Here is a 113,658-nt window from a genome sequence, read left to right on the forward strand (position 1 = left end):
GAACCGGACATCTACGACTTCGCCGCGACGGTCGGTGACCTCGACGTTCGAGATGTTGTGACCGGTGCGGGGTTCCGGAAGGCTCGTCGCGCTCGACCGGTCGGTCTTGATGCGGAAGACCCGGTCCTCGATGCCACCACGGTTGGCGTAGTAGATCAGGGAGATCTCGGTCATCGGGTCGGTGGTCAGGTCACCGTCGTCGGCCCACGCCGGCATCCAGAACTCGGAGTCGGGGTGATAGCACTCGATCCACTTCTCGAAATCGCGGTCGTCGAGGTAGCGGGCCTCACGGTAGAGGAACTGCTCGATGGCGTGCTGGGTGACAGTGCTTTCGGCTACTGCGGTCATGTTCGTCGTCTCCCTCAGCGGTTGTTCGCGGCAGCGTCGGCGTCGAGCGCCTTGGTGAGCGCTTGCACCCAGTAGCCGTGCTGGATCGGGTAGAGGCCCTCGTCCTCGGTCTTCACACCACTGGAGATGGGATTGATGCCGATCTTCTTCGCACCCTCGTCGGGGCCCTGGAGTTGGTGGGTGACACCGCGGCTGAGGTCGTTGAACGGTGCGGCGCCGGCCTGGTACGTCTTCTGGCAGGAGCGGAACTCCTCGAGATCGTCCGGGGTGGCCATGCCGGTGGCGTTGAAGAAGTCCTCGTACTGGCGGATGCGGGCGGCGCGTGCCGTGCGGCTCTCACCCTTGGGGGCGATGCAGTAGATGGTGACCTCGGTCTTGTCGACGGAGATCGGACGGAAATGCCGGATCTGCGAACCGAACTGGTCCATCAGGTACACGTTCGGGTACAGGCACAGGTTGCGGGACACACCGATCATCCAGTCGGCGCGGTCCTCTCCGTACTCGGCGACGAGTTCGTCGCGACGCTCGTTGAGGGGACGGTTGGCGGGGTCCGCCCACTTGGTCCACAGCAGCAGGTGACCGTTGTCGAACGAGTAGTACCCGCCCTGCTGCTTCGACCACTTGCCGGCGTCCATCGCCTTCGTGGCGTTGGTGGACTCGCCCGACTCCCGGCGCGACGTGGTCGCGGCGTAGTTCCAGTGGGTGGCGGACACGTGGTAGCCGTCGGCGCCGTTCTCGGTCTGCAGCTTCCAGTTGCCGTCATAGGTGTAGGTGGACGCACCACGCAGGACCTCGAGGCCGTCGGGCGACTGGTCGACGATCATGTCGATGATCTTCGTGGTGTCACCGAGGTGCTCCTCGAGCGGTGGGACGTCGGCGTTGAGGCTGCCGAACAGGAAACCGCGGTAGTTCTCGAACCGCGCGACCTTGGTGAGGTCGTGGGAGCCGTCCTTGTTGAACTGCTCCGGGTAGCCGGCCTCACGCGGGTCCTTGACCTTGAGGAGCTTGCCCGAATTGTTGAACGTCCAGCCGTGGAACGGGCAGGTGAACGTGGTCCGGTTGTCCGTCTTGCGCCTGCACAGCATGGCGCCGCGGTGGCTGCACGCGTTCACCAGGGCGTTGAGTTCGCCCTCCTTGTTGCGGGAGATCACGATCGGCTGGCGGCCCATGTACGTGGTGAAGTAGTCGCCGACGTTCGGGATCTGGCTTTCGTGGGCCAGGTAGATCCAGTTGCCCTCGAAGATGTGCTTCATCTCGAGTTCGAACAGGTCCTCGTCGGTGAAAACGCTACGTCGCACCTGGTAGCGGCCGGTTTCCGCGTCCTCGATGAGCGCGTCGGCCAGCTTGGCGCGCACGTCGTCGGACGGCGCTGTGTACAGGGTTTCAGTCATGGGATCCTCCAAGATCTCCGGGGGGCTTGCGCCCTGCGAGGGCGCCCGGGTCCGGCAATGGATTCCACTCTTGCAGCCTGTGCGCTGCATCACACTAGGTATTTACCGAGTACTGACTAGGACGTGTTCGGCATGCGTACGCCGAGGCTCGGAGGGCCTCGGCGTACGCATCGGGATGCCGTAATCACGCGGCGGGCGTGAACTTCTCCCGGAAGATGCGTCGCGGAGCAATGCGCCGGCGCTTGAACGCCTTGACGCCGGCGTCGACCATCGCCGGCGGCCCGCACAGGTACCCGGAGTATCCGCGACAGGTGTCGAAGTCCTCCACGAACGCGTCCGTGACGTAACCGGACCGCCCGGACCACGACTGGTCGCTCAGACACGGCACGTACCGGAAGCCCGGGTGCGCTCGCTCCCACTCCTGGAACAGGTCGACATCGTAGAGGTCGGACTCCTCGCGCACGCCGTGATACAGGTGGATCGCGCGGTCCGGAGCGACGGTGAGTGCTTGGTGGACGATCGATTTCAGCGGGGCGAGGCCCGTTCCGCCGCCCAGCAGGATCATCGGACCCTCGTCCTCCGGATCGAGACGGAAGTCCCCGAGCGGCCCCACCATGTCGACGCGCTCGCCGACGGACAACGAGCCGAACACCCAACCGTCCGTCGCGATTCCACCCGGTTGCCTGCGGATGTGGAACTCGAGTTGTTTCGACTCGCCCGGCGTATTCGCCATCGAGTACTGGCGGCGGTGGTCGGTGCCGGGTACTCGCAGTTCGACGTACTGCCCCGCGGAGAATTCGAGCGGGCTGTCGAGCGTGACGAGAACCCGCCGCGTGTCACGGGCAACGTCCTCGATCGCGCTCACGGTGCCGACGAGGTCCCGCAGGGTGTGGACGGTGCCCGCGGGCGCCGCGTCGAGGCGTTCCACCACCGTGTCACTGCACGGGGTCGCCTGGCAGGCCAGCGCAAACCCCTGCTCGCGTTCGGCCCGGGTCAGCGTGTGTTCGGGCGACAGGCCGTGATCGACCTCCCCCGATACGACCCGCAGCTTGCACGTTCCGCACGTGCCCTGGTTGCAGGAGTTCGGCATCCACACGCTGCCCCGGAGGAAAGCGTCGAGTATCGGCTGGTCGGGGCGGCATTCCACCCTGTCGGCGGCGACGGAGACGGTGAAGGTCACGGCTACACCTCCCACGTGGCCCGGAGGGCGGTCGGGCCGCGGAAACCCCAGCCCCAGAACTCGACGTCCGCGCCGGAGTCACGTTCGAGGTTCGGGATCGCCTCGAACAACTCCTCGAGGCCGATGCGGCAGACGTGGTTCGCGAAGTAGATACCCGCGCACGCGTGGTTGCCGGAACCGAACGCCAGGTGGGGGAGCGGGGGGCGCGTCATGTCGTAGTCGGAGGGGGCGTCGTAGACAGCGGTGTCGTGGTTGGCCGAACCGTAGGACAACAGGACCACGGATCCCTCGGGAAGGAACACGTCCCCGAGCGTGACGTCCTTGGTGCTGATGCGGGCCGTGGCCGACCAGATCGGCGAGGTCCAGCGCATTCCCTCGGAAATTGCCCGCGGAATCAGCGCGGGCTCGTCGATGACGGCCTCCAGTTGCTCGGGGCGGGTGAACAGGCCCACGAGTGTCGATGCCATTCCGTGCCCGGGTTCCTGCATCGCGCCCAGCAGGTAGACGAAGAGCGTGGGGTAGATGTAGTCGCGGTCGCGGACTTGTCCTTCGGGCATGCCGTCGTGCAACCAGTGCGAGATGGCGCTGTCATCGGGGTTGACGATCCAGTTGTCGATGAGCGGATCGACGACGGCCCGGATCTCTGCCTTGGCCTCGTCGCCCTGCACGAATCCCTCCGGGTTCGTGAATTCGCCGTCCGCGTCCACTCCGGCATTGGTAAAGGAGTTCGACAGCCGGTGGAACCAGTCACGCAATGTGTCCGAGCTGACGTCGTTCAACCCCAGCAGGTCACCGAGTGCGCGCACGCTGACGGGTTCGCAGTACTGCGAGACCAGATCGGCCTTGCCGTCGTTCTCGAACTGCTCCACGTAGCGCCGCGCGATGGGGCGGACGAGTCCGTCGACCCAACGGTCCACCTCCGACGGTTGCAGTGCGGGGTCGACCATCGAGCGGAGGTCGCGGTGGATCTCGCCGTTGACGCCGATCACCGCAGGGTGACCGAACGTGCGGCCGCCGGCCTTGGTGATGATCCCCTCGAAGTCGGGGCTGTTGGCGATGGTGCGGCACAGGTCGGCGGTGGTCGCGACGAACGAGCCGAGGACCGGGACGTAGGCCAGCGGCGCCTCGGCGCGCAGCCGCTCGTAGACGGGGTACGGGTTGCGCTCGAGTTCCGTCATCGTGATCTCGTCGATCCAAGAGAGGGTGGCGGTCATCTGAATCTCCTCATTCAAAGCAACTGCTCGGAAACAACTTTCGTTGTGTGAGCGGGTGAGGAAGAAGGTAGGCCGTCGCAGGAGGGTGGTCTAGCCACCCTGCGCGGTCTCTGGACCATCTGCGCGACTACTTGTGATTGCGGTCTCAGTTATCCTCGACTGGGCGTGACGACACGGTTTCAATGAGGTCGGAACGATTCTTCAGTGAGGCAGGTGCATGACGATGGCATCGACGATCACCGAAACCCAGGACTGGGATGCGGCGTCGAGGGCGGTGGCCGGTGCGTACTTTCCCCACACGTTGACCGACTTGTCGCCGAACGGAGCGATGAAGCTGTCGATGCGGACCGTTGACCTCGGCCCCGTCACTCTCGGGAGGCTGGGCTGGGGTGCCGACGTGTCGATCGAGTGCGACTATCCGGATGCGTACGAGATCAACATTCCGCTGTCCGGTTCGCTGGAGTCCTGTTCGCAGGGCGACACGGTGCTGTCTCGGCCCGGTCAGGCCACGGTCTTCCGGGCGGACGAGCCGACCCTGATCACCCGGTGGAGCGGCGACTGCTCGGTGCTCGGCGTCAAATTCGACAGCGCCTACCTCGAGCAGGAGGCTGACCGGATCCTCGGCTCCGACCTGCGGCCCGGGCTGCACCTGCCCTCGCAGATCGATCTCACCGAGGCCCCGGGACACAGCTGGTTTCGTCTGGTGCGCTCATTGACCGCGCAACTGCGGGAGCCGGCCGACCTCCTGGCCAACCCGGTGGTCGGCCCACAGCTCGCCGGCGCGATCACCTCGGCGTTCGTCCTGGCCGTCACGCCCGACGAGGAGGTGCGCGGGGGCGCACCCCGACCGCGAATCGTCAAGCGAGTGCTCGACGGACTCAACGACGACCCAGCCCGCGCCTGGACGGCAGCCGACATGGCCGAGTTGGCGGGTACCAGCGTCCGCCGGTTGCAGGAAGGGTTTCGCGAGTACGTCGGGCGCAGTCCGTCGGAATGCCTCCTCGACATCCGCCTGAGTCGCGCCGACGCCGACCTGAGGGCACTGGAACCCGGTGTCACGGTCTCCGAGGTCGCTGCCCGGTGGGGGTTCACCCATGCGGGCCGGTTCTCCGCCGCGTACCGACGGCGGTACGGCAAATCCCCGTCAGAGCTGATTCGCTTCTGACGGGGATTGCGTGGGTGTGCGGTTACTTGTTGCCGAAGTACGAGACGTCGTCGTTGCCGATGAGGTCGGGGACCGTCCAGCCGTCGAGGTCGTATTCGGACAGGCACTGCTCGGCGAAGCCCTTCATGGAGGCGACGTCGCCACGGTTCTCGGCGGCGAACAGCAGTTCCGCCTTGACGTTTTCGTGGTTGCCGGAGTAGTTGCGCTCGTAGAGTTCGTGCCGGCCGCCGAACTCACTGCCGATCGAATCCCACAGTGCCTTCATGATCTTGACGCGTTCGACGGCGGTCATGCCGTCGGAGCCGCGGACGTACTTGTCGAGGTACGGGCGGACGTCGGGGCTCTTGAAGTCGCGGGCGCTCGAGGGCAGGTAGATCAGCCCGGACGCGACGTCCTGTTCGATGATCTCCTTGATCCGCGGGTAGCCCTGGATCATGAACATGCGGTACGTGAGGCCGTACTCGAGCTTCGGGATGACGGTGTCGCCGATCCACGGCTCGGGGTTGCGTGCCATCGATTCGGTGAGTGACCAGAACAGGTTTCGCCAGCCGATGACCTCACCGACGCGGGTCTGCACGCCACGGAAACCGCCTGCGCCGGTGGCGTCGAGTGCCTTCATCAGCATGCCGGCGATGAAGTCGAGCTTCACGGCGAGACGGGTGCAGCCCTGGAAGGTGAAGCGGGGCAGGAATCCGGATTGCGGGAAGAAGCCGTTGATCTTGTCGACGTCGCCGTACATGAAGACGTTCTCCCACGGCACGAGCACCTTGTCGAAGATGAAGATGGTGTCGTTCTCGTCCATGCGGCTCGACAGCGGGTAGTCGAACGGGGTGCCCATCACGGCCGCGTTCTGGGTGAACGAGGACCGGCAGATCAGCTTCACGCCCGGTGCGTCCATCGGGACGGTGCAGATGAGGGCGAATTCCTTCTTCTTGATCGGCAGACCGTAGTGCGCGATGAAGTTGTAGTTGGTGATGGCCGAGCCGGTGGCCACGACCTTGGCGCCACTGACGATGAGTCCGGCGTCGGTTTCCTTCTCGACCTTCATGAACACGTCACCGACCTCGTCGGGCGGGAGCTGCCGGTCGACGGGCGGGTTGATGATCGCGTGGTTCCAGTAGAGAACCTTTTCCTGCGATTCCTTGTACCAGCGCTCGGCGTTGTCCTGGAACGGCGAGTACAGCTCCTTGTTGGCATGCAGGGTGCCGAGGAACGACGCCTTGTAATCGGGGGACCGGCCCATCCAGCCGTACGTCATGCGCGCCCAGGTGGCGATGGCGTCGCGTTCCTTCAGCAGGTCGTCCGAGGAGCTGGGTGCCTTGAAGAACGGCATCGTGACGCCGCCGTTGCCGGTGTCGGTGGGGGTGGTGACCTTGTCGACGTGTTCACCGGTGTGCATCGAGTCGTAGAGGCGTGCGGTCATCCGGATGGGGTTGCGGAACGCCGGATGCGTGGTGACGTCCTCGACGCGCTCGCCGTGTAACCAGATCTCGCGGTCGTCGCGCAACGACTCGATGTACTCGTCACCGGTCATCGGGCGCGACGCGAAGTTGGCGGTGCGGTTGGCTTCGCAGTCTGCGGCCGGGTTGACCTTCGTCGGGTCGAGCGCGGTCTCGGGAGCGCTTTCGGTGGTGGTCATGGAATGTCCTTTCGGATTGAGCGGTCAGTTGACGGGCTGAAGATGGAACGGGGTGAAGGAGGTGGTGGAGTCGAACCAGCCGTTGTTCGGATCGTCCATCGATCCGTTCCACGCGGCCGACGCGGACGGTGAGCCGAGATCGTGGAAGGTGCTCCGGTAGAACAGCAGCGGGTCCTTGCCGCTGGATTCGGCCGCGACGATCTCACCGATGAAGATGATGTGATCGCCGCCGTCGTACTCGGCCCACGGCCGGCACGACAGCGTGGCGGCGGCACCGCAGATGATGGGGGCGGTCGGCCCGTCGGCCCATACGGGTTCGGGGTTCTGCGGGCGCCCGGCGAAATGCATCGCGGTGTCCACCTGGTCGGCGGCGAGAATGTTGACGGCGAACGGTGCCTTGCTCAAATAGTTGCAGGCCTTGGACTTTCGGGTCAGGGTGATCTGGCACAGTCTCGGCTCGATCGAGACGGCGGTGAAGGCGGTGACCGTCGCTCCGTGCGGCAGGCCCTCGGAGTTGGCGCACGTGATGACCGTGACTCCGCTGGCAAACTGCCCGAAAATGTTCCGGAGTTCGCGTTGCTCCATGGTCGGAGCCTCCCTTCCTGTCCGGGGCGCTGATGAGGTACCGACGAAAGTACGACCGTGGGAACGGTGCGTCGATCCGCTGAGCGCGGAGGTGATCCGGTTTGCGCGGTGACTTGGATCACGCCGGAAATTGCAATCGAAGGTGTCCGTAGTCACACTGGTGCCATGCAGCCCGCGTCCAAGCTGATTCGCCCCGAAGATTGGGACGAAGCGTCGCATGTGGTGTCGGACGTGTACTTCCCGCACCGGCTGACCCCGCTGAACAGCTCGAACGCGGGCAACACCGTCGCGGAGGCGGTCGAACTCGGGCCCGTGAAGATCACTCATATCGGCTGGGGCGCCGACGTGTCGATCCAGTCCGACCACCCCGGCGCGTATGCGATCAATGTGCCGCTGTCGGGGCATCTGGAATCGGTGACCGGCAAGAACGAGGTGTCGTCCGTGCCCGGGGCGGGAACGATCTGCCCGCCCGACACGACGACGCTCATCACCGACTGGAGCAAGGACTGCTCCATCATCGGCGTGCGCGTCGACCGCGACCACCTGCACCGCGAGATGGCGCGGATCCTGGCGCGGCCGGGACTGCGTCTGCCCCCACAACTGGACCTGACCAGTGAGAACGGTGCCAGCTGGCTGGCGCTGGTGCGGTCGCTGCTCGACCAGATGCTGCGGTCGGACGGCATCTACACGAACCCCCTCGTCGCCGAGCAACTGTCGGGGGCGGTCACCACGGCGCTGGTCCTGGCAGCGATCCCGGACGACGAGACGGCCGGTGCCGGTACCCGGCCGCGCATCGTCAAGCGTGTCATCGACGAGATCCACGCCGACCCCGCGCGGGCGTGGACTGCGGCCGAGATGGCCGGGATCGCGGGCGTCGGGATCCGTCGCCTGCAGGAGGGATTCCAGGAGTACGTCGGGGTGAGCCCCCGCGACTACCTGCTGGACGTCCGGCTCGAACGTGTCCACGACGACCTGCTGCGCGCGGACGGTTCGTCGACAGTCGCCGAGGTCGCGATGCGCTGGGGTTTCACCCACACGGGCCGGTTCGCAGCGGCGTACCGCCGGAGGTACGGCGTGGCGCCCTCGGAAGCGCTCCGGGGCTGACGGTCCGGCGTCAGCTCACATAGGAGAAGATCGTCGCCATACCGGCGGCAAGGTGATAGTCGTTGTGGCAGTGCGTGATCCATTGACCAGGGTTGGTCGTGTCGATGTCGGCGGCGACGGTCTGCCCGGGGAGCACGATCACGGTGTCCTTCCGCGGTCCCGAACCGTCCGACCGGGCGACGGCGAACGTGTGCCCGTGCAGGTGCATGGGGTGGAACATCATCGTGGGGTTCGTATAGACCAGCCGCACTCGGTGGTCCCGGTGGACGGTCAGCGGGGTGTGGTCGGGGTAGGCCTTGCCGTTCACCGTCCACACGTACTGCATCATGTGGCCGCCGAGCGACGCCTCCAGGGTGACACCCGGGTCGACGACGGGTAACCGGACGGCGTCGGTGGCCCGCAAGCCGACCACGGTGAGTGGGGGAGGGCCCACCTCGCGGGGCGCCACGGCGGGGTCGGGGGCCGCGCCGCCGCCGGTGCGCACCACCGCGAATGCCTGCGCGCCCTTCCCCTCGGCGACCGCGACCAGCGGGAACACCCCGTCCTGAAGGGTGACGACGGCGTCGTACCGCTCGCCCATGCCGATCAGCACCGAGTCGGTGTCGACCGGTTCGACGGGGAAACCGTCCGTGTCCGTGACGGTCAGCCGGTGGCCACCCAGCGCGACCCGGAACGCGGTGTCGTCGCCCGCGTTGATCAGCCGGATGCGGGCTCGCCGCCCCGGCCGTGCGGTGAAGACGGTCGGATCGCCGGGTGGTTTCCCGTTCAGCAGGTACACCGGGTACCGGACGTCGCCGGAGTCACCGCCGAGCACGCGCGACGTCATCTCGGGCATGGACCTCATGCGCCCGCCGCGGAGTTCGTCGAAGACCTGCGACGGCGTGCGGTCGGTCAACCAGTCGGAGAGCACGACGACGAACTCGGCGTCGTAGTTCGCGGGAGCCCCGGGATCGTCGATGATCAGAGCCCCGTACAGCCCTCGGCCGCGCTGGAGATCGCCGTGCGTGTGGTACCAGTACGTGCCCGGGTCGGGCGGGATGAAGTCGTAGACGAACTCTGTGTCCGCCGGTATCGGAGCCTGCGTGACATCCGGGACCCCGTCCATGTCGTTGCGGATGGCCAGCCCGTGCCAGTGCACGGTGGTGGAATCCGGCAGCTGGTTGCGAAACCGCACCTGGACCCTGTCCCCGACGTTCGCCCGCAGGATCGGGCCTGGCAGCTGCGCGTTGTACAGCCACGCGGCAGTGCGTTTGCCTGCGAGGTCGACGTCGGACTGCGTCGCGGAGAGCTCGTAGGCGACCGGCCTGCCGCCGGGAAATCGCCGGGACTCGGCCTCGGCGAACGCGCGCACCTCCGGGGAGTCGGGTCCGATCGGGGCCTCGGTGTCGTCGGTACGGGCGCAGGCCCCGGTGAGCCCGAGGAGTGCAGCTCCGGCACCCCACTGCAGCACACGCCGCCGGGACAACTGCACGTCGAGTGGACGGTTCCCAGGCACCCCCCGCTCCTTCCCGCGGGTAGACCGTTTCCCGTGACGCTACTCGGGCGGATTACGCCAGGGCGCCGATTCGAGCCCGGTCGCGGAGGGCGATGAGTTCGCGGGCGTGCGCCTCCAGCTTGCGGTCCTCGTCGGACTGCGGCACCCACTGCTGCACTGCCGTTGCGGCGCCGTCCTCGTCGACGGCGGCGACGACGGTGAGGCAGTGGGTGGTGAGGTTCATTTCCCGGGTGCGCGGGTCGCCGGATCGCACGTGCACCGAGATGTGCATGGTCTGCGCGCCGGTGTGCAGCAGGCGGGCGTCGACCTCGACGACGTGACCGATCTGGATCGGGCGGTAGAAGCGCACCCCGCCGGCGTACACGGACACGCACGGCGTGCCGTTCCACGACGTGCCGCACAGGTAGGCGGCCTCGTCGATCCAGCGCATCACGGTTCCACCGTGCGTCTTGCCGCCCCAGTTGACGTCGGTGGGCGCGGCGAGGAAGCGGGTGAGCGATTCCGGTGCGGTGCCCGCGTCGGTGTAGTTCTGCTTGCTCATCGCCTCTTCGATGTCGGCCCGCAGGCCGATGCGCATGACCGCCTCCTCGGACTCGGCGCGGTCGGTGGCGGTGACGGGCTGCCACGGCGGCACGCTCGTCGGCTTACCGGAGTCGTCGACGGCGACGAAGATGATCAGGCAGTTGCTGGCCTCGGTGAACTGTCCGGTGCGCGGGTCGGCCGACGAAACGGTGCACTGGATGTGCATGCTCGAGCGCCCGGTGTGGACGAGCCGGGCTTCGACTTCGACGAGGTGACCCGACTCGATGGACCGGGTGAACTTGATGTTTCCCACGTAGGCGGTGACGCAGTAGCTCCCGCTCCAGCCGACCGCGCAGGCGTAGGCGGCCTTGTCGATCCATTCGAGGATCCGGCCGCCCTGGACGGCTCCTCCGAGCGTCGCCACTTCGGTGGGTGCGGCCAGGAAGCGGAGGGTGATGCTGCGGGGAGGCGTGGTCATCGATGTGATCCTCGGGGATTCGACGTGGCCGGCACGAGGGCGCGAACCGGGGACGGCGAAACGTCGTTGTCCGCCGGTGGCGGGGAAATTATCCCACAGATGCACCGGACCGACCCGTCCGTGATGTGAACGGACCGGAGGTTGACGAACGCATGTGACCACGCGCACACTCGACAACGACCGCACAGCGTTCTCAACGTACGCACAGCGTACGAGAGTGATGGGATCAGGTGATGACCTCGACGTCGACGACGACCGCACCTCACGTGGACCAGGCTTGCCTCGACCACGTCGACCGCGAGTTCTACCTTCCCGCGCAGCGAGTGCTGCCGTGGAAGGCGAACCTTGCGGCACTCCCCGGCGAACCGGGGCCTCCGCTCCGCATCGCGGGGGTCGTGCGCTCACGCGACGGCGCCCCTTTGTCGGGGGCGGAACTCGAGATCTGGCACGCGGACGCCGACGGCTGCTACTCCGGGTACTCCGTCGAGATTCTGCGCAACAACCTGCGCGGCATCGTCGTCACATGCGCCGGTGGCCGCTTCGACATCTCGACCGTGCAGCCGGCGCCGTGCGAATTCTCGAGCGCCCGAGGCGAAGCCGATGTCGGGCACGTCAACGTCGTCGTGCATGCGCGTGGCTTCCGACCGCTCGAGACGCGCCTGGTGCCGACACCGGGCGCATCGCGAGAAGTGGACGCGTCCGCCGTCGAGTCGCTCGTCGGCCTGGTCGGCGGAGAGGTCTCCTGCGACTTCGTGCTCGACCCGATCTGACCGAGTGATGCCGTCAGCCGGCGAAGCCCATGTCCGTGCTCAGGGCGGCCGCGGCGGCGAGGACGCACGGAACGGCCTGTTCCCGGAACTGTGCCGGAGTATTCCGCGCGGACGACGTGGAGCAGGCGATCACGCCGACCACTGTGCCGCCGGCGTCGCGGACGGGGGCGGCCAGCGAGATCAGCCCCTTCTCCAGCTCCTCGGACGTCAGGGCGAACCCCTGCTCGCGGACCTTGGTGAGTTCCTTGTCGAGTTCGGCTGCAGTGCTGATGGTTTCGGGCCCGAGTTTCTCGAACGTGGACTCGGCGACCACCTGCTCGACCACGTCGGCGGGGGCCCAGGCCAGGAGCGCGCGACCCATGGACGTGGCGTACGCGGGGACGCGGGTGCCGACAGAGACGTTGATGCTCATGATCCGCCGGACGGGAACGCGCGCCGCGTAGACCACGTCGGCGCCGTCGAGCACGCCGAGCGACGCGGACTCCTGGGTCTTCTCGGCCACCTCCAGCAGTCGGGGCATCGCGGCCTCGATCAGTGCGTGCGACTCCGAGTAGTGCTGTCCGATGCTCAGCACGCGGGGGGTGAGCGACCATCGGCCACCCGAGCCGGCGACGTACCCCAGCTTCTGCAGGGTGAGCAGGATCCGGCGGACTGCGGGGCGCGACAGTCCCGCTTCTGTGGCGAGTTCGGCGAGCGTCGGGTTCGGACGCTGCGCGTCGAACGCGAGGAGCACTGCGAACCCGCGCTCGATGCTCTGGATGTAATCGCGATCGCTCTCGGTCATTGCGGCCTCCATCAGCGATTCGGGTGCGTATTCGGACTTGGGGTTGACATTTCAATGTGACTGCGCGCACAGTAGTGGTGTACGCACAGCGTGATGCTAGTACGCAGAGCGTACAGAAGGCAAGACCCTCGGCGCGTGAACACCCACCGCGTCGCCCAAAACTCGATATCAGCCCAATCCGCTCCCCTCCCAGCCCAAGGAGAAACAGATGACCACCACCGAGAGCCCCACCGCCGCCGGATCCGGCTCCGCCGCCACCGACAAGTTCAAGGCCGAGCGCGCCACAGCCGACACCTCGCCGGAGCGGCTCGCGGCCATCGCCAAGGACGCACTCGGCGCACTCAACGACGTGATCCTGAAGCACGGCGTCACCTACCCCGAGTACCGCGTGTTCAAGCAGTGGCTCATCGACGTGGGCGAGGGCGGCGAATGGCCGCTGTTCCTCGACGTGTTCATCGAGCACTCGGTCGAAGAAGTCCTCGCTCGCAGCCGCAAGGGCACCAAGGGCAGCATCGAGGGCCCGTACTACATCGAGAACTCGCCCGAGCTGCCGTCGAAGTGCACCCTGCCGATGCGGGAAGAGGACGAGAAGATCACCCCGCTCGTCTTCTCCGGCCAGGTCACCGATCTCGACGGCAACGGCCTCGCCGGCGCGAAGGTCGAACTGTGGCACGCCGACAACGACGGCTACTACTCGCAGTTCGCCCCGCACCTGCCCGAGTGGAACCTGCGCGGCACCATCATCGCCGACGAGGAGGGCCGCTACGAGATCACCACGATCCAGCCGGCGCCCTACCAGATCCCGACCGACGGCCCGACCGGTCAGTTCATCGAGGCGCAGAACGGTCACCCGTGGCGTCCCGCGCACCTGCACCTCATCGTGTCGGCGCCGGGCAAGGAGTCGGTGACCACGCAGCTGTACTTCAAGGGTGGCGAGTGGATCGACAGCGACGTCGCGTCGGCTACCAAGCCGGAACTCATCCTCGACCCGAAGACCGGTGACGACGGCAAGAACCACGTCACCTACAACTTCGTGCTCGACCCCGCGTGACCCGTTCCACCCGTAGAGAAAGTGATCCGATGACCGACCTGTCGATCGTTTCCGTCGAAACGACGATCCTCGATGTGCCGTTGGTGCGTCCCCACAAGTTCGCCACCACGTCGATGACGGCGCAGCCGCTGCTGCTCGTCGCCGTCACGACCGCGGGCGGCGTGACCGGTTACGGCGAGGGCGTCGTCCCCGGCGGCCCGTGGTGGGGCGGCGAATCGGTGGAGACGATGCAGGCGATCGTCGAGCGGTACATAGTCCCGGTCCTGCTGGGGCGTGGTGTCGACGAGATCACCGGCATCATGCCGGACATCGAACGAGTCGTCGCCAATGCACGTTTCGCGAAAGCCGCCGTCGACGTCGCGTTGCACGACGCCTGGGCTCGCAGCCTGGGTGTGCCCGTGCACACGCTGCTCGGCGGCGCCTTCCGAAAGAGTGTCGACGTCACGTGGGCCCTCGGCGCCGCACCCGCCGAGGAGATCATCGAGGAGGCCCTCGATCTCGTCGAGTCGAAGCGGCACTTCAGTTTCAAGTTGAAGATGGGTGCGCTCGATCCCGCCGTCGACACTGCCCGGGTGGTTCGGATCGCGCAGGCCCTGCAGGGCAAGGCCGGCGTCCGCATCGACGTCAACGCCCGCTGGGACAGGCTCACCGCGCTGAAGTACGTGCCCCGCCTCGTCGACGGCGGCGTCGAACTGATCGAGCAGCCCACACCCGGTGAGCAACTCGAGGTCCTCGCCGAGCTCAACCGACTCGTCCCCGTCCCGGTGATGGCGGACGAGAGCGTGCAGACTCCGCACGACGCCCTCGAGGTCGCACGCCGCGGCGCCGCGGACGTCATCGCCCTCAAGACCACCAAATGTGGCGGCCTGCAGAAGAGCCGCGAGGTGGTCGCAATCGCCAAGGCAGCCGGAATCGCCTGCCACGGAGCCACGTCCATCGAAGGCCCGATCGGGACGGCGGCGTCCGTCCACTTCGCGTGCGCGGAACCCGGCATCGACTTCGGTACCGAACTGTTCGGACCGCTGCTGTTCAGCGAGGAGTTGCTGCAGGAACCGATCCGCTACGCCGACGGCCAGGTGTTCCTGCCCGAGGGGCCCGGACTCGGAGTCGAGCTCAACATGGACGCAGTCAAGACCTGGACCAGGAACTAAGGAGCACACCACCCGATGGCACTCTTTCACGTCCGCATGGACGTCGCCATTCCCCGTGACCTCGACCCGAAGGTGCGGGACGAGACCATCGCCAAGGAGAAGGCGTACTCACAGGAGCTCCAACGCTCCGGCAAGTGGCCCGAGATCTGGCGCATCGTGGGGCAGTACAGCAACATCAGCATCTTCGACGTCGAGTCGGCCGACGAACTGCACGAGATCCTGTGGAACCTTCCACTGTTCCCGTACATGAACATCGAGATCATGCCGCTCACCAAGCACGGTTCCGACGTCAAATAGGCCCTCCGGGCCCGTGCGCGGTCAGCGAGTCTCTGGACTCGTCAACCGCTCACGGGCGCGGAGCGCCTGCGAGCAGCTGGTCCACCGCGCGCACGCTGAGGACGTGGTCGAGTGCCATGGTGGCGCTGCCGACGACGCCCGACAGTTCCCCGTGCGTCCAGGGGAGAATCTGAAGCTGTTGGGTGGCAACGGCGATGGCGTTGCCGTAGAGGGTTTCGCGTAGCCCCGCGACGAACGTGTCGTAGGCCTGCGCCATGTCGCCACCGACGATCACGACCTCCGGGTTGAGGAGGTTGATCGCGCCCGACAGGACCTCGCCGATCTGCCGCCCGCTCTCACGGATCATCCGCCGCGCCTCGGCGTCCCCGGCGAGGGCGAGCGTGATCACGTCGCGGATGTGGGTGACTTCGCGTCCCTGCTCCTGCAGATTGCGGACCAGCGCCCACCCGCCGGCCACGGCCTCGATACAACCCACATCACCGCAGCGGCACACCACACCTTGTGCCGCTGCGGTTTTCGTGTGCCCGATTTCGCCCGCCGCGCCGAGGGCGCCCCGCTGGAGCACGCCACCGGACACGAGTCCGGCGCCCAGTCCGGTCGACGCCTTGATGAGCAGCATGTCGGCGAAGTCGCGGCGTTCTCCGCGCCGCTCCGCCAGCACCATGACGTTGGCGTCGTTGTCGACGAAGACGGGCGCGTCGGTGACGTCGGCGAGGAACGGCTGGAGGGGGACGCCGTCCCAGCCCGACATCATGGGGGAGTTCAGGCTGCACCCGCGTTCGGTGTCGACGGTCCCGGGGAGGCTGATCCCGATCCCGACCGTCCGTCCCGCGGTCTCGCCCAGACTCTCGCGCAGCGCGATGAGGCGTTGCGCGATGACGGGCATCAGCTCGGCCGGGCTGGTGCCGATCTCCTGCTCCACGTCCTCGGCGACGATGACGTCGCCGGCGAGGTCGCAGATGGCCAGCTGGGTGCGGCTCCGGCCGATGGCCGCCGACAGCACGACACCGGCCTGAACGTGAAACGAGAGCTTCACCGGCGGCCGACCACCGGTCGAGACGCCCTCCTCGCGTTCGACGACGAGCCCCGACGCCTGCAGCGAAGACACCCGGGCCGCGACAGCGGTGCGGGAGAGGCCGGTGAGGGTGCCGATCTCGGTGCGAGTCGTTGCTTGCCCTGCGCGAATGAGGGCGAAGACGTCGCCACCCGTCGCCGGGGAGGTCGTCGAGCGAGGCGTCCGCATGCAGGCCATTCAACCAACCGGACACGCGTCTGACAACGTAAGGCAGTGATCTTTGTTCGCAAAAATACTTAAGTCTGTATTGATCGAAAGCCAAAGGTCGCCTACTGTCGTCTGTGACGGCCCACACATCCGGCTTTCAGAGGGAGATGACATGTCACCAGCGACCACCGTGGAACCGTGCGATTTCGTCGTGTTCGGCGGAACCGGCGACCTGGCGGTTCGTAAGCTGCTTCCCGCGCTCTACCTGCGCGATCGGGACGGCCAGCTGCCCGCCGAAACCCGCGTGATCGGTGCCTCGCGAGCCGGTCTCGACACCGACGGCTACCGCGACAAGGTGCGGGGAGAACTCGCGCGGTTCGTCTCCAGCGATCAGCTGGATTCGGACACCTGTGAGCGATTTCTCAATCGCCTCGAATACGTCTCCGTCGACGCCGCGGATCCGGCGAACTGGGCGGGCCTGGCGGAGTGCCTCGCGGCGCGGGAAGGGGCGATCCGGGTCTTCTACCTGGCCTGCGCTCCCGGTCTGTTCGGGCCGATCTGTGAGAACCTCGCCGTGAACGGTCTCGCCGACGCGCAGTCCCGCGTCGTGCTGGAGAAGCCGATCGGACACGACCTCGCCTCGGCCCGCGCCGTCAACGACGCGGTCGGCGCCGTGTTCGAGGAATCGCAGATCTTCCGCATCGACCACTACCTCGGCAAGGAAAGCGTCCAGAACCTTCTGGTCACGCGATTCGCCAACACGTTCCTCGAGCCGCTGTGGAACTCCTCGTCCATCGACCACGTGCAGATCAACGTCGCCGAGTCGCTCGGAGTCGGCAGTCGCGGCGGTTACTACGAGTCGGCGGGTGCCCTGCGCGACATGCTGCAGAACCACCTCCTGCAGATGCTCTGCCTCGTTGCGATGGAACCGCCCACCTACGTCGACCGCGAGACCGTGCGAGACGAGAAGCTCAAGGTCCTCCAGGCCCTCAAGCCGATGAGCCCACAGGACGTCGAACGCTGCACCGTCGCAGGCCAGTACGGCCCCGGACTGGCCGACGGGATCGCCGTCCCCGGCTACCAGGAGGACGTCGAGAACCCGGAGAGCGCCACCGAGACGTTCATCGCCGTCAAGGCCGAGATCCAGAACTGGCGTTGGGCCGGCGTGCCGTTCTACCTGCGCACCGGCAAGCGCATGGACCGACGCTGCTCGGAGATCGTGGTGCAGTTCAAGCCCGTCCCGCACCCCATGTTCCCCGGCAGCGAGGGCCACAGCGAACCCAACCGCCTAGTCATCCAGTTGCAGCCCCACGAAGGCATGCGGCTGCACATGACGGCGAAGGAACCCGGACCCGGCGGTATCCGGCTCAAGCCGGTGTCGTTGGACCTCAACTACATCGAAACGTTCAAGCGCCCGTCGCCCGACGCCTACGAGCGGCTGCTGATGGACGTGGTCCGGGGCAACCCGACCCTGTTCATGCGCCGCGACGAGGTCGAGGCCGCCTGGGAGTGGGTCGAGCAGATCCTCGTCGGCTGGAAGAAGTCCGACCGCGCCCCGCGCCGCTACCCGGCCGGCACCAACGGGCCCACCGACGCGACCACCCTGATCGAGCGCGACGGCCGCGCCTGGCACGAAGGAGTCACCGCATGACCGACGCACCCACACCGACGGCCGACGTGCACCCCGTCCTCGCGGCCGTCACCGAACGCATCATCGAGCGCAGCAAACCCGAGCGGACGATCTACCTCGACCGCATCCGGGCGGCGGGGGACCGCGGCCCGGCGCGCGGCAAGCTGGCCTGCGCGAACCTCGCGCACGGCTTCGCCGCGTCCGGCCCGGCCGACAAGAAGGCGCTGCGCAGCTTCGTCAAGCCCAACATCGCGATCGTCTCGTCGTACAACGACATGCTGTCGGCGCACCAGCCGTTCGAGCACTTCCCGCGGCAGCTGAAGGCCGCGGTCATGGAGGCCGGTGGCATCGCCCAGTTCGCCGGTGGTGTCCCCGCGATGTGCGACGGCATCACCCAGGGCCGCGACGGCATGCAGCTGTCGCTGTTCAGCCGCGACGTCATCGCGATGGCGACGGCGATCGGACTGTCCCACGACATGTTCGACGGCGCCCTCATGCTCGGTGTGTGCGACAAGATCGTGCCGGGGATGCTCATCGGCGCCCTGGGGTTCGGTCACCTGCCGACGATCTTCGTCCCGGCCGGGCCGATGACGTCCGGTCTGCCCAACAACGAGAAGTCGCGCGTGCGGCAGTTGTACGCGGAGGGCAAGGCCGAACGCGAGGAACTGCTCGACGCGGAGGCGGCGAGCTACCACGGCGCGGGCACGTGCACGTTCTTCGGCACTGCCAACTCCAACCAGCTCCTCATGGAGGTCATGGGCCTGCACCTGCCCGGATCGAGCTTCGTGAACCCCGGCACCCCGCTGCGTGAGGCCCTCACGTCGGAGGCGGGTAGGCGCGTCACCGGTCTCACCGCACTCGGCGACGACTACACGCCGGTCGGTGAGGTCGTGGACGAGAAGGCCGTGGTCAACGGTTGCGTGGCGTTGCTCGCCACCGGCGGTTCGACCAACCACACGATGCACCTCGTGGCGATCGCCCGCGCCGCCGGAATCATCCTCACGTGGGACGACCTGTCGGAACTGTCCGCGGTGGTGCCGCTGCTCGCCCGGATCTACCCCAACGGCTCGGCCGACGTGAACCACTTCCACGCGGCCGGCGGACTCGGCTACGTCGTGTCGTCGATGCTGGACGCGGGACTGCTGCACGAGGACGTGAAGACCGTCGTCGGCCCCGGGCTGCGCCGGTACACCGAGGAACCGAAGCTGTCGGGTGAGGGCGTCGAATGGCAGCCGGGCACGCGAATCAGCCTCGACACCAGCGTGTTGCGCGGACCGGAAGATCCGTTCGACGTCAACGGCGGGCTCAAGATGCTCACCGGAAACCTGGGTTCGTGCGTGATGAAGACGTCGGCCGTCCACCCGGACCACCGCGTGGTGACCGCTCCGGCCAGGGTCTTCGACGATCAGCTCGACTTCCTCGCCGCGTTCGAGGCGGGCACGCTGACCGGCGATTTCGTGGCCGTACTCCGGTACCAGGGCCCGCGCGCCAACGGGATGCCCGAATTGCACAAGCTCACACCGGTACTCGGCGTTCTGCAGGACCAGGGCCGGAAGGTCGCGCTGGTCACCGACGGCCGGATGTCCGGCGCCTCCGGGAAGGTTCCCGCGGCCATCCACCTCACCCCCGAGGCGGCCGCGGACGGACCGCTCGCGCGTGTGCGTGACGGCGACGTCCTGACCGTCGACGCCGTGACCGGCTCCGTGAACGTGCACCTCGACGACGAGGAACTGGCCGCCCGCCCGGCGACCGGTCGTGCGCTCGGTGCCGACGAATGGGTCGGCACGGGGCGCGAACTCTTCGCCGGCCTGCGTGCCGCTGTCGGACCGGCCACCCAGGGCGCCAGCGTTTTCCACCCCCAACCCGTCTAAGGAGTATCTCAGTGACGAACAGCCCCTCCCTCCTCGACCGCGTCCCGGTCATCCCCGTCGTCGTCGTGGACGACCTCGGCGACGCAGTGCCGGTGGCCCGCGCCCTGGTGGCCGGCGGCATCCCGATGATCGAACTGACCCTGCGCACGCCGTGTGCTCTCGACGCCATCAAGGCGATCGCGAACGAGGTGCCGGAGATCCGCGTCGGCGCGGGCACGATCGTGGAACCGGTGCAGGCCGCGCAGGCGGCCGAAGCGGGAGCACAGTTCCTGGTCTCGCCGGGTAGCACCGAAACTCTGCTGAAGGCGATGACGGACACCGGACTGCCACACCTCCCGGGCGCGGCGACGGTCTCCGAGGTGCTCTTCCTGCTCGAGCGCGGCTATCGCGAACTCAAGTTCTTCCCCGCCGAGGCGTCGGGTGGCGCGAAGTTCCTCGGCTCGATCCACTCACCCGTTCCGGCGGCACGGTTCTGCCCCACCGGCGGTATCTCGACGTCGAACGTCGGGGACTACCTGTCGCTGCCCAACGTCGGCTGCGTCGGTGGATCCTGGCTCACACCCGCCGACGCCGTGAAGCAGAAGGACTGGGACCGGATCAGCGGCCTCGCGCGTGAGGCGGCGGCACTCGCCCGGTAGCGCGAGAAGCGGCGCGGTACGGTGATGTCGTGCGCGACAGTGACAACGGTGACTCCCCGAGGCCGGGTTCTCAGTCCTCGCTGAAGTCCGCCAACCAGCACCGTGTGGTCCGCGCGCTCCAGACGTCGGGTGAGCTCACCCAGGCGGAGATCGCGCGCCGCACCGGGCTGGCGCCCGCCACCGTGTCCAACATGGTCAAGGAATTGACCGCGGCCGGGATGGTTGCCGTGCCGGGCGGCGACCACCCGGGCCAGCGGGGCCGTGCGGTGAAGCTGACCCGCAAGATGGGGCTCGCCGTCGGGATCGACTTCGGGCATCGCCATCTCACCGTGGCCGTCGCCGACATGGCACATGAGGTGCTCGCCGAGGAGCGCGTCGAACTCGGTGCGGGGCACCGCGCCGCGGACGGCGTGGTGCAGGCGGGCGCCCTTCTCGACGCGGCGCTCGATCGCCTCGGCTGCGACCGTACGTCCGTCCTCGCGGTCGGGATGGGTCTGCCCGCTCCGCTCGAGACCGACACCGGCGAGGTCGGTGGCCCGTCGATCCTCCCGGGGTGGGTCGGTGTCGATGCGGCCGCCATCGCGTCGGAGTATCTCGGCACCGCGGTGCAGGTCGACAACGACGCGAACCTCGGCGTGCTCGCCGAGCACATGTGGGGAGCGGGCCGCGGAACCACCGATCTCGCCTACATCAAACTGTCCGACGGAGTCGGTGCCGGCCTCGTCCTCGACGGCCGGCTGTACCGCGGAAGAGGCGGCACCGCAGGCGAAATCGGCCACCTGACCCTCGACGAGTTCGGTCAGGTATGCCGCTGCGGCAACCGCGGCTGCCTCGAGACCCTCGTCGCCTCGCACGTCGTGATCGGGTTGCTCGCCCCGAGTCGCGGTCCCGATCTCACCATCGCCGACATCGTCGCGATGGCCGAGGGCGGTGACGCCGCCTGCATCCGGGTGCTCGCCGACACAGGGCGGCACGTCGGCGTCGCGGTAGCGAGCCTGTGCAACCTCGTCAATCCCGAACGACTCGTCATCGGCGGCGAACTCGCGCTGGCCGGCGAACTTCTGCTCGGGCCGATGCGCGAGGTGGTGGGCCGCTACGCGGTGCCCAGTGCGGTCCGTTCCCTGGACATCCGCGTGGCCGAACTCGGCCCGCGGGCGCAGGTGCTCGGCGCCGTCGCGCTGGGTCTGCGATCTGCGCTTCCGGCCTGACTGTTCGCCGCTGAATTCGCTCCTCTCGCGGACAAGGCTCTGCCGCCTTGAGTGTTCATCAGTGAACATAAATCGGTCATATCCGTCTATCTGTGTTCATGTCTTGACGATTCCTGTGTTCGTTGCCTACTGTGTTCCACACCACAACGAATGCGCTCTCGCGCAGGCCTCGGCTCGATCCGAGTCTTGATCACCCCCTTGCTCACGAGGAGTCCCATGACTGAAAACGTCCTGTTGCCCGGCGCGGAATCGCCCGGCGACACAGCAGAGGGCACTTCGGTTCCCGTCCGTATCGCGGTCGTCGCCGCACTCGGCGGGTTGCTGTTCGGCTACGACAGTGCGGTGATCAACGGCGCGGTGTCGGCGATCGAGGGCAAGTTCCAGGTCGATTCCGCTCTCCTCGGATTCGCGATCGCCTCGGCGCTGCTGGGGGCCGCGGCGGGAGCGATGCTGGCCGGCCGGATCGCCGACCGGTACGGACGCCTCGTCACCATGCGGGCCGCTGCCGTGATGTTCCTGCTGAGCGCCATCGGCACCGGATTCGCGGCCAACGTCGAGATGTTGGTGACGTTCCGGATCGTCGGCGGCATCGGCGTGGGTCTGGCCTCGGTCATCGCACCCGCCTACATCGCCGAGATCTCGCCCGCCCGGGTGCGGGGACGTCTCGGGTCGCTGCAGCAACTCGCGATCGTCACGGGCATCTTCGTCTCGCTCCTGGTCGACTACGCCCTCGCTGCCCTCGCCGGCGGGTCGCAGGAAGAACTCTGGTTCGGGCTCGAGGCCTGGCGCTGGATGTTCCTCGCGATGTGCGTGCCCGCACTGGCCTACGGACTGCTGTCGCTGACGATTCCCGAATCCCCCCGCTATCTGATCGCCCAGGGCCGCCTCGGCGAGGCCCGCGGCATCCTCGCGGTCCTGCTCGGCGAGAAGGGCCTGGACCTCAAGATCGAGAGCATCCGCTCGACGCTGGCCCGTGAGACGCAACCGTCGATCCGTGATCTGAAGGGCTCCGCGTTCGGCCTGATGCCGATCGTGTGGATCGGCATCGGACTCTCCGTCTTCCAGCAGTTCGTCGGTATCAACGTGATCTTCTACTACTCCAGCGTCCTGTGGCAGGCCGTCGGTTTCGACGAGGGCAGCTCGCTGCAGATCACGGTCATCACGTCGGTGGTCAACATCGCCACCACCCTCATCGCCATCGCGTACATCGACCGTGTGGGCCGGCGACCGCTGCTGATCATCGGCTCCGCCGGTATGGCCGTGACGCTCGCGACCATGGCGTTCATCTTCGGAACCGCGTCCACCACCGTCGTGGACGGCGTCACGACGCCGCACCTGACCGGACTGCAGGGCCCGATCGCCCTCGTCGCCGCCAACCTCTTCGTGGTGGCCTTCGGAATGTCCTGGGGTCCCGTGGTGTGGGTCCTGCTCGGCGAGGCGTTCCCCAACCGCATCCGCGCCGCCGCCCTCTCCCTCGCGGCGGGCGCCCAGTGGGCCGCGAACTGGCTCATCACCGTGACATTCCCGTCGATGAAGGACTTCTCGCTGGGAATCTCCTACGGCTTCTACGCCGTGTGCGCCGTGCTGTCACTCGTCTTCGTTTTGCGCTGGGTCAAGGAGACGAAGGGCGTGGAACTCGAAGCCATGCAATCGGATTCGGTCGCATAAGACTCACCGAGCTGTGAGAAAGGCACCCGCGAGTACCTCACTCGTGGGTGTCTTCTTCGTCCTTCATCTGCTCGACTGCCGTCGCGGATTCGCTCACGATCGCGCGCATGGCCGCCTCCGCCGCGTCGGCGTCGCCCATCTGAATGGACGACGCCACCACGCCGTGCAGGCGGATTGCTTCGGTCTCGGCGACGTGCGGCATCAGTGAGTGCCGGGTGCGGCCCTCGAGCACCTCCACGACGATCTGCGACATCGCGCGCAACAGGGGATTCCCCGACGCGGTCAGCAGTGTGCGGTGAAAATCGGAGTCGTGGGCCAAATAGGCGTCCGTGTCCGCGGCGCGGGACGTCGACGACATTCCGATGACGGCCGCCGTCAGCGCCCCGCACTGTTCCGGTGTCGCCCGGGTTGCCGCGAGACGCGCGGCGAGCGGTTCGATACCCGACCGCAGTTCGCTCAGGCTCGACAGCTGTTCGAACCGCTGCGGGCCGGCCAACTTCCACCGAATCACGCTCGGATCCAGTGAATTCCAGTGCTCCTCGCCCAGGACGGTGATCCCGACGCGACGTCGGACGGCCAGCAGGCCGAGCGATTCGAGAACGCGGACCACCTCGCGGACGACGGTGCGGGAGACGGAGTACTGGGTGACCACGTCGTCGGCGGAGATCCGGGTGCCGGGTGCGACGACTCCGGCCACGATGTCGCTACCGAGCCGATCGAGCACCGTTTCGTGCAATTGCCGGTACTCGCCGCCGTCTGCGTTGGTCATCCGCCGATGTTCCCACGGCTGCCCCCATTGAACACACGTTGGCGCGCGATTCAGACTCTAAGTAGTACTTAATTGGGTTCGGCCTTGAAATCATATGGTTTATGAGGCAGAGTGACCTGAGTCACGAACAAGGGTCATTCCATCACCGATCTCCCTGGAGCAACAGAATGAGTACCGCGTCACTACTCGCAGCGGCCGACAGTGCCGGCCACGACGCGCGGCTGATCACGGCCGCCGTCGTCGGCGTCGCCGTCATCATCGCGCTGATCACCTGGCTCAAACTCCATCCGTTCCTCGCGCTGTCGATCGGCGCCGTCGGCGTCGGCATCGCCGCAGGTCTGGGTGGGCAAGACTCGGTGAAGTCGTTCGTCGAGGGCTTCGGGGCCACGATGGGCAGCGTCGGAATCCTGATCGGATTCGGTGCCATGTTCGGCAAGTTGCTCGCCGATTCCGGTGGCGCCGACCGCGTCGTCGACACCCTCGTCGGACGGGCGGGCCCGCGGACGCTGCCGTGGATGATGGCGCTGGTCGGCGCCGTGATCGGCCTGCCGATGTTCTTCGAGATCGGCCTCGTGCTGTTGATGCCCGTCATCATTCTGGTCGCGCGTCGTTCGGGGTTGTCGTTGATGCGGATCGCGATTCCCACGCTGGCAGGTCTGTCGGCCATGCACGGTCTCGTTCCGCCGCACCCCGGGCCACTGGTCGCGGTGGCGGCCCTGAACGCCAACCTCGGACTCACCCTCGCGCTCGGCGTCCTCGTCGCGATTCCCACCGTCGTCATCGCCGGGCCGCTGTTCAGCAAGCTGGCGGCACGCTGGGTGGACGTCCCCGTCCCCGAGCTCTACGTGACCGTCGAGGACCGGGAAGGCGCGGAAGCCGCCGCCGAGCGTCGCCGGCCCAGCTTCGCGGCAACCCTGTCCGCGATCCTGCTGCCTGTCGTCCTGATGCTGGGCAAGGCGATCGCCGACGTCATCGCCGCCGACTCGGAGTCGCCCGCGAAGGCGCTGCTCGACTTCCTCGGAACGCCGGTGGTGGCCCTCGGTCTCGCGGTGCTCGCCGGGATGGCGCTCCTCGGCCGGGGTGGCGGCATGGACCGCAAGGCCATCGCCGGCTCGCTGGAGAGTTCACTGCCCCCGATCGCCGGAATCCTCCTCATCGTCGGCGCCGGCGGCGGATTCAAGCAGGTCCTGATCGACACCGGCATCGCCGACGTGATCGCCGACGCGATCAAGGACAGCGCCCTTCCCGTGCTGTTCCTCGCCTGGCTCGTGGCCGTGCTCATCCGCGTCGCCACCGGATCGGCCACCGTCGCGACCGTCACCGCGTCCGGAATCCTCGCACCCGTCGCCGCCGAGCTGACCTCCACGCACGTCTCGCTGATGGTGCTGGCGATCGGGTCCGGCTCGCTGTTCCTGTCGCACGTCAACGACGCGGGATTCTGGCTGGTGAAGGAATACCTCGGCGTCACGGTGGTACAGAACCTGAAGACGTGGACGGTGATGGAATGCATCATCTCCGTCACCGGTCTGGCCGGTGTCCTCGCACTGAGCGTATTCATCTAGAGGGGCTGAGAAATGTCGAGTGAGGTTGGTGAGATGCACGTGAGTACGCGCGAATCTGCAGGACGCACGCCGCAGACCGCGGATCCGGTCCTGGTGCTGATGGGGGTGTCGGGGTCCGGGAAGTCGACGGTCGCGGGGATCATCGCCGGCGCCATGGGCTGGGACCTGCAGGAGGGAGACGCCCTGCACCCACCCGCGAATGTCGCGAAGATGGCGTCGGGGCAGCCGTTGACCGACGAGGACCGCTGGCCGTGGCTCGATGTCGTCGCGGGGTGGATTCGGGAACACACCGAGAACGGTCTTCCCGGGGTCATCACCTGCTCGGCGCTGAAGCGCAGCTACCGCGATGTGTTGCGGGGCGACAACGTCGTCTTCGTGCATCTCGCCGGGTCGCGGGCGCAGATCGGGGAACGGCTGACCGCCCGGCTCGACCACTTCATGCCCCCGTCGTTGCTGGACACGCAGATCTCGACGCTCGAACCGATCGAGCCGGACGAGGACGCGATCGTGGTGGACGTGGGCGGATCGCCCACCCAGGTGGCGACCGAGATCATCGCTCGGCTGGAGGAGCGACTGGCTCGGTGAACCTCCGGCAATCGGACGAAAATCAGTCGAAGTCGCTCGGCAACGGGCGACTTCGACTTACCGTGGCGGGAGGTCTCGGGGAGCGGACGTGACAGTTTCGGGTGCGTTTCTCTCCGGATCGCCCTAGGGTGTCCACTTGGCTGGACAAGCGTCCGATACAACGGAGGGCAGTATGCGAACGCGTGAATCGATCGTGTGGCACTGGAATGTCAGTCGGCGGGCGCGCATGACGTTCTGGTTTGCCAGGGCTTTCGTCAAACCGCTGTTCACGATATGGCCGACGACGGACCGCGGCATCGAACTGCTGGCGACCCTCGACGAGCTGATCGACCGGCTTCCCAAGCCGAAGGGCCTCGACATCGAGGCGATCTCGCTCGGCGGGGTGCCGTGCGAGAAGATCACCCATCCGCGACCCACGATCACGTCGATGGACGGCGCCACCATCCTCTACTTCCACGGCGGCGGATTCGTGTTCTGCGGGCTCGCCACCCACCGGGCACTGTGCGGGCTGCTCGCCGCACGTTCGGGTGCACCCGTCGTCTCGGTCGAGTACCGGCAGCTTCCCAAGGGTGCGATCGGGGCGTCGCTGGTGGACGCCATGACCGCGTATACCGAGGTGCTGAACGTCTGCGACGACCCCAGCAGGGTGATCGTCGCGGGGGACTCGGCGGGCGGGTACCTCGCGATGAAGGTCGCGGAAGTTGCCGCGTTGCGGGGCCTCACCCGCCCGGCAGCCGTCATCGGGTACTCTCCGCTGCTCAACCTCGACCTCGAGGATCACGACCCGGATTTCATGAAACGCGACGCGTACCTGCCGATGTCGCAGGTGGCCAAGCTCAAGGATCGCTGGCTGGCCGGGCCCGATCAGATTCCGGGCGCCCAGTCTCCGGTGAACGCGGATCCGGCACTGTTCCCGCCCGTCTTCCTCACCGCCGCCGAATACGAGATCATGCGGCCCGACGTCGAGATCATCACGGACAGGTTCGATCGCGAGGGACGGCAGATCGAGACCCACATCTGGAGTGGGCAGATCCACGCGTTCCCCGTGATCGGCAAGGTGCTGCGGGAGAGTCGCATGATCATCGGACTCACCGTCGACTTCGCGTCCCGCGCGCTCACGGAGTCGAAGCGGCACTCGGCCTGAACGACCAGAACGGGTGGGCCTGTGCCCACCCGTTCCGCCGTCCGGGTCCTATGCGGGGTTGAGCACCCTGCGAAGCAGCGGTGACACCGTGATCAGCAATCCCAGCAACGCGACTCCCGTGACCAGCACGAGGCCGGAGTGGAACTGGTGGAACCCGGCGCCGCTGATACCGGTGGCCGTGTGCGAGCCGGCGGTGACGAGCGCGGTGGTGAGTGCCAGCACGAGTGCTGCACCGACCTGTGCGGATGTCTGCACGAGGCCCGACGCCAACCCCTGCTCGGAGTCGTCGACGCCCGACGTGGCCTGGGCCATGATCGACGTGAAGCCCAGCGCGAAACCGACGCCCAGCAGTAGCACGCTCGGCAGGATCGCGACCGCGTAGTGGGGCTGGTCGCTCCCCGCGAAGAGGAACCACAGGTAGCCGAGGCTCAACGAGGTCAGTGCCGCGATGATCATGCGTGCCGTGCCGAACGCGTCGATCAGACGTCCGACGAACGGCGATCCGAAGGCCACGATGATGCCGGCGGGCAGGAGGCCCAGCGCCATCTCCAGCGGCGACCATCCGAGCACCGACTGCAGGAAGATGGTCATTATGAACTGGAAGCTCAGGTAGGAGCCGAACAGCGCGACGATGCTGAGGTTCGCCCGCACGATCGAGCCGACCCGGAGGATGCTCAGACGTACCAGCGGGTGCGCCACCCGGTTCTCCACGACGAAGAACGACGCCAGCAGGGCTGCGGCCAGTGCGAACGAGCCCAGCGTGAGCGGATCGGCCCAGCCGCGGGCCGGTGCCGACACCACGGTGTAGACGGCGAGCAGCATCCCCGACACCAGCGTGGCGGCTCCCACGATGTCGTGTCCGCCGTTGTCGGCGGCGCGGTCGCGGGGGATCAGGACGGCGCCCGCGACCAGGGCGAGAACCGCGAACGGCACCGGCATCAGGAAGGTCCAGCGCCACCCGGCGCTGGTCAGTAGTCCGCCCAGGATCAGGCCGGACGAGTAGCCGCTGGCTCCGAAGACGGAGAAGATCGACAGGGCCCGGTTGCGGGCGGGCCCCTCCTTGAACGTGGTGGTGAGGATGGACATCGCGGTCGGCGCGGTGAACGCTGCGGCGAGTCCCTTCACGAAGCGGCTCGCGATGAGCAGCGTGCCGTTGTCGACGAGTCCGCCGACCAGGGACGCGATCGCGAACACGGTGAGTGCGATCAAGAAGACGCGGCGGCGTCCGAGGAGGTCGGCAGTGCGTCCGCCCAGCAGCAGCAGACCACCGAATCCGAGTACGTATCCGTTGATGATCCATTGGAGCGAGGTGGTGGACAGCCCCAACTCGGTTCCGATGGAGGGCAACGCAACACCCACCATCGAGACGTCGAGACCGTCGAGGAACATGACGAGGCACAGCACGGCCAGGACGCCCCAGAGGCGGGGCGTCCAGGCCTGGTCGGTCGACGGGGTCGTAGTGGCGCCCGACGAGGTGGCGAGGTCCGGGGTGGCGTCGCTGATAGTCACAGGAAGAATGTAAATGCACGTGCAATCAATGCGCAAGCACTAATTTCTTTTGCATTTAATTCGCTTGCACCTTTTGCGTATGCGCGCTAGGGTGCGGGGCATGAGCTCTGAAGCGGACCTGCGCGGCACGTGGCGGCTGCTCGCGAGCAGATACAACGAGATCGCCTGCGAGTTGGATCGTGAGATGCAACACGCTCACGGCCTGAGCATGAGTGATTTCGAGACGCTCGACCGACTGATGGACGCCACCTGCGAGCGACCTCGGATGCAGGACCTGGCGGCCGAGATGTACCTCAGCCCCAGCGCCCTGTCCCGGAGCGTGGCCCGGCTGGAGAAGGCGGGCCTGGTCGCGAGGTCGCTGTGCGAGGCGGACCGGCGAGGTGTGTTCGTCGACGTCACCGACGCCGGCCGCGAGGTGCACGCCGACGCCAAGAAGATTCAGGTGGGCGTGCTCACCGAAAGGCTTTCGGACGCAACCTGACCCGTCAGGTCAGTGAGGTGGGTGTCGCGTAGTCGTCGGACGGGAATTCGCCGTCGACGACGGCTGTCACCACGGTGTTCTCGAGCGTGATCGCCCCTCCGTGATTGTCCAGGAATGCCGTGTCCGCGGCGTCGCGACCCGTCGCGATCCGCAGGAGTGCCGAACGCGGAGCCAATCGGGTCGCGTCGACCACACGCCATTCGTGATCGACGAACGCCTCGACGACAGCATGGAAGTCCATCGGATCGCACCCCGGCGCGTACACGGCCACCAGCCGCGCCGGAATGGTGACGGCCCGCAGAAGCGCCACCGTGAGGTGGGCGAAGTCACGGCACACGCCCGCCCCGGACAGTATCGTGTCGACGGCGCTGTCGGTGGATCTGCTCGAACCCGCCTGGTACAGCAATCGCGACCCCACCCACGTGGTGATGTCCTGCAGTAGTTCCGGGTGCGGCTTGGACAGATTGAATTCGCCGCCGGTGAAACCGAAGAACTTGTCCGCCTCCGCATATCGGCTCGGGCGCAGATACTTCGACAGGTCGTAGTCGGTGACTGGAGGCGAATCGGCTTTACCCGCAACCGAAGCCGAGTACTCGACGTGCAGCGAGCCGGGTTCACTGTCCAGGAGGTGGACGCGAGTGCCGTGCTCCGCCACCATCTCTCGTGCCTCCACACGATGACCGTCGAGGGTGAACGTCAGCGATTCCGACAACTCCGAACCGGGGGTCCGGGCCACCGCGATCTTGAATTCGAGACTGGTGGCGTCGGTGACCTCGATGTCGAGAGTGGCGCTGACGTGACGTTTCATCAGCCCATCCTGGCATCCATCGGCCGGGGGTGCAGAACACCCCCGCCGAAGTCAGGACTGCACGCGCGGTCGCAACCACTCGACGAGGTCGTCGAGTACCTCCTCGTTCTCCGGTTCGTTGAATACCTCGTGGAACAGGTTTTCGTAGATCTCCACCGTGAGATCCTCCGAACCGACGTACTCCGCGATCAGTTCCGTGCCGTGCACACTCGCGAGTCCGTCGTCCTGGCCGTGCTGGAGCAGCAAGGGAACCGTCAACGACGGCAGACGCTCCGGCAACCGTTCGGCGGCGAGGATCATTCCGCGCGCAATCCCGGCAGGCACCTTTCCGTGGTGGACGAGAGGATCCTCCTCGTAGGCCGATACGACCGCAGGATCGCGGGAGACCAGCTTCGCGTCGAGCGACTCGACGGGCACTCCGGGGAGGAAGCGACCCACCAGCTTGCCGATCTCGACCACGATGCGCGGCGTGCCGCTCGTCACGTCGACCGCAGGCCCGGACAGCATGAGTGCCTTCAGGTCCTGCTGGTGGTCGAGTGCATAGGTCAGCGCGATGGAACCGCCCATGCTGTGCCCGAGGAGGAAGCGGTCGGTGCCGGGCCAGTCCGTCGACGCGATGCCGAACAACTGGTGCAGGTCGTCGGTGAACTCGCTCCAGTCCTTCAGGTGGACCCGTTTGCCGCCCGACCGCCCGTGCCCGCGGTGGTCGGGCGCGTAGATAGCGAGGTCGAGCTCCCCGAGTCGTTCGATCACATGGTCGTAGCGCCGGGCATGCTCCCCGAAGCCGTGGCACAGAACCAGCACGCCGCGCGGGCGCCGCTCGGGGAGCCACACGTCGTAGACGATGGGAATTCCGCCGACGCCGGCGAAGGACGATTCTCGATGCTGCATGATGCCCCTTCGTGGTCCGAATTCGACGACTCAGATCATTGCACGGTGAGGTACCCCGGCACGGGACAAATTAGGGTATCGGTCCCTTCGACAACAGGTCGATGACGGCGCGCGACGTGCGCCGCCGCAGCCACCCACGCGGTCCGTCCTCGCCGAGCGCGGCGCGGGCGGCGTTCAGGCCCGACACCCCGTGTACGCCGCCACCCGGGTGTGCGGAGGCGCTTCCCAGGTACAGGCCCTGAACCGGCGTCTCCGAACGGGACGTGCCCGGCCCCGGCCGGAAGATCAGCTGCTGATGGAGTTGCGCCGTCCCGCCGTTGACGGCGCCACCCACGAGATTCGCGTCGGCCGCTTCGAGATCCGACGGGCGCTGGACGACCCGTCCGACGACCCGCTCCGAGAAACCCGGTGCGTGCGCCTCGAGGACGTCGTCGACCCGCGCGGCCAGCAGATCGGCGGACGCGTCGTCGGTGACGTCGCGCGGTAGATGCGTGTACGCCCAGGCGCTTTCGGTACCTGCCGGTGACCTGGTGGGATCCGCGGTCGTCATCTGCCCGAACAACAGGAACGGGCTGGACGGAACGGTGCCGGTGGTCAGGTCGGCCATCCAGCGGACGAGTCCGTTGTCGTCGGCACCGAGGTGTACGGTGCCCGCTCCGCTCAGGCTGGGGGAACGCCACGGAATCTTCTGCGACAAGGCGTAATTGACCTTCAGGACGGGCGTGTCCCACTCGAAGTGCTCGAGGTCGGCCCGCACGCGGGCGGGGACGGCGTGGTCGGGAAGCAGCGACCCGTACAGTGCGGGCGCAGAGACGTCGGCGATCACCGCCCGACGTGCCGTGTAGCGGACACCCGACGCCGTCCGTACCCCCACGGCGCGACCCGACCGGACGTCGATCCCGGTCACGGCGTCGCCGTAGTGGAAGTGCGCACCCGCGTGCTCGGCCCGGCGCACCATCGCGGCCGACAATTCGCCCGCGCCGCCCACCGGAACGGGGTAACCGCCGTCCTGGGCGAGCATCGTCAGGATGTAACCCATGACGCCGCTGCCCGCTGCGTCCGGCGGGGTGTCGGCGTGCATCGCGTTACCCAGCAACAGAAGTCGACCCGCCTCGCTCCGGAACAGTTCATGGGCCATCCGCCGTGCGGGCAGGAGGAGGAATCGGGCCAGCCGCAGCGACTCGGCGGTCCCCAGCTGTCGCAGCAGTCGGCTCGGACCACGCACGGGCGGGAACGGGCTGAACAGGGTGCTCAGCAGCGGTTCCTTGATGTCGTGCCACTGCTCGACGAGCGCCGTCCACGCGACGCCGTCACCGGGTTGGCGGCGTTCGAGGTCGGCGGCCGTGTCCGCGGGGTTCGGGTGGATCACCGGCGCGTCCTCGTCGGCAGCCGAGCGGGCGTGCCCGAGCGCGCTGGGCGCGTGACTCCACCGCAGTCCGTGCGACTCGAGGTCGAGACCGCGGAGCGCCGGCGACACGGTGGACAGGGGATAGAACGCGCTGAACAGGTCCGACGTGAAGCCGGGGACGAGTTCCGCCGACCTCACCGCACCGCCGGGCGTCGGCTGCGCCTCCACGACCGCGACGTCCCAGCCCGCATCTGCCAGGGTCGCGGCCGCGACGAGTCCGTTGGGACCGGACCCGATGACCACTGCGTCGACGTTGTTCACTCGACCAGGCTGTCAGAAAAGGCGGCGCTCCGCTCAGATGGACGAGGGTGTGAACGTCACCGGCATGTGCTTGAGCCCGTTGATGAAGTTGGAGCGCAGGCGCTGTGCCGGTGCCGTCTGTTCCATGTCCGGCATGCGACGCAGAATCTCGCCCAGCATCACCTTCATCTCGGCGCGAGCGAGGTTGGCGCCGAGGCAGAAATGGTGACCGCCGCCGCCGAACGCAATGTGCTGGGAGTAGTGGCCCGTAGGGCGGTCGATGTCGAACGTGTAGGGGTCGTCGAACACCGCCTCGTCGCGGTTTCCCGACATGTGCCAGATGACCACGCGGTCGCCCTCGGAGATCTCGACATCGTGCAGCACGGTGTCCGTGGTCGCGGTCCGGCGGAACTGCATGACCGGGGTGGCCCAGCGCAACCCCTCCTCGATCAGAGCGTCCAGCTTGGACGGATCCTCGAGCACCTTCCTGCGCTCCTCGGGATGCTCCATCAGCGCCAGCTGGGTGTGTGAGATGGCGTTGCGGGTGGTCTCGTTACCCGCGACCGCAAGGAGCATGAAGAACATGTTGAAATCCAGTTCGCCCAGCTTCTCGCCGTGTACATCGGCCTGGATGAGAGCTGTTGCGATGTCGTCGCGCGGGTGCTTCTTGCGGTCCTCGAACATCTCCAGGCTGTACGCGAACATCTGGGCCGCCGCCGCCCGTTCCTGCCCTTCCTCGAGATGGAATTCCGGATCGGACGAGCCGATCATCTGATTCGTCAGATCGAAGATCAGCTTGCGATCTTCCTGGGGCACCCCGAGGAAATCGGCGATCGCCTGAAGCGGGAGTTCGGACGCGACATCGACGACGAAGTCGCACTCGCCGCGCTCGATCACCGCGTCGACGATGGTCGTGGCCCGCCTCGCGAGAATCTCGTGCAGCTGGCCGATGCGGCGGGGCGTGAAACCCTTGCTCACGATCTTCCGCAGCGCCGTGTGGTCGGGCGGGTCCATGTTCAGCATCATCAGCTGCTGGCCCGCCAGGTCGTCGGGGCTCAGGTCGTCGATGTATGTGGCGCCCCGCCACGACGAGTACGTCTCGGCGTCCCGGTTCACCGTCACGATGTCGGCATGCCGGGTGACGCACCAGAACGGGTCGCCCCGCTCGTCGAGGTGCCGGTAGACCGGTGCCTCCCGCCGCAACACGGCGAACATCTCGTGGGGCACGCCCTTCGCGAAGGTGTCCGGGTTGTAGAGATCGACGTCGGCGAGCTGCACTGTCCCTCCTGAGGCCTCACGTACGAGAATACGTTCTAGTCCTGGAGGATGTGGAACAACGAAAAACGGCCCCGGAGAATTGAATCTCCGGAGCCGTTTCCAGTGGTAGCGGGGACAGGATTTGAACCTGCGACCTCTGGGTTATGAGCCCAGCGAGCTACCGAGCTGCTCCACCCCGCGTTGCATTGACAACACTACACCCTTCCCGGAGTGCTCTTGACCAACCCCGGGGAGGGCTAGGTCACATCAGCCGGAACTGGACCATTTCGATGGCGTTCTCGATCGCCTCGGAGACCTCCCGCAAGCGTTCGTCCGCGCCCGCCGCAGCGAGGATCTGCAGGCGGTCGGCGTCCCCCATCGGAATGTAGGTCGCGATCTCGTAGAGCCGCGTGCCGAGCGACCCGCGGAAAGCGCCGATGACGGGAACGTCGGGTGGGACGTTGCCGGTCTCCGTCGCGAGACGGCGAAGGAGGCCGTACAGGAATTCGAGTCTCTCGATGAGGGACGGGAACTCGTAGTCCGCCGTCTGGGTGCCGGTGTTCTCGTCCGGCCACACATCGACCTCGGCGATCGGATACGGGTTGTCGGGCAACCACTTCGATACCTTGATCCGTTCCTCGGTGCGGCAGAACAGCTCGTACCGCCCGTCGCCGATCGACGCGTGGGATTCGATCCGCGCGATGGTGCCGACATCGTGGCGGACGTCGCCGCCGCCCACCTCGTTGCCGCGGGCAATGAGAACGACCCCGAAACGGGGACCGTCCGGTGCGTCCAGGCAGTCGCGAACCAGTTCCTGGTAGCGGGGTTCGAAGACGTGGAGGGGGAGCTGCTGACCGGGCAGCATCGTCGAGCCCAGCGGGAACATGGGGAGCAGAGTCATCAGGGGATTCTCAATCGGGGTACGGGCGTCGCCGGCAGCGGGTCGACGCGATCGATCTCGTCCGTGAGGTGTTCCGACCATGTCAGGAGGCCGGCGATGTCGAGGCCGTGCGGCGCCTCCACCTCGTAATGCCGGATCCGGTCGTGGCCTTGGCGCAGCAGTGACCGCGCGCCGGTCTTGTTGCCCCGCATCAGATGGGTGAGACCCACCGCGAGCTGGGCGAGCCCCTGCCACAGTTCCCGCTCGTCCTCGGGGGCGATCTTCCACGTACCCTCGAGGACCTCGTGGGCGTGGAACGGCATGCCGTGGTCGAGTAGCCGCTGAGCCTCGGTGATCGCCTCGTCGGGTGGTAACCGCAGGTCGTCGGGGATGCGCGGCACACCCTCGGCGTCGTGGGGCAGGGGTCGGCCGAGTTCGTCGCGGGGGCGTGCGTTGAGGGGTTTCCCCGTCCCGTCCCTGTCCCGATCGGTCATGGGACAAGGGTAACGCTCAGTCGCGGGTCGGCGAAGGGTTGGCGAGGGCCGCGGACACACGTTTCGACAGCTCGTCGCGAACCAACCGGACTGTCGCGGACCGCAGGTGAACACGGTCGTCCTGGTGATAGAGGTACCGGCCGTCCGCTTCCACGTCGATCCAGGTCAGTTCGCCCAGAACAGGCTCGTCGAGCCCGCTGCGCGTACCCCGGATGCAGATGTACCCGATTCCGGTCCGCGGCCGGCCGACGATCCCTCGCAGGAGAGTGCCGTCGGAGGCTCGGGCGCTCTGCAGGACGGACGCACCGCTGCTTCGATTCTCGAGATCGTCGGGGTGAGCGGTCAGGGACGGGGTTCGTCCGGGCGCACAGCCGGGCAGGTCTTTCAGGAGTTGGGTGGTCAGCCAGTCGACGCCCTCGGTGCCGGCGTCGATCCGGATGTCGCCGCGGCCCGGTTCTCCGCGCAGCTGTTCGGCGACGACGGCGGCCCGGCCGCGGATGCTGCCCCTCCGGCGAAGCCCGGAGTCGAGTTCGGGGGAGGGGGCGAGCACCGTGACGGACAGTTGCGGATCCCGGAGCGCCTGGATCGCGGCGACCAGTTTCGGTTCGTCGAGCGCGGTCCGCCACTGCTCCAGCTCGCGTTGCTGGACGGCGTACTGATCTTCTGTCGCGGCCGCGGACCGGTATTGCAGCGGGTACGGCATCCGGTCGAGATCGGTTGCTTCCCAAAGACACATGAATTGGGCTGATGTCAGCCGCCAGTTCATGCGCCGATCACCGGGGGTGCGACGGGGTCGAGTTTGCCGATCAGTTCGTTGCCATTGTCGACGGTGATGAGATAGCTCGGCGTCTGATGCTCCGTGTCGCCATCGCCGTTGCCGCCCGCTCGGCCGGGTGCACCCATCATCCCGGGTGCCATTCCCATTCCGGGACGACTCATGCTCGGTTTCACCGGGGTCGCCGCTGCAGCAGCGGCAGCCGCCCCTGCGCCGGCTGCGGCGCCACCGGACGGGATCGGGCCACCCGGAACCACACCGCTCGAGCTGGACTCGGAGTCGCGCTTGTCGTGTTTCCGGCGCGCGCCCGACGCCGAACCCCCGAGGCCCGAACCTCCGGCACCGGACCCCGAACCTCCGCCGATTCCGCCGCCGTAACCCGCGGCACCCGCGCCGCTGCCCGACTGCGAACCGGTACCGGCCGCATTCTGCGCATTCGCTGCGGCAGTCTGCGCGGCCGATCCGGATCCAGCCCCAGCGCCCTGGTTGGCAGCAGATTCGGCATTCGCTGCGGACGTAGCCGCGGCATCATCGCCTGCGGAATTACCGTCCGCGGAGTTCTCGCTATCCGCCGACAAATCGCCCTCGCCCGACGCGGAGGAGGTATGGCTGTCGGTTGTGCCCCACGAACCGGGACTGCCCGAGCTCGGCGCAGCGACATTCGGATCGACGGAATCGACCCTGCCGTTGGGTGAGTGTGGCGCAGGAAGGACCGGCACATTCGTGCCCACGTCCTGGTAATTCGGGACGTAGATGTTCTGCAGCTTCCGAATGGCCTCCTCCCTCGCCGCATCCCGCGCTGCTTCCTGAGCTTCGGCGGCAGTGGGTGTGAGGGGAAGAAGGCTGAGGGGTTGCTCCGACATCGGTGCTGGGATGCTGTTTTTCACATCCTGCGCAGCACTGCTGAGAATGTCGAGCTTCACGCCAATTGCTTGAACCCCCGAGGTCAATTGGTCACTCGCACCCGCAAGGGTATCCGTCGCAGCGAGCGCCGCGTCGGCGGCAGCGCCCTCCCACTTTTCGGCAATCGTGTTCTTGAGCAGGGCAAACCCGAACCCGATGGGTAGTGAGCCGACGATGGCATGGCAAGCCTGAGCGAGATCCCCGATGATGCTCGGATCCATATCCCGGGTCTTGGCATAAATCTCCGAGTGTTGCCAGCCCTCGAAACTCTCCATCGTGGTGATGTAGGGCGGGTCGATCGCATCCGATCCAAGCTGCTCCGCCGACCTCTGCAGCTTGCTGCGGTGCTGATCGCCGGCGCCATTCGGCAGCACCGCGTCGAAGAAGGGAGCGAGCGGGTCCTTCGGGGCCATCTGTCAATCCCCCTTCGGGATAAACGGCTCAATGATCCGGGCGGTGTCCTCGAGTCCTGCGCACCACTCGGATTCGGGCGCATGCTGGCCGTTTCCCTCGAATACGCTGCGTGTGAAGCCGAGGATGCCGTAAGAGGTTTCGATCGTGAGATCGCATGCGTCGGAGACGCTTGGATCGAAGATCAAGATCGCGCGACGACCGTTGATGTCGATGGGTGTGGAGTGATTCTTCTTTTTCTCTTGTTCTTCTGCGAACGTGATGTTCCCGGACAGAACATTCATGACGTAGCGGCGTTGCAGCGTGTCATACCCGCAACCGAGGAAGGTGTAAGAATCGGGCGTGAAGTCCGCGTTCGCTTCACTCTGCGGGTCGTAACCAGCTTGGATTAAGGCCGAATCAGGGATATCAAGGCATGGATCGAACGCCACTCGCGGGCGGTCCGAGTTGTCGACATGTCTCGGAACCCGGGTAGTGGGCGTGGCCACGGATTCCGGGTCCAGTTGATCGGCTTTTTGTGTGCTGCAACCGGCGAGTAGCGTCAGTGAAAGGGCAGCCAGGACCATTGCATTGCGCTTCACTGCTCGATCTCTCCTTGGATCCCGGCCAGCGCCCGCCCGATTGCACTGTCGGTCTCCGCAAACGCTTCACCTCCGGACTGAAACGTGTCCCTCATAGTTTCTATGACGAGACGAAACTGGTTGAGGCGCTCCCTGACGGATCCGGAGCCAGCGCTTCCGTTGAGCTTTTCGTCATACCGGCCCTGGAGCTCTTGCGCTGAATCGAATCCACCAAAGCCGGAGATGTATCGGAGGGTGTCAGCGTTTCTTATCGCCTGATCAATCTGCTCGATCATCGTGTTGCAGATGCCCACGCATCGTTGGATTGCGTCATCTTCCAGACGCAGTGTTTTGCTCATTCCCATCCCCCCAGTACTCGACAGGACCCCCACGGCCGCGTGCGGAGATGCTACCGCACGGGTGTGTCACTCGGTCTAGTGCGCAGCGACCCGATGTTCAGGCCGCGTGGAGGTATTCGATGAGGATGCGCTCCACCGGTGAGCTGATCTGAACCTCACGGAACGGCAACGGTTTCGGTAGTGGTGGTGCGGTTGATCGGTACCGGTGTCCGGTGGGGGTGTGGATCTCGATCTTGTGCAGTCCGCCGGGCAGCTGGTGGGGCTTGGCGTTCCACCCTGCACCTTGTTTGGCGTAGTTGCAGGCCGCGCACAGGCCGGCTCCGTTGTGTGCGGTGGTCGGGCCCTCGTATTCGCGGGGTTGGATGTGGTCGTGATGCCGGATCGGCGCATCGCACCACGGTGTCCGGCATGTTCGATCGCGGAGATCGATCATCCTCGCCAACCCGGCGGGGAAGCAGCGGGCTTGGGACTCGGTTGCGGTCAGGGCTCCCGAGTGCGGGTTTGCGTACAGGCGGCGCAGAGTCACCCGCGCCTCGTCCCCGGTTTCCGGATCGATCGCGGCCTCGACTGCCTCCTTGATCCAATGCCCCGCCAGTGCCGCGGGGACGGGCCCGTACCCCTGCATGTAGGCGGGTTCGGACCCCCGGTCGAGGAGTGCACGGTCGGAGATGACGAGGTTCACGGTGATCGGAGGTGCAGTCGCGGTGTGGGGCGCGCCGGTTACTCGGGAGACGAGGAGGTCGGCCATGATCTGCGACCGCGTGCGCTCGTCACCGGCGGCGAGGATCGAATCGGCGTCACGGGCGAGAGTCGCGTGCACCGCGACCCCCTGTGCCACCGGCAGTAAAGCGCTGACGTAAGCCATGGTGTCCGGTGCGGGACGGGAGGTGACCCGCCGATCCGATACCGCCTTGCGGGCCCGCTGCACCACGGCCTCGGCGTCGACTTCCGCAGCGGCCGCGCGAACTTTCGCGCACACCGCCTGATCGCCGAGCCCGTCCAATGTCGCCGGGTCGGCGCACAGCAGGTAATCGAGTGCGGTGCGATCTTCTCGGGTGAGGCATGCAGTTTCGCGGACGAGAATCGTTGCCCGCCACTCGCTCAGCAACCCTCGTTCGAGCAGCGCCAAGGTGCAGGGCATCTCGTGGACGAGAGCGGTCGCCATGCCGAGATGGCGGCCCCCTCGAAACGGTGAGTCCCGTCGTGCCAAGGCCACCTGGTTGGCGATGCCTCGCCCTCGCTGTGCGGCCGGCACTTCGCGGTCTGCTCGTGCGGCGCGGATGGAGGCGTCGAGGTCTGCGGTCACCCGGGCTTGCACGCCCGCGCAGGCGGCTTTCACCTCTTCGAGTGTGCGGAGTACGTCGATGCGTGTCGCATCGTCGATATCTCGGTCGAGTTTTGGTAACTCGGCCAGAAATGCGATCACCGCTGCTGCATCCACCCCGACCCCCCGGTTGCCGTCGATTCCCCCGAATCGAACGTATGTTCTAGCTTAGCCGACCCCACTGGATCCTGGCAATACCTCGCCGGCACCCACCATGCGCATGGCGAGGTCGGCGTACAGGTCCGCGACAGCCTCCGGCTCGGTGTAGGCGCCTGCCGGGAACCAGCGGCAGATGTCGACGCACAGAGACATGAGGGCGAGGGTGACGCCTTCGCCGTCGGGCACCGTGAATTCGCCGGATGCGGCCCCGGCGTCGACGACGGCACGAACGATGCGGGTGATGTCGCGGCGCAGTTTGACCACGTCGCGATAGTGCTCGGGTGTGAGGGCGTTGAGTTCGTACTGCACGACGCGAGCCTGTGCGTGGTGCGTGGCCTGCCAGCTCGCGAACGCGCCGATCATCGCCTGCAGTCTCGTCGAGGGCGCCTCGTCGGGGAGGTCTGCACTCACGACGACGTCGAGCGCCGCGGTGTGGCCTTCGTAACTGATCGCGAAGAGCAGCTCTTCCTTGGATCGGTAGTGCGGGTACATCGCGGCGGGGCTCATATCGAGGCGGGCGGCGATCTCACGGGTGGTGGTGCCCCCGTAACCGCTGGTCGCGAACGCGTCGACGGCTGCGGCTCGGATGCGGGCGGCAGCCTTGGAAGGGCTGATCACCTGGTTCGGTGATTCGCTCATGTCTTTCTCCATCCTCGGCTGCGCGGCTGTTGACAATACCGCGCCGCACCATCAGTATAAGCAAGCGCTTAGAAAATAAGCACACGCTTACAAGCGTGGACACACCACAGCTGGATTTCGAAAAAGGAGCGGTCATGCGACGCACCCTGTACGGCCCCGATCACGAGGCATTCCGCGAATCGGCCCGGGAGTTCGTGAACCGCAACCTCCTGCCGGTGGCCGACAAGCTCATCGAGCAGCGCTTCATCGACCGCGAGATCTGGCTCGAAGCCGGCCGCAACGGATTCCTCGGCCTCGAGGTCCCCGAGGCGTACGGCGGAAGCGAGGCCGGTGACTACCGGTTCAACGCGGTTCTCGCCGAGGAGCTTTCGCGGGCGAGCGCCGCCGTGTCGTCGAGCTTCGGTATTCACGCCGACGTCGTCGCGCCGTATCTCGTGCAGCTCACGACCGAGGAGCAGAAGCAGCGCTGGCTGCCCAGGTTCTGCACCGGTGAGCTGCTCACCGCGATCGGTATGACCGAGCCTTCCGGCGGTTCCGACCTCGCGTCGCTCAAGACCACCGCGGTCAAGGACGGCGACGACTGGATCATCAACGGTTCCAAGACGTTCATCACCAACGGCTACAACGCCGACCTGGTGATCGTCGCGGCGCGCACCAGCCCCGAGAAGAAGTCCAAGGGCATCACCCTGTTCGCCGTCGAGACGGGCATGGAGGGCTTCGAGCGCGGACGCAAGCTCGACAAGGTCGGCCAGCACGAGTCGGACACCGCCGAACTGTTCTTCGAGAACGTGCGTGTCCCGTCGACGAACATCATCGGTGAGATCGACCGCGGATTCATCCACATGATGGAGATGCTGCCGCAGGAGCGGGTCGGCGCCGCCGTCTCGAACATCGCGCACGCCGCGCCGATCCTCGAGGAGACGATCCAGTACGCCAAGGACCGCAAGGCATTCGGCCAGCCCATCGGCTCGCTGCAGTGGAACAAGTTCCTCCTCGCGGACCTCGTCACGCGTGTCGAGGTCACCCAGGCCTACGTCGACAACTGCGTCGCCGCACACGCCGACGGTGAGCTCACGGCAGTGGACGCCGCCAAGGCCAAGTGGTGGACTGCTCAGGTGCAGAACGAGGTCCTCGACCACTGCGTGCAGCTGCACGGTGGCTACGGATTCATGACCGAGTACCGTGCCGCCCGTGCGTGGATGGATGCCCGTGTCACCAAGATCTGGGCCGGTTCCAACGAGATCATGAAGGAACTGATCGGCCGCGACCTCGGCCTCTGAACCCGTACCCCGTAGCCCGACGACAAAGGAGTCGCTTCGTATGTCCGTTCTCGACAAGTTCAGCTTGACCGATCGGGTGGTCGTCGTGACCGGTGCGTCGTCGGGCCTCGGGGTGGCGTTCGCGCAGGCCGCGGCGGAGGCCGGCGCCGACGTGGTGCTGGCAGCACGCCGCACCGACCGTCTCGAGAAGACCGCCGAGCTGGTGCGGGCCGCGGGACGTCAGGCGCTGTGCGTTGCGACGGACATCGCCGACCCGGCTCAGGCGCAGAACATGATCGACGCGGCCATGGAGAAGTTCGGCCGCGTGGACGTGCTCGTCAACAACGCCGGCGTCGGTACGGCTGTCCCCGCGACGCGGGAGACGCCGGAGCAGTTCCGGCAGGTCGTCGACATCAACCTGAACGGTTCCTACTGGGCGGCGCAGGCGGCGGGCAAGGTCATGAAGCCGGGCAGCGCGATCGTGAACATCGCGAGCGTGCTGGGTCTCACCACCGCGGGACTTCCGCAGGCCGCGTACGCCGCGAGCAAGGCCGGGGTCATCGGTCTCACCCGCGACCTGGCGCAGCAGTGGGGTGCCCGCAAGGGCATTCGAGTGAATGCGATCGCTCCCGGGTTCTTCGAGACGGAGATGACGGATCAGTACCAGGACGGGTACCTCGAATCGATGAAATCGCGGCTGGTTCTCGGTCGCCTCGGCGATCCGGAGGAGCTGGCCGCGACCGTGGTGTGGCTCGCGTCGAACGCCGCCGCGTACGTCACCGGCCAGACGATCGCGGTGGACGGCGGCATCACCATCACCTGAGCGTCGGGTTGGGCGGGCCTGCCGTGCTGGCGTATAAGTAGGAAATGACCACGCGCACCGTCCATGAAGAGTGGGACGACCAGCCCGCCCCGTCGATGGCGGCCACCGATCTGTTGCGGGAGCCTCCGGCGACCCCGCGTGGAGCACGCACTCGCGCGGCGTTGGTGGCGGCCGCGCGGACGGTATTCGAGCGGTCCGGGTACCTCGATGCCAGGCTCACCGACATCACGAAGGAAGCCAACTGCTCGACGGGGTCGTTCTACACGTACTTCGACAACAAGGAGCAGGTGTTCGCCGCCGTGCTCGAGGTGGCGCAGGAAGACATGATGCACCCGGGTATGAAACGGGTGCAGGACACCGACGATCCGTACGCCGTCCTGGAGGCGAGTAACCGCGCCTACCTGGAGGCCTATCGGCGTAACGCCAAGCTGATGGGGCTGCTCGAACAGGTCGCGCACATCGACCCGGCGTTCGCGGACCTGCGGCGTCAGCGGGCCGACGCGTTCATCGCGCGCAACGCGCGGGGCATCGCGGAACTGCAGGCGCGGGGCATCGCCGACAAAGAACTCGACCCGATGCTGGCGTCGCGGGCGCTGTCGGGGATGGTCAGCCGGTTGGCGTACAACGTGTTCGTGGCCAGCGTGAACGGGACCGACGGCACTCCCGTCGACTTCGACGACGTCGTGTTCACCACGACGCGCATCTGGGCAAATGGACTGAGGTTCCCCGAGCGGAGCTGAGCTCTCTCCGACGGCGTCAGCGCGTGGGACACCCAGGTCGACGAAACTGAATCCGACACCGGGTTCAGGTGTTTTCTGTGGAAGACTGGGGCACGTCCGTGTCCCCTCGAGGGAGGAATCTCGTGCAGGTTACGCAGAAGGTCGCCATCGTCACCGGTGGCGGAGGTGGAATCGGCGGTGCACTCGCGGAGCGGCTCGCCGCCGAGGGCGCCCGGGTCGTCGTCACCGATCTCGATGCCGCATCGGCCCAGGCGGTGTCGGACCGGATCAACGCGACACGTCCGGGGGCCTCGATCGCCCGCGGCGCCGACGCGTCCGAGGATGCACAGATCGCGTCGGTCATCGACGCCGCGGAGGAGGCGTTCGGCCCCGTCGACCTCTACTTCGCCAATGCGGGTGTCGCGGCCGGGGAGGGCCTCGAACCCGACGATGCGGTGTGGGACCTCGCCCTCGACGTGAATGTCCGTGCGCACATCCGCGCGGCACGCCGCCTGGTCCCCGGCTGGATCGAGCGCGGCGAGGGGTACTTCGTCAGCACGGCCTCCGCCGCCGGGCTGCTCACCCAGATCGGGTCCGCCCCCTACTCGGTGACCAAACATGCCGCAGTCGGATTCGCCGAATGGCTGTCCGTCACATACGGCGACAAGGGCGTCCGCGTCAGCTGCCTGTGCCCCATGGGCGTCAACACCAAGCTGCTCACCGACGACGCCGCCCTGTCGGCCACCGCCGCACGCGCCGTCACCACCGCGGGTTCGGTGCTCGAACCATCCGAGGTGGCCGAATGCGTGCTCGCCGCAATGGAAGCCGAACAGTTCCTGATCCTTCCGCACCCCGAAGTGCTGGAGATGTACCGGCACAAGGGCGCCGACTACGACCGATGGATCCGGGGAATGCGCCGCTACCAGGCCTCGCTCCTCGCCCAGTCGTCCTGACCCGACCGCACGAGGAGTCCGCATGTCGCTGTTCGACTTATCCGATCGCGCCCGGCAATACCAGATCGATCTGCTGGAGTTCATGGATTCGCATGTGTATCCGGCGGAGGCGGTGTATGAGGAGCAGATGCGGGAGTCGGGGGATCCGCATTTCCAGCCGCCAGTGTTGGAGGAGTTGAAGGTTGAGGCGCGGCGTCGGGGGTTGTGGAATCTGTTTCATCCGCATCCGGGGACGGGTGCGGGGTTGACGAATCTCGAGTATGCGCCGTTGGCGGAGATTATGGGGCGCAGTCATATTGCGTCGGAGGCGTGTAATTGCAATGCGCCGGATACGGGCAACATGGAGGTGCTCGAGTTGTTCGGTACGGCCGAGCACAAGGAGAAGTATCTGACGCCGTTGCTGGAGGGGACGATGGCGTCGGCGTTCGCGATGACGGAGCCGGCGGTGGCGAGTTCGGATGCGACGAATGTGGAGTTGTCGATGGTCCGGGACGGTGACGAGTATGTGCTCAACGGCCGGAAGTGGTTCGCGTCGAATGCGTTGCATCGGAATTGCCGGGTGTTGATCGTGATGGGGAAGACGGATCCGTCGGCGGCGCCGCATCGGCAGCAGTCGATGATGGTGGTGCCGATCGATGCGCCGGGGGTGACGGTGATGCGGGGGTTGCCGGTGTTCGGGTATCAGGATCGTGAGGGGCATGCGGAGATCGACTTCGCGGATGTTCGGGTGCCGGCCAAGGATGTGTTGAAGGGCGAGGGGGAGGGTTTCGCGATTTCGCAGGCGCGGTTGGGTCCGGGCCGGATTCATCACTGCATGCGGGCGATCGGGATGGCGGAGCGGGCGTTGGAGTTGATGTGTCGTCGGGCGTCGTCGCGGGTGACGTTCGGGAAGCCGGTCAGTGAGAATGCGAATATTCAGGATTGGATTGCGGAGGCGCGGATCGAGATCGAGATGATCCGGTTGTTGACGCTGAAGGCGGCGTATCTGATGGATACGGTGGGGAACAAGGAGGCGCGGACGGAGATCGCGGCGATCAAGGTGGCGGCTCCGAATATTGCGTTGAAGATTGTGGATCGGGCGATTCAGGTGCACGGTGGGGCCGGTGTCACCGACGACTTCCCCCTCGCCATGATGTACGCCCATCTGAGGACATTGCGTCTCGCGGACGGACCGGACGAGGTCCACAAGATGTCCATCGCGAGAAGAGAACTCCGCAAATACCGTACGAAGACCGAGAACAACCAGCATGGAGGAAACAAGTGAGCCAGGAACGTAGAACCGCCATCGTCACCGGATCGGCCCGGGGAATCGGCGCCGCCGTCGCGAAGCGGCTGGCCGACGACGGCTACGCGGTCGCCGTCCTCGACCTCGACGAGTCCGCGTGTGCCGGCACCGTCGACGCGATCAAGTCCGCCGGCGGCGAAGCGCTGGCCGTGGGCGCGAACGTCGCCGACGAGGCCTCGGTCGCCACGGCGGTCGAGCGAGTGGCGGCCGAACTCGGTGCTCCGACGATCCTGATCAACAACGCCGGGATCACCCGCGACAACCTGTTGTTCAAGATGACCGTCGACGACTGGGACGCGGTCATGAACGTGCACCTGCGCGGTGCGTTCCTGATGTCGCGGGCCGTGCAGAAGTACATGGTGGACGCCAAGTTCGGGCGCATCGTGAACCTGTCGAGCACCTCTGCGCTCGGTAACCGCGGGCAGGTCAACTACTCCGCCGCCAAGGCGGGCATGCAGGGCTTCACCAAGACGCTGGCATTCGAGCTCGGCAAGTTCGGTGTCACCGCGAACGCGATTGCGCCCGGCTTCATCGAGACCGAGATGACCGCCGCCACCGCCGAGCGGGTGGGTGTCGGCTTCGAGGATTTCAAGAAGGCGGCGGCGTCGCAGATCCCGGTGAACCGCGTCGGGCAGCCCGAGGACATCGCGCACACCGCGTCGTTCTTCGTCAGCGAGGGCGCCGGATTCGTCTCGGGGCAGGTCGTCTACGTCGCCGGTGGACCGAAGGACTGATCGATGAAGGCGTGGCGTGTACACGAATTGGGGCAGCCGAGGGACGTTCTGACGTTCGAGGACGTCCCCGACCTCGAACCGAAGCCCGGGGAGTTGCTGGTCAAGGTGCTCTCGGCCGCCGCCAACTTCCCGGATGTGCTGTTGTGCCGCGGCGAGTACCAGATCAAGCCGCCGCTTCCGTTCACTCCCGGTGTGGAGCTGTGCGGCGAGGTGGTGGGTCTGGGCGAGGGTGTCACCGAGTTCTCCGTCGGTGACCGGGTGATCGGCATGCCGAGTCTTCCGAACGGCGGGTTCGCCGAGCTGGCCGTCATGTCCTCGGCCACAGCGTTCCCCGCTCCGGAGGCCCTCGACGACGCCGAGGCGTCGGCACTGTCGATCGGGTACCAGACGGGATGGTTTGCGCTGCACCGCAGGACGCAGATCCAGCCCGGTGAAACCCTGCTCGTGCACGCTGCGGCAGGTGGTGTGGGCAGCGCGGCCGTGCAACTGGGTAAGGCGGCGGGTGCGAAGGTGATCGGCGTCGTCGGCGGTCCCGAGAAGGCGGCCTACACGCGGGAACTCGGTGCCGACCTCGTGATCGACCGGCACAGCGAGGACTTCGTGCAGGCCGTGAAGGACTTCACGGACGGCCGCGGTGCCGACGTCGTGTTCGATCCGGTGGGTGGCGACTCCTACACGAAGTCGACCAAGTGCATCGCGTTCGAGGGTCGCATCATCGTGATCGGGTTCGCGAGCGGCACCATCCCGTCGCCCGGGCTGAACCACGCGCTGATCAAGAACTACTCGATCATCGGGCTCCACTGGGGGTTGTACAACGCCAACAACCCCGCTGCGATCCGGGAGTGTCACGAAGAGCTGACGAGGATGGCCGCGGCCGGCGAGATCAAGCCGATGATCAGCGAGCGGCTCGGGCTCACCGACGTCGCGGACGGCATCGCACGGCTCGGCGAGGGGACGACAGTCGGACGGCTGGCTTTCCTGCCCGGACGCTAGCGGTTGCGCTTCGCGTACAGCTCCTCGAGGTTGTGCCGCAAGGTCACCTCGGTGTTCTTCACGGCCGTTTCGACGAATGGTTCGACGATGAGACCGAGGGCCTTGCCGGTGAGGCCGCCGGGGAGTTTGTACGCGAAGTCCACGCTGATCTCGGTCTTGTCCTCACCGTGAGCGGTGAACTCCCAGGTCGAGGAGTTGGCGGCGCCGTCGAGCGACGCCAGGGTGATGACCCGGTCCTGCTCCCACTCGGTGACCTCGAGCCGCGACCGCAGGGTGCTGGGGCCGATGTGGATCGCGGCGTCGAACGTCGACTCCATCCCCTGGTCGAATTCCCCGATCGGACGGAACTCCGAGACCCCGAACATCCAGTCGGGGACCGTCCGGTAATCGTCGATGTACGCGAACGCCACGTGGATGGGGACGGCTGCGATCGCGGAGTGACGGACGTGGATCATCAGGTGGTCCCTGGCTCTCTGTCGGAGAAGGCTGTCGATCTGGGCGACCTCGTTCGACTCTAGTCAACTCCCGCGACCACAGCAGGGGAGCGGCGGGTATCTGTTCTACCGTAGGACCCATGACGATAGAGGGCACCCAGCGCGGCAGTTCCTGGCGTGAGTACACCGACCAGGGCTTGTCCAAGGTTCTGGCCGCGGCGCTGGCGGCGTTCGTCGAGAAGGGGTACGACGGGGCGTCGATCCGTGAGATCGCGTCACGCGCCGGTCTGTCGGTCCCCGGTCTCTATCACCACTACCCCTCCAAGCAGGCGCTGCTGGTGGGGCTGACGAACGCGGTGATGCGCGAACTCCTCGATCGCAGCCACGCGGCGGTGGCAGAGGCGGGCCCGACACCGGGCGAGCGGTTCGACGCGGTCATCGAGTCGCTGCTGCGGTTCCACATGTACCGGCGTGAACAGGCCTTCGTCGCGTCCCGGGAGACGCGGAGCATGGAACCGGAGAGCCGGAAGGCGTACATCGCGCTGCGCGACGAGCAGCAGGAGATGCTGGACGACATCGTCCGCGAGGGGGTGGCGGCGGGGTTGTTCCGGACGCCGTTCCCGGAGGACGCGAGCCGTGCCGTCGTCACGATGTGCGTCGCGGTGTCCACCTGGTACCGGGAGGACGGGCCGCTGTCGCCCGACGAACTGGTCGAGCGGTACCTGGCGATCGCGAGGAGCACGGTCGGCGCGTCCGACTGAGTCTTGACCGGCTTTCGAAGGTGTGGAATTGTCGGTGACGACTTCGACCGAGCGAGTGATCGGTCGGTACTGGAGTCGCCGTATTGACTGGAGGTAGTTGTGGCGATCGATCTGTCCTACGCACCCGAGGTGACCGCGCTCGTCGAGAAGACCGAGGCGTTCACCCGCGAAGTCGTGCTGCCCATCGAGGACGAGCACGGCGGCGACATCACCGCGGCCGGTGGCGACACCCTGCGCGTGGAGCTGCAGAAGGCAGCCAAGGACGCCGGAGTCTTCGCCCCGCACGCACCCGTCGAGTACGGCGGACACGGCCTGAACATGACCGATCGCGCGCCCGTCTTCGAGGCCGCGGGCTATTCGCTGTTCGGCCCGACCGCCCTGAACATCGGGGCCCCCGACGAGGGCAACGTCCACATGCTCGCGCACATCGCCAGCCCGGAGCAGAAGGAGCGGTTCCTCGCCCCGCTCGCGCACGGCGACATGCGGTCGGCGTTCGCCATGACCGAGCCGTCGCCCGGAGCCGGCTCCGACCCCTCGGCACTGACCACGCGCGCCGAGAAGGTGCCGGGCGGGTGGAAGATCAACGGCCACAAGTACTTCATCACCGGAGCCGACGGCGCGGGATTCTTCATCATCTTCGCGCGCACGTCCGGCGTGCCCGGCGACCGCGGTGGTGCGACGATGTTCCTCACGCCGGCCGACGCCGAGGGGCTGAGGGTGGGTCGTCACATCGACACCCTGGACCGGGCGATGATCGGTGGGCACTGCGAGGTGTTCTTCGAGGACCTGTTCGTCGCCGACAGCGGGGTTCTCGGCGAGGTGGACCAGGGATTCGCCTACGCCCAGGTCCGGCTCGGGCCCGCCCGGATGACGCACGTCATGCGGTGGCTCGGTGCGGCGCGGCGCGGCCACGACGTCGCCGTGGCACACGTCGCGCAGCGTGAGGGTTTCGGAGGCAAGCTGGGTGATCTCGGCATGGTCCAGAAGATGATCGCGGACAACGAGATCGACATCGCCGCCACCCGCGCACTGTTGACGCGGGCGTGCTGGGAACTCGATCAGGGCGGCCACGCGAGCAACTCCACGTCCATCGCCAAGACCTACGCCTCCGAGGCCATCTTCCGCATCGTCGACCGCTCAATCCAGATGTGCGGCGGTCTCGGCGTGTCCGGTGACCTGCCCCTCGCTCGGCTGTCCCGCGAGGTGCGACCGTTCCGTGTCTACGACGGACCGTCCGAGGTGCACCGCTGGGCCATCGCCAAGCGTGTCGTCGGTGCTGCGAAGAAGGCCGCGCGGGAGGCGGGCGCATGACCGAACATCGGGGACTCGATCTCGTTGCGCTGCGGAAGTTCCTGTCCGAGTCGGACGTTCCTCTCGCCGGTGAGTTGCGGGCCGACCTGATCTCGGGCGGCAAGTCCAACCTCACGTACGCCATCTTCGACGACTCCTCGCGGTGGGTGCTGCGAAGGCCGCCCACCGCGGGGCTCACACCGTCGGCGCACGACGTGGCCCGCGAATTCCGCATCACCTCGGCGCTGCAGGGCACCGACGTCCCGGTGGCCGCCACCGTCGCATTGTGCGAGGACGACAGTGTGATGGGCGCGCAGTTCACCGTGGTGGAACACGTGACGGGCCAGGTGATCCGGACCAAGTCGGATCTCGAGGCGCTGTCCGACGACGACATCGACTCGTGCACCGACGAACTGGTCCGCGTGCTCGGCGCTTTGCACAACGTCGACTACGACGCCGTCGGCCTGGGCGAGCTCGGCCGCCCGGACGGGTACGTGGCCCGGCAGGTCACGTTGTGGGCGAGCCAGTGGGGGCGAGTGAAGACGACGGACTCCGCGGACGTCGACCGCCTGCATGCCGCGCTGGTCGAATCGATTCCGCAGCAGTCGGAATCGTCGATCGTGCACGGCGACTACCGCATCGACAACACCATCCTCGCGGCCGGCGACGTGAGCACCGTTGCGGCGGTCGTCGACTGGGAACTGTCGACCCTCGGCGACCCGCTCACCGACGTCGCCCTGATGTGCGTCTACCGGCATCCGGCTCTCGACCTGGTGCTCGGCGAACCGGCGGCCTGGACGAGCCCGCGACTGCCGTCGGCGGACGATCTCGCGCAGCGCTACACCGTGGCGTCGGGGCGCGAACTGGTCCACTGGAACTTCTACCTGGCGCTCGCGAACTTCAAACTCGCCGTGATCGCCGAGGGCATCAACCACCGCTACCGTGTCGGCGCCACCGTCGGAGAAGGTTTCGAGAAGGCAGGCGACGCGGTGCCCGAATTCGTCGCGGCCGGCCTGCGCGCCCTGAAAGGACAGACCGTATGAGTCGCACCGCACTGATCACCGGCGCCTCGCGTGGCATCGGACTCGGCATCGCCACCCGTCTCGCCGAACAGGGGTACGGGCTGACGATCACCGCCCGTGATCGTGATCGGCTCGAGTCCGTGGGCGCCGACCTGCGGACCGCGGGCGCGAAGGACGTCGTCGTGGTCGCCGGTGACCTCGCCGACGAGGAATCTGCCGGACGCGTCGTCGAGGCGCACACCGACGCCTACGGTTCGCTGAACGCGCTGGTGCTCAACGCCGGGGTGGGAACCGCGGGCCCCATCGGCGAGTTCCCCATGCGCCGATTCGACAAGAGCCTCGGAGTCAACCTGCGGGCGCCGTTCAGCCTTCTGCAGCAGTCGCTGCCGCTGCTGCGTACCGGTGCGGCGGAGAACCCGGGACGCGGGTCCAAGGTCGTGGCCCTGGCATCGATCACCGGCGTGTACGCCGAGGCAGGGCTCGCCGTCTACGGGGCGACCAAGGCCGCGCTGATCTCCCTGACGGAGACGCTGAACGTGGAGGAGTCGGGCAACGGAGTCTCCGCGACCGCGCTCGCCCCGGCGTACGTCGACACCGACATGTCCGCCTGGATCCACGACACGATCCCGCCCGAGGCGATGATCGAGGTCAACGACATCGTCGAACTCGTCGACGCCCTGCTGCGGCTGTCGTCGCGCGCGGTGGTCCCGAAGATCGTCGTCGGACGCGCCGGAACGGACGGCTACCGCGCGTAGTCGTCGTCCTCCTGGGCCTCGCCACGCTTGCGGAAGAACTTGAAACCGGGGACGCCCTGGATCGCCTGACGCACGCCCTGGACCTCCTCGAGGAGTTGGTGGATCTCCGGCGACACGGTGTCCAGGGTCGCCAGGATCGGCATCAGCCCCTCCATGCGCAGGGTCAGCTCGGGCAGGTGGTCCACCAACCCGATCGCGGCGTGAATCTCCTCCTCGGTGAGGTCGTCGACGAACCGCTGCGCCAGTGGGGCGGCCTTCGTCGCCAGCGGCTCGTACAGACCGATGAGAGTCTGCGCCGACGCGGATGTGTGCCCTGCCGTGGCGACGACGGTCGCCGCCGATTCCGCAACCGCGTTCGCCCTCGCCACGGCGATCTCGGCGCCGTCGCTGATTGCCTCGATGCGGGAAATCAGCACCTCGACCTGGTCCAGGAGGGTGCCGATCCGGCCGGGAAGGGAGACGACGAGTTCAGCGGTGTCCGCCGACCACCGGGCGATCCCGGTGACGGTACGCACCAGGTCGCGGGTGCCGAGTTGTACGAGAGCCATCGGCCCATCCTGCCTGATGCATTTCGCACCTCACGTTTCGGTCGTGGCAGACGTCTACCTTTCAGAGGCCCGTACACCTGGAAGGATTGGCACCGTGAATGCCGACCGAGCAGCACACACAGTCATCGATTCACCGATCGGCCCCCTGACGCTGGTGAGCGTCGACGGGGTGCTGAGCGGCATCTACATGGTCGAACACCGGCATCAGCCGAATCCCGCGACGTTCGGGGAGCGCGACACCGCAGGTTTCGACGAGGCCGTCACCCAGCTCACCGAATACTTCGACGGCAGGCGCACCGACTTCACCGTCCCGCTCGCCGCGCGGGGCACGCCCTTCCAGCAACGGGTGTGGGACGCCCTGCGCACCATCCCGTACGGCGAGACGTGGACGTACGGTCAGCTGGCCGACTCCCTCGGCACCCCGACTGCGGTTCGCGCGGTGGCGGCGGCGAACGGCAGGAATCCGATCAGCATCATCGTCCCGTGCCACCGTGTCATCGGGAGCAACGGCAACCTGACGGGGTATGCGGGCGGGCTCGAGCGCAAACGGTTCCTGCTCGAACGCGAAGCGGAACGGGCGGGACTCCGGCTGAGCTGATGACCCTGAAGCCGTTCGAAGACATCGTGGCCGAGCACGGGCCGACGGTCCTGCGGGTCTGTCGGGCCGTGGTCGGTCCGGTGGACGCCGAGGACGCCTGGTCGGAGACCTTCATCGCCGCGATGCGGGCGTACCCCGACCTGCGTCCCGGGAGCAACGTCGAGGCATGGCTGGTGACCATCGCGCACCGGAAAGCGCTCGACCACATTCGTGCGCGCGACCGGCGGCCCGTCCCCACCGACGAGCTTCCCGAGCAGACGACCGACCGCGGACTCCCCGGCGGTCACGACCCCGAGTTGTGGAACGCGGTCGGCGCCCTGCCGATGAAGCAACGGGCGGCGGTGGCGTATCACTACCTGGCCGGGCTGCCGTACGCCGAGATCGCGGTGATCCTGAGCAACTCCCCGGACGCGTCGCGACGGGCCGCCGCCGACGGGATTGCGGCGCTACGCAAGACCCTCTCGATCTCTGTGAGTGGAGACATCACATGAACATCCCCGACATCGTCTACGCCCTGTCCACGTCGGACTCCGCGGTCGAGCAGAATCTGCGTGAGCGGCTCGCCGCCCTCGCCGCCGAAGCAGGGCTCCTCGACGTCGCGTACCGGACCCTCGACACCCCCGTCGGTTCGCTTCTCCTCGCCGCCACCGATCGCGGGCTGGTACGGGTCGCCTTCCCCAGCCAGGATCACGACGCCGTACTGCAGACCCTCGCCGAGCAGATCAGCCCCCGGATCCTGCGCGCACCGGCCCGGCTCGACCGGGTGGCCCACGAGATCGACGAATACTTCCTCGGCGAGCGCACGAGCTTCGACGTTCCGCTGGACTTCAGGCTGTCCAAGGGATTTCGGCTCGAGGTACTTCACCATCTTCCCGAGATCGACTACGGACACACCGCCAGTTACGCCTCGGTCGCGGCGGCCGCGGGCAGCCCGAAGGCAGTGCGCGCGGTCGGAACCGCCTGCGCCCTCAACCCGCTCCCCGTCGTGATTCCCTGCCACCGGGTGGTCCGCAGCGACGGCAGCATGGGCCAGTACGCGGGTGGGCCGGAAGCCAAGTCGATTCTGCTGACATTGGAGGCAGCGGCATGACTACCTTGACGCAACGCGTGAACGACCTCGATTGGCAGGGTCTCCACGGCGAGACCGACGCCGCGGGATGCGCGCAATCCGAGCAGATCCTGACGGCCGAGGAGTGCGGGCAGATCGCGGACATGTACGAGGAGGTCGAGCGTTTCCGGTCCACCGTCGACATGGCCCGGCACCGTTTCGGCTCGGGACAGTACCGGTACTTCGACCACCCGCTACCGGAGGTCGTGGCCGAACTCCGTGCCGCCTTCTACCCGAAACTTCTTCCCGTGGCACGGGACTGGGCGACCAAGCTGAGGAAGCCCGCGCCGTGGCCGGACACCCTCGACGAATGGCTGGACATGTGCCACGACGCCGGCCAGAAACGGGCGACACCCATCCTGCTCAGCTACCGCGCGAACGACTGGAACGCTCTGCACCGCGACCTCTACGGTGACCTGGTGTTCCCGTTGCAGGTAGTGATCGGCCTCGACCGCCCGGGAGTGGACCACGAGGGCGGGGAATTCATGCTCGTCGAGCAGCGACCCCGCGCCCAGTCCCGGGGCACGGTGACGACGCTGCAGCAGGGTCATGCGCTGATCTTCACCACCAGGGACAGGCCCGTACGCTCGACCCGCGGTTGGTCGACGGGACCGGTACGACACGGTGTCAGCACCGTTCGGCGCGGCACCCGCCGGACCCTCGGCCTGGTCCTGCACGACGCCGAGTGACCGTGATGTCCGCGTTGATACCCCGGCCCCGAACTGTGGTGGCGCCCGGCGCCGTCCACGTCCCCGACTGGCTCACGCCGGAGGAGCAGCGCCACCTGGTGGCCGAATGCCGGCGCTGGGCCACCGCACCGGTCCCGATGCGGGCCGCGCAACTGCCGACGGGGCATCGCATGTCGGTGCAGACGGTGTGCCTCGGCTGGCACTGGAAGCCGTATTCCTACTCGCGCACCGCCGAGGACGCGGGCGGCGGCCGTGTCGCGCCGGTTCCCGGCTGGCTGGTCGAACTCGGCCGGCGAGCGGTGAGTGAGGCCTACGGGAAGCCCGCCGACGGGTACACACCCGATGCCGCGCTGATCAACTTCTACGACGACACCGCGAAGATGGGCATGCACCAGGACAAGGAGGAGCGGTCCGATGCGCCCGTCGTGTCGTTGAGCATCGGCGACACGTGCACGTTCCGCTTCGGCAACACTGCCACCCGCACGAAGCCGTACACCGATGTCGAGTTGCTGTCGGGCGACCTCTTCGTGTTCGGTGGCGAGTCCCGGTTCGCATATCACGGAGTGCCGAAAGTGTTTCCCGGCACGAACGATCCGGACTGCGGACTGACAACGGGCCGACTGAACATCACGCTGCGGATGACGGGACTCGAGGACGCATGAGAGTGCAGCTGCCGTACCGGGGCCCGTTCACCCATGCGCCGTTGTGGGGCGCGCTCCGCGCCCACACCGTGTCCGGGCTCGAGCGACACGACCCCGACGGAACCCACACCCGGGTGGTGAACGGTCCGCACGGGCCCGCGCTGGTGTCCGTGGTCGTACGTCCCGCCGGCGGGTACGTCGAGGCGCACCTGACACCGGCGGATCCGGGAGACGTCGAAGCGCTGACCGTCGCGGTCCGGCGCTGGCTCGACCTCGACGCGAATCCGCTGCCGATCGACGCCGCGTTGAGCCGTCACCCGCAACTGGCTCCGCTGGTGGCACTACGACCGGGTCTGCGGCGCCTGGGGAGCGTGGACGGGTTCGAAACGGCGGTTCTGACCGTTCTCGGACAACAGGTTTCGCTGGCGGCGGCCCGGACGTTCGGCAGCCGGCTCGTGTCCGCGTACGGTCGGCCCGTCCACAACGGATTCTTCGCGTTTCCCGAACCGGAGACGCTCGCGGCGCTCGCACCCGAACAGTTGCGCTCCACCCTCGGTCTCACCGGCGCCCGGGCCAGGACGGTGCTCGCGCTGGCCGAGGCCGCGTCCGACGGTCTGCGCCTCGACGCGGACACCGACCCGGCCGAGTTCCGGGCCAGTCTGCTCGCACTGCCCGGCATCGGCCCGTGGACGGCGGACTATCTGACGGTGCGGGTGCTGGCCGACCCGGACGCGTTCACACCCGACGACCTCGTCCTCAAACGTGCGCTGGAGGTCAGGACCGGCAGGCAGGCAGCGGAACTCGCCGAGTCGTGGCGACCGTGGCGGGCCTACGCGCTGTTCCACCTGTGGACCGACGAAGCGTATTAGTCCTTGGCTTTCGCCAGCGCCGACGGCCACCAGATCTTCTTGCCGATGTCGTGGGAGAGCGCCGGGACGAGGATGCTGCGCACGATGATCGTGTCGAGCAGCACACCGAACGCGACCGCGAAACCGACCTCGGCGAGAAACACCAGGGGCAGCACGCCCAGTACCGCGAACGTCGCGGCGAGTACGACACCGGCCGACGTGATGACGCCACCGGTCACTGCCAGTCCCCGCAGCACACCGGATTTGGTGCCGTGTTCCTCGGTTTCCTCGCGGACCCGGGTCATCAGGAAGATGTTGTAGTCGATGCCGAGCGCCACGAGGAACACGAACGCGAACAGCGGGAACGCCGGATCTGCGTTCGCGAAATGGAAGACGTGGGTGAAGAAGAGTCCGCACACCCCGAGGGTGGCCGCGAACGACAGGACCACGGTGGCGATGAGGATGATGGGTGTGAGCAGGGCGCGGAGCAGGAGGGCCAGCACGACGAAGATGACGACGAGAACGATCGGGATGATCAGGTTCCGGTCGTGCACCGACGCCGTCTGCACGTCGAGAGTGGTTGCCGTGCTGCCGCCGACGAGCGCATCGGCACCGGGTACGGCGTGCACCGCGTCGCGCAGTCGCTTCACCGTCTCGAGGGCTTCCGGGGAATCGTACGAGTCGGCGAGTGTCGCGTTGACGACCATGCGCCCGTCGATCGGTGCGGCCGTGAGGAAGTCGGGTGCGCACCCCTGCCCGGCTGCCGAAGCCACCGCGGCCGGGTTGGACTTGACGAGTGCGGACAGCTTCTCGACGTCGACCTGCGGGCACACCGCGCCGGGATCCGTCGACACCCCGTCCACACCGCTCACCGCCGCGATGACCGCGTCCGTCTGATCGGCATTGGTGACGATGACGGCGGGCGCGCCGGCGCCCGGATCGAATTTGGAGTCGTACAACTCCTGACCGACGACGGCGTCGGGGCGGTTGGTGAAGTTCTCCGACGACGACAGCCCGTCCGTCTTCAGACTGCCGATGCCGACCAGGAACAGCACGGCCAGCAGCACCGTCGTACCGATCCAGAGGGGACGGTCCTTGCTTCCGACCTGGGCGGCGATCCTGCCCCACAGGCCGTGCGTGGTGAGGTCGGCGGCCTCGTCCACCTTGGGTTTCCGCGGCCAGAACACCCACCGTCCCGCCGCGGACAGCGCGACGGGCAGGAACGTCATCATCACGAGGTACGTGCACGCGATGCCGATCGCGGCGACCGGCCCGAGACTCTTGTTGGAGTTCAGTTCGGAGAACGTCAGGCACAGCAGACCGAGGATGACGGTGACCGCCGACGCCGTGATGGCGGGGGCGGATTCCTTCCACGCCTTGACCATGGCGTCGAACCGGCTGGGATAGAAGTGCAGTTCTTCCCGATATCGGGAGATCAGGAGGAGCGCATAGTCGGTGCCCGCACCGATCACGAGGACGAACAGGATGCCCTGACTCTGTCCGGTGAGGGTGAGCACCTCCGCCTTGGCGAGGAAGTAGATGACCATCGACGCCAGGCCGAGCGCGAGCAGTGCCGAGAAGAGCGGGAAGAACCACAGCACGGGGGAGCGGTAAACCACCAGCAGGATCAGGACCACCACGAGCAGGGCGGCGCCCAGCAGTGCACCGTCGAGCCCGGCGAACGCGTCGATGAACGCCACCAGCAGACCACCGGGACCGGCAGGGAGCACCTCGAGCCCGGCGGCCGCGTTCTTCGCGGCGGTGAGGACGTTCTCCTCGGTGGCGGCGAGCACATCGCCGGCGACCGCCGTGCCGTCCTCCTTCGCGACGAGGGGAACGAAGATCGATGCCGTGGTGCCGTCCTGGGAGAACTGTGTCTGGGACATGCCTTCGGCGTCGACCCCGTCGACTGCCGCGATGGCGTCACGTGCCTGGGCGATGGCGGCCTTGTCCTGCTCGGTGAGCGGGGCGTCGCTGTGGAACAGCACGAAACCGGGGATCGTTTCGACGGTGAGGAACTTGGACGATTCGTTGGTGACGATCGTCGATTCGGCGGAACTCGACAGGTAGGCGGCGTTGTCGTTCTTCTGGACCTCGGTGAGCTTGCCCTGGAAGGAACCCCCGAATCCGCCCGCGAAGAACGCGATGATCGCGATGGCCACGATGGTGAACGCAGGCCAGCGGAACCTGCGCGGCGTCTCGCCGCTGGTGCTCGAGTCCGTCGAATCCAGCTTCGTCATGGGTTCTCCTTCGCCGCCCCCGCCAGCAGTGCGTCCCAGTACACCATGTCGAGCGCACCGGCGACACCGGAAATCCGCGCGCGTCAGGCCTCGTCGGAGGTTTCGGCGTAGCAGTCCCGCACCGCCACATCCATCGGGAACCGCACCCGCGTCTCGCCGAACAGCAACCGGGTGGCTACCTCGACCGCGCCCAGAATGTGCCGCGTCGCCGACTCCGGATCCCGGGTATGCACCATCACCTCGTCGTGCTGGAAGAAGACGAGTTCGCTGTCCGGGTCGTCCGCCAGCCGGCGCCGCAGATCCGCGAGCACGCACAGTGCCCACTCGGATGCCGTGGCCTGCACCACGAAGTTTCGGGTGAACCGGCCGCGGGAATGCGCGTCGCCGTGCGACCAGAAGTCGGGGGACGGCGGCGGGCACGCCCGGCCGAGCCACGAGTGCACGACCTCGCCGCGTTCACCGGCGCGGGCCGCCCTTTCCACATATTCGACGGCGACGGGAAAGCGGGTGCGCAGCAGGGTGAGCAGGGAACGGGCCTCGCCCGCGGTGGCGCCGTACAGGACACCGAGGATCGCCACCTTGGCCTTGCCTCGGTCGCCGTCGAACGTCTCCGCCGCGACCGGTGCGTACAGGTCGTCGGCGCCCGCGGCGGCAACCATGCGGGCGTCCCCCGACAAGGCGGCCAGGATGCGGGGTTCGAGTTGGCCGGCGTCGGCGATGACGAACGTGTGGCCCGGGTCGGCGAGCACGCTCGACCGCAGCGGTTTCGGAATCTGCAGTGCGCCGCCGCCGCGGCTCGCCCAGCGGCCCGACACCACGCCGCCGGGAACGTACACGGGCCGGAACCGGTCGTCGCGGACCCAACTGTCCAGCCACTGCCAGCCGTTCGTGCTGAACAACTTGGACAGATCCCGGTGGCGCAGGAGCAGCGGCACGGCAGGGTGATCGACCTCCCGCAGCAGGTGTTTGCGGGTCGACGCGAGTTCGATGCCCTCACGGCGAAACGCGTCGACGACCTCCACGTGGGACGCCGGGTTGATGCGACGGCCGAACGCCGCCCCGATCTCCACGGTCACGTCCTGGATGCGCTGCGGCAGGTCGTACCCGGCAGGCCGCGGACCGAGCGCCGCCTCGAGGAACGCGCGATGGGCAACGGTGGAGAACGGCAGTCCGTCGAAGCTCATCTCCGCGGCGGCCAGCGCTCCCGCGGACTCGGCGGCCACCAGAAGGTCGAGCCGGGCGTCGTCACCGATCGTGTTCCGCTGTTCCGCGAAGTCCGCCACCACCTGCGCCGGATCCGTGGTGGGTGCGGTCTCGAACAGGCCGGGGCGTTCGTCGACGGGTTCGTCCGGCGGTGGCGCGGGTACACCGTCGCGCATGCTGAGGATGGCGTGGGTGAGCGCGAGGTCCTGGCAGCGCCGCACCCGCACCCCGGCTCGCAGCAGTGCCGGATAGACGGCCGCGGTACTCGTCCAGACCCAGCGGGGGTGTTCGGTGGCCTCGATGTCGCGGACGGCGGCCACAGCGTCGGGGTGACGACGTGGCGACTCGATCGGAACGCCCGCGGGATCGGTGCGAACGGTCGTCGCGCCACCGTCGGCGTCGGGAACCAGGAGCACTCTCACGGGCACAGTCTGCTCTGCGTCACCGACAGTCGATAATCCGCCGCCGGGCGAGGGTAAATCCGCAGGTCGGCACTACACTGAACGCAGACGCTTCTCGCCGGAAGGAGGGGCATCCGATGACAACCATCGAAGAGTTCGAGCAGACGGTGACCGACAAGGTGATCGCCGGACTGCACGACAAATTCGCCGACTACGAGCGCCGCAGAGTCGGACTCGCCGAACTCGGCGACCCCGATCGGTTCGTCGAACGGATCCTGGCGGCGGTGCCCGCCCCGCATCCCTGGTACGAACAGTTCGGCACGGCCTGGTCGTCCGCGCCCGCGTGACTCACGCCCCGGCTGCGTCCACCGGTTCGGGTTCGGTCTGCGCCTTGTGGCGGCGATGCAAGCCCTTGCGGTCGTAGAACCGGGTGATGACGGCACCGAAGACGAGGCCGATGAGAAGGCCGGCGAGAGTCATCCACACGGCGTGGATGAGCCCTGCGTCGCCCGCTGCGCCGAAGAACATGATGGCGCGCACCCCGATGTAGATCTGGTGCATCGGTTCGAACTCGCCGAGCCAGGTGTACAGGCGCGGCGCGGCCTCGAGCGGGATCGTGCCGCCCGACGAGGGCAGCGCCAGGACGACGAAGACCAGCAGGTTGATGAGCAGGCCGAGGTTGCCGAACGCGGCCATCACGGACATCGCCGTGATCCCGACCGCGGCGATCGCGAAGGCGCCGTATTCCCACAGGGCGAGCGGATCGGTGATCGGCAGGCCGAGGGCCGAGCTGATCCACAGGTACAGACCCGACACGATCATCGCCAGCACAACCATCACCGCCCACTTGATGAGCAGGGTGTTGAAACGTGAGATCGGGACCGCCTCGTTGTGGACGTACAGCGGCCCCACCTCGGTCGGAGTGAATCCGAGCATGCCGTCGATGAGGGTGCTCGCGATGGTCGCACCGGTGAAACCGGCCAGGACGATCAGGAGCGCGTAGTAGAACGCCGCCAAGCCGAAGCCGGTGCCGTCGGGCAGCGGGTTGTGGGCCACGACCCGCACGTCGATGGGGTCGTCGAGCACGAGCCGGCTGGCCCCCGACAGTTGGAGGTCGGGGGCTGTCGCCTGGAGTTGCTGCGTCACCTGGGTGGTGAGTTGCTCGCCCATCGTCTGATTGGCCTTGTCCAACGCCATCTCCCCGATGTTCTGGACGAGGTTCGCACTGATCGTGCCCGCGCGGGGGTTCGTGTAGATCGTGATCACCGGACGTTCGACGTCTCCGGGAATCACGCCGGCCTGGGCGAGGATGAACGTGCGCTTCGTGAAGTCGCTCGGTATGACGATCGCACCGTAGATTTCCCCGTTGTCCAGTGCGGACTGGGCCTGGGCGATTCCGATCTGCCGAAGTTCGACCTTGTCCGGATCGACACCCTCGACGAGCCCGGCGGCGATCTGGTCGCCGAAATTCTGCTGCTGCGGCGGGTTGGAATTGGGCGTGGTGTCGCCCTCGTCCTGATTGACGAGCGCGATGGGGAAGTGGTTGAGGTGCTTGGGGGGATTGAGCATTCCACCCATGTACAGCGCGGCCAGCAGGGACATGACGACGGAGACGAGGAGCAGGGGAGCTATCCAGAACCGTGGTGTCCGGAGCACGCTCATCCTGTCTGCACCGCTGGTTTCGTGAGCCATGTCCCCTCGCATCCTCCCGTGTCCGCGCCGACCCTGGGATCGACCAGCCGGATCAAGAGTAGGCGGTGGGACCGCTCAGCGTGCTGCCGTCACCTCGAACCAGGCGTCGAGCGTCGGCTCACCGACGAGGTCCACGAGATCCACCTGGACGCCGTCTGCCCGCCATCGTTCGACCAGCGCCATCACGCGCACGGAATCCATTCCCTCGTCGAGGAGGTTCGCGGAATCGTCGATCTCGGCGACCGGGACGCCGAGCACGTCGGCTACGTCGGCGCGGATTCGGTCGCGGGTCGGAACTGTGCTGGGAGCGGAACTCACTGTCATCCTCCGGTGCGTCGGTCGAACCACGGCCCGTTGAGCCGATTCGACGACATGGGGTAGGTTGCTGGGTTAGTGAAGCCTAAGCATAGTTGCTCTCCGCGCGAACGGCGAAACGGAGAGCTGTTGCAACCGAATGTGAATGGATGACAATGGCTGGATTATCGCGATACGCAATCGACTTGACGCCTCTACGGACGAGTCGCGAGTTCCGATACATCTTCATTGCCCGCACGATCTCCATCTTCGGTCTGGGTCTGCTCCTGGTGGCGGTGCCGCTGCAGGTGTACGACATGACGAATTCCACACTGGCAGTGGGCGCGGCGAGCATCGTCGTGGGCTCCTCGGTGTTCATCGGCACCCTGTTCGGCGGCGTGATCGCCGACCGGTACGACCGCCGACCGGTCATCTCGCTCGCCCGTGCCGCAGCGGGTCTGGCCTTCGCGATCCTCGCGGTCAACGCGTTCCTCCCCACACCCCAGTTGTGGATCATCTACCTGTGTGGCGTGATCGAGGGCCTCGCCGGCGGCATCTCCGCGACCGCGCTGATGGCGGTGATCCCGTCGCTGCTCCCCAAGGACAAGATGGCCGCCGCCGGTGCCTTGATGACCGTGATGGCCGATCTCGGCACGGTCGCGTCACCTGCCATCGGCGGTGTGATCATCGCGGCGACATCCGTGGGCACCAACTACGTTCTGGCCGCGGTGTCCTCGGGAATCACCGCGTACTGCATCGCCAGGCTGCCGTCGCTGCCGCCGCCGGTCAAGAACACCGAGAGTCCGCTGCGGTCGATCGCCAGCGGCTTCACCTATGCCACCAAGGACTCCGTGGTCGGTGGGACGCTTCTGGTCGGCTTCTGCGCCATGATGCTGACCGGCTGGAACGTGCTGCTGCCCGCCTACGCCAGCCAGGTCCTCCACGCCGGACCGGCGGCCACCGGACTGCTCTACAGCGCCCCCGCGGTCGGCGCCCTCACCGGATCACTCACGAGTGGCTGGACGGGGACTGCGCGTCGCGGTGGCCTGATCGTGTTCCTCGCGGCCATGATCGCGTCGGCCGGGCTGATCGGCGTCGGCGCCGTCCCGATGATCGCGGTCACGTTCCTCGGGCTCGCCGCGCACGGATTCGGCCGCGTCCTCGGTGACATCCTCCGGTACGCGGTCATCCAGACCGAGACCCCCGAGGAATACCGCGGACGCGTCGCCGGTGTGTGGGGCGCCCAGATCTCCACGGGCTCGGCCGCCGGAGCGCTCGTCGCCGGCGCCGTCGGCGCCGCGGTGGGTCCGCGGGAGGCGTTCCTCCTCTACGGGGCGGGCGGCATCGTGGTGCTGGCGGTTCTCGCACTGACCTTGAAGGGGTTGCGCACCTACAGCAGTGCCGCTGCCGAGGAGGACGACCTCTCGGCAGCGGCACAGTGACGCTGTCAGGTGGAAACTAGCTGGCCTGAGCGTTGTTCGCGGCCTGCGACAGCTGCGGGAGCAGCTTGTCCAGCAGCCACGGCATGCTGAGCACGTTCGGTGAGCTCGACGCGAACACCAGCGGCGGGTCGGTCAGACCCACGTAGGCGTTGTCGCGCACGGCCTTCATCCCGGCGAACAGCGGATTCGACTGGACCTCGTTCTGCAGCTCCGGCGACAGGTACCAGGCGAGCAGCACGTCCGGGTTGTACGTCGGCAGCAATTCCAGGCTGACGGGAGCCGCGAACTTGGTCTGGTCACTGCTCTCGCGCAACTGCTGGGCGAGCGGATCGACCGTGAAACCGAGGCTGGCCAGCATCTTCAGGCGAGGATCGGTGTCGAAGTAGAAGTTGTACGACCCCGGCTCGGTGCCGCTACCGAATGCCACCGTCTTCCCGGCGAACTCGGGGTGCTGCGACTTCGCCTGCGCCAGGGTGTCCTGCGTCTGGGTCACCAGTGCCTCGGCCTGTGCCGACCGGCCGAGGGCCTTGCCGACGGTGGTGATCTGGTCTTCCCAGCTGGTGGCCCAGCGACGTTCCGGGTAGGCCACGGTGGGGGCGATGGCCGAGAGCTTGTCGTACTGTTCCTGGTTCACGCCCGAGTGCACGGCCAGGATCACGTCGGGGGCGAGTGCCGCGATCTGCTCGTACGGCATCTCCTTGCTCGACGCCGTCAGCAACGTGGGTTCCGCGTTCGGGTCGAGCTCTTCGAGTTTCGCCCGCGACCACGGCAGCAGGCCGTCGTCGGTTCCCGTGTCCGACTTCATGTTCTGCACGGCGACGGGCACGACGCCGAGCGACAGTGCCGCGTCCTCGCTGCCCCAGCCGAGCGTGACGACACGTTCCGGGGCCTCCGTGATCTCCGCGGTGCCGAGCGCCGACGGAATCGACACGGGGAAGGCCGACGCGTCGGCCTGTCCGGTGGCGGATCCCGCCGCGTCGGTCGAGTCGGTATTCGACTCGCTGCAGGCACCCGCGAACAGCGCGGTTGCCGCCATCATCACGATTCCGGCTCTACGCCAGTATCTTCCGGACGTTTTCATCGATCTCCCTGTTCTTTGTTGATGGGGTTCATGCGCGAGCGGAACGAGGCGAGGGCCTCGTTCACGACGGAGCCGACTTCGCCGATCCAACGGGGCTGAGTCATGTCCTTGTGCTCGCAGTCGAGGTCGTGGTTGACGATGCAGCCGGTCAGGTAGGGCCGCCACAAGTCGTACGTCGCCGCGGTCGCAGGATTCCTGGCCGCAGTGAAGAAGAGCATGTCGGAGTCCACGACGATCTGTGAGGGTTCGGATTCGAGGCGCACGGCGTTCGCGAAGTTGTCGATCATCGCGGCCGGTGTGTGCTCGTTGATCCCGGCCAGCGCGCTGCCCTCGCCGCGCAGGATGTCGATCACCTGCTGCCGGTCGAGTCCATCCGCGAGGAGCGGTTCCGGGTCGTAGCCGACCATGTAGAGCAGCGCGGCGAGCGCGTCCTGCTCCGTCGGCATCGAGGCCCACGCGTCCGACGGGAAGGAGTCGAGCATGACGAGCATGCCGAGTTCCTCCCCCTGGTTCTGCAGTGCACCGGCGATGGCGTGCGCGACGACGCCGCCCAGCGACCATCCGAGCAGGTGGTAGGGGCCCTTCGGCTGCACGGTCCGCATGTGCTCGATGTATTCGGCGGCCATGTCCTCGAGCGTTTCCGGCGGCCGCGTGGACGTCGACAGGTTGGACGCCTGCACGCCGTACAGCGGGTAGTCGTCGTCGATGTGCCGCAGCAGGCCCGAGTAGCCCCAGCTGATTCCGCCGGCGGGGTGGAAGCAGAACACCGGCGGCTCGGACCCCTCGGTGCGGAACGGCAGCAGGACGGCCAGCGCGTCGGCGTCGTGATCGTCGTCGAGACGGCCGGCCAGCTGGGCCACCGTCGGCGCGGCGAACAGCGAGGCCACCGTCGCGGTGACGGACAGCCGCTTCGAGATCGCGCTCATCAATCCGGCCGCCATCAGCGAGTGGCCGCCGAGGTCGAAGAAACTGTCGTCGATGCCCACCCGCTCGATACCGAGAGCCTCGGCGAACAACTGGCACAGCACCTCTTCGCGCGCCGTGCGCGGCCCGCGCTCGGACACCTGCAGTGACAGGTGCGGAACGGGAAGAGACGACTGGTCGAGCTTGCCGTTGGGGAGGGTGGGGAACTCGTCGACGGCGATGAACGCGGCCGGGATCATGTAGTCCGGCAGCCGGCTGGCGGCGCGGCGGTGCAACTGGTCGGGGTCGATCCGGCCGCCCGGCACCGACGTGGCGTACGCGACCAGCCGCTGATCGCCCGGGCGGTCCTCGCGGACCACGACGACGATGTGCTCGACGTCCGGGGCACCGGACAGCACGGCCTCGATCTCGTTGAGTTCGATGCGGAATCCGCGCACCTTGACCTGGGAATCGGCGCGACCGGCGAAATAGATCTGACCGTCCCGGCCCCACCACACCACATCCGACGTCCGGTACATGCGAGTGCCCGGCTCCGCGAACGGGTCGGCGATGAAACGTTCCGCCGTCTTGGGGCTCTGGTTGCGGTATCCCCGGGTGACGCTGTCGCCCGCGAGATACAGCTCGCCGGACACGCCCGGAGGCACCGGCCGCAGTGCGTGGTCCAGGACGTACGCGTGCTTGCCGGGATCGACGACGCCGATGGGGACCGGACCTTCGTGTCCCGGTTCGACGAGAGCCAGGGTGGCGTTGACCGTGCACTCGGTCGGTCCGTACGCGTTGAACAGCCGGCGTCCGGGTGCGTACCGCTCGATCAGCTGGGGTGTGAGCTTCTCGGCACCGAGCATCAGGTCGACGCCGTCCGGGATGGGATGCTCGGGCGGGAACGCGGCGGCGAAAGACGGTGGCACGCCGACGAAGTTCACGTCGTGTTCGTTGATGACGCGGGCGAGCGGCTCACCGGGGATGCGGTCGGCGTCCGTCGCGACCACCAGCGTTCCGCCCGAAAGCACGCCCCACATGATCTGCCAGAACGCGAGGTCGAAGCTGATGGACGAGAAGTGGAGCGCACGAGTGTTGTGGTCCATGCCGATCACGTCCGACTGCAGCGACAGCAGATCCGCGATGCCCAGGTGGGGAACGACGACGCCCTTCGGCACCCCCGTCGATCCGGACGTGTAGATGAGATACGCGGCGTCGTCGAGTTGCAGCGGCCTGCTCCGGTCGGCGTCCGTGGGGCCGGTGACCGGCTGGGCGTCGATCAGGGCCTGCAGATCCGGATCGTCCAGGTCGAGAATGGGCACGTCGGTGCCCAGCGGGGTGCGGTCGGGCACACCGACGGAGGACGTGAGGATCGCGACCGGTGCGCCGTCGGCGAGCATGTGCGCGATCCGGTCGGCCGGGTAGGTGGGGTCGACGGGAAGGTACGCGGCACCGCTCTTCAGCACGGCGAGAACGCTGACGATCAGCTCGGCGGAGCGGTCGAGTGCGAGCGCGACCACGTCACCGGGACCGGCACCACGCGAGATCAGCAGGCGGGCAATCCGGTTCGCCCGTTCGTCGAGCTGCCGGTAGGTGAGGGAGACCGCGGGCCGCACGCTCGCACCGACGGCGACGGCCTCGGCGTCGGGTGTCTGCGCCACCTGCGCGGAGAAGTACTCGTCGAACGTGCGGGCCGGGATGGAGTGCGTCGCGTGGGACCATTCGCCGAGCACCCGGGCCCGCTCCTGCGGGGTCAGGATGTCGAGCCGGGCGATCCGCTGCTCGTGGTTCGCGACGAGCCGCTCGATCACCACGGCGAGGCGGTCCGCGAAGGATTCGACGGTCGCGGCATCGAAGAGTTCGGTGGAGTACTCGAACATCACGTCGACGCCGCCACTGTCCGGGCGTTCCTGGAAGCGCAGCGCCAGATCGAACTTCGCGGTCGTCGCGTCGAGCATCCGCACCGAGGCGGTGGTCCCGGCGAATCGCTCCGCCGCACCTTCCTGCTTCCAGTGCGACAGCATCACCTGAAACAGGGGATGGCGGGCCGACGACCGTGGGGGATTGACGAGTTCGACGATCCGGTTGAACGGCACGTCGGCGTGGTCCACGGCGTCGAGGTCGACGGCCCTGACCCGGTCCAGCAGTTCGTCGAACGTCGGGTCGCCCGAGACGTCGGTCCGCAGGACCACCGTGTTGACGAAGCAGCCCACCATGGCGTCGAGGTCGGGATGACTACGACCCGCGACGGGCACGCCCAGGGCGATGTCCTCGCCGGCGCCCAGCCTTTCGAGCAGCACGGCCACGGCGGCGTGCACGATCATGAAGAAGCTCGCGCGCCGCTCGGCAGCGAGCGACTCGACGGCCGCGTGCAGCGACGGCGACAGCGTGCGGTGGACGCTCGCGCCGCGGTTGGTGGGCAGGGCGGGTCGGGGGCGGTCGGTGCGCCAGCCCAGTTCGAGTGGCAGACCGGCGAGTTGCTCACGCCAGTAGTCGAGTTGGCCGGTCAACAACAGGGTCGCGTCGTCGTCGCCGACGCCGATGCGTTCGCGCTGCCACACGGCGACGTCCGGGCACTGCAACGGCAGCGGCGTGAACTCCGGCGCCCGTCCGATGCGGCGGGCGTTGTACGCGAAGGCGAGATCGTCGAGGAGTTTCGACTGCGACCACTCGTCGCCGATGATGTGGTGCATCAACAGGACCAGTGTGTACTGCGGTTCGTACAGCACCGCGCGCAGCGGCGGCTGGTCGGTGAGCCCGAGACCCACCGTCGTCATCGCCGCGATGTGTCCCTCGATGTTGCCGACGTTGTCGACTCGTTCGAGCCGGACCTTCGCGTCTCCGGCGGGAAGGACGACCTGGTGGGGCACCGAGTCGACGAGGGGGAACACCGTCCGCAACGACTGGTGCCGGGTCACGACGTCCGCGAGCGCCGCTGACAGGGCGTCGGGTTCGAGGCCTTCCCCGAAATCGACGGCCAGCGCCAGCAGGTACGTTCCGCCGCCGGCCGCGCTGTCGAGGAACCACAGGCGTTCCTGCGCGGGCGACAACGGCACCGGCGTGCCCTCGGGGAGGCCCCGCGGGGACGGCCTGCTCGCCGACACCGGCTCGCCGGCGTCCTCCAGTTGCGCGGCCACAGCGGCCACAGTGGGATTCTCGAAGACCGTGGCAACCCGCAGTGGCACACCCAGTTCCGCGGTGATTGCGGACACGAGAGCGGCGGCGAGGAGGGAGTTCCCGCCGAGTGCGAAGAAGTCGTCGTGGACACCGACCTGCTCGGCGCCGAGCACCGAGGTGAACAGGGGGAGGATCCGGGCTTCGGTGTCGGTCCGCGGTGTGTCGCCGGCCTGTCCGAGCCAACGGGGGGCGGGCAGCGCGTCCCTGTCGACCTTGCCGTTGTGGGTCAACGGCAAGCGGTCGAGCATCACCAGTGCGGACGGCGTCATGTACCCGGGAAGGGAGCGGACCAGGTGCGCCCGCACCTGCTCCTCGACGGCGTCGTGCTCGCCGCCCGGCCGGGGAACGACGTATCCGACGATGCGCTGGTCGCCGCCGGCCTGCTCGTGCACCGTGGCCACCGCCGCCTGCACGTCGGGCACCGCGGTCATCGCGGCGCCGATCTCGCCGAGTTCGACACGATAACCGCGCAATTGGATCTGGTCGTCGATCCGGCCGTGGTAGTGGAGCGCGCCGGTCGCGTCGTACCGTGCGAGGTCGCCGGTGCGGTACATCCGCGTCCCGCCGGGCGCGAACGGGTCGGCGACGAACCGTCCCGACGTCAGGCCGGGACGCCCGAGGTAGCCCGGGGACAGTCCGGGACCGGACACGTAGATCTCGCCGGTCACGCCGGGCGGCACCGGACGCAGGCCCGGCCCGAGGACATACGTGCGGAGGTCGCCGAGCGGAACCCCGATGTCCACCACGTCGGCGGCAGTGACCTTCGTGGCGGTGACGTGCACGGTGGTCTCGGTGATTCCGTACATGTTGACCAGTTCGGTTCCCGCATCCGGACCGGTCGCGGCGAACCAGGCGCGCAGGACGGCGGGGTCGAGAGCCTCACCGCCGAACACGACGTACCGCAGTCGCAGTCGGTCGAACGAGTCCGCGCGGACGAGGGCGTCGACGAGATGCCCGAACGCGGACGGCGTCTGGTTCAGCACCGTGACACCCTCGTCGACGAGGAGCGCGGCGAGGTCGGCCGGTGACGTCAGGGTGGCCTCGTCGACTGTGACGAGGCGGCCGCCGTGCAGCAGCGCGCCCCAGATCTCCCAGACGGAGAAGTCGAACGCGTACGAGTGCAGCAGGGGCCAGCAGTCGTCCTCGGTGAACGTGAACCATTCGCGGGATACGTCGAACAGCCGCAGCACGTTACGGTGCGGAATCGGAACGCCCTTGGGGACGCCGGTGGATCCGGACGTGTAGATGATGTACGCGATGTCGTCCGCCTGCACGGCGTTCTCGAGTTCGCCGGACTCGGACTGTGCCGAGTCCTCCTCGACTCGCGGGAGGTCGCCGAGCAGGTCGGCGGATCCGATTCCCAGCGACGGCTGCGTGTCCCGCAGGATGAACCGCGCGCGTTCGGCCGGGGAGGACGGATCGATCGGCAGGTAGGTCGCGCCGCTGCGGAGAATCGCGAGGACAGCGACGATCAGATCGGTGCCGCGGGGGAGGCTGACGGCCACGACCGTGCCGCGGCCGGCGCCGGCCGACCTCAGTTGCCGGGCCAGGGCGGCGCTGCGACTCGAGAGTTCCCGGTACGACAGATCGTTCACCGCGACGCGGTCCGGGTGGGCGCGCGCCTGGGCGAGGAAGGCGGAGACGATGCTGTCCGGAAGCGCCGCTGCCGTGCCGGTGGTCCGGTCGAGGCCGGCCGCCGACCGCCACAGGTCCAGTTCGTCCGGAGCGCAGACGTCGACCACGGAGACGGGTTCAGCTGTCACGGAGATGGTTCGGAGGTAATTCGCGAATCGGTGTGCGTGATCCCGGATCTCGTCGTCCGTGTAGACCTCGGGATTTCCGGCCCATTCGAGGGTGAGCTCGTCCCCGGCACCCGAGACGGAGATCACCACGTCCTCCACCGGACCGGTGGCGAGCTGATGCACCGCCCCGAACGTGGGACCGAAAGCGATTCTGGCGGCGAACGGTTTGACGTTCACCACCGCTCCGCCGGTGGCGCGGCTCCCGGCGTCCCGGACGCGCTGGAACGGTCGGGTCTCGGACAGTGCGGCGGCCACTCTGTCGATCACGCCGGCGAACGTCGGTCGCGCGTCGAACGGAATGCGGAGCGGCACAATGTTCGTGGCCGTCACGGGCGACGCCAGCTCGATGCCCTGCCGGGCCAGAACCGGCACGCGGAGCCGGACTTCTTCCGCTCCCGTGTGGGCGCCGAGGTAGGCGGCCGCGGCCGCATAGACCGCCTCGGCCCACGTCGTCGCCTGCGCGGTGGCCGCCTCGCGCAGGGTCTTCGCCACCGCGGGCTCGATCGCGAGCGTGCAGCGATGCGGGTCGGGGACGGGCCGGCGCACGGTGTCGCTGAATCCGGCCGGACGGGAAGCGTCGTGCGGCGCGTCGATGTCGGGGGTCGCGGCATCGAATTCCCGTGCCGCCTGGACGTGCGCCCGCAACGAGGGGAACTTGGCGGGCCGGGGTTCCGTGCCCGCGAGCCGGGCCGCGTACAGCGCCGCGACGCGGCGGGTGAGCAGCGAATACCCGTAGGCATCGAGCAACGCGTGCGGGGCGCGGAGGTACCAGAGCACACCGGATTCGGTCGTGATCAGTGCCGTACGCACGAGGGGAGCGGAGTCGAAGTCGAGCGGTCGGCGCACGTCCTCGCGCATCCACTCCAGGGCTGCGGCCCGGTCGCGTTGGAGACGTTCGAGTTCGGGGGCGTGGCGACGATCGTGCACCTGGACGACGTCGGCCGAATCGGCACCGGGTTCGGCCTCGAATCGGACCGAGAGCACCTCGGCCTCCTCGATCACCGTGCGTACCGCCGCGCCGAGAGCGTCGATGTCGACGGGGGCGGCGACCTCCACGTATTCGGCCGTGGTGAACGCCGATCGGGTCGGGTCGAGATGGTGCCCGGCCCACAGCTCGCGCTGGGCGGCGGTCAAGCAGACGTCGGCCATGCCCTCCCCGGTCTGCGGGGTGGACGGCGACGAGATCGAAAGGGACATCGAACAGGCACTCCTGATGCTTTCGGCTTTCGGGCGTGGGGATTCCGGGCTTTCAGCTACTCAGCGTGTCAGGTTAGCCTAACCACATCGATTGTGGTGATCCGACTGCCGGAGTGTGGGCTTCGGGTCGACTCAGCTGACTTGTAGCGGGGAGAGCGCGGCGACCAGCGCATCCGTGGTGGTCACCGAACCGCAGCGCTTCGCCGCATAGGTGAGCGCCATGAGGTGCTCGGCACGGCTGAAATCCGCGGTCGCGTCGGAGACTAGGAACGGCTGCACGTCCGACATGAACGCCTCGGCGGCACTCAACATGCAGCCCATGTGCGTGTAGACGCCCGTGACGATCAGCTGGTCGCGGCCGTGGTGGCCGAGCAGCTGCCGGAGGTCGGTGCGCTGGAACGCCGAATACCGCCATTTGGTCACCTGGATGTCGCCCTCGCGGGGAGCGAGCGGCTCGACCACCTCGGTGTCCCGACCCGACGTCAATCCGGGGCCCCAGAAGTCGGCGAGGATGCCGCGACGCGACGGATGCTGGTCGCCCGGCTGCATCGTGTAGATCACGGGAATTCCGGCTTCCGAGCACAGTTCGCGGATCCGGACCATGTTCGCCATCGCAGTAGACATCGGCTCCGCACGCACGTCGTACGCGTCGATGAAGTAGTTCTGCATGTCGTGGACCAGCAGTGCGGAACGCCGAGGGTCGAGGCGCCAGGACACCTTCGATTCGGAGACCTCGTGGATCTCCGGGATCGTGTAGGTCGAAATGGGGGGGATGGCCATATGGTTCCTCACTGTCGGTCTTGTCGACGTCTGGGCGAATGCCGTGCGAATCTCGGTGAACGACAGCGCTCCGCTCCACCGCTCGCGCGTTCGGTTAGGCTAGCCTTTGCTACCAGGCTCTGCAATCGCTAGGTGTCTGGGTGCGCGGCGCACAGTAAGGTGACTGAGCGGTGGGGGCCGGGCACTGGCCTCCCGTGCCGAAGCCGCTGACCAGGAGAGACTGTTGACCACGCTGCTGTTACTGCTGCTGATCGTCGTCGTGATCGTGGGCATCGTGCTGATCCTGCGAAATCGGGCCGGGAAGAAGTCCACTCCTGCTGCCCGGGTCGATCCGCTCGCCGACTACCCGGAGGTCTACGACCCGTACAAGATCGGAGTCGGCGACATCATCACGTACGCCGGAATCGATCACGTCGTGCGCGGCACCATCACCCTCGACGAAGAGGGATACATCTGGCACGAACACCTCCTCGACGGGTCGACCGGTCAGCGGTGGCTGACCGTCGAGAACGACGAGGGGAACCTCGACATGACGCTGTGGATGCGCCGCGAGGGCACGGGCCTCGAACCGGGCGGTGACGTGATCCTCGACGACAGGGTGCATCGGCAGATCGAGCGCGGCACCGCGTCGTTCACCGCGGAAGGCACCACCGGAACCGCACCTCAGGGCATCGTCGACTACGCCGACTACGAGACGGCCGACAAGACCGGCCTGCTGTCCTTCGAGCGCTGGGCGCGAACGCAGTCGTGGGAGGTCTCCACGGGCCGTGCCGTCACGCGCGGTGAACTCACCGTGATCCATTCCGGTCCGCCGCAGTGACACTGCACGTCCTCGACATCGAGTCGCGCGATGTGACGGCCGAGGCGCTCGGTCTCGTCGTGAACGCCGAAACACCGCGCCCGCTGGCCGAACTCACCATCACGCACGGTGACGACCGAGTGACACTCGCGGTTCTCGGGGCGTCGCACGCGGTGACGGCGTCCGCGGCGGGCAGCCGAATCACCGAACAGGTCTCGTGCGACGCGGTCCAGGCAGGCGGCAGGCCGCTGCCCATATCCGACAGCGCGAGCGGGTACCGGTTCCACTCGACCACCGACACCGTCGACCGCACCCACCTCGAGCAGACCGCCGACTGGCTGCGGCGTCAGGCCACCGAGGTGGACGGGTGGATCTGCGGGGCGTTCCCCGGTGACCACACCGCGCTGACCGCGCTCACGGCGGCCAAAGACTCGGGCGGATGGGTCTGGCAGACCTGGCATCTGTACCCAGGAGACAAAGGCGGGGTGATCGTGAAAACTCGAAGCAGGTGGCAGCCGTGAGCCGGTTCAGTGCGCGCGTGCGGCTCGCCCCGATGCTGCTCCTGGTGTTGGCCGCGACCGCGTGCGGCGGCGGCGTCCGCGACTACATCGCCGACACCTACGCCCTGCAGAACACCGCGGACGACGCGAAGACGTACACGTCGAACGACCCCGTGGGGACGACCGTCTCGAACATCGTCGCCGAAGAGGACCCGGCGGCGCGGAAGGCCGACGGCGGCAGCGAATACCTGCGCTACGACGACGACATCGTCACGGTCAGCGCCGGGCCGGGTGGCGGCAGCCTCGTCCGCGTCGAAGACATCGACGGCCGGTACAGGAGTGGCGGGTTCGCCTATCTGGGGCCCGGTTTCAACCCCGGTTCACCGGCAGGCGGCGCCAGCGGCAGCGGCGGATCCGGGAGCGCGAAATGACAGAGAACACTCGACTGGGGAGAAGCGCGTGAACACCACCTACACGGCGGCAGCAACGGAAATCGGCAGCGTCGACGTCGGACTGCTCGCCGTCGGCATGCTCGGCACCCTGGCGTACTTCGTCATCGGCATCGCCGTCCTCGGAGTCGGCTTCGCGGTACTCGACCTCGCCACCCCCGGCAATCTCCGGCACCAGGTGTACGTCGACAAGAACCCCAACGCGGCAATCCTGCTGGCGTCGAACCATCTCGCCCTCGCCGTCGTCGTGGTCACGGCGATCCTCACCAGTTCCGACGGATTCGCGCAGGGACTCGCCGACTCCGCGGTCTACGGCCTCTTCGGTGTGCTGCTGCAGGTCATCGCGCTGCGCCTGATGAACCTGCTGTTGCCGGGGCAACTCGTCGGTCTGGTCGGGAACCCGCAGATGTGCGGTGCCGCCTGGGCGGTCGGTGCGAGCCTCTTCGCCATCGGCCTCGTGAACGCCGCCGCACTCACCTGATCTCGTGACGACCACAGCGGCAGAGCCGAATTCCTCCACCACCCGCGCACTCGGCGGGCGGGCCAGGGCGTTCCTGCTCGCCGCGGTGGCAGCCTGTGCGGCGTGCGGGCTGATCTACGAACTGGCTCTGCTGACACTGTCGGTCAGTCTGACCGGCGGCGGGATCACCCAGACGTCGCTGATCGTCGCGGGTTTCGTGGCCGCACTCGGAGTGGGGGCCCTCGCCGCCAAGCCGCTGCTCTCCACCGCGGCCGCGTCGTTCGTGGTCGTCGAGATCGTCCTCGGGCTCGTCGGCGGGTTCAGCGCGGTGACGCTGTACGTCACCTTTACGTTCTTCGGTTCCAGCGCAATCGTTCTGGTGCTCGCCACCGCACTGATCGGTGTGCTGGTGGGCGCCGAGGTGCCGCTGCTGATGACGCTGCTGCAGTCGGGCCGCAGCGACACCGACGCCGAGAGCACCGGAAAAGTGCTGGCAAACCTCAACGCCGCCGACTACGCAGGCGCCCTGGTCGGGGGCCTGCTCTGGCCGTTCGTCCTGCTACCGGTCGCCGGGATGATCCGCGGCGCCGCCATCACCGGCATCATCAACCTCGTTGCCGCCGCGGTGGTGGCGCTGATCCTGCTGCGGTGGCAGCTGAGCCTGCGCACCCGGCTGCTCGCCGTCGTGGCAATGCTCGTCGCCGCCGCATGCATCGCGGTGCTGCTGGTGCGCGCCGACGGCATCGAGACCACGTCGCGGCAACGGCTCTACACCGACCCGGTGGTCGCCGCGGAAAGGTCGCAGTACCAGGAGATCGTCGTCACCGAGCGCGGGGGAGACGTGCGGCTCTTCCTCGACGGCGACCTCCAGTTCTCCAGCGTCGACGAACATCGGTACACCGAATCGCTGGTATACCCCGCGATGGCCGCCGACCCGAAACGGGTGCTGATCCTCGGCGGGGGCGACGGCCTCGCCGCCCGGGAGGTCCTGCGACTGCCCGGGGTCCAGGAGATCGTGCAGGTGGAACTCGACCCTGCGGTCGTCGAACTCGCGAACACCCGGTTGTCCGGGCTGAATCAGGGGGCATTGCAGGACCCGCGGGTGCACGTCGTCCTCGACGACGCATTCCGGTGGCTACGCGACGCACCCGACTCGGGATTCGACGCCGTCATCGTCGACCTCCCCGACCCGGACACCCCGGCGCTCGGACGCCTGTACTCCACCGAGTTCTACGGTCTCGCCGCCGCCGCCCTGAACCCCGGCGGACTGATGGTGGTGCAGTCGGGAAGCCCCTATTCGACGCCGGACGCGTACTGGCGCACCACATCGACGGTCGCGTCCGCGGGTCTGGCCGTCACGCCGTACCACGTGCTGGTGCCGAGTTTCGGGGACTGGGGTTACGTCCTCGCCCGGCGCGGACCCGAACCGCCGGCCCTGCGCCTACCCCGCGACGTCCCCGAACTGCGCTTCCTCGACGAGCCGACCCTCGCCGCGTCCGCGATCTTCCCGCGCGACCGTCCCCGCCGCGAACTCGAGCCCTCCACCCTCGACCGCCCGCGCATCGTCGACGACATGCGGAAGGGCTACGAGCGCTGACGCGCCCGTGAGTACTTCTTAACCGCCGGGCGTTAATAAGTACTCACAGGCCGAAGGCATATAGTTCATGGATATACTAAATGCGGAGATGGCGGGCACTGGGCCCGCCACCGGCTCGCGATAGGGTTCCCCCATGACCGATGACGCAGCGCCGGTGCCCGTCGAGGTGCCCGACGGCCTCGACTTCTGGTCGTTCATCGAACTGGCGAACAGGCGCCTGAGCACGGAATACGGCTCGACGCACGAACTCGCCACCCAGGTGCTTCTGACGTTGAACCGCGCGTCGAACGTGGTGACGTACGACCTGGAGTCGTCGATTCACCGTCCGCGCGGGCTGTCGTGGTCGGCGTTCCGGCTGATGTTCGTGACGTGGCTGGCCGGCCCCGTCGAGTCGAAGACGGCGGCCAAACTCACCGGCATGAGCAGGGCTGCGGTCTCGAATCTGACGAAGACGCTGGTCGGTGGCGGTCTGATGGAGCGGACTCCGGACGAGCGGGACGGCCGGTCCGTCCAGCTGTCGCTCACCGAGAAGGGCCGGAGCGAGATCGGTGAGATCTACCGTGAGCAGAACGAGCGGGAACATGCCTGGGCGAGTGTTCTCACCGAACCGGAGCAGCGCATTCTCGTCATGCTGCTGGACAAGCTGATCACCAATCGCAGCCAGTTCGACGTCCGCGGTCGTAACTGAGCCTGCTGTGCCTCCCGGAAAATCTGTGCTTGCTATCACGCCCGCAATTTAGTTAATGTGTTTACTACTACGGAACACGCACTTCTAGGGAGGCCGGTCATGGCGTTCTATCGGCACGTGGGCAACATCCCGCCCAAGCGGCACACCCAGCACCGTGACGACAACGGTCAGCTCTACTTCGAGGAATTGATGGGAGAAGAGGGCTTCTCCTCCGACTCCTCACTGCTCTACCACCGCCACATCCCGTCGGCGATCGTCGATGCCACCGTGTGGGAGCTGCCCGACCAGAGCACGACTCCCAATCATCCGCTCAAGCCGCGCCACCTGAAGTTGCACGACCTGTTCCCCGAGACGGTCTGGGCCGACACCGATGTGGTCACCGGACGACGGTTGATCCTCGGCAACGCGGACGTCCGCATCTCCTACGTGGTCGCCGGCAAGGAGTCGCCGCTGTACCGCAACGCGATCGGCGACGAGATGGTCTACGTCGAATCCGGCGCCGCCACCGTCGAAACCGTGTTCGGCGCGCTCGAGGCGAAGCAGGGCGACTACGTTCTCATTCCGATGTCGACCACCCACCGCTGGATCCCGCGCGGCCCGGAACCGTTGCGCGCCTACGCGATGGAGGCCAACAGTCACATCGTCCCGCCGAAGCGTTACCTGTCCCGGTTCGGCCAGTTGCTCGAGAACGCACCCTACTGCGAGCGCGACCTGCACGGGCCGTCCGACACGTTGCAGGTCGAGGGCGCCGACGTGGAGGTGCTCGTCAAGCACCGCACGTCGCACGGGATCGTCGGCACGCGAATGGTGTACCCGCAGCATCCCTTCGACGTCGTGGGCTGGGACGGGTGCCTCTACCCCTACACGTTCAACATCTCCGACTACGAGCCCATCACCGGTCGCGTGCACCAGCCGCCGCCGGCGCATCAGGCGTTCGAGGGCAACAACTTCGTCATCTGCAACTTCGTGCCCCGCAAGGTCGACTACCACCCGCTGTCGATTCCGGTGCCGTACTACCACTCGAACGTCGACTCCGACGAGATCATGTTCTACGTCGGCGGAGACTACGAGGCGCGCAAGGGTTCCGGCATCGGCCAGGGTTCGATCTCGATTCACCCCGGCGGGCATGCGCACGGTCCGCAGCCGGGCGCGTACGAACGCAGCATCGGGGCCGAGTTCTTCGACGAACTCGCCGTCATGGTCGACACGTTCCGCCCGCTCGAACTCGGCGAGGGTGCAGTGGCCTGCGAGGACTCGGGCTACGCGTGGACGTGGGCAGGACGGGGGCCCAAGCAGTGATCTCCGCCCTCTTCGCCGGCCTCTGCGACGACGCCGCACTCTTCCCGCCCGGTAACGCACCCCTGCCCGACGCCGTGCCCGCGCACGCCAGGCATTTGTCGGCGCCGTACGCGGATCTGGTCGGCCCCTTCGTCTTTCCCGTCGCCCGGCTCGACGAACTGACACCTGGTCCGCTCGATCTGAGCCTGACACTGCCCGGCGGCCCGGCCACGCTCGAACCCGCACTGGACCGCCTCGCGCAGATCGACGGTGCCACCGCGGTGGCACTCGAGATCGCGGTCCCGGCCGAGCAGACGGCCGCGGAGTTCTTCGCCGCGATGGACGCCGTCGAGACGCTGACCGCCGGACTCGACGTGTTCGTGGAGGTTCCGCGCGGCGAGCGTCGCGCCGATTTCCTCGCCGCGCTGACCGGTAGCCAGTTCGCCGCGAAGTTCCGCACGGGAGGCGTGGTCGCCGAGGCCTACCCGGACGAGGACGAACTCGCGTCCGCCCTCGCCACCGTCATCGCGTCGGGCGTTCCGTTCAAGGCCACAGCCGGGCTGCACCACGCCGTCCGCAACACCGATCCGCACACGGGATTCGAACAGCACGGTTTCCTCAACGTGCTGCTCGCCACCCGGCACGCACTCGGCGGCGCCGGTGTCGACGAGGTGGCCGCCACCCTCGCCGAACGTGACGGCGCACTGCTCGCCCGCGCACTGCGCGACCTCCCGGCCGACGTCGTCGGCGCCGTTCGCACCGCCTTCCGATCCTTCGGCACGTGCAGCATCCTCGAACCCCTCGAGGATCTCGTCGCACTGAACCTCGTGCCGTCTTCCGCCCTCGCCTCCGCAGATCAAGGAGCCCACGCATGACCGTCCTCGACATCCCCGCCGATTCCCTCTTCGGGATCGAGAACCTGCCGTACGGCGTGTTCTCGACCGCCGACTCGGCCCCACGGGTCGGAGTGCGGGTGGGAGATTCCGTCGTGGATCTCGCCGCCGCCCTGGGTGACGACGTCTTCGCGCAGCCCACCCTCAACGCCTTCATGGCGCAGGGCCGGGCCCGCTGGACCGAGGTCCGCAGGCAGATCACCGAACTCGTGCAGGGCGACGTCGCCGACACCGCGGTGTTCGCCGTCGAGGACGTGACGATGCACCTGCCGGTGGCCGTCGCCGACTACGTCGACTTCTACGCCTCCGAGAATCACGCCACCAACCTCGGCCGACTGTTCCGCCCCGACTCCGAGCCTCTGATGCCCAACTGGAAGCACCTGCCGGTCGGGTACCACGGGCGGTCGAGCACCGTCATCGTGTCGGGCATCGACGTCATCCGGCCCTGCGGGCAGCGCAAGACCCCGGCTCAGGACGCCCCCGACTTCGGTCCGTCCCGCCGCCTCGACATCGAGGCCGAGATGGGATTCCTCGTCGGCGTCCCGACGAAACTGGGGGAGACGATCACCCCGGATCAGTTCGCGGAGCACGTGTTCGGCGCGGTCGTCGTGAACGACTGGTCAGCCCGCGACATCCAGGCCTGGGAGTACGTGCCGCTCGGCCCGTTCCTCGGGAAGAGCTTCGCGACGTCCATCTCCCCGTGGGTGGTTCCCCTCGACGCGCTCGAGGCGGCCCGCATCGACACCCCGACGCAGGATCCGCAGCCGCTGCCGTACCTGCGCGGCGAGGAGAAGTGGGGCCTGGACATCGACCTGGCCGTCGAATGGAACGGACACGTCGTGTCGCGTCCGCCGTACGCGCAGATGTACTGGTCGCCGGCGCAGATGCTCGCCCACACCACCGTCAACGGCGCCGCCGCCAGCACGGGCGACCTGTTCGCGTCGGGCACCATCTCCGGACCCGAGAAGGATCAGCGCGGCGCGTTCATCGAACTGACCTGGGGTGGACAGGAACCCGTCGTCGTGGGGGACGAGAAGCGCACGTTCCTCGAGGACGGCGACGAGATCGCCATCTCCGCCACCGCACCGGGCCCGAACGGCACCCGCATCGGCTTCGGCGAGGTGCGGGCCCGCATTGCTCCACCCGTGAGTACTTGTTAACCGCGGGCGGTTGACAAGTACTCACGGGTGGTAGGCAGTAGTCATGACCGAGAACTTCGTCGAGACCACTGCCGAGCCGGACACCGGCGTCGCGTTCCTCACCCTGAACCGCCCCGAGCAGCGCAATCCGCTGTCGTCCGAGGCCATGCGGGACGTCACCGCGGCGCTCCGAAAGCTGGGCGACGACGACACCACGCGCGTCGTCGTCATCAGGGCTGCAGGACCGGTGTTCTCCGCAGGCCACGACCTGAAGGAGATGATCGGCCGCACACTCGAGGACGAGCAGGCCATCTTCGACACCTGCGTCGAGATGATGCAGACCGTGCAGGACATTCCCCAACCGGTCATCGCGTCCGTCCAGGGCGCGGCGGTCGCGGCGGGCTGTCAGCTCGCGGCGTCGTGCGACCTGGTCGTCGCGTCGTCGAACGCCGTGTTCGGGACGCCGGGGGTGAAGATCGGCCTGTTCTGCTCCACTCCGATGGTGGCCTTCAGCCGCGCGATCGGACGTAAGCGCGCCCTGCAGATGCTGCTCACCGGTGAGACGATCGGGGCGGAGACCGCCGCCGACTGGGGGCTGGTGAACCTGGTCGTGGCACCCGAGGAACTCGACGCGCAGACCCGGGCTCTCGCCGCGAAGATCACGAAGGCCAGCCCGCTCACGGTGAAAATCGGCAAGCAGGCGTTCTACCGGCAGATCGAGCTCCCTCAAGGCGAGGCCTACGCGGCGATGGCGGAGACGATGGCCACCAACGCGATCACATGCGACGCCCAGGAGGGCATGCAGGCGTTCGTCGACAAGCGCACACCGCAGTGGCAGGGAAAATAGCGCGCGCTGTCTGCATTGCGCGGTCCAGCGAACCGGCGAAGTATTGACCGTGCAGTGGCTGCGGCCGCGGGCCGTCGGTGCCCGCTGACGGTGGACCGCGACGGGTCGGTCACCGAGATCGTTCTCACTGCGGGGCGACCCCCGCGGGAGGTGACTATCGATGTTCATCCAGGTTATTCAAGGAAAGGTGTCCGACGAGGCCGGCCTGCGCCGGTGCATGGACCGCTGGACGGAGGACGTGCGACCGGGAGCGACGGGCTTCCTGGGCTGCACCCAAGGATTGTGCGACGACGGAACGTTCATCGCCCTCGCGCGGTTCGAATCGGCCGAAGCCGCCCGGCGAAACAGCGAGCGTCCCGAGCAGGGCGCGTGGTGGGCAGAGACCGAGAGGTGCTTCGAGGGTGCCGTGTCGTTCATGGACTGCCCGGACGTGATGGAGTGGATGGGTGGTGGCTCGGACGACGCGACATTCGTTCAGGTCATGGAGGGGCACACCTCCGACGCGAGTCGGATGCGGGAGCTGCTGGAACAGGCCGAACCCCAGGTTCATCAGCTGCGCCCGGAGATCCTCGGCGGAACGTTGTGCACGTACGGCGACGGCGGGTATGTCGAGGCGGTGTACTTCACCTCGGAATCGGAGGCCCGCGAGCACGAGAAGGTCGAGATCCCGGACGACCTGCGGTCGTTGTTCGAGGAAGAGGGGCGGTTGATGGGCGACGTGTCGTACTACGACATGCACGAGCCGATGTTGGTGCCTGCAAGGCGGTAGCCGAAACCTCCGGCAAGGTACTTGGACGTCCTATAACCTTCGTGCATGAGTCTGGATGCGCGTACCGATACCGTCGACGGAGTGCTGCGGCGCTCGGCCGCCAAGTTCCCCGACCGCAGGGCGCTGACGTTCGAAGACCGCACGTGGACGTACCGTGAACTCGACGACGCGGTCAGCCGAGCGGCCGCCTACCTGCAGTCGCTCGGACTGTCGGCCGGTGAGCGGGTGGCCGCGTACGGCACCAACTCGGACGCGTACACGATCGGGTTCCTGGCCTGCGCGCGTGCGGGTCTCGTGCACGTCCCCGTCAACTATGCGCTCGAGGGCGAGGAGCTGACCTATCTGGTGTCGCAGTCCGGGAGCGCCGCCGTGCTGGTCGATCCGGCGCTGAGGGGCGCGCTCGACTCGGTCCGGGACGCGCTCGAACTGCGCCACGTGGTGCCCCTGCGCGACGCCGAAGACTCGCTTCTCGCCCACAGCGGCTCCGGCGACGTACCCGTGCTCGCGGTGCCGGTCGCATCCACCGATCTGGCGCAATTGCTGTACACGTCCGGGACGACATCGAAGCCGAAGGGCGCCATGATGACTCACGGCGGTCTCGTGCACGAGTACGTGTCGTCCGTGATCGCCCTCGCGCTGAGCGACGGCGACAATCCGCTGATCTGCATGCCGCTGTACCACTCGGCGGGCATGCACGTCTTCATGATGCCGTACCTGTCGGTGGGCGCCACCGTGAATCTGATGCAAACCCCGGACATCCCGGAGATCCTGCGGCGCATCGAGGCGGATCGCATCGGCTCGCTGTTCCTGGCGCCGACGGTGTGGGTGCCGCTCGCCGGACATCCGGATCTCGAGACCCGCGACCTGTCGTCGCTGAAGAAGGCGCAGTACGGCGCGTCGATCATGCCGGTGACGGTGCTGAACAGGCTGCGTGAACGCTACCCCGACCTCGGGTTCTACAACTGCTTCGGACAGTCCGAGATCGGTCCGCTCGCCACGGTGCTGCAGCCCGAGGAACACGAGGAGCGGCCGTCGTCGTGCGGCAAGGCCGTGTTCTTCGTCGAAACGCGGGTGGTGGATCCGGACGGCAACGACGTTCCGGACGGCACGCCCGGTGAGGTGCTCTACCGTTCACCCCAGCTGTGCCTGGGGTACTGGGACAACCCCGACGCCACCGCGGAGGCGTTCCGCGACGGCTGGTTCCACTCGGGCGATCTGGTGACGCGGGACCCGGAGGGGTACATCACCGTCGTCGACCGCATCAAGGACGTCATCAACACCGGCGGCATCCTGGTGGCGTCGCGCGAGGTCGAGGACGCCGTCTACACGCATCCGGACGTGGCCGAGGTGGCCGTCATCGGGACCCCGGACGACAAGTGGATCGAGGCGATCACCGCGGTGGTGGTGCTGCGGGAGAACGCGGCCGGCGTGACGCCGGACGGGTTGATCGCCCACGTCAAGGAGCGCATCGCGCCGTTCAAGGTGCCCAAGCAGGTGGTGTTCGTGGACGAGCTGCCCCGCAACCAGAGCGGGAAGCTTCTCAAACGCGAACTGCGGGCGACGCTCTGACTACTTCCTGGTCGACGCCCGCTCGATCAGCTCGACCGGGAGTTTCACCGATTCCACGTCGTTGCCCGCGATGATCGACAGGAGATGACGCACACCCGTCGCGCCGATCAGGCGCGCGGGTGACCGGACGGTTGTCAGCGGCACCGGCAGCTGGGCGACCACCGGAATGTCGTTGTATCCGACGAGCGCGAGATCTTCGGGGATCCGCAGCCCGAGGTCCCGGGCGACGCCGAGTACGCCGATCGCGATGGTGTCGCTGACGGTGAAGATCGCCTCGGGACGCGAATCCGACTCGAGGAGAACGGTGGCCGCGGCGACACCGCCGGACACGTCGAAGTCGGAGCGGACGACGCGATCCGGGCGGAGTTCGATGCCGTTCTCGGCCAGCGCGTCGCGGAACCCGGCGAGGCGGTCGCGGGAGGTGCTCGCATGGTCGGGGCCTGCGATGACGGCGACCTCGGTGAAGCCGCGGTCGAGGAGATGGCGTCCGGCGAGGTAGCCGCCGCGGTGGTCGTCGCCGGACACGAACGGCAGACCGACGTCGGCGTGCCGGTTGAGCTGCAGCATCGGCAGTGCCCCCACCGACAGCGAGTCGACGAATTCGCGGCCGGGACTGTGCAGGCTGCTGAGCAGCAGACCGTCCACCTGCCTGCTGACGAGGAACTCGATGGCGCGGCGCTGGGCGTCGAGGTCATCGGGTGGGCTCGACAGCAGCACGGAGTAGCCGGCCTGCGTTGCCGTCTCCTCGATGCCCTGGAACATGGTCGCGACCACGCCGTCGGTGAGTCGCGGCATGACGACGCCGAGGGTGGTGGTCTTCCGGGTCCGCAGGCTCGCGGCCCACAGGTTGGGCTGGTAGCCGAGTTCCACCGCCACCTCGCGCACCCGCAGCGCGGCCTCGGACCAGCCGTCGGCGGGTTCGGGCTGCCGGAGCACCCGGGACGCCGTCGACACGTGGACGCCGGCGCGTTCGGCGATCTCGCGGAGGGTAGGCGGACGCCCGGAGGTGCGTGTCGGGCGGTCCGGCTGGTTCACGGGCAATCCTCGCGCTCGGGGACGGGGGCCGGTGGGCGTCGTGGTTGACGGCCGCCGGAACGCGCCTTAGTCTACGTGACGAAATCGTTCGTGCAATCGTTCTCGCGAACGTTTGCACATCAGCCCCACCGGCCCCGTGGAGGAACAATGTCCGACCCGCAGTCCCTGTCCCAGCTGTTCGCCCTCGACTCGCTGCTCGACACCGAGGAGATCGCGATCCGCGACACCGTGCGCCGATTCGCGGACGAGAAGATCCGGCCGCACATCGGCGAATGGTTCGAAGCGGCGGCACTGCCCGTGCGTGAACTGGCGGAAGGGCTGGGCGAACTCGGCGTGCTCGGCATGCACCTCGAGGGATACGGCTGCGCCGGCATGAGCGCCACCGCCTACGGCCTGGCCTGCCTGGAACTCGAGGCCGTCGACTCCGGAATCCGCAGCCTCGTGTCCGTCCAGGGCTCGCTGGCCATGTACGCGATCCACCACTACGGCAGCGAAGACCAGAAGCAGGAATGGCTGCCCCGCATGGCCGCGGGCACGGCGATCGGCTGCTTCGGACTGACCGAGCCCGACTTCGGCTCCAACCCCGCCGGCATGCGCACGGGCGCCAAGCGGGACGGTGACGACTGGATCCTCAACGGCACCAAGATGTGGATCACCAACGGATCCGTCGCCGACGTCGCCGTCGTGTGGGCACGCACCGACGACGGCATCCGCGGATTCGTCGTGCCCACCGACACCCCCGGCTTCTCGGCGCCCGAGATCAAGCACAAGATGTCGCTGCGGGCGTCCGTCACCTCGGAACTCGTGCTCGAGGACGTCCGGCTGCCCGAATCCGCGATGCTGCCCGAGGCCAAGGGACTGTCCGGTCCGCTGGGCTGCCTCAACGAGGCACGGTTCGGCATCATCTTCGGTGCGATGGGCGCCGCCCGCGACTGCCTCGAATCCGCCATCTCCTACGCGCAGGACCGTCAGGTCTTCGACAAGTCGCTCGCCGCTTACCAGATCACGCAGGTCAAGATCGCCGACATGGCCCTCGAGGTCGGTAAGGGCCACCTGCTCGCGTACCACCTCGGACGTCTCAAGGATCGCGGCGTGGCGCGTCCCGAGCAGGTCAGCACGGGCAAGCTGAACAACGTCCGCGAGGCCATCGCCATCGCCCGCGAGTGCCGGACCATCCTCGGCGCCAACGGAATCACACTGGAATACCCCGTGATCCGTCACGCCAACAACCTCGAGTCCGTGCTCACCTACGAGGGAACGTCCGAGGTGCACCAGCTCGTGATCGGCAAGGCGCTGACGGGCGAGGCAGCGTTCCGGTGAGCAGGTCGCTCGAGTCGGCTGGGAGCGCATCCCTGGACGGCCTGCTGATCGCCGACTTCGGACGGGTGCTCGCCGGGCCGTACGCCACGATGCTGCTCGCCGATCTCGGCGCCGACGTCGTCAAGATCGAGCGCGCCGGCGTCGGGGACGACACCCGGCAGTGGGGGCCGCCGTGGGTGGGCGACGAATCCACCTACTTCCAGTCCGTCAACCGCAACAAGCGGTCCTTCGCCTGGGATCTGCGTGAGCCCGCCGACCTGCAGCAGGCGCGGGAACTGACCGCCCGGGCCGACGTGGTGGTGGAGAACTTCCTTCCCGGCACGATGGACCGGCTCGGGCTCGGCTACGACGCCGTGCGGGAGATCAATCCCGACGTCGTCTACTGCTCGGTGACCGGGTTCGGCGGCCAGAACGACCTGCCCGGATACGACCTGCTCATCCAGGCCGTCGGCGGGTTGATGAGCATCACCGGTCCCGAACCTGGCGTTCCGACGAAGGTCGGGGTGGCCGTCGTCGACATCATCACCGGACTGCACGCCGCGGTCGGGATCCTGGCGGCGCTGCGTCACCGTGATCGCACCGGGGAGGGGCAGCGGGTCGAGGTGAATCTGCTGTCGTCGCTGCTGTCCGCCCTCGCGAACCAGACGTCGGGGTATGTGGGCGCCGGTGTCGTCCCGCAGGCGATGGGCAACCGGCACCCCAGCATCGCGCCGTACGAGGTCTTCCGGACCGGCGACCGTCCGCTGGTGCTGGCGGTGGGGAACAACCGTCAGTTCGCCTCTCTCGTCGAGGTTCTCGGTGTGCCCGAACTCGCCGACGACGAGCGGTACGCGACCAACACGCAACGGGTGGCGCACCGCGAGCAACTGGTCCGGGACATCACCGCGGCGCTGTCCGCGGGCTCGGCCGACGAGTGGTTCGAGAAGCTGACCGCGCAGGGTGTCCCGTGCGGCCCGCTCAACGACATCGCCGACGCTGTGGCGCTCGCCGAGCGGCTCGGGCTGAATCCGGTGGTCGAGATCGACGACCCCCGCAGGGACCGGCCCGTGCGTCAGGTGGCGAACCCGATCCGGCTCAGCGCCACCCCGGCGAGCTATCGCAGCGCGCCGCCGCGGCTCGGCGAGGACACCCCAGCCGTGAGTACTTGTTAACGTCCCGCGGTTAACAAGTACTCACGGGGGCTCTTCCCTAAGGGAGTGTTAGGAAGGCTCCGCGGCCCTTCCGTATCGATGTGACGTGACCCACTGTGGTGTGAACGCAGAGATCCAGGGCATCGAGAGGAGTCCCGCGTGAGCACCACATCGACGGGTGAGCGCCGAGTCATCGGCAATGTTTTGAAAGGTTCGGTCGGCAACCTGATCGAATGGTACGACTGGTACGTCTACGCGGCGTTCAGTGTGTACTTCGCGAAGGAGTTCTTCCCGGAGGGCGACACCACCGCGCAGCTGCTTTCCACGGCAGCCGTTTTCGCGGTCGGGTTCCTGATGCGGCCGATCGGCGGCTGGATCATGGGACGGTACGCCGACCGGCACGGACGCCGATCGGCGCTCACCCTGTCGGTGACCGTGATGGCGGCGGGTTCGCTCGTCATCGCCGTCACGCCGTCCTACGCGAGCATCGGGCTCGTGGCACCGGTGATGCTGGTGATCGCCCGGATGCTGCAGGGACTGTCGGTCGGCGGCGAGTACGCCACCAGCGCCACGTACCTGGCCGAGGTCGCGTCGCCGGGTCGGCGCGGGTTCTACTCGAGCTTCCAGTACGTCACGCTCGTCGCCGGGCAGCTGATCGCACTGGGTGTGCAGATCATCCTGCAGCTGACGCTGCCTGCGGAGGCCATGCAGTCGTGGGGCTGGCGGATCCCGTTCCTGATCGGCGCCGCCGGTGCCGTCGCGGTGATGTGGCTCCGTCGCACGATGGACGAGTCGGAGGCGTTCACCGACGAGGTGGAGGCGAAGCGTGACGCAGACACCTCGGACGCTGGGCCGAAGGAAGGTTCGCTCCGGATGCTGCTGCAGTACCCCCGCGAGTGCCTGCTGGTGTGCGCCCTGACGCTCGGTGGTTGCGTGGCGTTCTACACGTACACCACGTACATGCAGAAGTACATGATCAACACGTCCGGCATCTCCAAGGACACGGTGGCGTGGATCAACTTCGCGGCCCTGCTGGTGTTCATCGTGTTGCAGCCGATCGGCGGCGCATTGTCCGACCGCATCGGTCGCCGGAAGCTGCTCATCTTCTTCGGGATCGGCGGAACCGTCCTGACCGTGCCGCTGATGACCGTGCTCGGGAAGACGACGAACCCCCTGGTCGCGTTCGGCCTGATGATGCTGGGACTGATCGTCGTCACCGGATACACGTCGGTGAACGCGATCGTGAAGACCGAGCTGTTTCCGACCAAGGTCCGCGCGCTCGGGGTCGGGCTGCCGTACGCGCTCACGCTGGCGATCTTCGGCGGAACGGTCGAGACCGTCGCCCTCGCCCTGAAGCGGGCCGGCCACGAATCGCTATTCTTCTACTACGTGACCGGGTGTATCGCGATCTCGCTCGTCGTCTACTTCTTCATGCGTGAGACTTCGGACGGTTCGCCGCTCGACCGGGCGACCAGCCGGGAGGACACCCCGGACGACGACGTCGAGCTGGTCGACTCGCGGAGCTGATCGAAGGGAAGAGAAGTGCAGATCGCGGTGGTCGAGGACGACGACGGAGTCGGCGACGCACTCGTGGAAGCACTGGCCACCCACGGCCACGAGGCGGTGCGCATGCGGCGCGGCTCCGATCTCCTTCTCGGCCATCGCGGTATGGACGCGGTGATCCTCGATCTCGGTCTCCCCGATGCGGACGGCCTGCAGGTGCTCCGGCAGCTGCGGGCCGTCAGCGACGTTCCGGTGGTGATCCTCACCGCCCGCGACGACGAACGGTCGGTGGTGCGGGGACTTCGGGGCGGTGCGGACGATTACCTCGTCAAGCCGGCGCGGCTCGCGGAATTGCTGGCCCGGCTCGACGTCGTGACCCAGCGTCGCCGCGCGACCGCGGCCTCGGCCGAGCAGACGGTCACCGAGGGTGACGTGGTGGTCGATCTGGCGGCACGTGAGGTGGAGGTCGGCGGCGCTCCGGTGGCGTTGACGGCCAAGGAGTTCGAGCTTCTCGAGGTGCTCGTCACCCGTCCCGGTGCGGCCGTGAGCCGCCAGCAACTGATGGATGCGGTGTGGGGCGACGCGTACGTGGCCATCTCACGCACCCTCGACGTGCACATGACCGGGCTGCGCGCGAAACTGGGCCGGCCCGGGCTCATCTCGACCATCCGCGGGTACGGCTACCGCTGGGGCACCTGACGTGCGCCGCCGTGTACTCGCCGTTCTGCTGGTGTTCGCGGCCGTCGCGGTGGTGGCCTTCGCCGTCCCGCTGGCGCTGGCCACCAGCGCCGGGAGAACCCAGGCTCTGCGGCTGAGCCGGGAGGCGGACGCGACGCATTTCGCCAGCCTCGCCGGACAGACCCAGGCGCCCGGGAGTACCACGCTGCTGCGGGAGGAGGTGGCCCGCTACCACGAGTTGTACGGCGAGGGCGTCCTCATCGTCGACGCGAGAGGCAACCTCCGCGCGGGAGCCGGACTGTCGCCGGACGACTCCGACGTCGCCGCGGCGGTCACGGCGGGACTGCGCAACCAGAAGCAGGGGATCAGCGGTTCGCTGACCCCGTGGTCGGCGGACCGTGTCCTGTCGGCCGTACCCGTCGGCACCGGAGCGCAGGTGGACGGTGCCGTGGTCCTGGACGTGTCCACCCGCGCCGCACGTGAATCCATCCGGACGTCGTGGCTGGTGATCGTCGCGGGGGCGCTCGTCGCGCTGGCGGCGGTCACCGCGGTCGCGATCGCGCTGTCCCGGTGGACCGTTCGTCCGCTCGGGGCGCTCACCGCCAGGGTCGGGGCCCTCACCGACGCGGTCCCGTCGCCGCGTCCGCGGGTGCGCCGCAGCACCGGTCGGCCGACCGGCCGGTACAGCGGCCCGCCCGAGGTCCAGGAACTCGCGAAGGCGTTCGACACCATGTCGGGTGCCGTCCAGGCGTCCGGTCAGGCGCAGCGGCAGCTGATCGCCGACACCGCCCATCAGCTTCGAAACCCCCTCGCGGCCCTGCACATCCGGTTGGATTCCCTCGGCCCGCATGTCTCCCAGTCCGGGGCCGAGACCTACCGCCGGACCGGGATGGAGGTCGATCGGCTCGGCGGGATCCTCGACGGACTGCTGGCACTCGCCGTCGCCGAATCGCCCGCGGAATCCGCCGACGACGAGACCGCGCACGGCGGATGCGACGTCGGTGCCGTCCTCGCGGACCGTGCCGACGCCTGGACGGAGGCTCTCGGGGAATCGGCGATGGACCTCGTGCTCCGGGAACCGGCCGAACCGCTGGTCGCCGACTTCCGATCCAGCCACCTGGCGCAGGTCCTGGACGTCCTGCTCAGCAACGCACACAAGTACGCCGGTCGAGGTTCGACGGTCCGGATCGACACGGGACGGTCCGCCGCGGGAATCGAGATCCGGGTGAGCGACGACGGGGTCGGGGTCGGCGAGGACGAGATCGGCAAATTGTCGTCACGCTTCTTCCGCGGGTCCGGGGCGGGGCAGCAGGGCACCGGGCTCGGGCTGTCCATCGCGACCGCGCTCGTCGAAGGCGGCGGTGGGGCGCTGACCATCGCTGCGCAGCAGCCACACGGGCTCCGGGTGACGCTGACCCTTCCGGCGGTGGCGCCGTGATCACGCGACGCGCACTTCTGTGCGGCGTCGTCGCCGTGGGAGCCACCGCGGCCACGGGTTCGGTGCTCGCCGCGTGCTCGGACAGCGGCCGCGATCCGCTGCGGCTCGCCGCCGGTGAGGAGGGCGGATTCTTCTGGGAGTTCGCCCAATTGACGGCCCAGGCCGCGGAGCGTGCCGCACTGCCGGTGAGCATCGTCCCCGTCCGCACCGCGGGGTCGATGGACAATCTGGCGGCGCTGGCATCAGGAGACGCGGAACTGGCTCTGAGCCTCGCCGACGCAGCCGTATCGGCTCTCGAGGCCGGCGCCGGATTCACCGCCATCGGCAAGGTGTACGAGAACTACATGCAACTCGCGGTGCGCGCCGATTCCGGGATCGCGGACACCTCGCAGCTGAGAGGAGTCCGAATCAGCTTGGGTGCCACAGGCTCCGGCGCGGAACTGACGGGCGAGCGGATCCTCGAGGTGCTGGGTCTGGCGGGACCGGGCGACGTGACCCGTCTGCACCTGTCGATGACCGACGCGGGGCAGGCGCTGCGTGACGGCACCGTCGACGCGGTTCTGTGGGCCGGTGGAGTGCCCACCCCGTCGTTCGCGAATCTCGGAATCCCGCTGCGCCTACTCGACCTGTCCGCCGAACTGGAATTGCTGCGGGAGCGGTTCGGCCCGCGCTACGAGCCGGTGCTGATTCCGCCCGGCACGTACGGACAGCAGACGTCGGTCGCGACGATCGGTCTCGCGAACCTGCTGCTCGCCGACCCGGCCGTGTCCGACAGTGCCGCCGGGGCCATCGTCGAGGTGCTCATCGACCACGCGGCGGAACTGGTGCCGGATCAGGCGACCGGCAGCCAGTTCCTGGACCGGCAGTCGCTGATCGTCACCGCGGGGGTTCCGCTGCATCCCGGCGCGGCCGCGGCGTACCGGAGACATCACGGCTGAGCCGGTCGATCACTGCACCTGGTCGATCACTGCACCTGGGCGACGACGAAGATGCGCCGGAACGGGAAGAACGTGCTGCCGTCCGGTCGCCGGGGGTATGCCGCGTCGAGGAGTGGGACGAGCTCGTCGCGGAAGCGGTCCCACTCCGGCGCCGCGAGGGCGTCCTTGACCGGGCGGAGCGCGGTGCCGGTGATCCACTCCAGAACCGGGTTTTCCCCGGTCAGCTGTTGCACGTACGTGGTCTCCCACGCGTCGACGGCACACCCGGCGTCGGCGAGTAGACCGGCGTAGTCGGTGGGATCGTCGACGACCTTGCTCTCGCGGAACGGCACGTCCGGCAGCAACCGGGACCACCGGTCGCTCGAGGCGAGGGCCCGGACGATCGTGTGCGACGGCGCGTCGAAGTTGCCGGGAACCTGCACCGCGATCCACGCCCCCGACGGCAGTTGAGTCGGCCAGCGACGCAACAGCTCCCGGTGTTCGGGCACCCACTGCAGGGCGGCGTTGGAGACGACGACGTCGGTGTCGGGCTCCGGCGTCCAGTCGCGCACGTCCTGCCTGCTGGCGTCGAGGCCGCGTTCACGCGCGGCCTCGACCATCTCGGGTGAGCTGTCGGAGGCCTCGAGGACGGCGTCCGGCCATCGTTCGGCGAGGCTGACGGTCAGGTTTCCCGGACCGCAGCCGAGGTCGACGACGCGGCGCGGTGACCGCGCGTCGACTCGCGACAGCAACTCGTAGAACGGGCGCCCGCGATGGTCCGCGAAGGCGAGGTACTTGTTCGGATCCCACATGTAGTCCTCCTCGCCCGAAACAGTACGCCCATACTGTTGGTGTGTGGGGTCAGAGGCCGAGATCCTTGGCGATGATCGTCTTCATGACCTCGCTCGTGCCGCCGTAGATGCGGGAGACGCGAGTGTCCGCGTACAGGCGCGCGATGGGGTACTCGAGGATGTAGCCGTACCCGCCGTGCAGTTGCAGGCACTTGTCGATGACCCGGCCTGCGGCCTCGGTGCAGAACAGCTTCGCTTTCGCGGCATCCGCGACCGTGAGTTCGCCGGCATCGTGCAGTTCGAGCGCGCGGTCGGCCATCAGCTGGATCGCCTCGACCTCGGTGGCGCACTCGGCGAGCACGAACTTGGTGTTCTGGAACGCCGCGACGGGCTTGCCGAACACCTTGCGCTCCTTGACGTACGCGATCGCGTGCTGCAGCGCGGCGGCCGCGGTGGCCGACCCGCCGAGCGCGATGGAGAGGCGTTCCTGGGCGAGGTTGTGGGTGAGGTAGCTGAAACCGGCCCCCTCGTCGCCGAGGCGGTCCGCCACGGGCACCTTCACGTCGGTGAACGACAGTTCGGCGGTGTCCGAGGCCTTCAGCCCGATCTTCTCGATCTTGCGACCCACCGCGAAACCCTCGGACGTCGTGTCGACGACGAGGATCGTCAGACCCGCCCGGCGGTCTTCGGGCGTGCTGGGCGCGGTGCGGCACACCACGAGGATCCGGTCGGCGAGCGCGCCACCGGTGATGAACGTCTTCGCGCCGTTCAGGACGTAGTGCGACCCGTCCTCGGACAGCTTGGCCGACGTCGCGATGTTCGCGAGGTCCGAACCGGTGCCCGGCTCGGTCATCGCGATGGCGAACATGATGTCGCCGGACGCGAATCCGGGGAGCCATCGCTGCTTCTGCTCGTCGTTCGCGTACTCGAGCAGGTACGGCAGGATCAGGTTGGTGTGGACGGAGTAGCTGCCGAACGTGACTCCGGCGGCCGCCGTCTCCTCGCCGACCACCGCGGCGAATTTGAAACTCTTCTCACCGCCGCCGCCGAACTCCTCCGGCACCTGGATGCCGAGCACCCCGAGCTCCCCGAGACGACGGTAGAAGTCGCGCGGGGGATGCCCTTCGCCCTCCCACTCGTGGTGGACGGGTGCGACTTCCTTGGCGATGAAGTCGCGGATCGTCTTCCGGAACGCGTCGTGATCTTCGTTGAACACCGTACGCTGCACGGGTTTTCTCCTTCGAATTACAGTGCGTAACTGCCTGGTACGCCCTTGCCGATGATCATCTTCCGAACCTCGGACTGTTCGTCGGATCGAACGTCCGGGCGAGGCGGCTCATGGGATGAGAATGCCCGATTCGGCGGGGCCCGGCTAGGGGCGTTCGGCTATCGGTCGGATAGCGCACTCCAATGCACACCAGGCTCCTCGAATCCGCCGACTCATAGGCAGACGTAGCCGGTGCCTTCGCCGAGTGCGTATTGATCGCGGGCACCCCGGTACGTTCAATGAACCGTGACACTGTGACCCACGCCACCACGCCTTCCGAAGGGATCACCACGTGACCCGCTCCACTGCCATCCTCGACCGGACCGTCGCCATCGGTTCCGAGTCCCGCAGCCGCGCTTGGGGCCTGACCGGGCTCCTCGTGCTGCTCTACGTCGTCAACTACGCAGACAAGGCCGTCCTCGGCATCATCGCCCAACCCCTCGCCCACGAGCTGGGACTGAGCGCCTCGCAGATCGGGCTGGTGGGAAGCCTCTTCTTCCTGACCTTCACCGTCGGCGGGTTCTTCGCCGGCGCGCTGAACCGCTGGATGTCGCTGCGGTGGGCGCTGCTGCTGCTCGCGATCGCCTGGTCCGTCGCGATACTCCCGCTCGTGGTCGTCGCGTCTTTCGCGGTGCTGCTGGTCAGCCGCCTGCTGCTCGGGCTCGCCGAAGGTCCGAGTTCGGCTCTGCTCCACACGGCGGCGTACTCGTGGCACGCACCCGCCAAGCGCGGACTGCCGAGCGCCCTGCTCGCCGGTGCCGCGTCCATCGCCAAGATCGCCGTCGCGCCTGCTCTCGCGTTCGTGACCGTCACGTTCGGGTGGCGCTACGCGCTGGTCGCGCTGGCGGTCATCGGGGTCCTGTGGTGCGTCGTATGGCTGACCGTCTGGAGCGAGGGCCCGTACATTCGCAGCGGCAAGGGCGCCGATTCCGCGGCCCCCGGTGACGCGGGCGAACCGGCGGTGCCGTGGGGTCGCATCTTCCGGACCCGCACGTTCATCAGCGGCGCGCTTCTCGTCATGAGCGTGTACGCGCTGGTCGCCGTGGTTCTGACGTGGCTGCCCTCGTACTTCGAGGTGGGCCTCGGATACAGCCGACTCCAGGCCGGCTCGATGTTCGCATTCCCGAGCATCGCCGGGCTGATCCTGATGTTGCTCTCGTCCGTGATCGGCGACCGTCTGCTCGCACGCGGCTCGACGTCCCGCGTCGTCCGCGTCATCGTCCCCGCCGTCGGGGTGCTGATCTGCGGAGCGATCCTGCTGGCACTCCCGTCCATCACCGCACCCGCTGTCGCCGTCCTCGTCGTCTCCGTCGGCTACGGCTTCGCCGCGTCGGTGTTCCCGTTGCTCAACGCGGCGATCTCGGAGATCTGCCCGCCCCGTCAGACCGCGGGCACCCTGGGCGTCTTCCTCGCCGTCATGGCGATCGGCGGCCTCGTCGCCCCCTACGCGACGGGTCTGATCGTCGACGCGGCTGCCTCGCCCGCCGAGGGTTACGCCACCGCGTTCCAGTCGCTCGGCCTCGTCGCCGCCGTCTGCGCCGTCGGCGCCCTGGTCTTCGCGAACCCCGAGCGCGACAAGAAACTCGTCCGGGGCGACGCTGCGGACATAGGCACGAACTAACCCTGTGATCGGCCGAAAGTCGTTGTGCTGACGACATCGCCCGTGATTGATTCGAGTGACCCCCTCAGATCGAAGGAACACACCATGCGCGATGCAGTGATCGTCGACGCCGTCCGCACGCCCATCGGGCGGCGTGGCGGTTCCCTGTCCGGAATCCACCCCGCCAATCTGTCGGCGCACGTCCTCGAGGCCCTCGTGGCGCGCACCGGTCTCTCCCCGGAGGAGATCGGCGACGTCGTCTGGGGCTGTGTCAGCCAGGTGGGGGAGCAGGCAGGCAACGTCGCCCGCACCGCCGTCCTCGCCACCGGCTGGCCGGAGACGGTTCCGGGCACCACGCTCACCCGGGCCTGCGGATCGAGCCAGCAGGCCGTGAGCTTCGCCGCCGCCGCCGTCATCGCCGGCCACGAGGACGTCGTCGTCGCCGGTGGTGTGGAGTCCATGAGCCGGGTTCCCATGGGCAGCGCGAGCAAGAACGGTGAACACTTCCCGGCGGCCGTCCTCGACCGGTACGGCGTCGACGGGTTCAGCCAGGGCACCGGCGCCGAGATGATGGCCGCGAAGTGGGGGCTCTCCCGTCAGGTGCTGGACGAGTACTCGCTGCGATCCCACGAGCTCGCTGCGCACGCCGCGGACCGGGGCGCATTCGACGGGCAACTCGCACCGCTCTCCGACGTCCTCGCCGGGGACGAAGGGATCCGCCGCGGCGGCACACTCGAATCTCTCGGCAAGCTGAAGACCGTGTTCAAGGAGGACGGCGTGATCCACGCCGGCAACTCCTCGCAGATCTCCGACGGCGCCGGTGCACTGCTCGTCACGACGAGCGAGAAGGCTGCGCAACTCGGTCTGACCCCGATGGCCCGCATCCACACCTGCGCCGTCGCCGGCGACGACCCGGTGATCATGCTGACCGGACCCATCGCCGCGACGGAGAAGGCACTGTCCCGGTCCGGACTGAAGATCGACGACATCGGTGCATTCGAGGTGAACGAGGCCTTCGCCCCCGTCCCGCTGGCGTGGCAGGCGGAGACCGGCGCCGCGACGGACCGGCTGAACCCGCTCGGCGGCGCCATCGCAGTCGGTCACCCGCTCGGCGGGTCCGGCGCGATCCTCATGACCCGACTCGTCCACCACATGCGGGACAACGGCATTCGGTACGGACTGCAGACCATGTGCGAGGCGGGCGGCCTCGCCAACGCCACCATTCTCGAACTTCTCTGATCCGACAATACTTTTCGAAGGGAACACCCGCACGATGGAACTCAAGGGAATCTCGACCGCGGTCACCGGCGGCGCGTCCGGTCTCGGACTCGCGACGGCACGCCGCCTCGTCGACGCAGGGGCTCAGGTCACGCTCATCGACCTCCCGAACTCCGACGGTGAGGCGGCGGCGAAGGAATTGGGCAGCGCCGCCCAGTTCGCTCCCGCCGACGTCACCGATTCCGAGCAGTTCGCGGCCGCCCTCGACGTCGCCGACGACCGCGGTGGCCTGCGCGGCATCGTGCACTGCGCCGGGGCCGGCCGCCGAATGCGCATCCTCGACTCCGACGGCAAGGCAGGTTCCGTCGAGGACTTCGAGTTCGTGATCCGGCTCAACCTCGTCGGCTCGTTCAATGCCCTGCGCCTCGGAGCGGAACGGATCGCGCGGCAGGAGGAGATCGACGGCGAGCGCGGCGCGGTCGTGCTGACGGCGTCCGTCGCCGCATTCGAAGGCCAGATCGGCCAGATCAACTACACCGCATCGAAGGCCGGCATCGTGGGCATGACGGTCACCGCGGCCCGCGACCTCGCCAGCCGCAACATCCGGGTGTGCACCATCGCCCCGGGAATCATGGACACCCCGCTCCTCGCCCGGCTGCGCGACGATGTGCGCGCGTCGCTGGAGAAGTCGGTGCCGGGCCCGTCGCGTCTGGGCAAGCCCAGTGAGTTCGGGCAGCTCGCCTGCCAGATCCTCGAGAACGGCTACCTCAACGGCGAGACCATCCGCCTGGACGGTGCCATCCGCATGGCACCTCGCTGACGAGTAAGGGACCGAACGTGAATTCTGCTGCACCGGTACTGCATTACCCCGACCTGACGTTGGCGGCGTTCCCGTCCGGCATGGCGGACCTGTACGGAGACAAGGCCGCGGTGGTCGACGGCGACACGGTGTGCACCTACCGCGAACTCGACCAGCGGTCGGGCGCGTTCGCCGCCGCCCTGCGGGACGCGGGGGTGACCGAGCGTGACGTGGTGCTCCTGCATCTCGGCAACTGCATCGAATTCGTCGTGGCCTACTACGGCGCACTGCGGGCCGGCGCGACCGTCACCCTGGTCAACCCGCTGCAGCCCGGCCCCGGCCTGCGCTCGCAGATCGTCGACACGGCGGCGGTCGCCGCCGTCACCCAGCCCGCACAACTGGACACCCTCACCGAGGCGGCGAGCGGCACCACCGTCCGCACCATCGTGGTGGCCGGACTCCCCGCGGGTGTCGGTCGCGGTCAGTTCGGGTTCGAGGAGTTCGTCCGCGGGTACGCCACCGCACCGTTCACCCCGAAGGTGTCCGGGGACGACGTCGCCCACCTCGCCTACACGGGCGGCACCACCGGGTTGTCCAAAGGTGTCCGGGTGCTGCACCGCAACGTCCTCGCAAACGTGACCCAGATGATCGCCTGGCGTGCGGGTCACGAGGTGCGCGCCACCGCCGACGGCGGGATCGAACTGCGACCCGTCGAGAGTCTCGGGGACCGCGGTGTGATGCCCGGCGCCGGAGCGACCGTCGTCGTGTCGCCGCTGTTCCACGCCCACGCGCTGATCAACATGTCGTTCCTGCTGCTGTGCGGGGCGACGCAGGTGTTCGCCGGACGGTTCGAGCCGGGCCGCATGCTGGAGTTGATCGAGACGCACCGCGCCACGTACATCACCGGCAGTCCGGCGATGTGGCATGCCGTCGCCACCCACCCCGACGCCGCCGTTCGCGACACCGACTCGGTGCGGGTCGTGTCGTCGGGTGCGGCGCCGATCGATCATGTGACCCTCGAGGCGCTGGGTCGGGCGTTCCCGTCGGCGAGCGTGGTCGAGGGGTACGGGCTGACCGAGGGCACCTGCCTGGTCGCCTCCGCACCGTTGACCGGCTCCGTCGCGTACAAGCTCGGCAGCGTGGGGCTGCCGGTGTTCGACACGGAGGTGCAGATTCGTGCCCAGGACGACTCCGGTGCCCTACTGGAGGCCGGCACCCGCGGCAAGCTGTGGGTCCGCGGCCCGCAGGTCACGGACGGCTACCTGAACCATCCGGAGATCACGGCGCAGCAGTACGTCGACGGCTGGCTCGACACCGGCGACATCGCCTACCTGGACGAGGACGGGTACCTGTTCATCTGCGACCGCACCAAGGACATGCTGATCTACAAGGGCTACAACGTGTATCCGCGTGAGCTCGAGGAGATTCTGGTCTCGCACCCGGACGTGTCCTCGGCTGCCGTCGTCGGCAGGGAGGCCGGCAGCGTCGGCCAGGAGCCGGTGGCGTTCGTGGTGCCGATGCCGGACGTGACGATCGATCCGGATGCGGTGTCCGCGTTCGTCGCCGAGCGGGTGCTGCCGTACAAGAAGGTACGCGACGTCGTGGTGGTCGAGCAGCTGCCGACGTCGGCGGCCGGGAAGATCCTCAAGACGAAGCTGCGCGAGCAACTCGCCGCCGCGACGACCTAGCGTTTTCCTCCCGCTGGGTGGAAGCAACTCTGTGGGGCGCTCGCGCGTGGTGGCAGCAGAGCCTTCTCGCACGCCACGATGCACAGGTGCTCAACTGGTGGGCCGACGCCGACGAGTTCCTCACCACCCGGCGTCGCACCGTCTCCTGCTCGCCCGCGGATGTGGAGGCGATGACCGATGTTCAAGGTGACCAAGCTCGTTCACCTCGTCGCCGACACAGATGCCTCCACCGGTGCGGTGTTGGCCGGCCGATTGCGTGAGGCCGCTGCTCCCCGGGCTCGGCGCGTTCTCGTGACACCGGCCCTGCCCGGCGGAATCAACGGGGGAGACGTGATCGCGCACCTCCACGTCCGCACGATCGGGACCTCGCAGCTGAGCCGGGTGCACGAATCGGCCGGTTCCGCGCGGTGGACCCACGTCTGGGAGCAGGAGTACGCGAACCTGGACGGGCTGCTCGGGCCGTATATGACCCACCCTTATCACTGGGCGCACATAGATCGGTGGTTCGATCCCGAACGCGGGCCGCGGATCGTCACTCGGCTGTGCCACAGCTTCTGTGCGATCGACGGCCCGACGATCACGGTTGCTGCACCTGCCACTCCCCGCTGAACGCAGGGGGACGCTTCTCGATGAATGCGCGTAGTGCGGCCGGAGCGTCGGTTGCAAAATTGACCGCTTGCGAACGCGCCTCGTTCTCGAGTGCGTCCCGCAGCGACGACGTCGTGCCGTCCTCGATCAGTCGCGTCGACTGCATGACGGCCACCGTCGGTGCCGCCGCGAGACGGGTGGCGAACCGGGCGACCGTGGCGTCCAGTTCGTCCGGCTCGACGAGCTCGCTGACCAGTCCCAGCGCATCCGCCTGCTCGGCGTCGATCATCTCGGCGAGCATGACCAGACGTTTCGCGCGGTGCAGTCCCACCATGCGCGGCAGGAGCCACGAGCCGCCGAAATCCACCGACAGGCCGCGCTTGGCGAAGATCTGGCTGAACTGCGCGTCGCGCGAGGTGATGAGCAGGTCGCACAGCAGCGCCAGGTTCCAGCCGGCTCCCACGGCGTAGCCGCGAACCTTCGCGATCAGTGGCTTGGGGAACTCGGCGACTGCCAGTGCCGTCGCATTGATCTGACGCATGCGGTTCAGCGGGTGCATGGGTGTGCGCTTGTCGAGGTCTGCGCCGGTGCAGAAGTCGCTGCCTGCGCCGGTGAGGACCACGACGCGGGTGGCGTCGTCGAGGGCGAGTTCGCCGAGCGCCTCGCGCAACGCGATCCACGAGTCGAGGGTCATGGCGTTGCGCCGTGTGGGCCGGTTCAGGGTGATCGTCGCGACCGCGCCGTCCCGGCTGATCAGAACGTCGCGTTCGGCGGATTCGGTGCCCGTGTTCGAGGTGACGGTTTCGATGCTCATACGCGGCTCCAGACGTCGGCGCGGTTCTCGGCGCACGCCGGAGTGGTCGACGCCGTGCCGCCCAGCCAGTCGATCACCGGGGACGCTCCGCCGCAATGTCGTTCTGGGATACACCGGATGAGGTCAAACCTATGGTTACCGCCGAGCGTCATAGGTTCCGATTAACCGGACCATCGGCGATGTATCTTTGTCCACGCCCGGACTGCGTGCTGAACTGGTCGGTACCTGAAAGTGCTTGCATCAGAAGACTCCCCCTCATCAGGAGAACCGATGTCTCTACCCTCCGTGCTGTCCGATCGCCTGCGCCTGCCGGCTGTGGCCTCCCCGATGTTCATCGTCTCGGGTCCCGACCTGGTGATCGCCCAGTCGACGTCGGGCATCGTCGGATCGTTCCCCTCCCTGAACGCCCGCCCGCAGCCGGTGTTGCGGGAATGGCTCACCCGCATCACCGAAGCCCTCGCCAAGCACGACGCCAACAACCCCGAGACCCCGTCCGCGCCGTACGCGGTCAACCTGATCGTCCACAAGAGCAACGACCGTCTCGACGAGGATCTCGCCACCATCGTCGAGTTCGAGGTCCCGATCGTCATCACGTCCCTCGGCGCCCGCGCCGACGTCAACGAGGCCATCCACAGCTACGGCGGCATCGTCCTCCACGACGTCATCAACAACACGTTCGCGAAGAAGGCGGTGGAGAAGGGCGCCGACGGCCTCATCGCCGTCGCGGCCGGTGCCGGCGGACACGCGGGCACCCTGTCGCCGTTCGCGTTGATCCAGGAGATCCGCGAGTGGTTCGACGGGCCGGTCCTGCTGTCGGGCTCCATCGCTCACGGCCGCTCGGTCCTCGCCGCGCAGGCCGCCGGCGCCGACCTCGCCTACATCGGATCCGCGTTCATCGCCACCGAAGAGGCCAACGCGGACCAGGGCTACAAGCAGATGATCGTCGACTCCACCGCGTCCGACATCGTCTACTCCAACCTGTTCACCGGCGTGCACGGCAATTACCTGCGGGGCAGCATCGAGGCCGCCGGACTCGACCCGAACAACCTCGCCGTGTCGGACCCGTCCGCCATGAGCTTCCGCGACGGAACCGCCAAAACGAAGGCATGGCGCGACATCTGGGGGTCCGGACAGGGGATCGGCACCGTGCGCTCCGTGCAACCGACGGCGGAACTCGTCGACCGGCTCGTCTCCGAGTACGCCGCGGCAAAAAGCTACCTGCTCGCGCTGTAACCTTCCGCCCGCACGAGTTCGACGAACGCGTGCCCGACCGGGGAGAGCATGTCGGGATCGAATGCGAGCCCGAAGGTGCGGGCGATCGTCGGCTCCGCGCGGCGGACCACCGCACGGTCCTGGGCCGCCTCCGCGATCGACCGTTCCAGCAGGGTTCCGCCGATTCCCGCGAGCACCAGGGGAAGTCGCGCCTCGCGGTGATCGGACAGCGCCGCGAGGGTCGGGCGTGCCCCGGCGTGACGGATCGATTCCTCGATCTCGTTGGCGACGGAGTGGCCGCGGGGGACGAAGACCATCGGGATGTCGGGGAGTGCGGCGAGCGGAACGGGACCGTCCGGCACGTCGGTGCCCGGCGGGTACACGAGCCAGTACTCCTGTTCGCCGAGTTCGAGGACGTCCAGGCGGGCGTCGTCGAGCGGGAGGTGCGCCACCACGAATTCGCAGTGGCCGTCCTCGATCAGCGACCCGGCCTGTGCCTCGTCTTTCAATTCACCCAACCGGACCATCACCTTCGGGTGGGTCCGCCGGAATTCGGTGACGAGGTCGACGAGGGGCCCGATCGCCAACGCCGGAAACGCCATGATGTCCAGTCGGCCGGCGAGTGCCCCGTCGGAGGTGGCGAGGAGGTCCTCGACGGCGGTGACGTCGCGCAGGATCTGCCTGCTCGGCCCGACCATGCTGCGCCCTGCGGCGCTGAGCACCATGCCCCGGCCGATGCGGTGGAACAGTTGCACACCCAGTTCCCGCTCGAGCCCGCGCAGCGCCTGCGAGATGGTGGGCTGTGCGACGCCGAGCGACGCAGCGGCCCCGTTGATGCCTTCGTGTTCCACGACGGCAAGGAAGTACTCGACCTGGCGCAACTCCATGTGCTCAGTTCCTCACTCGGGTGCCGGTGTTCGGGTGGACTGCGCGATCGCGACGAACGCCGAGGCCGCGGGTGATCCCGGACCGGACCGCTGCACGAGGCCGACGGGGCGGGTCAGCTTCGGCGTCATCGACCGGATCGAGACCCCGCGCAACTGTTCCTCGGCGACCAGGCGGGGGAGGACGGTGGCCCCCGCGCCGCGCATCACCAGCTCCCACGTGGCGCCCGGATGCGTGCAGTCGATGACGACGTTCGCGGGCTCGCCGACGAGATCGGAGATCAGCGCCGCGTCGCTCTTGTCCCCGAGATCCTGAACGAGCGGAATGTCGCGGACGGCCGAGCGGGGCACCGGATCGGGAAGGGTCTCGGCGAGGACGCCGGGCAGGGCGAGTACCAGCTCCTGGTCGCCGATGGGAACCGAGCGCAGCGCACTGTGGTCGACGGACAGGTCGATCACCCCGAGCTCGGCCTCGCCGCGGCGCAAGGCGCCGAGGACGCCGGTGGGACCGTCGGCGTCGATGATGCGGACCGTCACCCGGGGGTACTGCTCACGGAACCGGCGCACCAGGTCGACGATCGGATCGATCGAGAACGCCGCGTAGGTGACGACGTCGACGCGGCCGGACACGAGTTCGCGCACGGCGGCGACCTTGGCCTTGGCCCGCTCGACGTCGGCGAGGATGCGCCGGGCGGCGACGTCGAGGGTACGACCGTCCTCGGTCAGCTCGAGACGCCGCCCGGTGCGGTCGAACAGGGTGACACCGAGGCGGCGTTCGAGTGTGCGGATCGCCTGCGAAAGCGACGGTTGCGAGATGTAGAGGGACTGTGCGGCCCTGGTGATCCCGCCGTGATCGACTACCGCGACGAAGTAGGTGACGAGATGCAGGTCCACGCGGTCATCGTACGGAAGCCGTGATGCGGGCTGCGCCGATCACGCGGCTAGCGGCCACGCCACACCGGCGGGCGCTTCTCCGCGAACGCGCGCGCACCCTCCTGGGCGTCCTCGGAAGCGAACACCGGATCGAGAAAGCGGCGTTGCCCGGCGAACGCGTCGGGATCGGTGTAGTTGGCGGACATCGCGACGACCTGCTTGGTGGCGCGCACCGCGAGGGGACCGTTGGCGGCGACCCGTGCCGCCAGTTCGCGGGCGGTGCCGAGGGCCTGCCCGGGCTCGGTGAGCCGGTTGACCAGTCCATGCGCGTGCGCCACGTCGGCGGTGAGGGGATCGCCGGTGATCGCCATCTCCATCGCGATCGGGTACGGCAGCACCTTCGGCAGTCGCAGCAGACCGCCTGCGGCGGCGGCGAGCCCGCGCTTGACCTCGGGGATGCCGAACTTGGCGTCGCGGGCGGCCACGATCAGATCGGCCGACAGCGCCAATTCGCAGCCGCCGGCCAGCGCCCAGCCCTCCACCGCGGCGATCAGCGGCTTCGTCGGCGGGGCCTCCGTGATGCCGCCGAAGCCACGGCCGGGCAGCGACGGCCGCTCCCCGCGGGTGAACGCCTTCAGATCCATGCCCGCGCAGAACGTTCCCCCGGCGCCGGTCAGGATCGCGATCGTCAGGTCGGGCCGCGCCTCGAACTCGTCGATCGCGGCGGCAAGCGCCTTGGCGACCTCGAGGTCGACGGCGTTCTTCGCCTCCGGCCGGTTCAGGGTGATGACGGCGACGCCATCGGAGAATTCGGTGAGAACCACGCTCATGGGGTGTCTTCCTTACGGTGTCGGGGTCCAGCGTTCGGGGTGCCCGCCGAGTGAGCGGATGCTCCCGCGGTCGGCCAGAACGAGCAGGTGGGCATGGGTTTCGCGGACCGCGAGGCGGAGCAGGCGGTCGGACATGGATTCGAACGGCCGCGACCACGAGATGTGGTGCGAGATCTCCCACGCCGTCGATTCGGGGTGCACGCCCAGAGTCTGGACGATCTCGGCGAAGCGTTCCTCGTGATGACCCATCAGTTGCCGGGCACGGTCGGCGATCCCCCGGAAGCGGTACTCGTGGGCCGGCAGCACTTCGCCGTCGGGCATGGAGGTGGTGGCGTGCAGCGACAGCAGGTAACGGTGCAGCGGGTTCTCCAGCTCGCCGGGGACCGTCGAGATGTTGGGACTGATGCGCGGCAACATGTGGTCGCCGCTGAACATCAATCCGTGGGTGTCGTCGACGAAGGTCAGATGACCGGGAGTGTGCCCCGGGGTCCAGACCGCCCGCAGATCCCAGCCGGGCAGGTCCAGGGGAGTCCCGTCACCGAGCACGATGTCCATGGATTCGCCTGCCCCCAGCCGAACGAGATCGACGCGGGCGGCCGCGAGGATGTCGGTGGGCGCCCCGAGTTGGGCGAGCTGGGTGTTCCACAGTTGTTCGTCGGCGGTGGTGTCCTCCGGCGAATGGTGGCCGAGCAGTGCGGCATCCGCGCTGTGCATCGCGAGCGCGGCCCCACTGACCTCCCGCAGCCGGGGCGCAAGACCGAAGTGGTCGGGATGCAGGTGGGTGACGGCGGCGTACCGGACGTCGGTGACGTGGTGCCCCGTCTGGGCGATGCCGTCGACGAGGGCTCGCCACGACTCCTCGGAATCCCAGCCCGCGTCGATCAGGGCGAGGCCGTCGGGCAGCGCGAGCGCGTAGATCAGGACGTAGCGCAACGGGTTTCGCGGCATCGGCACCGGGATCGACCACAATCCGGGGCGTACCTGCTCGACCGGCGGCAGGACGCCGAGGGCCCACGCCTCGCGCTGGACGGTACCGACGTCTTCGGTGACGATCACGACGGCACCTCCGTGGCGCGGAGCCCCTCGCGCAGGGTGCGTTTGAGGATCTTGCCGCTCGCTCCTCGCGGAAGTTCGGCGACGTAGACGATCTCCCGCGGCTTCTTGTACGACGCGAGCCGGGCGGCGGTGAACGCGATCAGGTCCTGCTCGTCCGGTTGGTTCGACGGATCGACGAGCCGGACGACCGCCGTCACGGACTCACCCCACGTCCGGTGCGGCACGCCGACCACCGCCACCTCGGCCACCGCCGGATGCTCGGCGAGCACCGATTCGACCTCGATCGGGTACACGTTCTCGCCTCCCGTGATGATCATGTCCTTCACCCGGTCGGTGACGAACAGGTAGCCCTCCCCGTCTATGTGCCCGGCGTCGCCGGTGCGCAGGAAACCGTCGGGGGTGAGCAGTTGCGCGGTCTCGTCCGGCCGCCGCCAGTAGCCCGCGACGTTGTTGCGTGAGCGGCACACGATCTCCCCGGACACGCCCACCGGAAGCCGGGCGCCGGTCACCACGTCCCGGATCTCGACCTCGACACCGGGCATGGGCTTGCCGGCGGAACGCAGCAGGTGCGCACGGAGTCCGGACGGGTCATGGTCCTCTACAGCGAGGGCGGTGACCGAGCCTGTCGTCTCGGTCATGCCGTAGCGCTGCACGAATCCACAGCCGAGGCGATCGATCGCCCGCCGGAGCAGAGTGGTGGTGATCGGCGCCGAACCGTAGGCGACCAGTTCGAGGCCCGACACGTCGTAGCGGTCGAGGTCGGGCACGTCGAGGAGCATCTGAATGGTCGACGGAACCAGGAAGGCGTGGGTGATCCGATGCCGTTCGATGAGTTCGGCGACCCGCCGGGCGTCGAACGCGCCGAGCAGCACCACGTGGACGCCCGCCGACAGACACGTGCTCAACCAGCCGGCACCCGCGATGTGGAACAGCGGCATGGCGTCGAGCGCCACCGAGCCGGGCTTCCAGCGGTAGATCAGCAGGCCCTCCGGCTCGTTGTGCAGGTTGCGATGCGTCGCCACCACGCCCTTCGGGAAACCCGTCGTGCCCGATGTGTAGAGCTGCAGCACCTCGGCGTCGGGGTCGTCCCCGAGACCCGGATCGGTGGCGGTGCCCGAAGTGACCAGCCGGTCCCACGTCCAGGTGCCGCGCGGAAGAACGTCGCCGTCGGCCGCGTCGACGACCACCACGACCACACTCGGGAGCGCGCCGCGAACGGCGTCCGCGGCGGCAGCGAATTCGGATTCGACGATCAGCACCTGGAGCTCGGCATCGACCGCGATCGCGGCTGCCTCGGCCGCCGGGAGTCGCCAGTTGAGCGGGACGAACACCAGCCCCGACTTGGCGGCGGCCACGAACGCCTCGACACCCTCGGTGCGCATCCGGAGCAGTGCCCCGACCCGGCCGCCGTCGGAGGTCAACGCCGACAGCGCGGTTGCGATCCGATTGGTCCGCCAGTCGAGCTCCGCGTACGTCAGCGTGGTGTCACCGCACGTCACTGCCGGTGCTCCGGGCCGCTCTGCGGCATGGTGCCGCACACGCTGGGGTAGATGCAGACCGCTCACATCACGCTCCTCGATGACTCGTCGACGCCGCCGGGAACCGGGTGACGCGTGCTGCCAGTCGACCACCCGCGTGAGTGCGGAAACAAAGTCACAGAGCCGAACGGACAGTGAGGAATCGCCTATGGATGCCCGACCGAGTGGCCTCGCGGCGTTTGTAGACTGGCGTGATGGCCGCCACCCCCGCCCTGAACCCCGAGGATGTTCAGCGTGCTGCGGCGGCACTGCACACCCCCGACATCGACGGCTGGGCCAACCGGTTCGAACTGCTGTCGGACGGCAACCGCCTCCGACTGCTGCTGTGTCTGCACCACGCCCCCGACATCTGCGTCGGCGACCTGGCCGCGGCACTCGACATGACCGGCACCGCCGTTTCGCACGCTCTGCGACTGCTCCGCAACCAGGGGTGGGTGTCGGCGACGCGGGACGGTCGCTCGATGCGGTACCGGCTCACCGACGACACCGTGCACGAACTGCTGCACACGATCGGGGCCACGCACTACCACAATCACACGGGGGCCGAAGAGAAAAGGTGAATCCCGACATGGAGAACGACCCCGGACTGCTGCCGCTCGACGGCATCACCGTCGTGGCACTCGAGCAGGCCGTGGCCGCCCCGCTCGCCACCCGCCATCTCGCGGACATGGGCGCGCGGGTCATCAAGATCGAGCGCGTCGGCGAGGGCGACTTCGCCCGCAACTACGACGACGCGGTGTTCGGGCAGGCGTCGCATTTCGTGTGGCTGAATCGGTCGAAGGAATCGCTCGGCGTCGACCTGAAGTCCGAGGTGGGCCGGGACACCGTCGCGAAGCTGATCGCGAAGGCCGACGTCTTCATCCAGAATCTCGCCCCCGATGCCGCCGACCGGCTGGGGTTCGGCGCCGACGAGTTGCGCGCCGAGCACGAGGAACTGATCGTCGTGAACATGTCCGGCTACGGGTCGGCGGGGCCGCGGCGCGAACGCAAGGCGTACGACATGCTGGTCCAGGCCGAAACGGGGATGATCTCGGTGACCGGCACCCCCGACACCGCGACCAAGACGGGTGTCCCGGTGTCCGACATCGCGGCGGGAATGTATGCGATGACGTCCGTCCTCGGCGCCCTGTTCCGGCGGTCGCGCACCGGAGTGGGGGCGCGGATCGACGTGTCGATGTTCGACGCGACCGCGGAGTGGCTGGGCCACCCGATGTACATGAAGATGTACGCCGACAAGCAGATCCCGCGTGTCGGGCTCGGTCATGCGGCGATCGTCCCGTACGACTCGTACCCGACCCTCGACGGACAGATCCTCATCGGTGTCCAGAACGACCGCGGGTGGCGGCAACTGGTGACCGACGTGTTCAAGCGACCAGAACTCGCCGACCATCCCCGGTTCGCGACCAATATGCTGCGTGTGCAGCACCGCGCCGAGGTGGACGCCCTCGTCGCCGAGGAGACTCAACGGTTCACGAGCGCGGCTCTCGACCAGGCGCTCGCGGACTCCGGGATCCCGGCGGCGGAGCTCAACGACATGGGCGGGTTGATCGACCATCCGCAGCTGGATCAGCGCGACCGCTGGCGTGACATCGGAACCGAGGCCGGGCCGATCAGGGCGATGCTGCCCCCGATGACGTTTTCCGACGTGGAGATGCGGATGGGTGACGTGCCCGCGCTCGGCGCGCACACCGATCGGATCCTCGGTGAACTGGGCTGGTCGGCGGAAGATATCGCGACGATGCGTGACCAGGGCGTCGTCGGCTGACGACGCGCCGCAGCCCCGGCCCGAGTGAGGCCGGGGCTGCAGCTCGCTCTTCGCTCAGGGTGTGGCGAAGAACTGCTCTACGGCCGGCTGTGCGTTGGGATTACCCACACCGATGCCGATGACGGCGCCGGCGATGGTGCCGACCACTGCGCCGACGATGCAGCCGGCGATGAAGTTGGGGAAGATCGACACGCACCCGATGGCCATGCCCACGTTGGAACCGATCGCCATGCCCTGCAGGCCCGCGTTGTTCCAACCGGTATTGATCTCGTTGGTCATCTTGTCGAAGGCGTCCTGTTTCACTTCGTTCTCCGGGAAGAACTGTTCGGCCACCTGGCTGCTGCCGCCGTCGGCCGCAGGAGTCATCAGCGGCTGTGACCAGTCGATTCCCTGAGGTGCGGGATCGGCATACGCAGTGCCCGCCCCGACGGCCATCGCGGAGACGACGAATATGGACAATGCCAGAGTTTTCAAGAGTTTCATGGAAATTCCCACCATGTCGTAGGACGAACACGGCCCCCACCTGAGTGCACCGAACATCGTTGTGCGTGGACCATATTCGCTGGAAAACCGGAACGGCTACATGCATATGTGGGTGCGCGGTGATGCTCCCCGTGTGCGAACTAACCCATAGCCCTCCCGAAATCGTCTTCGGAGTCGGACGGAAAGCCCCGCTACGGGGTTCCGAGGAATTCGTAAACCGCTGGTGGCGCAGCGGGGTTCGCGTTGCTGATACCCGTGACGGCGCCGATCGCTGCGCCTACCGCGGCACCGGGGAGGCACCCGCCGAGGATGAGGAAGATGCACCCGACGACGAATCCGATGCCTGCGCCGATCGCGGTCGCGGTCCCGCCGCCGTTGTTCCAACCGATCTGCAGCTGCTCGACCATGTTGTTGTACGCCGAATCCCTGTCGACCGGGGTGAGGGCGAGGGTTCCCGCGACAGGGGTCGTCGTGGGTGTCAGGTTCAGGAACCGGCCGGCGTCGGTGATGAGCGGATCGATCGCGAACTGCACACCGGCGATCGAATAGCGCAGGGGGATCGTGCCCACCGGGGTGCCCGAATCGTTGACGATGTCGACGGCGGCGGCCGTCCGCGACAGGGTGAAGTGCCCGGCGTCGAGTGCCGTACCGACCGATCGGCCGTCGGCGCTCAGGCTGGTGTGCGAGATGACGGCCTGGTCGGCGGGAGTGGGGGCGGCATACGCGGTACCCATTCCGACACACAGGGTGGCGATCAGCAGCGCTGCCGGTGCTGTCACTCTATGCAGTTTCATGGTGTTTCCCATGCGTAGTAGCGGATGACAAACGACAAATCTGGTTCGACCTGGCGCTTCACTTGCCCCGACCGGCGAAAGCGTCCGTAACCTGCCTACTGCAGACATCTTCCCCCTTCGGATGCCTCAGTTTTCGGCCTTTCCGCAAAATACGTGCGTATCGGGGTGGCGGTGCAGGGATTACACCGTGAGCCGGTAGAACCGGAAGAACCCGAAATCCTCGATGGGAAGGATGTCCATGGTGCCGAAACCGGCCGCCTCGGCGTAGCTGCGCAATGTGCTCGGGCGCATGACCGTTCCGGTGCCCGCGCTGGGTGTGTGGTTCATGCCGTCGGGAAGACACACGGTGAGGCTGAATCCGTACATCAGCCGCTCGACGTCGCTTCCCGGCGCGGAGAACTCGTCGTCCACCGCCTCGTCCATCACGATCATCGCGCCACCGGGAACCAGGGCCTTCCGAACCGCGGACAGTACATCGACGGGCGCCGGCATGTCGTGGATGCATTCGAACGCGAACGCCGCGGTATAGGTGCTTTCGGGAATTCCCGCCGCATCCGATTCGGTGATCGTGATCCGATCGGCGACATCCGGCCGCTCGCGCACGTTGGACCTCGCGAGTTCGACGGTCGCGGTGTCGATGTCGTAGCCGTGGAGTCTGGCGTCCGGGTAGGCGCGCGCGAGTGCGATCGTGGACCACGCGCCGCCGCATCCGATGTCGGCGATGGCGGCGCCGGGCGTCCGCAGCAATGCGTCGACCTCGGGAACCGATGCCAGCGCACCGGGAAGAACCTGCTCGTACCACGGCCGATTCATGTCGGCCTGCGACTCACGGGCATCCGTGCCGTACTGCGCCCATCCCACACCGCCGCCCGTGCGGTACGCCTCCAGCAACGCGGGCATCTGCGTGGTCGCGGCGACGAAGATCCGCGCCAGCGGTGCAAGATAGTTGAGACTCTGCTCGTCGGTGAGCACTTCGGCGGCGCCGGCCGGAAGCGTGAACGTCCGCGGCTCCGAGTCGTCGACCGTGAGAAGTCCCGACACGGCCTGCTGTTCGAGCCACTCCCGCGCGTACCGCGGGTGGGTGGAGGTGCGTTCCGCCAGTTGGTCCGCGGTTGCCGGACCTTCCGACGCGAGACTGCGGTACCAGCCGAGCCGGTCACCCAGATGGACGGCGAGGAGGTCGATCGCCCCGAGCGATGCGTCGAAAATGCGCTGGGACACGGCCCCGGCGTCGGCTTCGGGTATGGACATCGCGGACCTCCGGTAGGAGTGCGGGGCGAAGCTTCGTCTCCCCATCGTGGGCTACCCGATCGGCGGTGTCACGGATCGTTCGCCGGGCGAATGAGGGTCGGTCGCGGGAAGCCGGAAACCCCAGGGCAACTCGAGGCGATGCTCGGCGAGCAGCGCGGGGTCGCCGAGCAGTTCCAGGATCGGACCGTCGGCCACCAGGTGTCCCTCGTCGAGGATCACGGCGCGCGTGCACAACTGGGCGGCGTACGGCAGGTCGTGCGTGACGAGCAGGTGCGTGGTGTCGATACCCAGGAGGACGTCGGCCAGTTCGCGTCGGGCGACGGGGTCGAGATTGCTCGACGGCTCGTCCAGCACGAGGACGTCCGGGGCGCATGCGAGAACGGTCGCCAGCGCGACGCGGCGGCGCTGACCCACCGACAGGTGCGCGGGATTGCGACCGGAATGTGCCGTCATGTCGACGGCCGCCAGCGCGTCGTGCACCCGCTCGTCGAGTGCGGTCCCGGTGATCCCGAAATTGACCGGACCGAACGCGACGTCCTGTGCGACGGTGGGCATGAACAACTGGTCGTCGGGGTCCTGGAAGACAATGCCGACGCGGCGCCGGACCTCCCGCACCGTGTCCCGGGACGCTCCCCGCGACAGCTCCAGCCCGCCCACGGTGACGCTGCCCTCGGTGGCCGTCAGAATGCCGTTGAGGTGCAACATCAGTGTGGTCTTCCCGGCCCCGTTCGGACCGAGAACGGCTACCCGCTCACCGGGTTGCACCGTGAGATCGATCCGGTGCAGCGCGGCCCTGCCGTCCGGATACGCGAACGAGACGCCCTCGAGACGCACGGCCGCGGTCATCGGAGCACCCACGCCGTGACACAGATCCCCACCGCGCACACTGCGGGCACGAGCCCCGCCCGCCACAGTGCAGCGGTCGCAGGCGGCGCCCCGACAGTGGGAACCGAACCGGTGAAACCCCGCGACAGCATGGCCAGGTGGACGCGCTCGCCGCGCTCGTAGGAACGCACGAACAATCCGCCGACGCCACGGGCGGTGGCACCGATCTGCCGGAACGTCCGCGGGTCGTCGCCGCGGGAGAGCCGGGCGGTGCGCATCCGCTCGACCTCGGCGGTGAGCAGATCGAGGTAGCGCAGCATCAGCACGACGATCGTGGTGAGCATCGCGGGCACGCGCAGCCGCGCCAAACCCAACGGCAGGTCCCGGGCCGGCGTCGTCGCGGCGAGTGTCAGCGAGACCAGGACGCCGAGAGTGCCCTTCACGAGAATGCCCCAGGCCGCGTAGAGGCCCGCGACCGACAGCGACAGTCCGAGGACGGTGACGCGTGCGCCGCCCTCGGCGAACGGCAGGAGAAGTGCGAGCGTCACGAACGGCAATTCGATCAGCATCCGCGGTCCGATCCAGTTGAGCGGAATGCCGGCGATCCGCCAGATCACGAGCAGGATCGCCAGATACCCGGCGAACGCCCAGAACGCCTCGCGTGGTGTCGCGACCACCGCGAAGACGAAGACGACGGCGCAGACGATCTCGACCTCGGCCGGCAGCCGGTGCAGGGGTGACGTGCCGTCGAGGTAGAGCGGATGGGCGTGACCGGCTCCCACGGTCAGGGGCTCGTTCGGTTCCGCCGCGCGCGGGCGAGCAGCCAGAACAGGCCACCGGCGACGACGAACGTCGCGGTGGCGCCGATCACGCCCGCGACACCCGTGAGATGCGACCGGCCGCCCACCGTGTAGTCGGCGAGCGGCGAGTCCGACAACGGATGAGCGGACGCGTTCCGGGCGATGCAGTCACCCACGAGCGTCTCCCCGGCATCGGTTTCCACGGTTTCGCACCCGCGAGTGGTCGCGGCGGCCAGACCGTCCGGACTCGAGCTGGCGAGATAGGAGACCGCGCCGGCGACGAGCAGCGCCACCAGCGCGAAACCGAGGAGGAATCGGCGCAGCGAGACCGGCGACGACGTGCTCATGCCCGCACCTCGACTCGTCGGGGTGCCGTCCGCAGCAGGTACACGAGGTCGGGGCGCGCCTTCGCGACGGCCGTCACCGTGACGGCGGTGATGAGGCCTTCACCGATGCCGATCAGCACGTGCGCCCCGAGCATGTACGCCGCCACCGCGCCCAGTGAAGTCGAATCTCCGGACGTCGCATGACCGCCGATCGCGTACTCGAGGACGAAGCCCATCGACGCCGCCACCGTTCCGCACAGTGCCGCGGCGAACGCGAGCCCGCCGAGGACGCGGAGGCGCAGTCGCTGCTGTCGCACGACGAGCGGACGCAGGGCCACCGCGACGCCGTAGCCGACGACCACGCCGATGATCGCCATGTTGGTGATGTTCGCTCCCAGCGCTGTCAGCCCACCGTCGGCGAACAGCAGGGCCTGCACGATCAGCACGATCGAGACGCACAGCATCCCGGTGTAGGGGCCGACGAGGATGGCGGCGAGCGCGCCGCCGAGGAGGTGTCCGCTCACACCGGGAAGGATCGGGAAGTTGACCATCTGGACCGCGAAGATGAAGGCCGCCACGAGACCGGCCATCGGTGCGGTGCGTTCGTCGAGTTCCGAGCGCGCGCGCCACGCGGCGATCGACAGTCCCGCCACCGCGACGACGACGAACAGCAGTGAGGTCGGCGCATTGATCAGGCCGTCGCTCATGTGCATTGCCACAGGTTCCACGGCGACTCCTCCGGCCGGCAGCTGATCCTTCGAAGTCTAGTTTCTCGTATGAACACTTGAACAGGTGTTCATGGGTACGGGAAACGCGTGTGGGGTCTCCGCGAATGCCGGGTCAGTGCCAGGTGTGGTCGACGAGCGCCGTGCGGGGCCCGAACTTGGGTTTGACGGCGTGTCCGCTCACCTCCAGCAGTCGCACGGCGCGATGGCGGTGCGGCTGAAGCGGGGCCAGGTACTCCACCATCTCGGCGTCGTCGAGGGGCTTGCCGAGCAGCGACCAC

At 67.7% G+C, this 113,658-nt stretch carries 110 protein-coding genes and 1 tRNA gene (2 of these 111 running past the window's edge); 60 read left to right on the forward strand and 51 right to left on the reverse strand.

The window, feature by feature from the left end:
- From benB to HGB39_RS06785, 4 genes are all read right to left on the reverse strand, one after another.
- Positions 1-348, reverse strand: the 5' portion of a protein-coding gene (gene benB, locus HGB39_RS06770) for a benzoate 1,2-dioxygenase small subunit (RefSeq protein ID WP_005562303.1). The gene continues 162 nt to the left of window position 1, outside the view; 348 of the gene's 510 nt are visible here — the first part of the coding sequence; its start codon is at positions 346-348; its stop codon lies off the left edge, out of view.
- Positions 349-362: 14 nt separating this feature from the next.
- A complete protein-coding gene (benA, locus tag HGB39_RS06775) occupies positions 363-1,739 on the reverse strand; it encodes a benzoate 1,2-dioxygenase large subunit (protein WP_005562304.1) in 1,377 nt (458 codons plus the stop codon).
- Between the two features lie 184 nt (positions 1,740-1,923).
- The gene (locus HGB39_RS06780) at positions 1,924-2,919 is read right to left on the reverse strand and encodes a 2Fe-2S iron-sulfur cluster-binding protein (RefSeq protein WP_005258731.1); all 996 of its coding nucleotides are present in this window, start codon (positions 2,917-2,919) and stop codon (positions 1,924-1,926) included.
- 2 nt (positions 2,920-2,921) lie between these two features.
- Positions 2,922-4,133 (reverse strand): cytochrome P450, encoded by a 1,212-nt coding sequence (locus HGB39_RS06785; RefSeq protein WP_005562305.1) that lies wholly within the window; start codon positions 4,131-4,133, stop codon positions 2,922-2,924.
- 217 nt (positions 4,134-4,350) lie between these two features.
- Here HGB39_RS06785 and HGB39_RS06790 point away from each other — a divergent pair, with 217 nt between their 5' ends.
- Positions 4,351-5,298, forward strand: coding sequence for an AraC family transcriptional regulator (locus HGB39_RS06790; protein WP_005562308.1), 948 nt, complete (start codon positions 4,351-4,353; stop codon positions 5,296-5,298).
- 22 nt (positions 5,299-5,320) lie between these two features.
- Here HGB39_RS06790 and HGB39_RS06795 read toward each other — a convergent pair whose 3' ends face one another.
- Positions 5,321-6,937, reverse strand: a complete 1,617-nt coding sequence (locus tag HGB39_RS06795; protein WP_005264050.1) for a 4-hydroxyphenylacetate 3-hydroxylase family protein — start codon at positions 6,935-6,937, stop codon at positions 5,321-5,323.
- Positions 6,938-6,961: 24 nt separating this feature from the next.
- Positions 6,962-7,522: a flavin reductase family protein gene (locus HGB39_RS06800; RefSeq protein WP_037231006.1), complete on the reverse strand. Its 561-nt coding sequence runs from the start codon at positions 7,520-7,522 to the stop codon at positions 6,962-6,964.
- Positions 7,523-7,687: 165 nt separating this feature from the next.
- Here HGB39_RS06800 and HGB39_RS06805 point away from each other — a divergent pair, with 165 nt between their 5' ends.
- Complete coding sequence (locus HGB39_RS06805) at positions 7,688-8,626, forward strand: AraC family transcriptional regulator (RefSeq protein WP_005573871.1); 939 nt, start codon at positions 7,688-7,690, stop codon at positions 8,624-8,626.
- A 10-nt stretch (positions 8,627-8,636) separates the two neighbouring features.
- On the opposite strand, the gene HGB39_RS06810 is transcribed toward HGB39_RS06805, so the two are convergent.
- On the reverse strand, positions 8,637-10,121 hold the full coding sequence (locus HGB39_RS06810; protein ID WP_064080055.1) for a multicopper oxidase family protein: 1,485 nt from the start codon (positions 10,119-10,121) through the stop codon (positions 8,637-8,639).
- Between the two features lie 52 nt (positions 10,122-10,173).
- Entirely contained in the window at positions 10,174-11,121 is a 948-nt protein-coding gene (locus HGB39_RS06815) for an acyl-CoA thioesterase (protein ID WP_005573872.1), read from the reverse strand.
- Between the two features lie 233 nt (positions 11,122-11,354).
- Here HGB39_RS06815 and HGB39_RS06820 point away from each other — a divergent pair, with 233 nt between their 5' ends.
- On the forward strand, positions 11,355-11,891 hold the full coding sequence (locus tag HGB39_RS06820; protein ID WP_005573874.1) for a dioxygenase family protein: 537 nt from the start codon (positions 11,355-11,357) through the stop codon (positions 11,889-11,891).
- Positions 11,892-11,904: 13 nt separating this feature from the next.
- Here HGB39_RS06820 and HGB39_RS06825 read toward each other — a convergent pair whose 3' ends face one another.
- A complete protein-coding gene (locus HGB39_RS06825; RefSeq protein WP_043793602.1) occupies positions 11,905-12,675 on the reverse strand; it encodes an IclR family transcriptional regulator domain-containing protein in 771 nt (256 codons plus the stop codon).
- Between the two features lie 208 nt (positions 12,676-12,883).
- On the opposite strand from HGB39_RS06825, the gene catA reads away from it, so the two are divergent.
- Genes catA through catC form a run of 3 tightly spaced genes read left to right on the forward strand, consistent with a single transcriptional unit; the run spans position 12,884 to position 15,174 of the window.
- Complete coding sequence (catA, locus tag HGB39_RS06830; RefSeq protein ID WP_005573877.1) at positions 12,884-13,726, forward strand: catechol 1,2-dioxygenase; 843 nt, start codon at positions 12,884-12,886, stop codon at positions 13,724-13,726.
- 29 nt (positions 13,727-13,755) lie between these two features.
- Positions 13,756-14,877 carry a muconate/chloromuconate family cycloisomerase gene (locus HGB39_RS06835; RefSeq protein WP_005573879.1) on the forward strand — a complete coding sequence of 374 codons (1,122 nt, stop codon included), beginning with the start codon at positions 13,756-13,758 and terminating at the stop codon, positions 14,875-14,877.
- Between the two features lie 15 nt (positions 14,878-14,892).
- Positions 14,893-15,174 (forward strand): muconolactone Delta-isomerase, encoded by a 282-nt coding sequence (gene catC, locus HGB39_RS06840; protein WP_005573881.1) that lies wholly within the window; start codon positions 14,893-14,895, stop codon positions 15,172-15,174.
- Positions 15,175-15,223: 49 nt separating this feature from the next.
- On the opposite strand, the gene HGB39_RS06845 is transcribed toward catC, so the two are convergent.
- The gene (locus HGB39_RS06845; protein ID WP_005264060.1) at positions 15,224-16,417 is read right to left on the reverse strand and encodes an ROK family transcriptional regulator; all 1,194 of its coding nucleotides are present in this window, start codon (positions 16,415-16,417) and stop codon (positions 15,224-15,226) included.
- A 151-nt stretch (positions 16,418-16,568) separates the two neighbouring features.
- Here HGB39_RS06845 and zwf point away from each other — a divergent pair, with 151 nt between their 5' ends.
- From zwf to HGB39_RS06870, 5 genes are all read left to right on the forward strand, one after another.
- Positions 16,569-18,047: a glucose-6-phosphate dehydrogenase gene (gene zwf / locus HGB39_RS06850; protein WP_005573883.1), complete on the forward strand. Its 1,479-nt coding sequence runs from the start codon at positions 16,569-16,571 to the stop codon at positions 18,045-18,047.
- Positions 18,044-19,897, forward strand: coding sequence for a phosphogluconate dehydratase (gene edd, locus HGB39_RS06855; RefSeq protein WP_005573884.1), 1,854 nt, complete (start codon positions 18,044-18,046; stop codon positions 19,895-19,897). Before zwf ends, edd begins: the two co-directional genes overlap by 4 nt.
- Before the next feature lie 11 nt (positions 19,898-19,908).
- The gene (gene eda / locus HGB39_RS06860) at positions 19,909-20,535 is read left to right on the forward strand and encodes a bifunctional 4-hydroxy-2-oxoglutarate aldolase/2-dehydro-3-deoxy-phosphogluconate aldolase (RefSeq protein ID WP_005573885.1); all 627 of its coding nucleotides are present in this window, start codon (positions 19,909-19,911) and stop codon (positions 20,533-20,535) included.
- A gap of 29 nt (positions 20,536-20,564) precedes the next feature.
- Positions 20,565-21,743: an ROK family transcriptional regulator gene (locus HGB39_RS06865; RefSeq protein WP_005573886.1), complete on the forward strand. Its 1,179-nt coding sequence runs from the start codon at positions 20,565-20,567 to the stop codon at positions 21,741-21,743.
- Between the two features lie 216 nt (positions 21,744-21,959).
- Complete coding sequence (locus tag HGB39_RS06870) at positions 21,960-23,411, forward strand: sugar porter family MFS transporter (RefSeq protein ID WP_005251404.1); 1,452 nt, start codon at positions 21,960-21,962, stop codon at positions 23,409-23,411.
- A 37-nt stretch (positions 23,412-23,448) separates the two neighbouring features.
- On the opposite strand, the gene HGB39_RS06875 is transcribed toward HGB39_RS06870, so the two are convergent.
- Positions 23,449-24,180, reverse strand: coding sequence for a FadR/GntR family transcriptional regulator (locus HGB39_RS06875; RefSeq protein WP_005251406.1), 732 nt, complete (start codon positions 24,178-24,180; stop codon positions 23,449-23,451).
- Positions 24,181-24,347: 167 nt separating this feature from the next.
- On the opposite strand from HGB39_RS06875, the gene HGB39_RS06880 reads away from it, so the two are divergent.
- From HGB39_RS06880 to HGB39_RS06890, 3 genes are all read left to right on the forward strand, one after another.
- The gene (locus tag HGB39_RS06880) at positions 24,348-25,742 is read left to right on the forward strand and encodes a GntP family permease (RefSeq protein ID WP_005264067.1); all 1,395 of its coding nucleotides are present in this window, start codon (positions 24,348-24,350) and stop codon (positions 25,740-25,742) included.
- Between the two features lie 33 nt (positions 25,743-25,775).
- The gene (locus HGB39_RS06885) at positions 25,776-26,327 is read left to right on the forward strand and encodes a gluconokinase (RefSeq protein ID WP_005573887.1); all 552 of its coding nucleotides are present in this window, start codon (positions 25,776-25,778) and stop codon (positions 26,325-26,327) included.
- A 172-nt stretch (positions 26,328-26,499) separates the two neighbouring features.
- On the forward strand, positions 26,500-27,471 hold the full coding sequence (locus tag HGB39_RS06890) for an alpha/beta hydrolase (RefSeq protein WP_005264069.1): 972 nt from the start codon (positions 26,500-26,502) through the stop codon (positions 27,469-27,471).
- 48 nt (positions 27,472-27,519) lie between these two features.
- On the opposite strand, the gene HGB39_RS06895 is transcribed toward HGB39_RS06890, so the two are convergent.
- Complete coding sequence (locus tag HGB39_RS06895) at positions 27,520-29,016, reverse strand: MFS transporter (protein WP_043793601.1); 1,497 nt, start codon at positions 29,014-29,016, stop codon at positions 27,520-27,522.
- 64 nt (positions 29,017-29,080) lie between these two features.
- On the opposite strand from HGB39_RS06895, the gene HGB39_RS06900 reads away from it, so the two are divergent.
- On the forward strand, positions 29,081-29,461 hold the full coding sequence (locus tag HGB39_RS06900) for a MarR family winged helix-turn-helix transcriptional regulator (protein ID WP_005264071.1): 381 nt from the start codon (positions 29,081-29,083) through the stop codon (positions 29,459-29,461).
- 4 nt (positions 29,462-29,465) lie between these two features.
- On the opposite strand, the gene HGB39_RS06905 is transcribed toward HGB39_RS06900, so the two are convergent.
- From HGB39_RS06905 to HGB39_RS06965, 13 genes are all read right to left on the reverse strand, one after another.
- Positions 29,466-30,269 carry a transglutaminase-like domain-containing protein gene (locus HGB39_RS06905; RefSeq protein ID WP_005573890.1) on the reverse strand — a complete coding sequence of 268 codons (804 nt, stop codon included), beginning with the start codon at positions 30,267-30,269 and terminating at the stop codon, positions 29,466-29,468.
- 51 nt (positions 30,270-30,320) lie between these two features.
- Positions 30,321-31,160 (reverse strand): alpha/beta hydrolase, encoded by an 840-nt coding sequence (locus HGB39_RS06910; RefSeq protein WP_005573891.1) that lies wholly within the window; start codon positions 31,158-31,160, stop codon positions 30,321-30,323.
- 70 nt (positions 31,161-31,230) lie between these two features.
- A complete protein-coding gene (locus tag HGB39_RS06915; RefSeq protein WP_064080057.1) occupies positions 31,231-32,829 on the reverse strand; it encodes a phytoene desaturase family protein in 1,599 nt (532 codons plus the stop codon).
- Between the two features lie 33 nt (positions 32,830-32,862).
- A complete protein-coding gene (locus HGB39_RS39810; RefSeq protein ID WP_005569476.1) occupies positions 32,863-34,086 on the reverse strand; it encodes a cytochrome P450 in 1,224 nt (407 codons plus the stop codon).
- A 103-nt stretch (positions 34,087-34,189) separates the two neighbouring features.
- Positions 34,190-34,266: transfer RNA gene (locus HGB39_RS06925), tRNA-Met, on the reverse strand.
- 61 nt (positions 34,267-34,327) lie between these two features.
- Complete coding sequence (locus tag HGB39_RS06930; RefSeq protein WP_005569482.1) at positions 34,328-34,966, reverse strand: LON peptidase substrate-binding domain-containing protein; 639 nt, start codon at positions 34,964-34,966, stop codon at positions 34,328-34,330.
- The gene (locus HGB39_RS06935) at positions 34,966-35,439 is read right to left on the reverse strand and encodes a DUF309 domain-containing protein (RefSeq protein ID WP_005264077.1); all 474 of its coding nucleotides are present in this window, start codon (positions 35,437-35,439) and stop codon (positions 34,966-34,968) included. Before HGB39_RS06935 ends, HGB39_RS06930 begins: the two co-directional genes overlap by 1 nt.
- A 16-nt stretch (positions 35,440-35,455) precedes the next feature.
- The gene (locus HGB39_RS06940; RefSeq protein ID WP_043791209.1) at positions 35,456-36,205 is read right to left on the reverse strand and encodes an ESX secretion-associated protein EspG; all 750 of its coding nucleotides are present in this window, start codon (positions 36,203-36,205) and stop codon (positions 35,456-35,458) included.
- Positions 36,202-37,530, reverse strand: coding sequence for a hypothetical protein (locus HGB39_RS06945; RefSeq protein WP_005569486.1), 1,329 nt, complete (start codon positions 37,528-37,530; stop codon positions 36,202-36,204). The genes HGB39_RS06940 and HGB39_RS06945 overlap by 4 nt, the downstream gene beginning before the upstream one ends.
- A 3-nt stretch (positions 37,531-37,533) precedes the next feature.
- Positions 37,534-38,109: a DUF3558 domain-containing protein gene (locus HGB39_RS06950; RefSeq protein ID WP_043791213.1), complete on the reverse strand. Its 576-nt coding sequence runs from the start codon at positions 38,107-38,109 to the stop codon at positions 37,534-37,536.
- Complete coding sequence (locus HGB39_RS06955; RefSeq protein ID WP_312029797.1) at positions 38,106-38,447, reverse strand: hypothetical protein; 342 nt, start codon at positions 38,445-38,447, stop codon at positions 38,106-38,108. Before HGB39_RS06955 ends, HGB39_RS06950 begins: the two co-directional genes overlap by 4 nt.
- A 97-nt stretch (positions 38,448-38,544) precedes the next feature.
- Positions 38,545-39,888: an HNH endonuclease signature motif containing protein gene (locus tag HGB39_RS06960; RefSeq protein WP_005569492.1), complete on the reverse strand. Its 1,344-nt coding sequence runs from the start codon at positions 39,886-39,888 to the stop codon at positions 38,545-38,547.
- Between the two features lie 51 nt (positions 39,889-39,939).
- Complete coding sequence (locus tag HGB39_RS06965) at positions 39,940-40,569, reverse strand: TetR/AcrR family transcriptional regulator (protein WP_043791221.1); 630 nt, start codon at positions 40,567-40,569, stop codon at positions 39,940-39,942.
- Between the two features lie 134 nt (positions 40,570-40,703).
- Here HGB39_RS06965 and HGB39_RS06970 point away from each other — a divergent pair, with 134 nt between their 5' ends.
- From HGB39_RS06970 to HGB39_RS07000, 7 genes are all read left to right on the forward strand, one after another.
- Positions 40,704-41,849, forward strand: a complete 1,146-nt coding sequence (locus tag HGB39_RS06970; RefSeq protein ID WP_005264084.1) for an acyl-CoA dehydrogenase family protein — start codon at positions 40,704-40,706, stop codon at positions 41,847-41,849.
- Positions 41,850-41,889: 40 nt separating this feature from the next.
- Positions 41,890-42,651, forward strand: a complete 762-nt coding sequence (locus tag HGB39_RS06975; RefSeq protein ID WP_005569495.1) for an SDR family NAD(P)-dependent oxidoreductase — start codon at positions 41,890-41,892, stop codon at positions 42,649-42,651.
- Positions 42,652-42,695: 44 nt separating this feature from the next.
- On the forward strand, positions 42,696-43,391 hold the full coding sequence (locus HGB39_RS06980; protein WP_005569496.1) for a TetR/AcrR family transcriptional regulator: 696 nt from the start codon (positions 42,696-42,698) through the stop codon (positions 43,389-43,391).
- Between the two features lie 122 nt (positions 43,392-43,513).
- Positions 43,514-44,323, forward strand: a complete 810-nt coding sequence (locus HGB39_RS06985; protein WP_005569497.1) for an SDR family oxidoreductase — start codon at positions 43,514-43,516, stop codon at positions 44,321-44,323.
- A gap of 22 nt (positions 44,324-44,345) precedes the next feature.
- On the forward strand, positions 44,346-45,587 hold the full coding sequence (locus tag HGB39_RS06990) for an acyl-CoA dehydrogenase family protein (protein ID WP_005569498.1): 1,242 nt from the start codon (positions 44,346-44,348) through the stop codon (positions 45,585-45,587).
- The gene (gene fabG, locus HGB39_RS06995; RefSeq protein ID WP_064080711.1) at positions 45,584-46,342 is read left to right on the forward strand and encodes a 3-oxoacyl-ACP reductase FabG; all 759 of its coding nucleotides are present in this window, start codon (positions 45,584-45,586) and stop codon (positions 46,340-46,342) included. The genes HGB39_RS06990 and fabG overlap by 4 nt, the downstream gene beginning before the upstream one ends.
- Before the next feature lie 3 nt (positions 46,343-46,345).
- On the forward strand, positions 46,346-47,335 hold the full coding sequence (locus tag HGB39_RS07000; protein ID WP_005569500.1) for an NADPH:quinone oxidoreductase family protein: 990 nt from the start codon (positions 46,346-46,348) through the stop codon (positions 47,333-47,335).
- Here HGB39_RS07000 and HGB39_RS07005 read toward each other — a convergent pair.
- Entirely contained in the window at positions 47,332-47,790 is a 459-nt protein-coding gene (locus HGB39_RS07005) for an SRPBCC family protein (RefSeq protein ID WP_005569501.1), read from the reverse strand. The genes HGB39_RS07000 and HGB39_RS07005 overlap by 4 nt on opposite strands.
- A gap of 119 nt (positions 47,791-47,909) precedes the next feature.
- Here HGB39_RS07005 and HGB39_RS07010 point away from each other — a divergent pair, with 119 nt between their 5' ends.
- The 4 genes from HGB39_RS07010 to HGB39_RS07025 all read left to right on the forward strand — a co-directional run bounded on the left by HGB39_RS07010 (position 47,910) and on the right by HGB39_RS07025 (position 51,597).
- On the forward strand, positions 47,910-48,530 hold the full coding sequence (locus tag HGB39_RS07010; protein WP_005261343.1) for a TetR/AcrR family transcriptional regulator: 621 nt from the start codon (positions 47,910-47,912) through the stop codon (positions 48,528-48,530).
- A gap of 99 nt (positions 48,531-48,629) precedes the next feature.
- Positions 48,630-49,841, forward strand: a complete 1,212-nt coding sequence (locus tag HGB39_RS07015; protein ID WP_005569503.1) for an acyl-CoA dehydrogenase family protein — start codon at positions 48,630-48,632, stop codon at positions 49,839-49,841.
- A complete protein-coding gene (locus tag HGB39_RS07020; RefSeq protein WP_005569505.1) occupies positions 49,838-50,863 on the forward strand; it encodes a phosphotransferase family protein in 1,026 nt (341 codons plus the stop codon). The genes HGB39_RS07015 and HGB39_RS07020 overlap by 4 nt, the downstream gene beginning before the upstream one ends.
- Positions 50,860-51,597, forward strand: coding sequence for an SDR family NAD(P)-dependent oxidoreductase (locus tag HGB39_RS07025; RefSeq protein WP_005261346.1), 738 nt, complete (start codon positions 50,860-50,862; stop codon positions 51,595-51,597). Before HGB39_RS07020 ends, HGB39_RS07025 begins: the two co-directional genes overlap by 4 nt.
- On the opposite strand, the gene HGB39_RS07030 is transcribed toward HGB39_RS07025, so the two are convergent.
- Positions 51,585-52,145 (reverse strand): hypothetical protein, encoded by a 561-nt coding sequence (locus HGB39_RS07030; RefSeq protein ID WP_005569507.1) that lies wholly within the window; start codon positions 52,143-52,145, stop codon positions 51,585-51,587. The two genes, HGB39_RS07025 and HGB39_RS07030, sit on opposite strands and share 13 nt — an antisense overlap.
- A gap of 94 nt (positions 52,146-52,239) precedes the next feature.
- Here HGB39_RS07030 and HGB39_RS07035 point away from each other — a divergent pair, with 94 nt between their 5' ends.
- Genes HGB39_RS07035 through HGB39_RS07060 form a run of 6 tightly spaced genes read left to right on the forward strand, consistent with a single transcriptional unit; the run spans position 52,240 to position 56,050 of the window.
- Entirely contained in the window at positions 52,240-52,743 is a 504-nt protein-coding gene (locus tag HGB39_RS07035) for a methylated-DNA--[protein]-cysteine S-methyltransferase (RefSeq protein ID WP_005569510.1), read from the forward strand.
- Positions 52,743-53,234 carry an RNA polymerase sigma factor gene (locus HGB39_RS07040; RefSeq protein WP_005569511.1) on the forward strand — a complete coding sequence of 164 codons (492 nt, stop codon included), beginning with the start codon at positions 52,743-52,745 and terminating at the stop codon, positions 53,232-53,234. Before HGB39_RS07035 ends, HGB39_RS07040 begins: the two co-directional genes overlap by 1 nt.
- The gene (locus HGB39_RS07045) at positions 53,231-53,833 is read left to right on the forward strand and encodes a methylated-DNA--[protein]-cysteine S-methyltransferase (protein WP_005569513.1); all 603 of its coding nucleotides are present in this window, start codon (positions 53,231-53,233) and stop codon (positions 53,831-53,833) included. The genes HGB39_RS07040 and HGB39_RS07045 overlap by 4 nt, the downstream gene beginning before the upstream one ends.
- Positions 53,830-54,540 carry a 2OG-Fe(II) oxygenase gene (locus tag HGB39_RS07050; RefSeq protein ID WP_005569514.1) on the forward strand — a complete coding sequence of 237 codons (711 nt, stop codon included), beginning with the start codon at positions 53,830-53,832 and terminating at the stop codon, positions 54,538-54,540. Before HGB39_RS07045 ends, HGB39_RS07050 begins: the two co-directional genes overlap by 4 nt.
- Before the next feature lie 5 nt (positions 54,541-54,545).
- Positions 54,546-55,202 (forward strand): alpha-ketoglutarate-dependent dioxygenase AlkB family protein, encoded by a 657-nt coding sequence (locus tag HGB39_RS07055; RefSeq protein ID WP_043791252.1) that lies wholly within the window; start codon positions 54,546-54,548, stop codon positions 55,200-55,202.
- Positions 55,199-56,050, forward strand: a complete 852-nt coding sequence (locus tag HGB39_RS07060; protein WP_005569518.1) for a DNA-3-methyladenine glycosylase family protein — start codon at positions 55,199-55,201, stop codon at positions 56,048-56,050. The genes HGB39_RS07055 and HGB39_RS07060 overlap by 4 nt, the downstream gene beginning before the upstream one ends.
- Here HGB39_RS07060 and HGB39_RS07065 read toward each other — a convergent pair.
- Together HGB39_RS07065 and HGB39_RS07070 are read right to left on the reverse strand one after the other, a co-directional pair.
- A complete protein-coding gene (locus HGB39_RS07065) occupies positions 56,047-58,269 on the reverse strand; it encodes an MMPL family transporter (RefSeq protein WP_064080710.1) in 2,223 nt (740 codons plus the stop codon). The genes HGB39_RS07060 and HGB39_RS07065 overlap by 4 nt on opposite strands.
- 83 nt (positions 58,270-58,352) lie before the next feature.
- Complete coding sequence (locus HGB39_RS07070; protein WP_043791228.1) at positions 58,353-59,894, reverse strand: bifunctional 3'-5' exonuclease/DNA polymerase; 1,542 nt, start codon at positions 59,892-59,894, stop codon at positions 58,353-58,355.
- Positions 59,895-60,010: 116 nt separating this feature from the next.
- Here HGB39_RS07070 and HGB39_RS07075 point away from each other — a divergent pair, with 116 nt between their 5' ends.
- Positions 60,011-60,220 (forward strand): hypothetical protein, encoded by a 210-nt coding sequence (locus HGB39_RS07075; protein WP_064080709.1) that lies wholly within the window; start codon positions 60,011-60,013, stop codon positions 60,218-60,220.
- A 1-nt stretch (position 60,221) separates the two neighbouring features.
- Here HGB39_RS07075 and HGB39_RS07080 read toward each other — a convergent pair whose 3' ends face one another.
- Together HGB39_RS07080 and HGB39_RS07085 are read right to left on the reverse strand one after the other, a co-directional pair.
- On the reverse strand, positions 60,222-61,565 hold the full coding sequence (locus HGB39_RS07080) for a YhgE/Pip domain-containing protein (RefSeq protein ID WP_043791231.1): 1,344 nt from the start codon (positions 61,563-61,565) through the stop codon (positions 60,222-60,224).
- A gap of 75 nt (positions 61,566-61,640) precedes the next feature.
- Positions 61,641-61,889 carry a phosphopantetheine-binding protein gene (locus tag HGB39_RS07085; protein ID WP_005569523.1) on the reverse strand — a complete coding sequence of 83 codons (249 nt, stop codon included), beginning with the start codon at positions 61,887-61,889 and terminating at the stop codon, positions 61,641-61,643.
- A gap of 146 nt (positions 61,890-62,035) precedes the next feature.
- Here HGB39_RS07085 and entS point away from each other — a divergent pair, with 146 nt between their 5' ends.
- On the forward strand, positions 62,036-63,301 hold the full coding sequence (entS, locus tag HGB39_RS07090; protein WP_064080708.1) for an enterobactin transporter EntS: 1,266 nt from the start codon (positions 62,036-62,038) through the stop codon (positions 63,299-63,301).
- Between the two features lie 16 nt (positions 63,302-63,317).
- Here entS and HGB39_RS07095 read toward each other — a convergent pair whose 3' ends face one another.
- The 3 genes from HGB39_RS07095 to HGB39_RS07105 all read right to left on the reverse strand — a co-directional run bounded on the left by HGB39_RS07095 (position 63,318) and on the right by HGB39_RS07105 (position 72,241).
- Positions 63,318-64,382 (reverse strand): iron-siderophore ABC transporter substrate-binding protein, encoded by a 1,065-nt coding sequence (locus tag HGB39_RS07095; RefSeq protein WP_043791235.1) that lies wholly within the window; start codon positions 64,380-64,382, stop codon positions 63,318-63,320.
- Entirely contained in the window at positions 64,379-71,461 is a 7,083-nt protein-coding gene (locus HGB39_RS07100) for a non-ribosomal peptide synthetase (protein WP_168442920.1), read from the reverse strand. Before HGB39_RS07100 ends, HGB39_RS07095 begins: the two co-directional genes overlap by 4 nt.
- Before the next feature lie 132 nt (positions 71,462-71,593).
- Positions 71,594-72,241: an isochorismatase family protein gene (locus HGB39_RS07105; protein ID WP_005569527.1), complete on the reverse strand. Its 648-nt coding sequence runs from the start codon at positions 72,239-72,241 to the stop codon at positions 71,594-71,596.
- Positions 72,242-72,464: 223 nt separating this feature from the next.
- Here HGB39_RS07105 and HGB39_RS07110 point away from each other — a divergent pair, with 223 nt between their 5' ends.
- The 12 genes from HGB39_RS07110 to HGB39_RS07165 all read left to right on the forward strand — a co-directional run bounded on the left by HGB39_RS07110 (position 72,465) and on the right by HGB39_RS07165 (position 83,229).
- The gene (locus HGB39_RS07110) at positions 72,465-73,061 is read left to right on the forward strand and encodes a DUF4178 domain-containing protein (RefSeq protein ID WP_005261361.1); all 597 of its coding nucleotides are present in this window, start codon (positions 72,465-72,467) and stop codon (positions 73,059-73,061) included.
- Positions 73,058-73,561, forward strand: coding sequence for a DUF2617 family protein (locus HGB39_RS07115; protein WP_005569529.1), 504 nt, complete (start codon positions 73,058-73,060; stop codon positions 73,559-73,561). Before HGB39_RS07110 ends, HGB39_RS07115 begins: the two co-directional genes overlap by 4 nt.
- The gene (locus tag HGB39_RS07120; protein WP_005569530.1) at positions 73,549-73,971 is read left to right on the forward strand and encodes a DUF4247 domain-containing protein; all 423 of its coding nucleotides are present in this window, start codon (positions 73,549-73,551) and stop codon (positions 73,969-73,971) included. Before HGB39_RS07115 ends, HGB39_RS07120 begins: the two co-directional genes overlap by 13 nt.
- A gap of 28 nt (positions 73,972-73,999) precedes the next feature.
- A complete protein-coding gene (locus HGB39_RS07125) occupies positions 74,000-74,470 on the forward strand; it encodes a DUF350 domain-containing protein (RefSeq protein ID WP_005251488.1) in 471 nt (156 codons plus the stop codon).
- Positions 74,471-74,474: 4 nt separating this feature from the next.
- A complete protein-coding gene (locus tag HGB39_RS07130) occupies positions 74,475-76,046 on the forward strand; it encodes a polyamine aminopropyltransferase (protein ID WP_005569531.1) in 1,572 nt (523 codons plus the stop codon).
- 133 nt (positions 76,047-76,179) lie between these two features.
- On the forward strand, positions 76,180-76,734 hold the full coding sequence (locus HGB39_RS07135; RefSeq protein WP_005261372.1) for a MarR family winged helix-turn-helix transcriptional regulator: 555 nt from the start codon (positions 76,180-76,182) through the stop codon (positions 76,732-76,734).
- Positions 76,735-76,833: 99 nt separating this feature from the next.
- On the forward strand, positions 76,834-78,033 hold the full coding sequence (locus HGB39_RS07140; RefSeq protein ID WP_005569532.1) for a homogentisate 1,2-dioxygenase: 1,200 nt from the start codon (positions 76,834-76,836) through the stop codon (positions 78,031-78,033).
- The gene (locus HGB39_RS07145; protein ID WP_005569533.1) at positions 78,030-78,887 is read left to right on the forward strand and encodes a hypothetical protein; all 858 of its coding nucleotides are present in this window, start codon (positions 78,030-78,032) and stop codon (positions 78,885-78,887) included. Before HGB39_RS07140 ends, HGB39_RS07145 begins: the two co-directional genes overlap by 4 nt.
- Positions 78,884-80,065, forward strand: a complete 1,182-nt coding sequence (gene fahA / locus HGB39_RS07150) for a fumarylacetoacetase (protein ID WP_005569534.1) — start codon at positions 78,884-78,886, stop codon at positions 80,063-80,065. Before HGB39_RS07145 ends, fahA begins: the two co-directional genes overlap by 4 nt.
- A gap of 43 nt (positions 80,066-80,108) precedes the next feature.
- Positions 80,109-80,891 (forward strand): enoyl-CoA hydratase, encoded by a 783-nt coding sequence (locus tag HGB39_RS07155; RefSeq protein WP_064080198.1) that lies wholly within the window; start codon positions 80,109-80,111, stop codon positions 80,889-80,891.
- Between the two features lie 160 nt (positions 80,892-81,051).
- Positions 81,052-81,660: a hypothetical protein gene (locus HGB39_RS07160; RefSeq protein ID WP_043791242.1), complete on the forward strand. Its 609-nt coding sequence runs from the start codon at positions 81,052-81,054 to the stop codon at positions 81,658-81,660.
- A 45-nt stretch (positions 81,661-81,705) separates the two neighbouring features.
- Positions 81,706-83,229, forward strand: coding sequence for an acyl-CoA synthetase (locus tag HGB39_RS07165; RefSeq protein ID WP_005569539.1), 1,524 nt, complete (start codon positions 81,706-81,708; stop codon positions 83,227-83,229).
- On the opposite strand, the gene HGB39_RS07170 is transcribed toward HGB39_RS07165, so the two are convergent.
- Entirely contained in the window at positions 83,230-84,264 is a 1,035-nt protein-coding gene (locus HGB39_RS07170) for a LacI family DNA-binding transcriptional regulator (protein WP_005569540.1), read from the reverse strand. It abuts the gene before it with no gap.
- Between the two features lie 147 nt (positions 84,265-84,411).
- Between HGB39_RS07170 and HGB39_RS07175 the strand changes: the two genes are divergently transcribed.
- The 6 genes from HGB39_RS07175 to HGB39_RS07200 all read left to right on the forward strand — a co-directional run bounded on the left by HGB39_RS07175 (position 84,412) and on the right by HGB39_RS07200 (position 91,271).
- Entirely contained in the window at positions 84,412-85,584 is a 1,173-nt protein-coding gene (locus HGB39_RS07175) for an acyl-CoA dehydrogenase family protein (protein ID WP_005261379.1), read from the forward strand.
- Entirely contained in the window at positions 85,581-86,735 is a 1,155-nt protein-coding gene (locus HGB39_RS07180; protein ID WP_005569541.1) for a CaiB/BaiF CoA transferase family protein, read from the forward strand. Before HGB39_RS07175 ends, HGB39_RS07180 begins: the two co-directional genes overlap by 4 nt.
- Positions 86,736-86,873: 138 nt before the next feature.
- A complete protein-coding gene (locus HGB39_RS07185) occupies positions 86,874-88,241 on the forward strand; it encodes an MFS transporter (protein ID WP_005261381.1) in 1,368 nt (455 codons plus the stop codon).
- 15 nt (positions 88,242-88,256) lie between these two features.
- A complete protein-coding gene (locus HGB39_RS07190) occupies positions 88,257-88,916 on the forward strand; it encodes a response regulator transcription factor (protein WP_005261382.1) in 660 nt (219 codons plus the stop codon).
- A gap of 1 nt (position 88,917) precedes the next feature.
- Complete coding sequence (locus HGB39_RS07195; protein ID WP_005261383.1) at positions 88,918-90,333, forward strand: sensor histidine kinase; 1,416 nt, start codon at positions 88,918-88,920, stop codon at positions 90,331-90,333.
- On the forward strand, positions 90,330-91,271 hold the full coding sequence (locus HGB39_RS07200) for a TAXI family TRAP transporter solute-binding subunit (RefSeq protein ID WP_005261384.1): 942 nt from the start codon (positions 90,330-90,332) through the stop codon (positions 91,269-91,271). The genes HGB39_RS07195 and HGB39_RS07200 overlap by 4 nt, the downstream gene beginning before the upstream one ends.
- A 26-nt stretch (positions 91,272-91,297) precedes the next feature.
- On the opposite strand, the gene HGB39_RS07205 is transcribed toward HGB39_RS07200, so the two are convergent.
- Together HGB39_RS07205 and HGB39_RS07210 are read right to left on the reverse strand one after the other, a co-directional pair.
- A complete protein-coding gene (locus HGB39_RS07205) occupies positions 91,298-92,062 on the reverse strand; it encodes a trans-aconitate 2-methyltransferase (RefSeq protein WP_005261385.1) in 765 nt (254 codons plus the stop codon).
- Positions 92,063-92,111: 49 nt separating this feature from the next.
- Entirely contained in the window at positions 92,112-93,269 is a 1,158-nt protein-coding gene (locus tag HGB39_RS07210) for an acyl-CoA dehydrogenase family protein (RefSeq protein WP_005261386.1), read from the reverse strand.
- Positions 93,270-93,600: 331 nt separating this feature from the next.
- On the opposite strand from HGB39_RS07210, the gene HGB39_RS07215 reads away from it, so the two are divergent.
- From HGB39_RS07215 to HGB39_RS07235, 5 genes are all read left to right on the forward strand, one after another.
- Complete coding sequence (locus tag HGB39_RS07215; RefSeq protein ID WP_005261387.1) at positions 93,601-94,929, forward strand: MFS transporter; 1,329 nt, start codon at positions 93,601-93,603, stop codon at positions 94,927-94,929.
- Positions 94,930-95,013: 84 nt separating this feature from the next.
- On the forward strand, positions 95,014-96,147 hold the full coding sequence (locus HGB39_RS07220; protein ID WP_005261388.1) for a thiolase family protein: 1,134 nt from the start codon (positions 95,014-95,016) through the stop codon (positions 96,145-96,147).
- Positions 96,148-96,181: 34 nt separating this feature from the next.
- A complete protein-coding gene (locus tag HGB39_RS07225; protein WP_005261389.1) occupies positions 96,182-96,946 on the forward strand; it encodes an SDR family NAD(P)-dependent oxidoreductase in 765 nt (254 codons plus the stop codon).
- A 17-nt stretch (positions 96,947-96,963) separates the two neighbouring features.
- Positions 96,964-98,613 (forward strand): class I adenylate-forming enzyme family protein, encoded by a 1,650-nt coding sequence (locus HGB39_RS07230; RefSeq protein ID WP_005569544.1) that lies wholly within the window; start codon positions 96,964-96,966, stop codon positions 98,611-98,613.
- A 177-nt stretch (positions 98,614-98,790) separates the two neighbouring features.
- Positions 98,791-99,222, forward strand: coding sequence for an antibiotic biosynthesis monooxygenase family protein (locus HGB39_RS07235; protein ID WP_005569546.1), 432 nt, complete (start codon positions 98,791-98,793; stop codon positions 99,220-99,222).
- Here the strand turns inward: HGB39_RS07235 and HGB39_RS07240 are convergent.
- Positions 99,191-100,015, reverse strand: coding sequence for an enoyl-CoA hydratase/isomerase family protein (locus HGB39_RS07240; protein WP_005569548.1), 825 nt, complete (start codon positions 100,013-100,015; stop codon positions 99,191-99,193). The genes HGB39_RS07235 and HGB39_RS07240 overlap by 32 nt on opposite strands.
- A gap of 270 nt (positions 100,016-100,285) precedes the next feature.
- Between HGB39_RS07240 and HGB39_RS07245 the strand changes: the two genes are divergently transcribed.
- The gene (locus HGB39_RS07245) at positions 100,286-101,248 is read left to right on the forward strand and encodes an NAD(P)H-dependent flavin oxidoreductase (protein WP_168442921.1); all 963 of its coding nucleotides are present in this window, start codon (positions 100,286-100,288) and stop codon (positions 101,246-101,248) included.
- Here HGB39_RS07245 and HGB39_RS07250 read toward each other — a convergent pair.
- Genes HGB39_RS07250 through HGB39_RS07270 form a run of 5 tightly spaced genes read right to left on the reverse strand, consistent with a single transcriptional unit; the run spans position 101,230 to position 106,435 of the window.
- Positions 101,230-102,114 (reverse strand): LysR family transcriptional regulator, encoded by an 885-nt coding sequence (locus HGB39_RS07250; protein WP_005573573.1) that lies wholly within the window; start codon positions 102,112-102,114, stop codon positions 101,230-101,232. The genes HGB39_RS07245 and HGB39_RS07250 overlap by 19 nt on opposite strands.
- A 12-nt stretch (positions 102,115-102,126) precedes the next feature.
- Entirely contained in the window at positions 102,127-103,005 is an 879-nt protein-coding gene (locus tag HGB39_RS07255) for a LysR family transcriptional regulator (RefSeq protein ID WP_005573574.1), read from the reverse strand.
- Positions 103,006-103,052: 47 nt separating this feature from the next.
- On the reverse strand, positions 103,053-103,814 hold the full coding sequence (locus HGB39_RS07260; RefSeq protein ID WP_005573575.1) for a crotonase/enoyl-CoA hydratase family protein: 762 nt from the start codon (positions 103,812-103,814) through the stop codon (positions 103,053-103,055).
- Between the two features lie 12 nt (positions 103,815-103,826).
- A complete protein-coding gene (locus HGB39_RS07265; protein ID WP_005573577.1) occupies positions 103,827-104,870 on the reverse strand; it encodes an MBL fold metallo-hydrolase in 1,044 nt (347 codons plus the stop codon).
- Complete coding sequence (locus tag HGB39_RS07270; RefSeq protein WP_043793507.1) at positions 104,867-106,435, reverse strand: long-chain-fatty-acid--CoA ligase; 1,569 nt, start codon at positions 106,433-106,435, stop codon at positions 104,867-104,869. Before HGB39_RS07270 ends, HGB39_RS07265 begins: the two co-directional genes overlap by 4 nt.
- 167 nt (positions 106,436-106,602) lie before the next feature.
- On the opposite strand from HGB39_RS07270, the gene HGB39_RS07275 reads away from it, so the two are divergent.
- Both HGB39_RS07275 and HGB39_RS07280 read left to right on the forward strand, forming a co-directional pair.
- The gene (locus HGB39_RS07275; RefSeq protein WP_005254240.1) at positions 106,603-106,968 is read left to right on the forward strand and encodes an ArsR/SmtB family transcription factor; all 366 of its coding nucleotides are present in this window, start codon (positions 106,603-106,605) and stop codon (positions 106,966-106,968) included.
- On the forward strand, positions 106,965-108,173 hold the full coding sequence (locus tag HGB39_RS07280; protein ID WP_005573581.1) for a CaiB/BaiF CoA transferase family protein: 1,209 nt from the start codon (positions 106,965-106,967) through the stop codon (positions 108,171-108,173). Before HGB39_RS07275 ends, HGB39_RS07280 begins: the two co-directional genes overlap by 4 nt.
- Positions 108,174-108,227: 54 nt before the next feature.
- Here the strand turns inward: HGB39_RS07280 and HGB39_RS07285 are convergent, their stop codons facing one another.
- The 8 genes from HGB39_RS07285 to HGB39_RS07320 form a co-directional block, all read right to left on the reverse strand.
- The gene (locus HGB39_RS07285) at positions 108,228-108,656 is read right to left on the reverse strand and encodes a hypothetical protein (RefSeq protein WP_005251571.1); all 429 of its coding nucleotides are present in this window, start codon (positions 108,654-108,656) and stop codon (positions 108,228-108,230) included.
- A gap of 191 nt (positions 108,657-108,847) precedes the next feature.
- Positions 108,848-109,450 carry a DUF8020 domain-containing protein gene (locus HGB39_RS07290; RefSeq protein WP_037203198.1) on the reverse strand — a complete coding sequence of 201 codons (603 nt, stop codon included), beginning with the start codon at positions 109,448-109,450 and terminating at the stop codon, positions 108,848-108,850.
- A gap of 180 nt (positions 109,451-109,630) precedes the next feature.
- Positions 109,631-110,701 carry a methyltransferase domain-containing protein gene (locus HGB39_RS07295; protein ID WP_005573583.1) on the reverse strand — a complete coding sequence of 357 codons (1,071 nt, stop codon included), beginning with the start codon at positions 110,699-110,701 and terminating at the stop codon, positions 109,631-109,633.
- 51 nt (positions 110,702-110,752) lie between these two features.
- Positions 110,753-111,547: an energy-coupling factor ABC transporter ATP-binding protein gene (locus HGB39_RS07300; protein ID WP_005573585.1), complete on the reverse strand. Its 795-nt coding sequence runs from the start codon at positions 111,545-111,547 to the stop codon at positions 110,753-110,755.
- Entirely contained in the window at positions 111,544-112,308 is a 765-nt protein-coding gene (gene cbiQ / locus HGB39_RS07305) for a cobalt ECF transporter T component CbiQ (RefSeq protein ID WP_005254234.1), read from the reverse strand. The genes HGB39_RS07300 and cbiQ overlap by 4 nt, the downstream gene beginning before the upstream one ends.
- A 2-nt stretch (positions 112,309-112,310) precedes the next feature.
- Positions 112,311-112,673 carry a PDGLE domain-containing protein gene (locus HGB39_RS07310; RefSeq protein ID WP_005573586.1) on the reverse strand — a complete coding sequence of 121 codons (363 nt, stop codon included), beginning with the start codon at positions 112,671-112,673 and terminating at the stop codon, positions 112,311-112,313.
- Positions 112,670-113,365, reverse strand: a complete 696-nt coding sequence (locus HGB39_RS07315; protein WP_005573587.1) for an energy-coupling factor ABC transporter permease — start codon at positions 113,363-113,365, stop codon at positions 112,670-112,672. Before HGB39_RS07315 ends, HGB39_RS07310 begins: the two co-directional genes overlap by 4 nt.
- A gap of 127 nt (positions 113,366-113,492) precedes the next feature.
- On the reverse strand, positions 113,493-113,658 hold the end of the coding sequence (locus HGB39_RS07320; RefSeq protein ID WP_043793517.1) for a DNA-3-methyladenine glycosylase family protein. It continues 761 nt past the right edge of the window; 166 of the gene's 927 nt are visible here — the last part of the coding sequence; the start codon falls outside the window, past its right edge — the gene reads right to left on this strand; it ends in the stop codon at positions 113,493-113,495.

The sequence above is a fragment of the Rhodococcus opacus genome, assembly GCF_012396235.1.
Taxonomy (GTDB): Bacteria; Actinomycetota; Actinomycetes; order Mycobacteriales; family Mycobacteriaceae; genus Rhodococcus_F; species Rhodococcus_F opacus.

What these genes read in the sequence shown, in the direction of transcription:
- HGB39_RS07205 (WP_005261385.1), bottom strand. Translation starts at nt 92,062, where the DNA reads ATGTGGGATCCGAACAAGTACCTCGCCTTCGCGGACCATCGCGGGCGC.
- HGB39_RS07080 (WP_043791231.1), bottom strand. Translation starts at nt 61,565, where the DNA reads ATGGCTCACGAAACCAGCGGTGCAGACAGGATGAGCGTGCTCCGGACA.
- entS (WP_064080708.1), top strand. Translation starts at nt 62,036, where the DNA reads ATGGCTGGATTATCGCGATACGCAATCGACTTGACGCCTCTACGGACG.
- HGB39_RS06875 (WP_005251406.1), bottom strand. Translation starts at nt 24,180, where the DNA reads ATGACCAACGCAGACGGCGGCGAGTACCGGCAATTGCACGAAACGGTG.
- HGB39_RS06965 (WP_043791221.1), bottom strand. Translation starts at nt 40,569, where the DNA reads ATGAGCGAATCACCGAACCAGGTGATCAGCCCTTCCAAGGCTGCCGCC.
- HGB39_RS06945 (WP_005569486.1), bottom strand. Translation starts at nt 37,530, where the DNA reads ATGGCCCCGAAGGACCCGCTCGCTCCCTTCTTCGACGCGGTGCTGCCG.
- edd (WP_005573884.1), top strand. Translation starts at nt 18,044, where the DNA reads ATGACCGACGCACCCACACCGACGGCCGACGTGCACCCCGTCCTCGCG.
- HGB39_RS07295 (WP_005573583.1), bottom strand. Translation starts at nt 110,701, where the DNA reads ATGTCCATACCCGAAGCCGACGCCGGGGCCGTGTCCCAGCGCATTTTC.
- HGB39_RS06930 (WP_005569482.1), bottom strand. Translation starts at nt 34,966, where the DNA reads ATGACTCTGCTCCCCATGTTCCCGCTGGGCTCGACGATGCTGCCCGGT.
- HGB39_RS06900 (WP_005264071.1), top strand. Translation starts at nt 29,081, where the DNA reads ATGAGCTCTGAAGCGGACCTGCGCGGCACGTGGCGGCTGCTCGCGAGC.
- HGB39_RS06885 (WP_005573887.1), top strand. Translation starts at nt 25,776, where the DNA reads ATGCACGTGAGTACGCGCGAATCTGCAGGACGCACGCCGCAGACCGCG.
- HGB39_RS06905 (WP_005573890.1), bottom strand. Translation starts at nt 30,269, where the DNA reads ATGAAACGTCACGTCAGCGCCACTCTCGACATCGAGGTCACCGACGCC.
- HGB39_RS07240 (WP_005569548.1), bottom strand. Translation starts at nt 100,015, where the DNA reads ATGAGCATCGAAACCGTCACCTCGAACACGGGCACCGAATCCGCCGAA.
- HGB39_RS07310 (WP_005573586.1), bottom strand. Translation starts at nt 112,673, where the DNA reads ATGAGCACGTCGTCGCCGGTCTCGCTGCGCCGATTCCTCCTCGGTTTC.
- HGB39_RS07175 (WP_005261379.1), top strand. Translation starts at nt 84,412, where the DNA reads ATGTCCGACCCGCAGTCCCTGTCCCAGCTGTTCGCCCTCGACTCGCTG.
- HGB39_RS06845 (WP_005264060.1), bottom strand. Translation starts at nt 16,417, where the DNA reads ATGCGGACGCCTCGCTCGACGACCTCCCCGGCGACGGGTGGCGACGTC.
- benA (WP_005562304.1), bottom strand. Translation starts at nt 1,739, where the DNA reads ATGACTGAAACCCTGTACACAGCGCCGTCCGACGACGTGCGCGCCAAG.
- HGB39_RS07085 (WP_005569523.1), bottom strand. Translation starts at nt 61,889, where the DNA reads ATGACAGTGAGTTCCGCTCCCAGCACAGTTCCGACCCGCGACCGAATC.
- HGB39_RS07260 (WP_005573575.1), bottom strand. Translation starts at nt 103,814, where the DNA reads ATGAGCGTGGTTCTCACCGAATTCTCCGATGGCGTCGCCGTCATCACC.
- HGB39_RS07160 (WP_043791242.1), top strand. Translation starts at nt 81,052, where the DNA reads ATGTTCATCCAGGTTATTCAAGGAAAGGTGTCCGACGAGGCCGGCCTG.
- HGB39_RS07005 (WP_005569501.1), bottom strand. Translation starts at nt 47,790, where the DNA reads ATGATCCACGTCCGTCACTCCGCGATCGCAGCCGTCCCCATCCACGTG.
- HGB39_RS06805 (WP_005573871.1), top strand. Translation starts at nt 7,688, where the DNA reads ATGCAGCCCGCGTCCAAGCTGATTCGCCCCGAAGATTGGGACGAAGCG.
- HGB39_RS06980 (WP_005569496.1), top strand. Translation starts at nt 42,696, where the DNA reads ATGACCACGCGCACCGTCCATGAAGAGTGGGACGACCAGCCCGCCCCG.
- HGB39_RS06800 (WP_037231006.1), bottom strand. Translation starts at nt 7,522, where the DNA reads ATGGAGCAACGCGAACTCCGGAACATTTTCGGGCAGTTTGCCAGCGGA.
- zwf (WP_005573883.1), top strand. Translation starts at nt 16,569, where the DNA reads ATGTCACCAGCGACCACCGTGGAACCGTGCGATTTCGTCGTGTTCGGC.
- HGB39_RS06815 (WP_005573872.1), bottom strand. Translation starts at nt 11,121, where the DNA reads ATGACCACGCCTCCCCGCAGCATCACCCTCCGCTTCCTGGCCGCACCC.
- HGB39_RS07025 (WP_005261346.1), top strand. Translation starts at nt 50,860, where the DNA reads ATGAGTCGCACCGCACTGATCACCGGCGCCTCGCGTGGCATCGGACTC.
- HGB39_RS07065 (WP_064080710.1), bottom strand. Translation starts at nt 58,269, where the DNA reads ATGACGAAGCTGGATTCGACGGACTCGAGCACCAGCGGCGAGACGCCG.
- HGB39_RS06890 (WP_005264069.1), top strand. Translation starts at nt 26,500, where the DNA reads ATGCGAACGCGTGAATCGATCGTGTGGCACTGGAATGTCAGTCGGCGG.
- HGB39_RS07060 (WP_005569518.1), top strand. Translation starts at nt 55,199, where the DNA reads ATGAGAGTGCAGCTGCCGTACCGGGGCCCGTTCACCCATGCGCCGTTG.
- catA (WP_005573877.1), top strand. Translation starts at nt 12,884, where the DNA reads ATGACCACCACCGAGAGCCCCACCGCCGCCGGATCCGGCTCCGCCGCC.
- HGB39_RS07135 (WP_005261372.1), top strand. Translation starts at nt 76,180, where the DNA reads ATGACCGATGACGCAGCGCCGGTGCCCGTCGAGGTGCCCGACGGCCTC.
- HGB39_RS06955 (WP_312029797.1), bottom strand. Translation starts at nt 38,447, where the DNA reads ATGAGCAAAACACTGCGTCTGGAAGATGACGCAATCCAACGATGCGTG.
- HGB39_RS07040 (WP_005569511.1), top strand. Translation starts at nt 52,743, where the DNA reads ATGACCCTGAAGCCGTTCGAAGACATCGTGGCCGAGCACGGGCCGACG.
- HGB39_RS06785 (WP_005562305.1), bottom strand. Translation starts at nt 4,133, where the DNA reads ATGACCGCCACCCTCTCTTGGATCGACGAGATCACGATGACGGAACTC.
- HGB39_RS07105 (WP_005569527.1), bottom strand. Translation starts at nt 72,241, where the DNA reads ATGGCCATCCCCCCCATTTCGACCTACACGATCCCGGAGATCCACGAG.
- HGB39_RS07165 (WP_005569539.1), top strand. Translation starts at nt 81,706, where the DNA reads ATGAGTCTGGATGCGCGTACCGATACCGTCGACGGAGTGCTGCGGCGC.
- HGB39_RS07225 (WP_005261389.1), top strand. Translation starts at nt 96,182, where the DNA reads ATGGAACTCAAGGGAATCTCGACCGCGGTCACCGGCGGCGCGTCCGGT.
- HGB39_RS06795 (WP_005264050.1), bottom strand. Translation starts at nt 6,937, where the DNA reads ATGACCACCACCGAAAGCGCTCCCGAGACCGCGCTCGACCCGACGAAG.
- HGB39_RS06970 (WP_005264084.1), top strand. Translation starts at nt 40,704, where the DNA reads ATGCGACGCACCCTGTACGGCCCCGATCACGAGGCATTCCGCGAATCG.
- HGB39_RS06880 (WP_005264067.1), top strand. Translation starts at nt 24,348, where the DNA reads ATGAGTACCGCGTCACTACTCGCAGCGGCCGACAGTGCCGGCCACGAC.
- HGB39_RS07245 (WP_168442921.1), top strand. Translation starts at nt 100,286, where the DNA reads ATGTCTCTACCCTCCGTGCTGTCCGATCGCCTGCGCCTGCCGGCTGTG.
- HGB39_RS07220 (WP_005261388.1), top strand. Translation starts at nt 95,014, where the DNA reads ATGCGCGATGCAGTGATCGTCGACGCCGTCCGCACGCCCATCGGGCGG.
- catC (WP_005573881.1), top strand. Translation starts at nt 14,893, where the DNA reads ATGGCACTCTTTCACGTCCGCATGGACGTCGCCATTCCCCGTGACCTC.
- HGB39_RS06870 (WP_005251404.1), top strand. Translation starts at nt 21,960, where the DNA reads ATGACTGAAAACGTCCTGTTGCCCGGCGCGGAATCGCCCGGCGACACA.
- fahA (WP_005569534.1), top strand. Translation starts at nt 78,884, where the DNA reads ATGACCGTCCTCGACATCCCCGCCGATTCCCTCTTCGGGATCGAGAAC.
- HGB39_RS06790 (WP_005562308.1), top strand. Translation starts at nt 4,351, where the DNA reads ATGACGATGGCATCGACGATCACCGAAACCCAGGACTGGGATGCGGCG.
- HGB39_RS07050 (WP_005569514.1), top strand. Translation starts at nt 53,830, where the DNA reads ATGACTACCTTGACGCAACGCGTGAACGACCTCGATTGGCAGGGTCTC.
- HGB39_RS06935 (WP_005264077.1), bottom strand. Translation starts at nt 35,439, where the DNA reads ATGACCGATCGGGACAGGGACGGGACGGGGAAACCCCTCAACGCACGC.
- HGB39_RS07100 (WP_168442920.1), bottom strand. Translation starts at nt 71,461, where the DNA reads ATGTCCCTTTCGATCTCGTCGCCGTCCACCCCGCAGACCGGGGAGGGC.
- HGB39_RS06825 (WP_043793602.1), bottom strand. Translation starts at nt 12,675, where the DNA reads ATGACCGAGAGCGATCGCGATTACATCCAGAGCATCGAGCGCGGGTTC.
- HGB39_RS07095 (WP_043791235.1), bottom strand. Translation starts at nt 64,382, where the DNA reads ATGAAAACGTCCGGAAGATACTGGCGTAGAGCCGGAATCGTGATGATG.
- HGB39_RS07235 (WP_005569546.1), top strand. Translation starts at nt 98,791, where the DNA reads ATGTTCAAGGTGACCAAGCTCGTTCACCTCGTCGCCGACACAGATGCC.
- HGB39_RS07045 (WP_005569513.1), top strand. Translation starts at nt 53,231, where the DNA reads ATGAACATCCCCGACATCGTCTACGCCCTGTCCACGTCGGACTCCGCG.
- HGB39_RS07315 (WP_005573587.1), bottom strand. Translation starts at nt 113,365, where the DNA reads ATGCACATGAGCGACGGCCTGATCAATGCGCCGACCTCACTGCTGTTC.
- HGB39_RS07075 (WP_064080709.1), top strand. Translation starts at nt 60,011, where the DNA reads ATGACAACCATCGAAGAGTTCGAGCAGACGGTGACCGACAAGGTGATC.
- HGB39_RS07290 (WP_037203198.1), bottom strand. Translation starts at nt 109,450, where the DNA reads ATGAAACTGCATAGAGTGACAGCACCGGCAGCGCTGCTGATCGCCACC.
- HGB39_RS06835 (WP_005573879.1), top strand. Translation starts at nt 13,756, where the DNA reads ATGACCGACCTGTCGATCGTTTCCGTCGAAACGACGATCCTCGATGTG.
- HGB39_RS07300 (WP_005573585.1), bottom strand. Translation starts at nt 111,547, where the DNA reads ATGACCGCGGCCGTGCGTCTCGAGGGCGTCTCGTTCGCGTATCCGGAC.
- HGB39_RS06820 (WP_005573874.1), top strand. Translation starts at nt 11,355, where the DNA reads ATGACCTCGACGTCGACGACGACCGCACCTCACGTGGACCAGGCTTGC.
- HGB39_RS06910 (WP_005573891.1), bottom strand. Translation starts at nt 31,160, where the DNA reads ATGCAGCATCGAGAATCGTCCTTCGCCGGCGTCGGCGGAATTCCCATC.
- HGB39_RS07010 (WP_005261343.1), top strand. Translation starts at nt 47,910, where the DNA reads ATGACGATAGAGGGCACCCAGCGCGGCAGTTCCTGGCGTGAGTACACC.
- HGB39_RS06940 (WP_043791209.1), bottom strand. Translation starts at nt 36,205, where the DNA reads ATGAACTGGCGGCTGACATCAGCCCAATTCATGTGTCTTTGGGAAGCA.
- HGB39_RS07055 (WP_043791252.1), top strand. Translation starts at nt 54,546, where the DNA reads ATGTCCGCGTTGATACCCCGGCCCCGAACTGTGGTGGCGCCCGGCGCC.
- HGB39_RS07275 (WP_005254240.1), top strand. Translation starts at nt 106,603, where the DNA reads ATGGCCGCCACCCCCGCCCTGAACCCCGAGGATGTTCAGCGTGCTGCG.
- HGB39_RS07285 (WP_005251571.1), bottom strand. Translation starts at nt 108,656, where the DNA reads ATGAAACTCTTGAAAACTCTGGCATTGTCCATATTCGTCGTCTCCGCG.
- HGB39_RS06990 (WP_005569498.1), top strand. Translation starts at nt 44,346, where the DNA reads ATGTCGCTGTTCGACTTATCCGATCGCGCCCGGCAATACCAGATCGAT.
- HGB39_RS07140 (WP_005569532.1), top strand. Translation starts at nt 76,834, where the DNA reads ATGGCGTTCTATCGGCACGTGGGCAACATCCCGCCCAAGCGGCACACC.
- HGB39_RS06975 (WP_005569495.1), top strand. Translation starts at nt 41,890, where the DNA reads ATGTCCGTTCTCGACAAGTTCAGCTTGACCGATCGGGTGGTCGTCGTG.
- HGB39_RS07155 (WP_064080198.1), top strand. Translation starts at nt 80,109, where the DNA reads ATGACCGAGAACTTCGTCGAGACCACTGCCGAGCCGGACACCGGCGTC.
- HGB39_RS07250 (WP_005573573.1), bottom strand. Translation starts at nt 102,114, where the DNA reads ATGGAGTTGCGCCAGGTCGAGTACTTCCTTGCCGTCGTGGAACACGAA.
- HGB39_RS07030 (WP_005569507.1), bottom strand. Translation starts at nt 52,145, where the DNA reads ATGGCTCTCGTACAACTCGGCACCCGCGACCTGGTGCGTACCGTCACC.
- HGB39_RS07000 (WP_005569500.1), top strand. Translation starts at nt 46,346, where the DNA reads ATGAAGGCGTGGCGTGTACACGAATTGGGGCAGCCGAGGGACGTTCTG.
- HGB39_RS07020 (WP_005569505.1), top strand. Translation starts at nt 49,838, where the DNA reads ATGACCGAACATCGGGGACTCGATCTCGTTGCGCTGCGGAAGTTCCTG.